Origin of the sequence: Sphingobium yanoikuyae (assembly GCF_034424525.1) — a bacterium.
Lineage (GTDB): Bacteria > Pseudomonadota > Alphaproteobacteria > Sphingomonadales > Sphingomonadaceae > Sphingobium > Sphingobium yanoikuyae.
Window position 1 is genome coordinate 3,472,999 of the sequence record NZ_CP139979.1, and the last position, 115,343, is coordinate 3,588,341.

The window sequence follows — 115,343 nt, forward strand, 5'->3', positions numbered from 1 at the left end:
TCGGCATGGCCACCGCTGACCAGCAGCGGCACGTTCAGCCGGGCCGGATCGACCGGCGCCATGACGGCGACATCGACATAATGGCCACCGGCCGCCTCGATCGCGCGGGCTGCCGCCTGCTTGGTTTGCGGCGCGACGCTGTTGAGATCGCAATAGAGCGCGCCGGGCGCGATATGGGCGGCGGCGGCCTGCGCCACGGCGAGCGCCTGGTCGGCGGTGACGAGCGACAGGATGACGGTGACGGGCGTGACGGCATCGGCCAGCGTCGGCACGGCCCGGACGCCGGCCCTGGCACAGCGCGCCAGCATCGCATCGCGGGTGGCGCCGACATCCGTCTGGATATCATAGACGCGGGCCGCGTCGATCCAGTCCCCCGCCATCGCAAAGGTGGACCCTGCCTCGCCAAATCCGATCAGACCGATTTCCTGCTCCATGGCGGGTTGGATGACGGATCATGTCTGATGCCGCCAATCGAATCCGCTGGACCAGTATAAGATTTTACGAATTCATATGTGCCGCAGCCTGATCGATCGCGGCCATGAACTGCTGCTGCAACCGGGTCGGGCGCCAGTCGGCCCGCGTCGTGAGGCCGATGGTCCGGCTGATCGCACCGGGTGCCGGGCCGATATCGATCAGCAGCCCCGCCTCCAGCTCCAGCGCCAGCTGATCGTGCGACAGCAAGGTCAGATACTCGCCGCCGACCAGCAATTGCCGGATCGTCATCACCGATCCGCATTCGATCGGCACCGCCGGCAGATCCCCGCCGAGCGCCGCAAACATCGCCTGCCACAATTGCCGCAGCGGCGTTCCCTCCGGCGGCAATATCCAGGGATAGCAGCGCAGCGCATCGGCGTCCCAGCCCGCCGCCAGCGCATGGCCGCGCCGCGCCAGGATGGTCGGCTGATCCTCGAACAAGGGCCGTTGCGCCAGGTCCAGCGCCATGGCGGGATCGCGCAGCGCACCGACCATCATGTCGATTTCGCCATCGCGCAGCGGGCCGACCAGTTCGGCATGCGATCCTTCATGCACGCTGATGTCGACCTGCGGAAAATCGGTGCGGAACCGGGCGATCGCATCGGGGATCAGGCGCGCGCGCGACAGCGGCATCGCGCCGACCAGGATGCGCCCGCCCTCCTGCCCGCGCAGGTCGGCCAGATCCTCCAGCCCCTGCCGCAATTCCGCCAGCGCCAGCCGCAGCCGCTGCGCCAACACCGTCCCGGCCCTGGTCAGCATCACGCCACGCCCGCGCCGGTCGACCAGCCTTTGCCCCAGCGCCAGCCCCAGATCGCCGACCGCGCGATGCAGCGAGGGTTCGGCCACGCCGGTCGCCACCGCCGCCGCCGCATAGCTGCCGCCGCGCGCCAGCGCGACGAAGGCGCGCACCTGCGCCGCCGTCACCCGGTTGCTGCCGATCAGCCGCAGCGCCGCATCAATCCGGGGCTTCAGCCGTTCCGCCGGTTCCAGCGCGACCATGCCGCCGGGCTGACGCGCGAACAGCGACAGGCCCAGTTGCGCCTCCAGCTTGGCGATCCCCTGGGTCACCGCCGGCTGGGTCAGATTGACCGCGCGCGCCGCCAGGCTGACGCTGCCAAGCTCCACCACGGCCGCCATCGCGGCGAGATGACGGATATTGAACTGGTCGGGGTTCATGTCCAACACTTAGCAAAAATTTATGCACTGGTTCCAGTTCGGATTTGAGCATCGCGCTGCACCTGTCCACATCGCTGTCAACTTATGCGCTAGGAGAAGGCTTGATGTCCGGCATTGTCGTCCAGAATATCGAACGGGCGGACCTCGCCGTCATCGATGGCCTCGCCAAGGCGGGCGTCGCCACCGTCCACGAAGCCCAGGGCCGCAAGGGCCTGCTCGCCCCCTATATGCGCCCCATCTATCCGGGCGCCCGCATCGCCGGCAGCGCGGTGACGATCTCCACCCCGCCGGGCGACAACTGGATGGTCCATGTCGCGATCGAACAGCTGAAGGAAGGCGACATATTGCTGCTCGCCCCGACCAGCCCCTGCACCGACGGCTATTTCGGCGACCTGCTCGCCACCTCTGCCCAGGCACGCGGCTGCCGTGGCCTCATCATCGACGCGGGCGTCCGCGACGTGCGCGACCTCAAGCAGATGAACTTCCCGGTCTGGTCCAAGGCGGTCCATGCCCAGGGCACGATCAAGGGCACGCTGGGATCGGTCAATATCCCGGTCGTGTGCGCCAATGCGCTGGTCAATCCGGGCGACGTGATCATCGCCGACGATGATGGCGTGTGCATCGTGCCGCGCGCCGACGCCGCCGCCGTGCTGGAAAAGGCGCAGGCCCGCGAGGCCGCCGAGGAAGCCAAGCGCGTCCGCCTGGCCGCCGGGGAACTGGGCCTCGACATCTACAATATGCGCCCGCGCCTGCAGGAAATGGGCCTCAAATATGTCTGACGTCCAGACCTGTGCCCGCGTCATGTGGATGCGGGGCGGCACGTCCAAGGGCGGCTATTTCCTTTCGGAAGACCTGCCCGCCGACAGTGCCGCGCGCGACGCCTTCCTGTTGCGGGTCATGGGGTCGCCCGATCCGCGCCAGATCGATGGCATGGGCGGCGCCGATCCGCTGACCAGCAAGGTTGCGGTCGTCAGGAAATCCGATCGGGAGGGCGTCGATGTCGACTATCTCTTCCTCCAGGTCTTCGTCGATCAGGCGATCGTCAGCGATGCGCAGAATTGCGGCAATATCCTGGCCGGCATCGGCCCCTTCGCGATCGAGCGTGGCCTCGTTGCCGCGCAGGACGGCGAGACCCGCGTCGCCATCTTCATGGAAAATACCGGACAGATCGCGATCGCCACGATGCAGACGCCCGGCGGCACGGTCCGCTATGATGGCGAGGCCAGGATCGACGGCGTGCCCGGCAGCGCCGCGCCGATCCCGCTGGAATTTCGCGATACCGCCGGCTCCTCCTGCGGCGCGCTGCTGCCGACCGGCAACGCCTTTGACGAGGTCGAGGGCGTGCGCGTCACCCTGATCGACAATGGCATGCCCTGCGCCGTCATGAAGGCGCAGGATGTCGGCATCACCGGCTATGAGGACCGCGACACGCTGGACAAGGATGTTGCGCTCAAGGCCCGGATCGAGGCGATCCGATTGGCTGTCGGCGAACGGATGAACCTGGGCGACGTCAAGGAAAAGTCCGTTCCCAAGATGATGCTGGTCGCCCCGCCCCGCGATGGCGGCGCGGTCACGGTGCGCAGCTTCATCCCGCATCGCGCCCATGCCTCGATCGGCGTGCTCGGCGCGGTCAGCGTCGCCACCGCCTGCCTGATCGAGGGGTCGCCCGCAGCCGAAGTCGCCTCGATACCTTCGGGCAACCGCAAGACACTCTCGGTCGAGCATCCCACCGGCGAGACGACCTGCGTGATGGAACTGGACGAGAGTGGCGCGGTGATCAGCGCCGCCATGCTGCGCACCGCGCGCAAGCTGATGGATGGAGAGATTTTCGCATGACCGCCCCTGAACCTGGCCGCATCATCAGCTGGCACGGCAATCCGTCCAAACCGCGCTACACCCCGCCGGCCGGCGCGATCGACGCCCATTGCCATGTGTTCGGCCCGATGGCGCAATTTCCCTTCAGCGCGAAGGCGAAATATCTGCCGCAGGATGCCGGTCCGGACATGCTGTTCGCGCTGCGCGACCATCTGGGCTTCGCCCGCAACGTCATCGTCCAGGCAAGCTGCCACGGCACAGACAATGCCGCGACGCTGGATGCCATCACCAAGTCGAACGGGAAGGCGCGCGGCGTCGCCGTGGTCGATCCGGCCATTTCGGAGGCCGATCTCGCTGCCCTGCATGAGGGCGGAATGCGCGGCATCCGCTTCAATTTTTTGAAGCGCCTGGTCGATGACGCGCCCAAGGACAAGTTCCTCGAAGTGGCCAGGCGCCTGCCCAAGGGCTGGCATGTCGTCATCTATTTCGAGGCCGACATTCTCGAAGAACTGCGCCCCTTCATGGACGCAATCCCGGTGCCGCTGGTGATCGACCATATGGGCCGCCCGGACGTGACCCAGGGGCCGGATGGCGCCGACATGAAGGCGTTCCGCGCCTTCCTCGACAGCCGTGACGACATCTGGTTCAAGGCGACCTGCCCGGATCGGCTCGATCCAACGGGCGATCCGTGGAACGCCTTTGCCGAAGCGGTCGCGCCGCTGGTCGCCGATTATCAGGATCGCGTGTTGTGGGGCACCGACTGGCCGCACCCGAACATGCAGGATGTGATCCCCGACGACGGCCATCTGGTCGACATGATCCCGCGCATCGCCCCGACGGTGGAATTGCAGCGCAAGCTGCTGATCGACAACCCCATGCGGCTCTACTGGCCCGAAGAATTATAAGGCCACAGCCGGTTTCCAATCAGCACACGGCCGCTCCGTCTGGGGCGGCCGGTTGCATTTGCGCAACAGGCTTCTCGCAAATGCAAGTCAACAGAATTGCGAACGAATATCAATATCGCTATGGGCGCCCCATAAACGAGTCACGGGGGATCCCATATGAAGAAGTTCATCGCATTGAGCGGCGCGGCCCTGATCGCGCTGTGCCATGGCACTGCCTGGTCGGCAGAGGCGGCCGCTGCGGACGCCCCCCGCACTGACGAAGACAGCATCGTCGTCACCGCCGCGACCACCGGGTCCAAGACCGATACGGCGCTGGTCGAACTGCCCCAGCCGATCAAGGTCATCACGTCCGAACAATATCTGTCGCAGGGCGCGATCAGCATCAGCGACACGGTGAAATATGCCGCCGGCGTGCTGGCCAACCCCTATGGCCGCGATACCCGCGTCGATGGCTTCAACGTCCGTGGCCTGGACGCGCTGCAGTTCCGCGACGGCATGCGCGACATCTTCAGCTATTATGCGTCGATTACGTCCGACCCCTATAATTTCTCGCGCGTGGAAATCCTGCGCGGCCCGGCATCGGTGCTGTTCGGCCAGGGGTCGATCGGCGGCCTGGTCAACCTGGTCAGCAAGACGCCCGATTTCACCACGCGCGGCGAACTCAACCTCGTCTATGGCAGCTATGACCGCAAGGAGGCGATGGGCGACGTCAATGTCGCGCTGGCCGACAATCTGGCAGTGCGCTTCGTCGGCCGCGTCCGCGACGCCGACACCTATGTCGACCATGTCCCCGACGACCGCGTGATGTTCGCGCCCTCGATCCGCTGGCAGCCGACGCCGGATACCGACATCGTGCTGACCGGCCTGTATCAGGAGGATGATACCGGCTCGACGTCGCAGTTCCTGCCGATCGTCGGCACCTTCATGCCCAACAATGTCGCGGGCGAGCAGCTCGATCGCTACACCTTCGTCGGCAAGGCCGGCTGGGATCGCTATGATGGCCGGTCGCTGCAGGGTGGCGGCTCGATCACCCACCGCTTCTCCGACAATGTGAAGCTGAGCCTCAAGGCGCGCTATATCGACAGCGACCTCGAATATAACACCCATTATGCCGACAGCTATACCAACCCGCAGGATCCCTTCTCGGTCTATGGCACCGACGGGCGCACCATCGCGCTGACAGCCGACGCCAGCGACGCGCGGATGAACGTCTTTTCGACCGACAACAACGTCCAGTTCAATTTCAACACCGGCGCCAATATCGAGCACAAGCTGCTGGTAGGCATCGACTATAGCTGGAACAAGGTGTCCAAGCGTTATGCCGGCGGCTATGAACTGGTCGACCTTTACGACATCGATTATGATGCGCTGGCGACCTATGATCCGACTGGCCCCTTCACCAGCGACAGCCAGAAGCAGTTGGGCGTCTATGTCCAGGACCAGATCCGCTTCTATGACCGGGTATCGGTCGTGCTGGGCGCCCGCCGCGATCGCGTGACCGGCTCTTCGGGCCAGAAGGACAACGCCACCACCTTCCGCGCCGGCATCATCGGCGAAATCGGTGCCGGCATCTCGCCCTTCTTCAGCTACACCGAAAGCTTCCTGCCGGTCGCCGGCCGGATCGACAATGGCGATGGCAGCTATGGCGATGCCTACAAGCCGCAGACCGGCACCCAATATGAAGCCGGCGTGAAGTGGCAGCCCGCCCCCAGCACCCTGGTCACCGCCACCGTGTTCAAGATCAAGGAGCGCAACCGCGTCCTCTATCTCGCAGCTGGCGGCACCGAACAGTCGGGCGTGCTCAACACCAAGGGCTTCGAGATCGAGGCGAGCCACACCCTGCCCGGCAATTTCGAACTGCTGGCCAATTATGGCTATTCGAAGCTGAAGTCGGAAACCAACACCAGCCTCGACTATATGCCACGCCACACCGCGTCGCTCTGGTCCACCAAGACCTTCGGCCTGGCCGACGAGGCGCAGCTGCGCCTGGGCGGCGGCGTTGTCTATAGCGGCAAGAGCGTGTCGACCAGCGCGATCTGGTCGATCGTCACGCCGTCGCGCACCACCGTCGATGCGCTGGCGGAAATCACCTGGCAGGACTGGCGCTTCGCGCTCAATGCGACCAACCTGCTCAACAAGAAATTCTACGCGTCCTGTCTGGCGCGTGGCGACTGCTTCATGGGCGCGCCGCGCAACGTCATGGGCACGGTCGGCTTCCGTTTCTGAGGAGAGAGACTATGCTGAAATGGACTAGTGCGCTGCTGGCGATCGCCTGCCTGCCCGCAATGGCGCAGGCGCATGAAGTGTGGGTCGAACGGGACGGCGCCGGCCCGGCGCGCATCTATCTGGGCGAACCGGGCGATCCGCTGCCCGAGGGTGGCGATCCCGAGTTCGAGAAGCTCAAGGCGCCCAAGCTGGTGCCCGCCTCCCCCGCCGCGCAGGTGCGCAAGGCCGGCTATATCGAAGTCGCCGTGCCTGCCGGCGACGTGCGCGTGATCGACGACAGCGTGTTCGATCCCTGGGGCGAGGAAGGCAAGAAGGAAGGCGTGATCTATTATGCGCGCGCCGGCCGCAGCGAGGCCAAGGCCGGGATGCCGCTGGAAATCGTGCCGACCGCTGCGGGCGCCAACAGCTTCACGCTGGTCCGCGACGGCAAGCCGCTGGCCGGGGTCAAGGTAACCGCGATCTCGCCCGACAAATGGTCGAAGGGCTTCGTCACCGACGCCCAGGGCCGCGTGACCCTGCCGATCAGGGAAAAGGGCCGCTATATCCTGACCGCGACGCAGGAGGAAAAGGGCGACCTCAGCCTGCGCGGCGCCAAGGTGGCGACGCTCTACAACATCGCCACGCTGACCTTCGTCAATAACTGACACTGGAGCGGCGCGGGCCATCGACCCGCGCCGCCGCCTCATGCGGCGAGCGCCGCCAGATCCGCGTCCAGCGCGTCGAGCGCCGCATCGGTGAACTGCGACGGGGCAAAGGGCTGGATCGCGCGGAGCGTCATGCCCCTTGCCATCGCAATGCGCTGGTCATCCGCCACGCCGGGAAAATAGCGATCGAGCAGGCTGCGCGTCTGCGGATCGGCCAGCAGCACGCCGATCTTCGTGTGCGTGGTCGACAGCATTTCGTCCTGTGGTTCCACCTGCGCTTGCGGCGTCTGCCCTGCAACGGGGAAAGCGCCCGCCTCACCCCGATCGGCCAATGCGGTGGTCGATGGCGTCAGTATCAGGTGCAGGTCGGCCAGCCCGCGAATGATGAAGCTCGGCTCGAAATGCAGGTCGCGGGCACCGGGCGGGCCATGGCGGGTCGGGTCGAGTTCGATCGCGCTGCTATGCTCCAGAAACTTCTCCAGGATGATCCGCACCTCGACACGGGCGAGCGGCGCGCCGGCGCAGACATGCTTGCCCCGGCCGAAGGCGACATGCTCGCGGATGCGGGGGCGATCCAGTTGCAACTCTGCCGGCGCGTCCCAGCGCGCAGGATCGCGATTGGCCGCCGCCAGTGCCAGCAATATGCAGGTACCCGCCGGCACCAGCCGATCGCCGATCCGGGTATCGCGCCGCGCGACCCGCGCCGTCTGCTTGCTCGATCCCTCGATCCGCAGCACTTCCTCGATCAAGGCCGGGATCAGCGCCGGGTCGGCGCGCAATTGGTCCTGTAGCCCCGGCTGATCGACAATATGGCGCATGGCGTTGCCCAGCAGCTTGGCGCTGGTGTCCTGCCCGGCGCCGAACAGGAAGGTGGCGAGATTGACGATCTCCGCCACGCTGGGCGTGGTCCCGTCGGCATATTTGGCCAGCGCCAGCTCGGTCAATATATCCTCGCGCGGATGACGCCGCCGATCCTCGACATAGGCGGCGAAATAGGAACCCATGACGATCAGCGGATGCCCCTCCCCCGCATAGTCATTGTCCGCCGCGTCCAGGCTGCCGGGCGGCGGCGCCGCATCGATCACATCCATGAAGCGCTGGCGATCCTCCGCCGGCACGCCCAGCAGATCGGCGATCACCAACGTGACGAAGGGCGTGGCGATGTCCCGGATCAGTTCGGTCCGCCCCCGCGCCACCGCCTGGCGCACCAGATGGTCCGAATAGTCCGATATGAAGCGCTCGTTCGCCTTGAGGCGGGACGGGGTGAACAGCCGGTTGACCAGCCCGCGCAGCATTGTGTGGGGCATGTCGTCCAGCCCGACCAGCATCGTGCCGCCGGGAAAATCGGGCCGATGCGCTTCAAGCTGCGCGCTGATGTCGCTGCCTTGCGGGTCAAAGGGCAAGGGCGCCGCGGCCCCCTGCAGCGCGTTGACGGCGGAAAAATCCTGGGCATTGGCGAGGACTTCGAGCGTTTCGTCAAAGCCCGTGACGATCAGATAGTCCCGTCCCGGCGGCTGATAGACCGGGCCATGTGCCCGGACCGCCTCGAAAAAGGCATAGGGATCCTGCAATATGCCGCGATCGGTAAAATAATCGCGCGCCTCCAGTGCCACCATCATCTCTCTCCCATGCTGCCGTCACGCGCGCAGGAGCGATCGCGCAACCACATATGATACACAGTAGATCATATGTGGTTGCGGTCAAGTCAGGGATGTTAGGCCGCCGCGCCCTTGAGGAAGCGGATCATGGACGAGAAATCCTTGCCCCCGGCGCCGGCATTGACCAGCGCCTGATAGAGCGATTCCGCCGCCGCGCCCATCGGCACGCTGGCGTCGACGCCATGGGCGGCCTCCACCGCGAGTTTCAGATCCTTGAGCATCAGCGCATTGGCGAAACCGCCTTCATAGTCGCGGTCGGCCGGCGTTTCCGGACCGACGCCGGGTACCGGGCAATAGCTGGTCATCGACCAGCTCTGCCCCGACGCCTTGGACGAGATGTCGAAGAAGGTCTGGAGATCGAGACCCAGCTTTTCGGCGAGGGCGAAGGCTTCGCAGGTGGCGACCATGGTGGCGCCCAGCAGCATGTTGTTGACGATCTTCGCCGCCTGCCCCGCGCCCGCCGCGCCGGCATGGATCACCGCCTTGCCCATCGCCTGCAAGATCGGTTCGGCGCGGGCGAAGGCGGCATCCTCGCCGCCGACCATGAAGGTCAAGGTGCCGCCATTGGCCGCCGCGATGCCGCCCGACACCGGCGCATCGACCATGGCGAGGCCATGCTCGGCCGCCTGTTCGATGACGGCGCGGGCCGATGCGACATCGATGGTCGAGCAATCGATCAGCAGCGTGTCCGGCCCGACCGCACCCAGCAATTGCTCGCCATAGACGGCGCGGACATGCTTGCCGGCGGGCAGCATGGTGACAACGATGTTGACAGCTTTAACGGCTTCCGCGGCGGACGCGGCGCGGGTGCAACCGGCCGCCTCGGCGCGGGCCAGCGCGGCTTCGGACAGGTCGAAGGCGGTGACGTCATGCCCCGCCTTCACCAGATTGGCGGCCATGCCGCCGCCCATATTGCCAAGGCCGATGAAGCCGATGCTGCTCATGTCTGTCCTCTCCTATTATTCTATCAGAACCTGTCTGGAAAATGCGCGGAAGAGCGCATTTTCGATGCGGCACCAGCCCGCACCCCCACCCGACCGCCCAGACATGGTACCCTGATGGGTGGTCGGGTGGGGGTGCGGGCTGGTGCGGATGCGCCAACGGCGCATTTCCAAATACATTCTCAGGCGTCGACCGCCGCCTGGGGCAGCGGGGTCCAGCGCTCGCCGTCCGGCAGCGGCGCGAAGATCGCGTCGACCAGCTGGTCGGTCACCGCCTCCACCGTCGGCGGATTCCAGCGCGGCTGGTTGTCCTTGTCGACGATCAGCGCGCGCACGCCTTCGACAATGTCGGGCCGGGCGATGATGCGGCAGGCGAGATCATATTCCATCGCCATATTGTCGACGAAGCGGGTCAGGCGGCTGGCCTGCGCCAGTTGCCGCAGCGCGACCTTCATCGTCTGGGGCGATTTGGTGTCGAGCGCGGCAAGCTGCGCCTGCGCCCAGTCCGATCCGTCGGCGCGCAAGGCGGCATAGATATCCTCCAGCCGGTCGCTGGCGAACAGCCGGTCGATGTCCGGCAGGCGGTTGGCGAAATGGCTGTCGGGCGGCATAGCGGCGAAGCGCGCGAGCGCGGCGCCGATATCGGACGGGTCGGCGATGATCACGGCCTTCGCCTCCTCCAGCCGGTCGCTCGGCAGATAGTCGGTGGCAAGGTCGAGCGCGATCGCGTCCGCGCCGTCGATGCGCGCGCCGGTGACGGCGAGATAGCGGCCCGACCGGCCCGGCAGGCGGGAAAGATACCAGCCGCCGCCGACATCGGGGAACAGGCCGATGCCGGTTTCCGGCATGGCATAGACGGTGCGTTCGGTCGCGACGCGATAGCGCGCCGGCTGGGCGATGCCGACGCCGCCGCCCATGGTGATGCCGTCCATGAAGGCGATCACCGGTTTCCCATAGGTGAAGAGCAGATGGTTCAGGCGATATTCGGTCGCGAAGAAATCGCGTGCCGCCAGATTGTCGCCGGCCGCGCTTTCCGCGATCAGGCGGATGTCGCCGCCGGCACAGAAGCCGCGCCCTTCGGCATGGTCGATCATCACCGCGCGGATCGTCGGATCATCCTGCCAGGCGAGCAGCGCATCGGTCATGGTCGCGCACATGGCGCGGGTCAGGGCATGGATCGCCTTGGGCCGGTTCAACCGCAGGCGGCCGACGCCGCCCTCCACCGCAATCAGCACGTCGTCGGTCATGGTCGTCCCCTTCAGGCCTTGAGCAGTTCGCGGGCGGTGATCATGCGCATGATCTCGTTCGTGCCCTCCAGGATGCGGTGGACCCGCAGATCGCGCCAGATGCGCTCGACCGGATAGTCCATCAGATAGCCATAGCCGCCATGCAGCTGCAGCGCGCGGTCGGCCACGGCCGATCCGGTGTCGGTCGCGAAACGCTTGGCCATGGCGGCGAATTTGGTCTTGTCGGGTGCGCCTTCGCTCACCTTGGCGGCGGCGAGATAGAGCAGCGCGCGGGCGGCCTGAAGCTCGGTCTCCATGTCGGCCAGGGTGAACTGCGTATTCTGGAAATCGGCGATGGCGCGGTCGAACTGACGCCGGTCGCGGGTATAGCCGACCGCCTCGTCCAGCGCACGCTGGGCACCACCGAGCGAGCAGGCACCGATGTTGAGACGGCCGCCATCAAGCCCGGCCATGGCGATGGCAAAGCCCTGCCCCTCTACCCCGACCCGGTTGGCGACCGGCACGCGGACGCCGTCGAAATTGACCTGGGCGGTGGGCTGCGAATGCCAGCCGAGCTTGCGCTCCTGCGCGCCGAAGCTGACGCCTTCCATGTCCTTTTCGATCACCAGGCAGCTGATGCCCTTGGGGCCATCCTCGCCGGTGCGGACCATCACGACATAGATGTCATTTTCGCCGCCGCCCGAAATGAACGCCTTGGAACCGGTGACGACATAATGGTCGCCGTCCCGCATCGCGCGGGTGCGCAGCGACGCCGCGTCGGAGCCGGCGGACGGTTCGGTCAGGCAGTAGGAGGCAATCGTCTCGCAGGTGACGAGCGACGGGAGATAGCGCTGTTTCACCGCATCGTCGCCGAAGCGGTCGATCATCCAGGCCGCCATATTGTGGATCGAGATGAAGGCCGAGGTGGAGGGGCAGCCATAGGCCATCGCTTCCATGATGAGCGCGGATTCAAGCCGGCCAAGACCGATGCCCCCGCTCTCTTCCGACACATAGATGGCGCCAAAGCCCAGTTCGGCGGCCTGGCGGATGGTGTCGCGGGGGAAATGATGATCCTCGTCCCACCTGGCCGCATGGGGCGTGATCGCATCGGCGGTGAAGCGCTGCGCCAGTTCCTGCACGGCGCGCTGCTCGTCGGTGAGGTCGAACTGGGTCATGGGGTTTGTCTCATTTTTTTCCATTCGTCATGCCGGACTTGATCCGGCACCCATTAGCGCGACGGGGGCATGCAGCGTCAACCTGCAGCGTCCTGTCCGGGGAGGCTTCATCGCCTCCCCGCTTCCCATCACCCCATGGTCGGGATGACGAAGGCGCTGTCGCCAGTCGCGCCGCCGTCGGGCCAGCGCTGGGTGACGGTCTTCACCTTGGTGAAGAATTTCACCCCTTCCATGCCATGCTGGTTGGTGTCGCCAAAGGCGCTGCGCTTCCAGCCGCCGAACGTGTGATAGGCGACCGGCACCGGGATCGGCACGTTGATGCCGACCATGCCGACATTGACCCGCGCGGCAAATTCGCGCGCGGCATGGCCGTTGCGGGTAAAGATGGCGACGCCATTGCCATATTGATGGTCGCTCGGCAGGCGCAGCGCGTCCTCGAAGCTGTCGGCGCGCACCATCTGGAGCACGGGGCCGAAAATCTCCTCCTGATAGCTGCGCATCTGCGGCGTCACCCGATCGAACAAAGTCGGGCCGACGAAGAAGCCCTGTTCATGCCCCTGCAGCGTGAAGCCGCGGCCGTCGACCACCAGTTCGGCGCCTTCATCGACGCCCATCTGGATATAGCTCTCGATCTTCGCCTTGTGCGCGGCGGTGACGACCGGGCCATAATGGGCGTCGGCATCGGTCGAGACGCCGACCCGCAGCGCGTCGATCGCCGGGATCAGCTTTTCGCGCAACGCGATCGCCGTCGCCTCGCCCACCGGCACCACTACCGGCAGCGCCATGCAGCGCTCGCCGGCCGAGCCGAAGGCTGCGCCGGCAAGATCATTCACCACCTGGTCGAGATCGGCGTCGGGCATGACGATGCCATGATTCTTGGCGCCACCCATCGCCTGGACGCGCTTGCCCGCCTCGACGCCGCGGCGATAGACATAATGGGCGATGTCGGAGGAGCCGACGAAGCTGACCGCCCGGATCTCCGGATGATCGAGGATCGCATCGACCATTTCCTTGTCGCCATGGACGACCTGCAACACGCCGTCGGGCAAGCCGGCCTCCCGCATCAGTTCGGCTAGGCGCACGGGGACGCTGGGGTCGCGCTCGCTGGGCTTCAGGATGAAGGCATTGCCGCAGGCGATAGCGACGCCGAACATCCACATCGGGATCATCGCCGGGAAATTGAACGGGGTGATGCCGGCGACCACGCCGAGCGGCTGGCGCATCGAATAGACGTCGATGCCGGGGCCGGCGCCCTGGGTATATTCGCCCTTGAGCAGATGCGGGATGCCACAGGCGAATTCGATCACCTCCAGCCCGCGCTGGATATCGCCCTTTGAATCGGCGATCACCTTGCCATGTTCGGAACTGAGCAGATGGGCGAGTTCGTCCATATTCTGTTCGACCAGCGTCTTGAACGCGAACATGACGCGGGCGCGGCGCTGCGGATTGGTCGCGGCCCAGGCCGGCTGGGCGGCAAGTGCGGCGGCCATGGCAGCGTCCAGGTCGGCCTGTGTGCCGAGGCGCAGCTGCGCCTGCACGCCGCCATTATTGGGGTCGAAGACGTCGCTGGTGCGGCCGCCGTCGCCCGCCCCATCACTGGCCTGACCGCTGATGACATGATCGATGATACGCATGGTCCATCCTCTCCAATATGCTTTGGAGCGCGCTGCGATCACCCTGACGCAAGTCGCGCGCTCCAACTTCTTTTGTCGCATCGTTTGAAGCGGAAAACCGGTTCCCACTTTTCCGCACGATGCTTTCACCCCGCCTTGCAGGATATCATAAATGCAGGCAAGCTGACGGATATGCATATCTATCCTGCAAAAACGCCGCACCGATGAACTGGGATGACTTGCGCCTGTTCCTGGCGGTGGCGCGCACCGAGCGACTGAGCGCGGCGGCGGCGATGACCAGGATGGACGCCACGACCATCTCGCGGCGGATCAAGCGGCTGGAGCAGGCGCTGGAGCAACGCCTGTTCGAGCATACGCCGGCCGGCCATGTGCTGACCGACCATGGCACCCGCCTGCTGGAACAGGCCGAGCGGATGGAGGCGGCGGCGCTCGGCGTGCAGCGGAGCGGCAGCGCGGCCGGCGCGCAGATGGCCGGAACGATCCGGCTGAGCGCGTCGGAAGGCTTTGGCAGCCGGGTGATCGCGCCCCATCTGCGCAGCTTCACCGCCGATCATCCCCGGATCGAGATCGACCTGGTGGCGTCGAGCGGCTTCCTCAACCCCTCCCGGCGCGAGGCGGACATCGCGGTGATGCTGGCCCGGCCCAAGACCGGCCCGCTGATCACCCGCAAGCTGACCGACTATCATCTGGGCCTCTACGCCACGGCCGCTTATCTGGACGGCGCGCCGCCGTTGAAGGCCAAAGGCGACCTGCTGCGCCATGTGCTGGTCGGCTATGTCCCCGATCAGATCTATGCGCCCGAACTACGCTATCTGGCGGAGGTCGATGCCCGGCTGGAACCGGCGATCCGGTCGAGCAGCATCAATGCCCAGGCGGAGATCATCGCCAGCGGCGCGGGCTGCGGCATATTGCCCTGCTTCATCGGCGACGCCATGCCGGGGCTGGTCCGCGTGCTGCCTGAGGCGGTCGATATCCAGCGCAGCTTCTGGCTGGTGGTGCCCCGCGACCTGCGTGGCATTGCCCGGATCGACCAGTTTGTCGGCTGGCTGGTGGCGACGAGCGAGCGGCTGCGGCCGGTGATGCTGGGCACGGGTTAGGACTTCGGGGCCGCCGCGCGGCCGATCCGGGACCGCTCGAACCACCAGAGCAGGGCGCTGGCGATCAGCCAACCGAGAAGCCAGGGCCAGGACGGGCCGGGAACGGCGCGCGCGGCTGTGGCAGGATCGCTCTTGTCGTCGGCGCCCTGCAGCAGGGCCATGGCCTGATGCATCTGCGCGATGCGCAAGGCCGGCAGGGCATTGGCGGGATGGATGTAGAAGGCGGCGAATGCGCCATCCGCCCGGCGCAACTGGTGCCATCCCGCCCGATCGGGCCACCAGGCGGCGCAATCGCCGGTCGCCGGATCGGTCGCCAAGCGCGCGCCATCGACACGGGCGCCGGGCTTCAGGCCGCACAGGCTGATCCGCTCGCCGACCCAGGCCGGGCCGGTGAAGGCGGGAACAGACCCCGGTGCCGGGCGCACGACGGCGGTCATCATCCGCCCCCACCAGTCGCCGTAAAGATCGCCCCGGCCGCTCAGCACCAGGCCAAAGCTGTCGAGGCCGGTCCAGACCGCGACGCGACCCGCGCCCAGCGCGCGCCAGGCGGCGAGCGGCGTGCCGGCAGCGTCCTGCGCCAGCGGAACCGCGTCACGGCCGGCCGGGACGCCGTCCATGCGGGTCGCTTCGGGCAAAAGGTCGTCGCCGATATTGAGGTCCGCGGGTATGTCGGCGCTGCCGATGCCGGCACGGGTGCGGGCGCGATCGGCGGCCAGCGGCGCCGGCAGGGCGATCGGCGCGACGCCATTGCCGCCGGACAGATCGAAACCCAGCGCGCGCCACTGGCCGCGCAGCGCGCCGTCGGCCGGGCCGCTGCCGCGTAGCAGCAGGCCCATGCCGCCGCGCACCGCTTCCAGCACCGCGCCGCGTCCGCCGCCCAGACCGGCCCAGGCGCGGTCATCGGCGACCAGCAGGTCATAGCGGCGCAGGCTGGTGGCGTTGATCGCCACCGGTGCGTCGCCCAGCGCAATGCCGCCGCCCGCGCTCATGTTGACGGTGACGGCATAGCCGGCGTCGGTCGCCCAGCGGCGCAGATATTTGACTTCCGGCCCTGGCGCCCCGGCCAGGATCAGCAAGCGCGGCGCGGCATCGCCCTCGATCCGCAGCGGCACCAATGCCTGTTCGACCAGCCCGCCATCGGCGCGGCGCAGACGCAGGGTGAATTCGGCGGTGCCGGCGGCGCGCGCGGTGCCGGTCAGACTGAAGCGGCCATCGGCATCCACAGCGGCGGCATCAGTGACGCGCCCGGCGGGATCGAGCAGTTCGACCTGCGCCTTGGAGAGGCCCGCCACCTGTCCACCCACGGCGAAGGTTGCGCCCGGCGCGATCCGGTCAGGCCGGGCTAGCGCGATCAGTCCTGCGGCGGCGGCCGGCGGCGTATAGTCGATCGCAAGCCCCCTCGCCGCATCGCGGTCGCGGGCGACGAGGCCCTGCCCCAGGATGATCAGGCGGCGCGTGTCGGGATAGCGGCGCAATGCGGTCGCCAGATCCGGCATCGCCTGCGCGCCCGCCACGTCCGGCGCTTCGGGCAGCGCGACCAGATGCGCGCCCTTGCCGGCCGAGGCGAAGCGCGAACTGCCCTGGGTCGCGACGGTCAGCGTGCCGCCTGCCACCGGCAGCGTGGGCGGGAACAGCCCGAAATAGAGAAGCAGCGCGACAACCGGCTGGAGCAACAGCAGGGCGGCGAGGCGCCAGGGCCGTGCGCCCAGATCGCCGGCGGCGCGCTGCCACAGCAGCAGCCTTGCCCAGCCGACCAGCACGGCCGCGCCCAGCAGAAGCGCTGTGATGAGTTGCGCGTTCATGGCCGTCCCCCGATCGTACCGAGATAGCGGGCGCCGGTCGCGTCGGCCGGGCGGCGCCGCGCCACGCCACCGGACGGCCGCTCCATCGCCATCCACAATTGCGCGCGTAGCTTGTCGCGACAGGCGGTGCAGCCCGGTTCACGACGGACCGCGTCGATCGCACCGCTCAATGCCAGGGGATCGGGCAGGCGCGTGGCGTTGGTGCGGGCCCAGCCCTCCAGCGCGTCGAGCGGCACCGGTCCTTGCGCCAGCCCGCGCCAAGCGGCGGCGGCCGGGCCGTCATCGCCCTCGACCGCGACCAGCGGCTCGAAATGGCCGGCTATCCCCTCGCGCTTGCCGGTCATGCGCCGGGCGGGATCGATCGGCGGCAGTTCCGGGCCGACCCGCGACAGGAAGATGCGGGTCGCCTGCTGCACTTCCTTGATGAAGCGCAGCGCCTTGTAGGCGAAGGGCAAGGCCAGGTCCGGTCGGCCCTGCTTCAACTGCATTTCCGACTGCCACATCTCATCCACCGCCTGTTTCAGGATCGCGCGGGTTTCCGGGGCCAGGCTGGAGGCGGGCGATTCATCGTGCGGATGGCCGAATTCGGCGAGCACATCCTCCTTCTCGCCAAAGACATTGGGGGTCGCGACCGGCGGACCATGATCATGGCCGTCACCCTCGCCATGGCCATCCGCATCGGCGGTCGACAGGCTGGGTTCGCCTTCGCTCTCGCCGCCCAGGAACTGGCTGTAGCGGCCGCGCAGGATTTTCTGATCATTACCGATGCCGTTGGATTGCGACAGATATTTGTCGGCCGACAGGCTGCGCTTGCGCTTCAGCAGCGCCTCGGCATCGATGATGATCTGGCGCTGGCTGCGGAAATAGGCCGGCAAAGTGGTGTTGACCATGCCCTGCAGGCCGCCGCTTTCGGGCGCCTTGGCCGCGGGCCAGCGCAGGATGACGCTGGGGCCGCGCACCTCCTGCGGCGACGGTGCGCGATTGTCGCGGATGATGATCTGCACCACCATGTCGCCACCGGCCGAAAAGCCGAGCGCGCCGAAATCGATGCGCGGGGCGAAGCGCCGGTCGCGCGCCAGGCCGGTGCCGGACACGGCGATCTCGCGCTCGGTGAAGCGGATATTCTCGCCCTCGCCAATCGCCAGGGTGATGCGCAGCCGGGCGGTGGCGGCGACGCCATAATCGTCGCTCGCGGCGAAGACCGGCGTCCAGCTGCGCTGGCCCGGCGTCACCATGTTGAGGCTGGCGGCGGGCGCGATCAGCTTCACCTGCGGCAGCGCATCGGCGACGCCGTCGATCCGGTGCAGCGGCGGCAGCGGCCCGCGCCCGGATGCCGGATCGACGCGGTAGAGGAAGGAGGCATCCAGCGTGCGGCTGGCGATCCAGTGATCGCCGTCACGGCGCAGCGCCACGGCGGCGCCGCCCAGCGGCAGCAACGCCGGCGCGCTTGCCTGCGGATCGAAGCGGAAGGTCCATTCGAGGCGTGATCCGAGCGGCGCGCGGGCGTCGAGCTTGGCTTCGTCGCGCAGCGGCAGGCCGGTATAAGCGGGCGGGATGATGCGCAGATTTTGTGCGACCAGGCGCGGGATGCCGGGTTTGGCCGCGATGCCCTCGGCGGCGGGCGCGAGCACGACCGGCTTGGTCGCGCTACGCGGCCAGAGCAGCAGGGCCGCGATGCCGAGCAGGGCCACGGCCCAAAGCGCGATGATCGCGCGGCGCGACCAGTCCGGCGCCAGTTCCTCCGGCATGCCCTGCCCCAACCGCTGGTCGAGCCGAGCGCGTTGCAGCCGTTGCAGCGGCCCCAGCGCTTGCGGATCGGCGAAGAGCAGCGCACTGCTATCCTCCAGATCGGCGCGGCTAGCATCGAGACGGCGGACCAGCCAGGCCTGATCGAAACGCCGGGCGCGGCGGATGACGAGGGTGCCGAGCAGGCCAGCGCCGAGCAGCAGCAGGATGGCGGCCGGCACCAGTCCGGCGGAACGCCAGACCAGCGCGCCCGCCAGCAGCAGGATCGGCAGGCCGAGCAGCAGCGTATCAAACCGCACGCGCCGGCGACTGGGCGTCAGCCAGGTGGAGAGCAAGGCGTCGGCACTCATGGCGCGATCGCCCGCTTGCGGCCGGTGGCGAACCAGCGCTCGACCAGCAGCAGCGCCGCGATCAGCAGCGCCAGCCAGGGGCGCAGGTCGGCCGGCGTTTGCGGATAGGCACGTCCGCCGGTGAGTGGCGCATAGGCGGCGGCATCGGCGCGCTGTGGTGCAACGCTCGGCGGTTGAATCAGCGCGCGCAGGCGGACGGGGAAATCCGCCTCCAGCAATTGCGGCATCTGCGCGGGCTGCAACGGGCGGGTGAAGCGCAGCAGCCGGCCCTTGCCGATCGGCATCGCCTCCACCCGCGGCCGGGCAAGATCATCCTGCCACAGAGGCGCGGGCGTCGTCCCCTGGGGCAGCAGCGCATCGGAGGCGACGATCGCCTGCCCGCCCTGCGCGATCCAGCGTTGCAGCGCTTCCGGCAAAGTGCCGGCGCTCATCCAGAACAAGATCTTGTCCGACGGCGGCAGTGCGGCGTTGAGCGGGCCGCTGTCGACATCGGCCGACTTGCCCGCCGGCTGCCAGGCAAGCGCGGCGGCATTGAGGTAACGCAGCCCCGCAGCATGGCTCGCATCGGCTCGGATCGCGATCCGCGGCACCATCACCGGCACAGGCTTGCCCGCCGACATCGCGCCGGGGACGATGCGCCAGTCGACCTTGCGCGACAGGCGCGGCCGCTCCGCATCGGCGCCCTGAATCATCTGCGGCACGATGATGGTGAGCGGCGCGTCCTGCGGCAGCTCAGCGTCGAGTTGGCGCACCAGACTGCCGATCGGGATGGCCTCGGTCATGATCGGCTTGCCCGGTTCGACGCGGGGATAGCCCGGGGCCAGCCAATGCGCCCTGCCATCGGCCAGTGCCTTGTCGTTCACCACCGCCGGATCGAGGCCGGGCGTCAGCGCCACATAAGCCTGCTTGCTCGCCGCGCCGAACAGCACCGGATGGGCGAGCCACAGCGCGACCAGCGCCAGCAGGGCGAGGCGCATGGCAAGCAGCAGCCATTCGTCGAACCGTAACCGGGACCGGGGCTTGGGCTTCTGCCGCAGCCAGCGCAGCGCAGCGAAATCGGTCGGCAACTGCTCGCTGCGCCGGGCGATATGGATCGCGAGCGGGATCAGCAGCGCCAGCAGGCCGGCCAGCGCGGCGGGGAGCAGCAAGGCGGGCGTCATGAATATTCGGCCGCGTCATGGGCGCCGAACAGGCGGCGCAGCGGCATATCGATCGGCTCGTCCAGCACATGAGTCGCGCGGCGGATGCCGACCGCATCGAGCCGGGCATGCAGTTCCGCCCGTGCCTCGCCGAAGCGGCGCAGAAATTCGGCGCGCAGCGCGGCGCCGTCGCCCAGCAGTTCCTCGCCCGTCTCCGGGTCGCGGAAGCGATAACCGCCGTCGAACGGGAAATCGCGCTCGCCGACCGTCAGCATCTCGATCACCAGAACCTCGCGCCCGGCGGCTGACAATTTCTCGACCAGCTCGATCGCGCCCGGCTCGAAACAGTCGCTGAGCAGGATCACCAGATCATGCGCGCCGATCCGTTCCCAGACCGGCCCCAATTGCGCTTCGGCGGCAAAGCCCCCTTCGGCCCGCAGCGGCAGCATGTCGAGCAGCAGCCGGTCGCGCTGGCGCAGGCCGGTGGCGGGCGGCAACAGCCGCAGCCCAGCGTCGGACAGCGCCATCCAGCCGAAACGATCGCCCTGCTGCATCGCCAGTTCGGCGATGCTGGCGGCAATCCCCTTGGCTGCATCGAGACGGCTGTAATCGGACCGGATCGCGTCCGCCTGCCCCATTGAGGCGCTGGCATCCATCATGATCCAGACCGCGACCGGGCTTTCCCGTTCAGCTTCCCGGACAAAGAATTTGTCCGACCGAGCATAGAGTTTCCAGTCGATCTGGCGCAGCTCGTCGCCCGGCTCATAGGCACGATATTGCGCAAATTCGAGGCCCGCGCCCCGGCTGTGACTATGATGCAGGCCCAACCCATGCGATCCCACCGCCCGGCGCGTGATCAGGCGCAGGCTTTTCAGCCGGCTCCGCACGTCTGGGGGGATGAAATCGGCCATGATTGCGCGTCCGGATCAGCCGAGCGGCACGGCGCGGACAAGCGCGGCGACGACATCATCGGCACTCTTGCCTTCGGCTTCGGCGGCGAAGGACAGCAGCAGGCGGTGGCGCATCACCGGCCCGGCCAGCGCAACGATATCCTCGCGCGTCGCCGCCAGACGGCCCTGGAGCAAGGCGCGCGCCTTGGCCGCCAGGATCAGCGACTGGCCGGCACGTGGCCCCGCGCCCCATTTCACATATTTGCGGATCTCGTCCGGCGCGCCCTCGCCGGGACGGCTGGCGCGCACGATCCGCGTCACCCAGCGCAGCAGATCCTCGCCGAAATGCACGTCGCGCACCAGTTTCTGCAGCGCCAGCACCTCCTCACCCTGCATCACCGCCGGCACCGCGCCCGGCTTGGCGCCGGTGGTCTGGGCGAGAATGTCATGCTCCTCCTGCTCGGTCGGATAATCGACCCGGATATGGAGGAGGAAGCGGTCGAGCTGCGCCTCGGGCAGCGGATAGGTGCCGGCCTGTTCCAGTGGATTTTGCGTCGCCAGCACGAAGAAGGGCGAAGGCAGCTTATAGGTGGTGCCGCCATAGCTGACGGTCCGCTCCTGCATCGCCTCCAGCAGCGCCGCCTGGGTCTTGGGCGGGGTGCGGTTGAGTTCGTCGGCCAGCAGCAGGTTGGTGAAGACAGGCCCTTGCTGGAAGCGGAAGCTGCGATGGCCGGTGCCATGATCCTCCTCCAGCAATTCGGTGCCGAGAATGTCGCTGGGCATAAGGTCCGGCGTGAACTGCACCCGGCGGAAGTCGAGCTTGAGCGCTTCGCCGAGCGAGCGGACCAGCAAGGTCTTGCCGAGGCCCGGCACCCCTTCGAGCAGGCAATGGCCGCCGGCAAGCAGGCCGATCAGCAACTGCTCGACCACGGCCCCCTGCCCCACGATCGCCTGGCCGATCGCCCCGCGCAATTCGCCCAGGCGCGCCAGTTTCTGCTGGATTTCCGCTTCGCTGATATCGGTCATGATAGTTCCTAGCAAATGCCGTCATCCCCGCGCAGGCGGGGATCCATCTCCGACGCTCTCCACGGGTGCGAGGTTGGGAGGTGGATTCCCGCCTTCGCGGGAATGACGTAGAAAAGGCGGCGGACGGCAGGCGTCACGATGACAGCGCGTACATCACGATATTGACCGCGAACCTGGTATTATCCTCGGCCAGGAAGCGCTTGTTGCGCCAGTCATAGTCCCACTCGCAGCCATAATCCTTGTTGCTGTAGAGAACGCCCAGGCGCCCGTTCACCTCTATCCCCTTGAGATAGTCGTGGACCAGATCGTCGCCCCAGCCGTTCAGCTCCAGCGCGGTATTGGGCGGCCCGTCAAACTTGAAGAAGCTGCGATAGACCGGGTGGGTCCTGGGCAGCGTCTTCAAGCCCTTGGGGCCGAAAATCTTGGCCATCTGCGCCTCGAACGAGCGAGCGAAGAGGCCGTCTATGTCATGGTTGCAATCATCCACCAGGACGAAGCCGCCATTGCGGACATAGCGTTCGAAATTGCGCCGCTCGGCCTCCGAAAATTCGACCAGCTTGTGCCCCGCCATGTAGCAGAAGGGCGCGGTCAGCATCTTCGGGTCCGAAAGGGCGATGACATGCTCCTTCGGATCGACCCGCAGCGTCGTATAATCGATCAGCGAGGTGATGAGGTTGGACGGCATGCGCTGGTCGACGTCCCAGTCGCCCGAGTCATAGCGCAGCCGCGTAAACCAGAAATCATAGCCTCCCGCGGCGGCAAGCGGACGGGCCAGCATCGCGCCAGCCAGACCGCCCGCCATCAACCGAAGAAACTCGCCGCGTGTCATCAAAGCTAATCGAACGCCCAATCTGCATAATCCTCCCCCATTGGGGGAGGGGGACCATTTGCGCAGCAAATGGTGGAGGGGTGTCCCGCCATCGATATGGGGTGACACCCCTCCGTCTGGCCTTCGGCCAGCCACCTCCCCTTCACAGGGGAGGATTATGGGTTGCTTCCTGCCTTACACCGCGTCCGAGAGCGAGGTGAAGGTGAAGTCGCGCAGCTTCATCGGCGGCACGACGATGTTCATCGACACTTCGTCCGGCGGCACGCGGACCGGGCGACCCAGCTCTTCGACATTGTTGAGCATGATCACCGGGCTCTCGTTGAACCGGAAATTCTTGATCGGATATTTGATCTGGCCGTTCTCGACATAGAAGGTGCCGTCGCGGGTCAGGCCGGTCAGCAGCACGGTCTGCGGATCAACCATGCGGATATACCAGGTGCGGGTGACGAGCACGCCGCGCTCGGTCGAGCGGACCAGATCGGCGGTAGTCTTGGTGCCGCCGGTCATCAGGATATTGCCCATCTGGCCGATTGCAGGCTTGCCCTGCTTGCTCGCCCAGTAACGGCTGTAATTGAGGTTGGTGACCTTGCCGTCCTTGACCATGTCGACGCGCTGGCGCGCGAGGCCATCCTCGTCCCACGGCAGGCAGGGCGCGACCGGATCCCACGGGTCGGTGTAGAAATTGACCTGCGGTCCGAACACCTGTTCGCCCAGCTTATTGCCGCCGCCCTTCTTCGACAGGAAGCTGCGGCCCTCGTCCGCCTCGCGCGCGCCGAAGAAGTAGAACATGAAGCCGATCAGGCCAGCGGCCGCCATCGGTTCCAGGATCACGGTATATTTGCCCGGCTCCAGCGCCTTCGCCTCGGACGAGGCCGATGCCTTGCGCATCGCGATCTGGATGTCGCTGTCCGCCTTGAAGCGGGTGGCCTCCTGCGTGTCGGTGCCGACCCAGCCGGAACCCCGGCCATCTTCGGTACGGACGGTGCAAGTATAATCCAGCATGGTCGAACGCTGATAGCCGAAATTGCCCTTGCTGTTGGCGATCGCGACGAAGCTCTGATTATCCTCCAGATAGCCGGCCGCGATCAGCTTCTGCGACTTGCAGGCGCTGATCGAGGTCGACGCCACCTGGGCGCGATATTCCGGCGTAATGTCGGCGGTCGACTGGGCGAAGGTCGGGCTGGCCTTGTAAGCCTGCCTGTCCACCGCCGGCATGAACTCCGGATTGTCCGGGGCCAGATTGGCCAGCGTTTCGGCCCGGCGCACCACCCGTTCCAGCGAGGCGTCGTCAAACTGGTTGATGGTGGCGGTGCCGACCTTCTTGCCAAAGGCAACCTGGACCGCCAGCTCGATATCGTCGGTCAGCCCCGCGGTCGACACGTCGTTGCGGGCAAAGCGGATATTGCCCTGGATCTTGCCGGTCAGTTGCGCGGTGCACTCGTCGGCCTTCGACAGGGCGACGACCTTGGTCAGGATGGCCTTGGCCTGCGCTTCGGTAAGGATGCTCATGTTCTTGTCTCCCTAAGCGATCAGCCGAGCGAACGCGCGGTGTTGATGACGTTGATACCGTTGAAGCGCGCGGTCGAAGACCCGTGCGACACGGCGGAGACCTGGGCCGGCTGGCCCTTGCCGTCGAAGAAGGAGCCACCCAGGCGATAGTCGCTCTGGTCGCAGACGCCGACGCAGGCATTCCAGAATTCCGGGGTGCGGATCTGGTAGGCGACATCCTCGATCTGCTGGGTGATCTTGCCGTTCTTGATCTCGTAGAAGAGCTGGCCGCCAAACTGGGCGTTGTAGCGCTGCTGGTCGATCGAGAAGCTGCCGTCGCCGATGATGTAGATGCCATCCTCGACACCTGCGATCATGTCGGCGACGCTCTGCTTGGTCTTGCCCGGTTCCAGGCTGACATTGGCCATGCGCTGGAACTGCACATTGGACCAGCTGTCGGCATAGGCGCAGCCGTCCGATTCCTTCTTGCCCTCGATATGGGCCTGGTCACGGATCGCCTGGTAACCGACCAGCTTGCCGTCGCGGATCAGATCCCACTTCTTGGTCTTCACGCCCTCGTCATCATAGGCGACGGCGCCCAGGCTGCCGGGCTGGACCTTGTCGGCGACGATGTTCACCTTGTCGCTGCCATATTGGAAATGGGCCTGCAGCTTGTCCATCGTGGCGAAGCTGGTGCCGGCATAGTTCGCCTCATAACCCAGCACGCGGTCCAGTTCGAGCGGATGGCCGACGGATTCGTGGATGGTCAGCCAGGTGTGCGACGGGTCGAGCACCAGATCATATTTGCCCGGCTTGACCGACGGCGCCTTGAGCTTGGCGCGCGCCTGCTTGGCGGCGGCGATCGCGTCTTCCTTCATGTCATAGCTGTTGCCATAGACGGTGACGCCATTGGGCAGCACGGTCTTGCCGCTGGCCGCGCCATCGAGATATTCGAAGCCCAGGCCCATCGGCGAGGACAGCCCCTCGCGCGTGCGGAACTTGCCGCTGGTCTTGTCGACCGCGGTGACCGTCATCGGCGCCCAGATGCGGTGAACGTCCTGGTCGATATAGCTGCCATCGGTGCTGGCGAAATATTTCTGCTCATTGACCAGGAACAGGATCGAATTGACGAAGTCGGCGCCCGCCTCCATCGCGGCAGCGTTCACGCCCATCAGCAGTTCGACCTTGTCCTTGATCGGCACGGCCATGCTGTTCTTGACGATCGGCGTCTTCCAGCTGACCTCGCCCGCGCCCTTGACCGGGGCGAGCTGGACCGGGGCGCTCTGCTGCGGCGCATTGGCCTTGGCGATGGCGACTGCCTGCTGCGCGGCCTTGGCAACCGCTTCCTTGCTCAGCTCGTTGGTGGCGGCAAAGCCCCAGGCGCCATTGGCCAGAACGCGGATACCGACACCGGTGGATTCGGTGTTGACGATATTCTCGACATTCTTTTCGCGGGTGATGACGAACTGGCGCAGATAGCGGCCAACGCGCACGTCGCAATAGCTGGCGCCGGCGCTCTTGGCCGCGTTCATCGCGGCGTCGGCCAGCCCCTTCTTGAAGCCGACGTCGAGCGCGCTGTTCAGATCCTCTGCTGCAATGACCTTGCCGAAAAAGGACGGCAGGACGAGCCCGCCGACACCCATGGTGCCAAAGGCCAGGAAGTCGCGTCTATGCAAGATAGCCTCCACTGGAATGCCCGCAGATCGCGGGTCTGTCTTGTCGCGAAGGCCACCCCCTTGGCACCCTCCGCGTGGATGGCGCGGATCATTGCGAGCCGGACAGATGAGGTCAAACGGCTTTTCCAAGCGACAAGGCGTGGCATGCAGGCTTTCGACCAAAGGGCAACCAGTGCCGACGAACGACATGTGCGGCGAGCCAGCGCCTGCACGCACGGCGCGACGACTATAGATTCGCTATAATTGCCAGTCAGTTAGCCATAGTCACAAGCTGACAGCAGGCTCAGGCATCGGCCCAGCGGCGCAGCAGATTATGATAGACGCCGGTCAGGCGGATCACCTGCGCATCGTCATGGCCGCGATCAAGCGCCAGTTGCTGGATCGAACTGTCGAGATCGAACAGCATCTGGCGCGCGGCATCGTCGCGGATCATCGACTGCATCCAGAAGAAGCTGGCGACGCGCCGGCCCTGCGTCACCGGTTCGACCCGATGCAGCGAGGAGGAGGGATAGAGCACCGCCTGCCCCGCCGGCAGCTTCACCTGCTGCACACCGAAATGGGTTTCGATCGTCAGCTCGCCGCCCTCATAGCTTTCCGGCTCCTCCAGGAAGACGGTGATCGACAGGTCGGACCGGACGCGGAAGCCGGTGCCGGCCTGGATGCGCACGGCATTGTCGACATGGGTGCCGAACGCCTGCCCCCCGGCATAGCTGTTGAACAGGGGCGGAAAGATCTTGAGCGGCAGCGCGGCGGCGATGAACAGGGGCGATCGACCGAGTGCATCGAGGATCATCTGCCCCGCCTGGCGGGCTTCCGGCGCGCTTTCGGGCAGTTGCAGGTTGCGCTTGGCCAGTGCCGACTGATGGCCGGAGGTGACATTGCCATCGACCCATTGCGCCGCATCAATGAGCGCGCGGATGTGGGCGACGCCGTCGGCGTCGATCAGGTCGGGAATGACGATCAGCATGAAGGATACTCCGGGGCGGGATGGCCTGGGCCTGCGGTCGCGCAAGGCGCGCCGGTGAGGCGCTGTCTATCAGGCCTTGTCGGTGCGGATGACGAAGGGGATTTCGACCACGCCCTTCACCCGCACGGCCTGACCGTCGCGGATGATCGGGCGCCAGCGCCAATGCTTGACCGCATCGCGCGCGGCATCATCCAGTCGCGCGAAGCCGCTGCTGCGGGCGATGCCGATGCTCTCGACGCCGCCATCGGTGCCGACCACCAGCGCCAGAACGACCGTGCCCTGCTCGCGCTTGCGCCGGCTGTCGATCGGATAGCGGGGCGGCTTGCCCGACACCATCTGCGCGCCGATATCGCCGGCTTGGACGACCGAAGGGGCGGCGGCAGCCATGACCGGCGCGGCAGGGGCCGGCGGCGATGGCGGGGCCGACACCGCGACCGGCGATGGCGCGGGGACCGGATCGGGCGTGGTGGCGATCTGCACCGGCGGGACCGGCGTCTGGACGATCGGCGGCGGCGCCACGACCTGCGGTTGGGATGGCGGCGGCGGAGGCGCTTCGGCGGCGGGCGGCGGCGGGGGTGGCGACAGGTTCACCACCGTCAGCTTCGCCTCTTCCGCCCGGACGACATGATTGCGCACCTGGATCAGCGCGCCGATCAGCAGCGCATGCACGACCAGGATGGCGGCAATGGCGGGCAGGTTCGGACCGCGCCGGGCGCCATAGCGTTCGGCTGGAACAGCGATGGCATGGCCGCTGGCAACGGGCATCGGACGATCGTCACCGACATCGGCGAAATCGGTCGCATAGACCTCCGCCCTGCCCTGTGCCGCCTGCAGCATTGCCCGTCCTCCGTCCGTCAGCCCCGGTCCGCGATACAGCGGACCATAATGCGAATCAATTTCATTCGCAGCGCCCTAGCCTATTTCGCCCCGGCGCAGAAGTGCGGAAGAAACGCTATAGCAATAAGGGGAAAGCGGCGGGAGACGCTCAGCCCGGCGGCGAATCCTGTGTCCGGACGCGGGCGAAAAGCCAGCAGCGGATCGCGCTGGCCAGATTGGGGGGATCGTCGGCCGCCATCCGCGTCACGTCGATGCGGGCGATCAGCGCATTGATCGGCAATTCGGCCTCGGCCGCGGCATCGCGCAGCGCCTGCCAGAAAATCGGCTCCAGGCTGATCGCGGTCTGGTGCCCGGCAATGGTCACGCTGCGCTTGACCGGAGGGGCAAAGGGCGACGCCCCGGACGCGGCTGCGCCATCGGAAGCATCGCCCTTGGCCATCAATACATGTGCTGGCCGCCGTTGATCGACAGCGTGCTGCCGGTCACGAAGCCGCCCTCGTCGCTGCAGAAGAAGGCAACGCCACGGGCGATCTCATGCGCCTGACCCAGACGGCCGACCGGGATCTTGGCGACGATCTTTTCCAGCACCGGGGCCGGTACGGCGGCGACCATGTCGGTGTCGATATAGCCGGGCGCGATCGCATTGACGGTGACGCCATATTTGGCGCCTTCCTGCGCCAGCGCCTTGGTGAAGCCGTGAATGCCCGACTTGGCGGCGGCATAATTGACCTGGCCATATTGGCCGGCCTGGCCGTTGATCGAACCGATATTGACGATCCGGCCCCAGCCGCGCTCGCGCATGCCGCCAAAGGTCGCCTTGGCCATGTTGAAGCAACCACCAAGGTTGATGCGCATGACTTCGTTCCAGTCGTCGAAGCTCATCTTGGCGAGCACGCCGTCACGGGTGATGCCCGCATTGTTGACGACGATGTCGACCGGGCCGAGCGCTTCCGCCACCGCAGCGCAACCGTCCAGGCAGGCCTGATGATCGCCGACATCCCATTTGAAGCTGGCAATGCCGGTGGCGTCGGTGAAGGCCTTGGCCTTTTCCTCGTTGCCGGCATAGTTGGCGGCAACCGTATATCCCATTTCCTTGAGTGCCAGGCTGATGGCTTCCCCGATACCGCGGGTTCCGCCGGTCACGATCGCTACTCTCGACATGCGCCTGTCCTCTCCTGTGCTAGACCCTCTGGTCCACCCATCCTGAAAGCTCGCGGCCGACCAGCCGCTGGTAGAGGGTGATAGCTTCGGGGGATGCGTTTAGACAGGGCAAAAAGGCAAATTTTTCGCCACCTTCCGCTAAAAAAACTTCTTTCGCGCGAAGCCCGATTTCCTCTAGGGTTTCCAGACAATCTGCCGAAAATCCGGGTGTCACGACAGCAATGTTCCGGACACCTTCCTTCACCAATCTGGTGAGCGTCGCTTCGGTCTCCGGTTCCAGCCATTTGGCCCGGCCGAAACGCGACTGGAAGCTCATATGGACGGGCAGGTCCATCGCCGCATCGAGCAGCCGGACCGTCTCCACCGACTGGTGATAATAGGGGTCGCCCAGTTTCCGCGTCCGTTCCGGCATGCCGTGGAAACTGGCGAGCAGCGCATCGGGCCTGAAGTCGAGCGGCGCCAGATGGCCGTCGATCGATGTTTTCAACGCGGCGATATAGGCGGGATCGGCATAATAAGGCGGCAGGGTGCGGATCGCCGGTTGCAGCCGCATGTCGGCCAGCGCGGCAAAGGCCTTGTCCAGCGCGGTCGCGGTCGTCGCGCCGGAATATTGCGGATAGAGCGGCGCCAGCAGGATGCGCTCGCAACCCTGCGCCATCATCGCCTGGAGCCGGCTGGCGATCGACGGATTGCCATAGCGCATCGCCCAGTCGACGATCAGGTCCGGGCCCATCGCCTGCTGCAACGCCTCCGCCGTCTCGCGGGTATAGACCGCCAGCGGCGATCCGCCGGGCATCCACACCTGCTGATAGGCATGGGCCGACTTTTTCGGCCGCGTCGTCAGCACCGCGCCGCGCAGGATCGGCTGCCAGATGATCTGCGGAATTTCCACCACGCGCGGGTCGGACAGGAATTCCGCCAGATAACGGCGCACCGATGCGGCATCGGGCGCGTCGGGCGTACCGAGATTGATCAGCAGCACGCCGACGCGCGATGGCATGCGAGTGTCAGCTTCGCTGCCAGGCATCAGCCATTTCCCATGATCGGCAGGCTGCGGAATCGCTGCCCGGTGACGGTGAAGAGCGCATTGGCGATCGCCGGCGCGGCAAGCGGTGCGCCAAGATCGGTGACGCCGGCCGGATCGGCCGTGCTGCGGATCAGTTCCACGCTGATCTCTCCTATGTCGCCCAGCCGCGGCAGGTTCATCCGCCCCAGCATCGCGCGCGTCGGCATCCCACTGGCATAGGGCACCGACGCCCCCATGGCGAGCGCCAGGCCATGGATCAGCCCGCTTTCTATCTGCTGCCGCGCGATATCGGGATTGACCTGATCGCCGCAATCCACCGCCGCGACCATCCGCCGGACGCTGAGCTTGCTGCCCTCGATACCCGCCTCGACCATCACGGCGGCATAGGCGCCGTTCATCATATGCGCGGCGATCCCCTGCCCGCTGCCGGCAATGCCCCCCTGCCAGCCGCCCATCGCTGCCGCCGTGGAGAGGCAATGGGCGAGGCGCGGGTTCCCGCCCAGCATCTGGATGCGGAACGACATCGCCTCGATCCCCGCCAGGTGGGCGAGTTCGTCAAGGAAGCATTCGGTGAAGAAGGCGCCATGGAGATGCGCATTGCCGCGCATGAAGCCGAGTGGCAGGCCAACATCGGCGGGATAATGATCCACCGCCCAGTTCGGAATGGCATAGGGCGGCACCATGCCGGCCACCGCCAGCCGGGTCGCCTTGTCACCCGCTTCGGCTGCAGCCTCATGCGGCAGCTTGCCATGGGCGATGCGCGACCAGGTCTGGGTCATGGCACAGGGGCACGCGACCTTGGCCAGCCAGCCTTCGACCATGCCACCACGGCCCAGCTTGGCCGCCATGCGGGCATGGGCCGGCGCGCCCGGCCGATCCTGGATCACATCCTCCAGCCGCGACCAGAGCAGTTGCACCGGACGACCGACATCGCGCGCGATCAGCGCGGCCTGCACGCCCGCCTCCCAATCCATATGCCGTCCGGTCGCGCCGCCGGCATGGAGCGGGTAGAGCGTCACCGCACTGTCCGACAGGCCGAGCGCATCGGCGATCGCGGCGCGGGCCAGCGCGGGCGCCTGCGTCGCCATCCAGACTTCGGTGCCCTCCTCCGTCACCCGCGCCGTCGCGCACATCGGCTCAAGCGCCAGGTGCAGGCCGGGATCGACCTGATATTCGCTGGCCAGGATCGTCGCCTTCTCGAACACCGGCAGCAGATCGCCCTGCACATAGAGACGCCGGCCGGCATCCCCGGAAAAGGCATCCTCCAGCGCAGCATCGATGCGACCGCTGTCGACCGGCGTGCCGCGCAGGGTGAAGCTGGGATCGATCAGGTCGAGCGCCCGGTTCGCCGCCCACCAGTTGGTGCCGACCGCCGCGATCCAGCGCTCGGTGCGCACCAGTTTCAGGAAACCGGTGACCTTCTGCGCCTCGGCATCGCGCGCATCCTTCAGCACGGCGTCGCCGATCGGCCCCTGCCGGATCGAGGCGAAGACCATGTCGGGCAAACGGATGTCGGCGGCGAAATTATGGCTGCCGTCGATCTTGGACGGGGTATCGAGCCGCGGCAGATCCTGCCCGGTCAGCCGACCGTCATTGCCCTGACGATAGGGCAGGATGTCGGGCAGGGTGAAACCGGCCGCATCCTCCACTACATCGCCCAGCCGCAGCTTGCGCTCCGCCCCGTCGGTGATGATGCCATTCTGGATGTCGCAGCTTTCCCAGGGCACGCCCCAGCGCGCCGCCGCCGCCTTGCACAGCAGCACGCGCGCCGCCGCACCAGCCCGGCGATAGGCGTCATGGAACATCGGCACCGACGTGCCCGCCCCGGTCAGCATCAGCGCGCTGCGCGTCGCATATTGGTCGATCGCCCAGGTGCCGGCATCTCCCGCCACGCGGGTCCAGTCGCTCGCCAGCCAGTCACGCGCCAGCAAGCCGTTGGCATAGAGCGGGCTGATCGGCGCGCTCTGCACCGCGACGGTGCGCCAGTCGGCGCCAAGTTCGTCCGCCAAAATCTGCGGCAGGATGGTGGACACCCCCTGCCCCATTTCGGTCTGCGGCACGATGGCGATCACCTGCCCCGCCCGGTCGATCTTGAGGAAGGCGTCGAACAGTTGTTCGCCCGGTCCGACATTGAGATTGGGCCGATAGCTGCGCGGCCATGCCGCCCAGGCCAGAACCAGTCCGGCTGCCGCACCGCCACCGACCAGCAGCGTGCGACGGCTCACACCTGTGTCGCTCAAACCTCTGTCTTTGCGTCGTTTCAACGGTGCCCGCGCCATGGCCTTGCTGATAGAGGCGCGGAGCCGTGCTGCCTAGGGCTAATCCGCCGCGATCGGCGCAAGGCCAAGCCGCCGGATCTCGATCGCCGGGCAATAGTCCATCACGACCTTGAGGCCTGCCGCTTCGGCCCGCGCCGCGGCATCGGCATCGACCACCCCCAACTGCATCCAGACCGACTTGGCGCCAGCGGCGATCGCCTGGTCCACCACCTCGCCCGCGGCCTCGCTGCGCCGGAAGATATCGACCATGTCGATCCGCACGCCGATGTCGGACAGCCGATCCCAGACGAACTCGCCATGGACATGTTCGCCGGCGATCTGCGGATTGACCGGCAGCACCCGATAGCCATGATCCTGCAGCGTCTTCATCACACTATAACTCGGCCGGTCGGGGCGATCGGAAATGCCGACCAGCGCGATCGTCCGGGTTTCGTTGAGCAGATCGGCAATATCCTGCGCGGCGGTGAGCGGCATGGCGGTCCTCCTGTCCTGGCCCCCGATATGGGCAGGGCGATGACGCGAACAAGGGGCCTGGCGCGCGCCGGCCCTAACCAATTCCTAAGCAGCATCCGGCTAGGTCCGGCAATGCGCGATTCGCGCCGGCCGGTGGGGACGGGCCGTATCCAGGGGGTCTGTTATGAAGTCTGTCGTCATTGCCGCGCTTGCCATCATGTCCGCGACTGCCCAGCCGCTGCTGGCACAGGCCGATGCGCCGCTGCCCGTCATGCAGGCGCCCGAGGCCAGTCCGGCCATGGTCCTGCCCGCCAACACCGCCGTCATGCTGCGCATGAACAGCGAATTATCCAGCAAGACCGCCAAGGAAGGGTCGATGTTCGACCTGTCGGTCGCCGACCCGGTGATGGTCGATGGCTATGTCGTCATCCCGATGAATGCCCGCGCCGTGGGCGAAGTGACCTGGCTGACCGGCAAGGGCGCGTTCGGCAAGTCGGGCAAGATGAATATCGAACTGCGTTATATCGAAGTGGCCGGGCGCCGCATCCCGATCAAGGGCAGCTTCCGCCAGGAAGGCGAGGGCAATACTGCCGCAACCATCGGCGGCGTGATCGCGGCCGGCGTGTTCGCGGGCTTCATCACCGGCAAGACGGCGATCATCCCGGCCGGCCGGGAACTGCAGGCCTTCACCCAGAATGAGATCGCGCTGGCACCGCCACGCCGCCCTGCGCCCATGCTGGGCCAGCCGGCACCGATCCCCGCCAGCTACACGCCCGCGCCCCGCGCCGCGCCGCTGCCGGCCGCCCGGCCAGCACCGCGTCGATCGATGGTCGACCCGTCGCTGGAGATCAACGTCAAATAAGGCGGACTTGATCGTGGCGCACCGCACGCGCCACGGCTAGACCCTGCCCCATGTTCGATATTCGCGAAGACGATCTGAGCGGCGCGCCGACCCGCGCGCTATTGGCCATCCATCTGGCCGGCATGCAGGCGGAATCGCCGCCCGAAAGCGTCTTCGCGCTCGACCTGTCAGGATTGCAACGGCCCGACATTTGCGTCTGGACCGCCTGGGATGGCGACGAGATCGCCGGCGTTGTCGCGCTGCGCGATCTGGGCGGCGGTCAGGGCGAACTCAAATCGATGCGCACCCATCCCGATCATCTGCGTCGGGGCGTGGCTGCGGCGCTGCTGCGCCATATCATCGGGCAGGCACGGCAGCGCGGCATGACCCGGCTCAGCCTGGAAACCGGCAGCGGCGCGGCCTTCGATCCGGCGCTGACGCTCTATCGCAGGCACGGCTTCGGCAATGGCGAGGCGTTCGGCGATTATCGCGCGAGCGCCTTCAACCAGTTCCTGCACCTCGGCCTCTGATCAGGCCGCCTTCGCCAGCCAGGCCGCGACCTTTTCGGCAACAGCGCGGAAGGCATCGGCATGCGGCCCTTCGCCGGCCGCTGGCGGATCACCCGCGTCGGAGCGCTTGCGAATGTCGATCGCCAGCGGAACGCGGCCGATGAAGGACAGGCCAAGCTCGCCCGCGGCTGCTTCCGCGCCACCGCAGCCGAACGGATCGGACACTTCGCCACAATGCGGGCAGGCATAGCCGGCCATATTCTCGACCAGTCCGATCATCGGCACCTGCGCCTGTTCGAACAGGCTGATCGCGCGGGTCGCATCCATCAGCGCCAGATCCTGCGGCGTCGAGACGATGACGGCACCGGCCGGCTTGTGCTTCTGGAGCATGGTCAGCTGGATATCGCCAGTGCCCGGCGGCAGGTCGATGACCAGCAGGTCGGTGTCGCCCCAGTCGGCATCGATCAACTGCCCCAGCGCATTGCCGACCATCGGCCCGCGCCAGGCCAGCGCCTTGCCCGGATCGACCAGATGCGCCATCGACAGCATCGGAATGCCGAGCGGGCTTTCGACCGGGAACAGGCGCTTCTCGCGCGCCTGCGGCTTCTGGTCCTCGCTGGCGAGCAGGCGGGCCTGCGACGGGCCGTAGATGTCGGCATCGACCAGACCGACCTTATGCCCCAGCCGCGACAAAGCGATGGCGAGATTGGCCGACAGGGTCGACTTGCCCACCCCGCCCTTGCCCGACGCCACGGCGATGATGCGCGGCGCGCGGCGTTCGGCCGTCATGGCGATGCGCACATCGGTAACGCCCGGCAGCATCAGGCCGCCCTCGCGGATGGCGGCGGCCACGGCATCGCGCCGTTCGGGTGCCAGACCGCCCACGTCGAGCGCCAGCGTCATGACGCCATCCTTCACCCGCGGCGCGCTGGCACGGCCATCGGTCAGCGTCTTCAGGCGGGCGGCAAAATCATCGATATCGGTCATGACTGGGCCCTCTAGGCAATAATCGTCGTTAAGGGCACTGTTTTTCGCGTGCAGCCATTCCTATAGAGATGACATGAGAAGATTATTCGGGTGGATGCCCGGCATCGCGAGCGCCATGGCCCAGGGTCCCTGGGGCGGCAAGGGTGACGGGCCTGAGGGCAATGACGGACCGGGCAAGAACGGGTCCGGCGGGGGCAGTGATGGCCCGCGCAATCCCTGGACCCAGCCCGGCAAGCCGGCCGGCGGCAAATCCCCTTCCGCGATCGAGGAATTGCTTCGCAAGAGCCGCGAAAGCTTTGGCCAGGGCGGCGGCTTCGGTGGCCTGCCGCCGCGCGCGAACGGCCGGGCGCTGTGGCCGATCGCCGTCGGCATTGTCGTCGTCCTGTGGCTGGTGCTGACCAGTTTCCACCGGGTCGGCCCGCAGGAACGCGGCGTCGTCACCCTGCTCGGCAAATATAGCCGCACCCTTTCGCCCGGCATCAGCCTGACCCTGCCCGCCCCGTTCGAGGCGGTGCGCACGGTCGATGTCGAGGAAATCCGCACGATCGATATCGGATCGGCCAGCGCGGAGAGCGAAAATCTGGTGCTGACCGGCGACCAGAATATCGTCGACCTGGCCTATTCGGTGCGCTGGAACATCCGCAATCCGGAACTCTATCTGTTCCAGCTGGCCGACCCGGATGCATCGATCCGCGAAGTCGCGGAAAGCGCGATGCGCTCGGTGGTCGCCAGCGTCAGCCTGGACGATGCGCTGGGCGCGGGCCGCACCGAGATCGAGCAGCAGGTCGAACAGCGGATGCAGGAGATTCTCGACGGCTACAAGTCGGGCATTCGCGTGCAGGGCGTGGCGATCAAGCAGGCCGATCCGCCGGCCGCCGTCAACGACGCCTTCAAGGAAGTGTCGGCCGCGCAGCAGACCGCCCAGACCTATCTGAACGAGGCGCGCGCCGCCGCACAGCAGGTCACAGCCAAGGCGCAGGGCGAAGCCGCAGCCTTCGACAAGGTCTATGAACAATATCGGCTGGCACCCGACGTGACCCGCCGGCGCATGTATTACGAAACCATGGAGGGCGTCCTGTCCACCGTCGACAAGACGATCGTCGAAAGCGGCAACGTCACCCCCTTCCTGCCCCTTCCCGAACTCAAGCGCCGCGCCCAGGGGACACCCCAGTCGGCTGCCAATGCGACGGAGGAAGGCCAGTGAGCTTGCGCAATCCCATCGCCCTCGCCATCGGCGCGATCATCCTGCTGATCCTGGTCGGCAGCACCGTCACCATCGTGCCGGAAACCCGGCAGGGCGTGATCGTCCGCTTCGGCGAGCCCAAGCAGATCATCAACCGCTATCGCCCGAACGAGGATTTCGGCAAGACCGGCGCCGGCGTCATCCTGCGCGTGCCCTTCTTCGACCAGATCGTCTGGATCGACAAGCGCGTGCTCTCGGTCGAGATGGAGCGCCAGCAGGTGCTTTCGACCGATCAGTTGCGCCTGCAGGTCGATGCCTTTGCCCGCTATCGCATCGTCGATCCGCTGCGCATGTATATTTCGGCCGGCAGCGAGGAGAAGGTGTCGGACGCGCTGCGCCCGATCCTGGGCTCGGCGCTGCGCAACGAACTGGGCAAGCGGCCCTTCGCCGCGCTGCTCAGCCCCGAACGCGGCCAGGTGATGCAGAATATCGAGGCCGGGCTTGACCGGGTCGCCCGCCAATATGGCGCCGAGATCGTCGACGTGCGGATCAAGCGCGCCGACCTGCCCGATGGCACGCCGCTGGAAAGCGCCTTCACCCGCATGCGCACCGCGCGCCAGCAGGAAGCGCTGACGATCCGCGCCCAGGGCCTGAAGCAGGCACAGATCATTCGCGCCGAGGCTGACGCCAATGCCGCCCGCATCTATGCGGAAAGCTTTGGCAAGGACGCGAATTTCTATGACTTCTATCGCGCCATGCAGGCCTATCGTTATACCTTCGCCCCGGATCGGGCGGGCGGCACGACGATGGTATTGTCGAAGGACAATGAGTTCCTGAAGCAGTTCCAGGGCCGCTAACAGCAGGTTTCAGGATCATTACGGAACCAGTGTCATTCAATATCGGTTAAGGCAGGGCGGCGCATCGATAAGGCTCCCCGAGAGTCCCGCCCTTCCCGCTCCCGAATTTCTGAAGAGGACCGTCACGAGTGCGTTACGCTTATGCCATCACCGGCGCCCTGCTGCTCGGCGGCACCGCCATCGCCGTCACGACCAGCTCCAATGTCGGCGCGCAGACCGCCCAGAATGAAGGCCTGCAGGCCGCTGCCCCCGCCGGCGCACCCGCCAGCCTGGCCGACATGGTCGAAAAGCTGCAGCCGGCCGTGGTCAATATCTCGACCAAGCAGCGCGTCACCGTGCAGAATCCCTTCGCCGGCACGCCCTTTGGCGACCTGTTCGGCCAGGGTGGCGGCGGCAAGCCGCAGACCCGTCAGGCCCAGTCGCTGGGCTCGGGCTTCCTGATCTCGGCCGATGGCTATATCGTGACCAATAATCACGTCGTGTCGGCCGGTGCGGAAGGCGCCAGCGTCGACAGCATCACGGTCACCATGACCAACAAGGAAGAATATCCCGCCAAGCTGGTCGGCCGCGATCCCGCTACTGACCTCGCCGTGCTGAAGATCGACGCGAAGAAGCCCCTGCCCTTCGTCAAGTTCGGCGACAGCACCAAGGCGCGCGTGGGTGACTGGGTCGTCGCGATCGGCAACCCCTTCGCCCTGTCGGGCACCGTCACTGCCGGCATCATCTCCGCCGTGCATCGCGGCACCGGCGGCACCTATGACAAGTTCATCCAGACCGATGCGTCCATCAATCAGGGCAATAGCGGCGGCCCGATGTTCGACATGCGCGGCAATGTAATCGGCATCAACAGCCAGATCCTGTCGCCCTCGGGCGGCAATGTCGGCATCGGCTTCGCCATCCCCTCGGAACAGGCGGCGCCGATCGTCGACACGCTGCGCCAGGGCCAAAGCATCAAGCGCGGCTATCTGGGCGTGCAGATCAGCCCGCTGGGCGAGGATATGGCGGACTCGCTGGGCCTTGCCAAGAATCGCGGCGAGTTCGTGCAGGGCGTCGAGCCTGGCAAGGGCGCCGAAAAGGCCGGCATCAAGGCAGGCGATGTGATCGTCAGCGTCGCCGGTCAGGAAGTGACGCCGGACCAGAATCTGTCGTCGATCGTCGCCAACAGCAAGATCGGGTCGAGCGTGCCGATCGTGCTGCTGCGCAACGGCCAGCGCATGACCCTGAACGCGATCGTGGGTGAGCGCCCCAGCGAAGACGAACTCAATAACTTCGCCCAGCAGCAGGATGATGATTTCAGCCAGCAGGGCGACCAGGGCAGCGACACCCAGGCGGCCCAGAAGTCGCTGGGCATCTCCGCCATCCCGCTGACCCCCAGCATCACCCGCCAGTTGGGCGTTGCCGGCGACACCCGCGGCATCGTCATCACCGCCGTCGACGGGTCGACCGACGCCGGCGCCAAGGGCCTGCGTCGCGGCGACGTGATCCTGTCGGCCAACAACCGGCCGGTGCTGACCCAGGCGGATCTGGACGCACAGGTGAAGGCGGTGTCGGCCCAGGGTCGCAACGCCATCCTGCTGCAGGTGCTGCGTCGCGGCCAGGCGCCGTTGTTCCTGCCCATCCGCCTGCGCGACAAGTAAGTCAGCGAAAGCGACAATCGTTACGGGCCGCGCTTGCCGGATTGCCTGCCTCCCTTCTAAGAAGGAGCAGACAGTCCGGCGGGCGCGGCCCGACCCGTTTTTGAGGAGCATAAGCCCATGAGCGACGGCATCTTCCTTGGTCTGGGCGCGCCCGAAAAGGACGGCGGCATCCCCCAATATCTGAACCTGCGCCGGGCCAATCGCCACGGCCTGATCGCCGGCGCGACCGGCACCGGCAAGACGGTGACGTTGCAGGGCATCGCCGAAAGCTTCTCCGCGCTTGGCGTCCCGGTGTTCGTGGCCGATGTGAAGGGCGACCTGTCGGGCATTTCAATGGCCGGTTCGCCGACCGCCAAGAATGCCGACAAACTGGTGTCGCGCGCCAAGGAAATCGGCATCGCCGATTACAGCTATGCCGACAATCCCGCGATCTTCTGGGATCTTTACGGCGAACAGGGCCATGCGATCCGCACCACGGTCAGCGAGATGGGGCCGCTGCTGCTGGCCCGGCTGATGGGCCTTAACGACACGCAGGAAGGCGTGCTCAACATCGCCTTCAAATATGCTGACGAGGAAGGGCTGCTGCTGCTCGACCTGGGCGATCTGCAGGCGATGCTCGCCTATTGCGCGGAAAATGCCGATACGCTCTCGGCCCGCTTCGGCAATGTGACCAAGGCCAGCGTCGGCGCGATCCAGCGCCAGTTGCTCCAGCTCGAAACCCAGGGCGGCGACCATTTCTTCGGCGAGCCCGCGCTCGACATCCACGACTTCCTGAAGGTGGATGACAAGGGGCGCGGCTATGTGAACATCCTTGCCGCCGACAAGCTGATGCAGAGCCCAAAGCTCTACGCCACCTTCCTGCTCTGGCTGCTGAGCGAATTGTTCGAGACGTTGCCCGAAGTGGGCGACCCCGAAAAGCCGGTGCTGGTCTTCTTCTTCGACGAGGCCCATCTGCTGTTCGACGACGCGCCAGCGGCATTGCAGGACAAGATCGAGCAGGTCGTGCGCCTGATCCGCTCCAAGGGCGTCGGCGTCTATTTTGTGACCCAGAACCCGATCGACATTCCCGAAGCCATTGCCGGCCAGCTCGGCAACCGGGTCCAGCATGCGCTGCGCGCCTTCACCCCGCGCGACCAGAAGGCGATCAAGGCCGCGGCCGACACCTTCCGCATCAACCCCGATCTCGACATCGAAACCGCGATCACCGAAGTCAAGACCGGTGAAGCTTTGGTATCGCTGTTGCAGGAAGATGGTGCGCCGGGCGTGGTCCAGCGCACGCTGATCGCCCCGCCCCGGTCACGTCTGGGTCCGGTCGATGCCAAGGAGCGGGCGATCATCCAGTCGATCTCGCCCTGCGAGGGCAAATATGACACCGCCGTCGACCGCGAGTCCGCCGAGGAAATCCTGGCTGCGCGCGGCCAGGCCGCCGCTGCCGCCGCGCAGGCGGCCAAGGCCAAGGCCGAAGCCGACAAGGCCGCCGCCGCCCAGGCCAAGGTCGAGGCCAAGCAGCGCGAACAGGAGTTGAAGGAGCAGGCCCGTCGCGACGCCGCCGCCGCACACGAGGCGGCCAAGCCCAGCGGCTTCGACAAGGCGGTGCAGTCGGCGACCCGCTCCGCCGCCTCCTCTGTCGGCCGCCAGGTCGCCAATGAACTGGGCCGCGCCGTATTCGGCGGATCGAGCCGCAGATCCTCGGGCGGCGGCATCGCCGGCCAGCTGGTGCGCGGCATATTGGGCAGCCTGTTCAAATAAGGATAGGAAGGGGCCGGTCGATTATGTCCGGCCCGTTGCTATCCGCCACGGGATAAGGCTAGAGCGCGGCCATGTCTTCCTCTGCAGCCGCGCCCCACCCGCTCCATTTCGGCAATTTCCGCGCCTATCTGGTCGGCCGTTTCTGCGCCACGCTGGCGCAGTACAGCATGATGATCCTGCTCGCCTGGCAGGCCTATAATGTCGCGCGGGAGACGATGAGCACGGGCGAGGCATCGGCGCAGCTTGGCCTCATCGGCCTGGCGCAGTTTCTGCCGCTCTTCTTCCTGACGCCGGTGACCGGCTGGGTGGCCGATCATTTCGACCGGCGGATCATCACCCGGCTGACGCTGGCGCTGCTGATGCTCGCCGCAGCCGTGCTGGCCTTTGCCACCTATGAAGGCTGGGTCAGCCTGCCGCTGATCTTCGGTATCGCAGTCATCGTCGGCATCGCCCGCGCGTTCAACGGGCCGGCCTATGGGGCATTGGCACCCAATCTGGTGCCGCCCGCCGTGCTGCCGACCGCCATCGCCCTGTCATCGGTCGCCTGGCAGACCGGCGACATCCTCGGCAAGGCGGTGGGCGGCTATGCCTATGCGATCGAACCCTGGGCCGCCTATGCGCTGTCAGCGGCCTTGTTCGGCGTCGGCCTGATATCAATGATGATGATCGGCCCGGTGCCCCAGCCGCCACGCCAGCAGGGCCGCCATCCCATCCGCCAGATGATCGACGGCTTCACCTACCTCAAGAGCAACCGGCTGGTGCTGGCGACGATCACGCTGGACCTGTTCGCGGTGCTGCTCGCCGGCGCCACCGCGCTGCTGCCCGTCTATGCCCGCGACATCCTGCATGTCGGGTCGACCGGCTATGGTCATCTGGCGATCGCGCCGGGGATCGGCGCGGCGCTGACCGCGCTCTGGTTCTCGTTCCGCCCGATGAAGACGCAGGTCGGCCTCAAGATGCTGGCGGCGGTCATCCTGTTCGGCCTGGCCACCATTGCCTTCGGTTGCACCGCCTTCCTGCCGCGCGACATCGCGGTGGAGGCTGGCATCGCCGCGCTGATCGTCCTGGGCGGCGCCGACATGGTGTCGGTGTTCGTGCGCCAGTCGCTGGTGCAGTTGCACACGCCCGACGCCATGCGCGGCCGCGTCTCCAGCCTGTCGCAACTGACCATTTCCGCTTCCAATGAATTGGGAGAAGCGGAATCGGGCTTCCTTGCGGCGCTCGTTGGGCCTATCGCTGCGGTCATCGGGGGTGGCGTGGGCGCCATTCTCGTCACGATATTCTGGGCGCGGCTCTTTCCCGAACTGCGCCTTGCACGCACTTTCGACCCACCCGACTTAAGGGAGGCGGACATCAGCCAGGAGACGGCCCAATGAAAGCTGCCACTATTCTCGATACCATCGGCAATACTCCCCATGTCCGGGTCAACCGGCTGTTCGGGGACGCCCCTGAAGGCACCGAAGTGTGGATCAAGTCGGAACGGTCGAACCCCGGCGGATCGATCAAGGACCGCATCGCGCTGGCCATGATCGAGGCGGCCGAGGCATCGGGCGATCTGAAGCCGGGCGGCACGATCATCGAGCCGACGTCTGGCAATACCGGCGTGGGCCTGGCCATGGTCGCCGCGGTCAAGGGTTACAAGCTGATCCTGGTCATGCCCGAAAGCATGTCGATCGAACGCCGCCGGCTGATGCTGGCCTATGGCGCCAGTTTCGACCTGACCCCGCGCGAAAAGGGCATGAAGGGCGCGATCGAACGGGCGCTGGAACTGGTGTCGCAGACGCCCGACAGCTGGATGCCGCAGCAGTTCGAGAATCCTGCCAATATCGACGTGCATGTCCGCACCACCGCGCAGGAAATCATCGCCGATTTCGCCGATGCGCCGATCGACGTGCTGATCAGCGGCGTGGGTACGGGCGGCCATATCACCGGCACTGCCGAGGTGCTGAAGAAGCAGTGGCCGAACCTCAAAGTCTATGCGGTCGAGCCGACCCTGTCGCCGGTCATCAGCGGCGGCCAGCCCGGCCCGCACCCGATCCAGGGCATTGGCGCGGGCTTCATCCCGGCGAACCTGCACACCCAGATTCTCGATGGCGTGATCCAGGTCGATCCGGCCGATGCGAAGGACTATGCCCGTCGCGCCGCCAGCCAGGAAGGCATGCTGGTCGGCATCTCGTCGGGCGCCACGCTCGCCGCAATCGCGCAGAAGCTGAAGGAACTGCCCGCAGGCAGCCGCGTTCTGGGCTTCAATTATGACACCGGCGAACGCTATCTTTCGGTGCCCGACTTCCTGCCCGAATAAACGGCACAAAGCCTAGGGCATGATCGACGGCACTTTCCCTGACCGGCCACATCGCGCGATGTGGCTGATATGGCTGTTGCTGTTCGTCGGTCTGCCCATGGCGGTCGCCGGCTGGGAAAGCCGGCCGCGCGCAGGCGACGAGGCGGCGCAGGGCCGCCGGCTGACGGCTGTTGCAGCCGCCCGCCAGCGCCGGCCCGCAACCCCGCCGCCCGCCGTCGAACCCGTCGCGATTTTCGCGCTCGGCCCCGAACAGGCCCGCGACCTCAACGCCCAGATTCCCTTTTCCCGCGATCCCAATCCGTCGGCCCGGCCGTTCCTGTTCCGCGGATCGGAAACCGACCTGGCCCGTGCCACCGACTGCCTGGCGGCGGCCCAGCTTTACGAAGCGGGCGACGATGCGGTCGGCGAGCAGGCGGTGGCACAGGTCGTGCTCAACCGCGTGCGCCACCCGGCCTTCCCCAAGACGGTCTGCGGCGTAGTCTTCCAGGGGCAGGAACGGACCACCGGCTGCCAGTTCACCTTCACCTGCGACGGCGCACTGGCCCGCACGCCATCCACCAGCGCCTGGGCGCGGGCGCGGGAGATTGCGCGCGGCGCGCTGGCCGGCAAGGTGTTCAAGGCGGTCGGCTATGCCACCCATTATCATACCGACTGGGTCGTGCCCTATTGGAGCGGCAGCCTGGACAAGATCACAGCGGTCGGCACGCATCTGTTCTTCCGCTGGCGCGGCTGGTGGGGCACGCCGCCCGCCTTCCGCCTGGGCGAAGCCGGTGGCGAACCGCTGATCGCCCGCATCGCTCGCCTGTCCGCCGCGCATCAGGGCCTGCCGGGCAGCGGCCTGCCGGGCATGCCGCCGGTGCTGGCGACCGAAGCCGCCGCCGCGCTGGCCGCCAGGCCGGAACGCGCGATCGGATCGGACTCGCTGGGCAAGACGATCGGCGGCGTCCGGCTGATCGCGATCGCACCGGGCGGGCGCAGCTTCCTGGTCGAACTCAATCGCAGCAGCCCGCCGGAAAGCTGGCCCGCGCTGGCCGAGACCTTCTGTGCCGGCCGGCCCGAATGCCGGATCATGGGCTGGCGCGGCGGCGCCGTCCCGACCGGCCTGCCGCTCAACGACGCCCAGCTTGAGGCGATGAGCTTCGCCTATATCCATTATGTCGGCAACGGATTGCAGCGCGCTCTGTGGAACTGCAGCCAGTTCCCCCGCCCGACCAAGGCCGAATGCATGCGCCAGCGCGTGCCGACTGTCACGCCAGCCTCTCCGCCCGCTGCCGTCATCGTGCCTTCGCTGGACGGGGTGCGGCGCAAGGAGCGGTTCGAGACGGTCAGGATTGCCCCGCCCCCACCCGCCGCGCCACCGATCGTGACACCGAAGGTGACACCTGTAACGCCATCCGGCTCCTGATGCGGACGGCGCTGGCGGATTTCACGCGCGATTGCGTTATGGTATAAAATCACGACATTCTTCGGGGGCAAGATGGTTACGCGGCGGGGCTTTATCGGACGGGCGGGCGGCGCCCTGGGTGTCACTTTCGGTGTCGGCCTGGGGCTGGACGGCGCGGTTGCGGCCACGACCGGGCCGCCGGATGGCTGGCCCGACGAGGCCCCTTTCAGCTTCAGCGGCGACATGACGGATTTCGAGGCTGCGCAGCGCGCACTGCTCCCCCTCTATGATGTGGAGCGGGATTTCGCGACCTTCGACGCGGCCTATTATGGCGCGATGACCCGGCCGGTGGCGGCCAGCTATCGCGCCTATTCGCAATGGGTGAACCGCAACAATTCGCTGTTCCTGCGCAATGCCGCACCCGGCCATCCGCGCGACGCCGAACTGGATCGGTCGCGTGCAGCCGTGGCCAAGCTGCTCGGCGCGCAGACCGAGGAGATCGCGCTGTCGGGCGGCGGCACCGAGGCGCTCTATGCGCTGATCGCCAACTACGCGCTGCTCAAGGCCGGCGACGCGGTGATCTATGCCGATGTCGACTATGACGAGATGCAATATGCCTGCGACTATCTGGAGCAGAGCCGGGGCGCCCGCATCGTCCGCTTCAGCTTGCCCGAGCCGCATACGGAAGCGAATATCCTGGCGGCCTATGACAGGATATTGAAGGAAACGCCGCGCGCGAAGCTGCTGCTGCTCACCCATTTGTCCAACCGCAACGGGCTGGTGCCGCCGGTCAAGGCGATCGTCGCCATGGCCAAGGCGCGGGGCGTCGACGTGATCCTGGACAGCGCCCAGGCCGTCGGCCACCTGCCCTTCACTGTCGAGGACACCGGCGCCGATTTCATCGGCTTCTCACTGCACAAATGGCTCGCAGCACCGCTCGGCACCGGCGGCATCTATATCCGCAAGGATCGGCTGCAGGACATTTCCCCCTGGCTCGGCAACCGCATCCATGGGCCGGAAGATATTCGCGCGCGCATCCCGACCGGCACGGTCGACTTCGCCGCCCGCCTGACCATCCCGGGCGCGATCGCGGTGCAGGATGCGATCGGACTGGAGGCGAAATATCGCCATCTCGTCGGGCTGCGCGACTATTGGGTCGAGCGGGTTCGCGACATCGCCGGGCTGGAGATATTGGTGCCGCAGGAGGCCGGCCGCTTCGGCGCCGTCACCGGTTTCCGCCTGCCCGGCATGAAGGGGCCGGATGGCGCCAAACAGGCCGCCAAGCTGTTCCTCGACAAATATCGCCTGCTGGTGGTGGCCAAGGCCGGGCTCGCATCCGGACCGGTGCTGCGCGTGACGCCTGCCCTGTTCAACAGCAGCGCCGAACTGGACCGGCTGGTCGCGGCGATCAGGGCGGAGCGGCATCTCTTCACCTGACCCCCTTCACAAAGCCGCCCCCTTTTCCTATATGGGCGGTTCGAAATCGGTCCGTTCCCCTCCTCCCCGGATGGGATGGTCCGTCCCCCTCATCGCTCGGGGTCCGGTTCGCATGGCGCACGAAACCGGCGGAATTGGGCGAGTTTGGCGGGCAACAAGACGCTGACAGTGCGGATCGGACAGTCCCGGCCCGCACTTTTTTGCGTGGAATATGGGGTGCGAATCACCCCGGATTCCAGAGCATCCGGACTGAATTTCCGCTGCAATGCGGAAAAACACGACGAACAGACGACAGGCAGGAACCGCATGGCGACCAAGGCTCTCCCAACGATCAACACCGGCGCTAAGAAGCGCATCCGCAAGGTGTTCGGCGACATCCACGAAGTGGTGCAGATGCCGAACCTGATCGAAGTTCAAAGGGAGAGCTACGAACAGTTCCTGCGCTCCAACCCGGCGATCGGCTATGTGTCGGGCCTGGAAAAGACCCTGCGCAGCGTCTTCCCGATCCGCGACTTCGCCGGCACCGCCGAAATGGACTTCGTCCATTATGAGCTGGAAGACCCGAAGTTCGACGTCGAGGAATGCCGCCAGCGTGGCATCACCTATGCCGCGCCGATGCGCGTCACCCTGCGCCTGATCGTGTTCGAAGTGGATGCCGACACCGAAACCCGTTCGGTCCTCGATATCAAGGAGCAGGACGTGTACATGGGCGACATGCCGCTCATGACGCAGAACGGCACCTTCATCGTCAACGGCACCGAGCGCGTCATCGTGTCGCAGATGCACCGTTCGCCGGGCGTCCTGTTCGACCATGACCGTGGCAAGACCCACTCGTCGGGCAAATATCTGTTCGCTGCCCGCGTCATTCCGTACCGTGGTTCGTGGCTCGACTTCGAGTTCGACGCCAAGGACATCGTCAACGTGCGTATCGACCGCAAGCGCAAGCTGCCGGTCACCGCGCTGCTGTACGCGCTCGGCCTCACCGCCGAGGAAATCCTGGGCCAGTTCTACAACAAGGTCACCTTCGTCCGTGGCGAAGGCGGCTGGCAGATCCCCTACACCGCCGAAGCCTGGCGCGGCCTGAAGCCCGCGTTCGACATCGTCGACGCCAAGTCGGGCGAAGTCGTGTTCGCCGCCGGCCACAAGATCAGCCCGCGCGCTGCCAACAAGGCGGAAAAGGATGGCCTGGCCACCCTGCTGATCCCGACTGAGGAAGTTTATGGCCGCTACAGCGCCTATGACCTGATCAACGAGAAGACCGGCGAGATCTACATCGAGGCCGGCGACGAAGTGTCGCCTGAAAACCTCGAAAAGCTGGACAAGGCGGGCATCGACCGCCTGGAGCTGCTGGACATCGACCATGTCACCACCGGTCCCTGGATCCGCAACACGCTCAAGGCCGACAAGGCCGAAGAACGCGACCAGGCCCTGAGCGACATCTATCGCGTCATGCGCCCCGGCGAGCCGCCGACGAAGGAAACCGCCGAAGCACTGTTTGCCGGCCTGTTCTTCGATCCGGAACGCTATGACCTGTCCGCGGTCGGCCGCGTGAAGATGAACATGCGCCTCGACCTCGATGCCGAGGACACCGTCACCACCCTGCGCGTCGAGGACATCCTGGCGGTCGTCAAGGAACTGGTGAACCTGAAGGACGGCAAGGGCGAGATCGACGATATCGACAATCTCGGTAACCGTCGCGTCCGCTCGGTCGGTGAGCTGCTGGAAAACCAGTATCGCGTCGGCCTGCTGCGCATGGAACGTGCGGTCAAGGAACGCATGAGCTCGGTCGACGTGTCGACCGTGATGCCGAACGACCTGATCAACGCGAAGCCCGCCGTGGCCGCGGTGCGTGAATTCTTCGGCAGCTCGCAGCTGTCGCAGTTCATGGACCAGACCAACCCGCTGTCGGAAGTCACCCACAAGCGCCGCGTTTCGGCCCTTGGGCCGGGTGGTCTGACGCGTGAGCGCGCCGGCTTCGAAGTCCGCGACGTTCACCCGACCCATTATGGCCGCATCTGCCCGATTGAAACGCCCGAAGGCCCGAACATCGGTCTGATCAACTCGCTGGCCACCTTCAGCCGCGTCAACAAATATGGCTTCATCGAAACGCCGTACCGCAAGGTGATCGACGGCAAGGTGACCAACGACGTCGTCTATCTGTCGGCGATGGAAGAAGCCAAGCACACGATCGCGCAGGCCAACGCCGAAACCAATGCCGACGGCACGCTGGCGGAAGACCTGATCTCCGCCCGTGAAGCCGGCGAATTCCTGATGGCGCCGCGCGACAACATCACCCTGATGGACGTCAGCCCCAAGCAGCTGGTGTCGGTCGCGGCCTCGCTCATTCCGTTCCTGGAAAATGACGACGCCAACCGCGCGCTCATGGGATCGAACATGCAGCGTCAGGCGGTGCCGCTCGTCCGTGCCGAGGCGCCGTTCGTCGGCACCGGCATGGAAGGCACCGTGGCCCGTGACTCGGGCGCGGCGATCGCCGCCAAGCGCGCCGGCATCATCGACCAGGTCGACGCGACCCGTATCGTGATCCGCGCCACCGGCGATGTCGAACCCGGCCAGTCCGGCGTCGACATCTACACGCTGCAGAAGTTCCAGCGCTCCAACCAGGACACCTGCATCAACCAGCGTCCGCTGGTGAAGGTGGGCGAACTGGTGCAGGCCGGCGACGTCATCGCCGACGGCCCGTCGACCGAGTTCGGCGAGCTGGCGCTGGGCCGCAACGTGCTCGTCGCGTTCATGCCCTGGAACGGCTACAACTACGAAGACTCCATCCTGATCTCCGAGCGGATCGTGAAGGATGACGTCTTCACCTCGATCCATATCGAGGAGTTCGAGGTCATGGCCCGCGACACCAAGCTGGGGCCGGAAGACATCACCCGCGACATTCCGAACGTCGGTGAAGAAGCGCTGCGCAACCTCGACGAGGCTGGCATCGTCTACATCGGCGCCGAAGTGGAGCCGGGCGACATCCTGGTCGGCAAGATCACCCCCAAGGGTGAATCGCCGATGACCCCGGAAGAAAAGCTGCTCCGCGCGATCTTCGGTGAAAAGGCGAGCGACGTGCGCGACACGTCTCTGCGTCTGCCGCCGGGCGTTGCCGGTACCGTCGTCGAAGTCCGCGTCTTCAACCGTCACGGCATCGACAAGGACGAACGCGCCATGGCGATCGAGCGGGAGGAAATCGACCGCCTCGCCAAGGACCGTGAAGACGAACGCGGCATCCTCAACCGTGCGACCTTCAACCGTCTGCAGGAAATGCTGATCGGCCAGACCGCCACCGCCGCCCCCAAGGGCGTCAAGAAGGGCGTTGTGATCGACGAGGCTCTGCTGGGCGAAGTCGAGCGTCACGAATGGTGGAAGTTCGCAGTCGAGGACGATGTCCGCCAGACCGGCATCGAAGCCGTCAAGGCGCAGTATGACGAAGCGGTGAAGCTGATCGTCGAGAAGTTCGAGGATCGCGTCGACAAGCTGCAGCGCGGCGACGAGCTGCCCCCGGGCGTGCTGAAGATGGTCAAGGTGTTCGTCGCGGTGAAGCGCAAGCTGCAGCCGGGCGACAAGATGGCCGGCCGTCACGGTAACAAGGGTATCATCAGCCGCATCCTGCCGGCCGAAGACATGCCCTTCCTGGAAGACGGCACCCCCGTCGACTTCGTGCTGAACCCGCTGGGCGTGCCGTCGCGCATGAACGTCGGTCAGATCTTCGAAACCCATCTGGGCTGGGCCGCACGCGGCCTGGGCGCCCAGATCGGCCAGGCTCTGGACGCATGGCGTGAAGCCAATCCGAACCCCGAGGCGGGCCAGCCCCCCGAGGCGGTGAAGGAACTGCTCAAGACGATCTATGGCGACAATTATGTCGCCGAAATCGAGGCGCGCAGCCCCGAGCAGATCGTCGAGCTGGCGCAGAATGTCCGTGCAGGCGTGCCGATGGCGACGCCGGTGTTCGACGGTGCCGTCGAATCCGACGTGTCGGCGATGCTGAAGCTGGCGGGCCTGGACGAATCCGGCCAGGTTTCGCTGTTCGACGGCCGTACCGGCGACGTGTTCGACCGCAAGGTGACCGTTGGCTACAAGTATGTCCTGAAGCTGCACCACCTTGTCGACGACAAGATCCACGCACGTTCCATCGGCCCCTACTCGCTCGTCACCCAGCAGCCGCTGGGCGGTAAGGCGCAGTTCGGTGGCCAGCGCTTCGGTGAAATGGAAGTGTGGGCGCTCCAGGCCTATGGCGCCGCCTACACGCTGCAGGAAATGCTGACGGTGAAGTCGGACGACGTGGTCGGCCGCACCAAGGTCTATGAGGCGATCGTCAAGGGCGACGACACGTTCGAGGCCGGCATTCCCGAAAGCTTCAACGTGCTGGTCAAGGAAATGCGTTCGCTGGGCCTCAACGTCGAACTCGCCGCGATGGACGAGATTGACGACGACGGCATGGCGGCTGCGGCGGAATAAGGGATGCGCGGGCGCTGCTCCGGCAGCGCCCCCTCCCCTGCTTCGCCCGAAAATTACACCCTCTAGAGGGACTTGAGATATGAACGAACTGACGAACTTCGCCAATCCGATCCAGAAGCCGGAAACCTTCGACCAGATCCAGATTGGCCTCGCCTCCCCGGAGCGCATCCGCAGCTGGTCCTTCGGCGAAATCAAGAAGCCGGAAACCATCAACTATCGCACGTTCAAGCCCGAGCGTGACGGCCTGTTCTGCGCCCGCATCTTTGGTCCGATCAAGGACTATGAGTGCCTGTGCGGCAAGTACAAGCGCATGAAATACAAGGGCATCGTCTGCGAAAAGTGCGGCGTGGAAGTGACCGTGTCGAAGGTCCGCCGCGAGCGCATGGGCCATATCGAACTGGCCGCGCCGGTTGCCCATATCTGGTTCCTGAAGTCGCTGCCCTCGCGCATCGGCCTGCTGCTCGACATGCAGCTCAAGCAGCTTGAGCGCGTCCTCTATTTCGAAAGCTATATCGTCACCGAGCCGGGCCTGACCCCGCTGGAGAAATATCAGCTGCTGACCGAGGACGAACTGCTCGACGCGCAGGACGAATATGGCGAGGACGCCTTCTCGGCCGGCATCGGCGCCGAAGCCGTCAAGCAGATGCTGATGGATCTCGACCTGGAAGGCGAGAAGCAGGCGCTGCTGGACGAACTGGCTGTCACCAAGTCGGAACTGAAGCCCAAGAAGATCATCAAGCGGCTGAAGGTCGTCGAGAGCTTCCTGGAATCGGGCAACCGTCCCGAATGGATGATTCTGGACGTCGTGCCGGTCATCCCGCCGGAACTGCGCCCGCTGGTGCCGCTGGACGGTGGCCGCTTCGCGACCTCGGATCTCAACGATCTGTATCGCCGCGTCATCAACCGCAACAACCGTCTGAAGCGCCTGATGGAGCTGCGGGCGCCGGACATCATCGTCCGCAACGAAAAGCGCATGCTGCAGGAAGCCGTCGACGCCCTGTTCGACAATGGCCGTCGCGGCCGCGTCATCACCGGCGCGAACAAGCGTCCGCTCAAGTCGCTGTCCGACATGCTCAAGGGCAAGCAGGGCCGCTTCCGTCAGAACCTGCTCGGCAAGCGCGTCGACTATTCGGGTCGTTCGGTCATCGTGACCGGTCCGGAACTCAAGCTGCACCAGTGCGGCCTGCCCAAGAAGATGGCGCTCGAACTGTTCAAGCCCTTCATCTACGCCCGTCTGGACGCCAAGGGTCTGTCCATGACCCTGAAGCAGGCCAAGAAGTGGGTCGAGAAGGAGCGCAAGGAAGTCTGGGACATCCTCGACGAAGTCATTCGCGAGCACCCGGTCATGCTGAACCGCGCGCCGACGCTTCACCGTCTGGGCATCCAGGCGTTCGAACCCGTGCTGATCGAAGGCAAGGCAATCCAGCTGCATCCGCTCGTCTGCTCGGCCTTCAACGCCGACTTCGACGGTGACCAGATGGCCGTCCACGTGCCGCTCTCGCTGGAAGCCCAGCTGGAAGCGCGCGTGCTGATGATGTCGACCAACAACATCCTGTCGCCTGCCAACGGCAAGCCGATCATCGTTCCCTCGCAGGACATGGTCCTGGGTATCTATTACCTGTCGATGGAACGCGAAGGCGAGCCGGGCGAAGGCATGCTGCTGTCCGACATGCAGGAGGTCCATCAGGCCCTCTATGCCAAGGCGGTCACCCTGCACTCGAAGATCATCAGCCGCGTGCCGCAGACCGACGAAAATGGTCAGCAGTATATGAAGCGCTTCGAGACCACGCCGGGTCGTATGCTGCTGGGCGAATGCCTGCCCAAGTCGCACAAGGTGCCCTTCGACGTCGTCAACCGCCTTCTCACCAAGAAGGAAATCGGTGACGTCATCGACCAGGTCTATCGTCACACCGGCCAGAAGGACACGGTGCTGTTCGCCGACGCCATCATGTCGCTGGGCTTCCGCCACGCGTTCCAGGCCGGCATCAGCTTCGGCAAGGACGACATGGTCATCCCCGACAGCAAGGTGACGATGGTCGACGAGACCAAGGCGCTGGTGGCTGACTATGAGCAGCAGTATCAGGACGGTCTGATCACGCAGCAAGAAAAGTACAACAAGGTGATCGACGCCTGGAGCCGTTGCGGCGACCAGGTCGCGAACGCCATGATGGACGAGATCCGTGCCCAGCCCAAGGATCCCAAGACCGGCCGTCTGGCGCCGATCAATTCGATCTACATGATGGCGCACTCGGGTGCCCGTGGTTCGCAGGCCCAGATGAAGCAGCTGGCCGGCATGCGCGGCCTGATGGCCAAGCCGTCGGGCGAGATCATCGAAACGCCGATCATCTCGAACTTCAAGGAAGGTCTGACCGTTCTCGAGTACTTCAACTCGACCCACGGTGCCCGTAAGGGTCTGGCCGACACCGCGCTCAAGACGGCGAACTCGGGTTACCTGACCCGCCGTCTGGTCGACGTGTCGCAGGACTGCACCATCGTCGAGGATGATTGCGGCACCGAAAAGGCGCTGGAGATGAAGGCCATCGTTCAGGGTGGTTCGGTCATCGCCTCGCTGGGCGAGCGCATTCTGGGCCGTACCACGGCGCAGGATATCGTCGACAGCAAGGATGGCACCGTCATCATCCCGATCGGCACCCTGCTGGACGAAGCCATGATCACCCAGATCGAGGCGATCGGCACGCAGGCCGTGAAGATCCGCAGCCCGCTGATCTGCGAAAGCCGGATGGGCGTTTGCGGCAAGTGCTACGGCCGTGACCTCGCCCGTGGTACGCCGGTGAACATCGGCGAAGCCGTCGGCGTCATCGCGGCGCAGTCGATCGGTGAACCGGGCACGCAGCTGACCATGCGTACCTTCCACATCGGCGGCGCGGCGAACTTCAACGAAACGTCGAACCTAGAAGCCCTGTCGGACGGCACGATCGAGCTGCGCGACATGCCGACCATCACCGACAAGAATGGTCGCCGGCTGTCGCTCGCCCGTAACGGCGAAGTCGCGATCATCGACAGCGAAGGTCGCGAACGCGAAACGCACCGCCTGCCTTATGGCGCCACCATCCTGTTCGCAGATGGCGATGCCGTGAAGAAGGGCGATCGCTTCGCCGAGTGGGATCCCTTCACCATGCCGGTGATCACGGAAAAGCCGGGTATCGTTAAGTATGTCGACCTGATCGACAACAAGACGCTGACCGAACAGACCGACGAAGCCACCGGCATCGCCCAGCGCGTCGTCATCGAGCATCGTGGTGCCGCCCGGACGAAGGAAGATCTGCGTCCGCGCCTGACCCTGATGGACGACAATAGCGGTGAAGCCGCCCGCTACATGCTGGCGGTCGGTGCGACCCTGTCGGTCGACGATGGTGCCGAGGTTCAGGCCGGTGACGTGCTGGCGCGTGTCAGCCGCGAAGCGGCCAAGACTCGCGACATCACCGGCGGTCTGCCGCGCGTTGCCGAGCTGTTCGAAGCCCGCAAGCCCAAGGACAATGCGATCATTGCCAAGGTCTCGGGCCGCGTGCAGTTCCTCAAGGATTACAAGGCGAAGCGCAAGATCGCCATCAATCCCGAGGATGGCGGCGAGCCGGTCGAATATCTGATCCCCAAGAGCAAGGTGATCGACGTTCAGGAAGGCGACTACGTGAAGCGTGGCGACAACCTGATCGGTGGTTCGCCCGATCCGCACGACATTCTGGAAGTGCTCGGCATCGAGCCGCTGGCCGAATATCTGGTCGCCGAAATCCAGGAAGTCTATCGCTTGCAGGGCGTGAAGATCAACGACAAGCACATCGAGACGATCGTTCGTCAGATGCTGCAGAAGGTCGAGATCATCGAGTCTGGCGATACCACCCTGCTGGTGGGCGAGCAGGTCGACCGCGAGGAAATGGACGAGATCAACAGCAAGCTGCAGCCGGGCTTCGCCCCCGCTGCCGGCAAGCCGGTGCTGCTCGGCATCACCAAGGCCTCGCTGCAGACCCGTTCGTTCATCTCGGCGGCGTCCTTCCAGGAAACCACCCGCGTCCTCACGGAAGCGGCGGTCCAGGGCAAGAAGGACACGCTGGTTGGCCTGAAGGAAAACGTCATCGTCGGCCGCCTCATCCCGGCGGGCACCGGTGCCGGCATGAACCGCCTGCGCGTTGCCGCCTCGTCGCGTGACGCGGCGATGCGGGCCGCGCTGCGCGCTTCGGCCCAGGTCGACCTGATCGCGCCGAAGAGCGCTGCCGAGGAACATGCGGCCGAACTGGCCCAGGGTCCGGAAGCCGCGATCGGCGACGATCCGCTGGGTGCCGTGCAGGGTGATGATTTCACCACGCAGGACATGGACTGACTTTGAAAAGGCGGGAGCCGCTTCCTACATCGGGAGCGGCTCCCAGCCCGGTTTTGAGAGAGACCGACATATTGCCCGCCGGATCAGCGATGATCCGGCGGGCTTTTCTTTGTCCGGTGAAGGCAGCCGGTCAGCGATCGGGAGGATCGACAAAAAACTGCGGAAAGGCTGCACAAAGCGCTTGACCGACTCTGAATCCCCGCCTATCTGCGGCCTCCCAAGCGGGGCAAGCCCTGCTGATGATGCCCGATCCTCTAATGGTAAGAGAGCGGACTCTGACTCCGTCAATCAAGGTTCGAATCCTTGTCGGGCATCCAATTCTTCCCCATCAGATAAAAACTGACCAGCGATGATGTCGCGCGCCCTATGGACGTAGGCGGTCATCATCCCTATATACCGATCGGTATGGAAATCACGGCAACACAGAGTGGCAGGGGCCGCCCGCGGGAGTTCGATCCCGAGGAAGCCCTAGCGGCTGCGCTTCAGGTCTTCTGGCGGCGCGGCTATGAAGGCGCATCGCTGGCGGAACTGACCGAAGCGATGGGCATCACCAAGCCCAGCCTCTATGCCTGTTTCGGCAACAAGGAAGCCCTATTCCGCAAGGCGCTCGACCTCTATGAGCGCGACAAGCTCTGCTATGTGAAATCGTCGCTGGAGGCACCGACCGCCAAGGCCGTGGCCGAGCGCATGCTGCGCGGATCGCTGGCGATCCAGACCGGCAACAAAGATCCCCAGGGATGCATGGGCGTCATCAGTTCGGTCGGCGGCACCGCCCATTCCGAATGTATCCGTGATGAGGTATTGGCCCGCCGCGCCTCGTCCGACCGCGCCCTGCTCGACCGGTTTGAACGCGCCCAGGCAGAGGGCGACCTGCCCGCCGGAGTCGAGCCCCAGGCCCTCGCCTGTTACCTCTCTACCGTGATCCAGGGCATGGCCGTGCAGGCCGGTGCTGGTGTGCCGCGCGATCGGCTGGAACAGTTGATCGACACCACCCTCACCATGTGGCCGAGCAAATAGCGGATTTTATTTCGCTTTTGCGAGCCTCGGCCTCTTGAAATTGCCGCACTGCAAATAAAATACCTCCCGGTACAAAAAGACGGTTGACGGGACAGCCCCCGTTAATATATACCATGCGGTACACAATGATGCTGGGTGTATAGCCCAGGGAGGTCATCATGCAGCAATTCCACCATCGGCGCTGTCGACGATAGCGTCACCTAAAGGGGCGGTTTCCCGGTAACGGGTTCCTCCTGATTCACCATCTTTGCGCCCTCTTCGCGACGGTTTGTGCCGTTCGCGCCGCAAGGACGCATGCCCGCATCTTCGGGCGCTTATTCCGGGACGCGATCCGCGCTTTTCCGCGTGCGGCCGTGTGCCCGCTTCAGACAGCAGGAAGGAACAGGCCATGGCTTTCCTTGATTTCGCCCAGGCACTTGCCGGTCCGCAGATGGCGGTCGGCGCCGCCCGCCCCGCCCCCGCCGTGCCCGCCATCCGTGTCGAGGCCCAGGCGACCGACTTTTCTGCCCAGGAATGGCAGATTGTCGACCTTGCCCGCACCGACGGCTTGCGCTCGCTGCGCGGTCCCGGCCGCTTCGCTCGCCTGCGCAAGTGGATCTGGGGCGAGGAACATAGCCCAACCCTGGCCAGCGAACGGCTGGAAGCGCTCCGCCGCCTGGCCGTCGAGGCCTGGCACAAGGGCTATGCCGTGTCGCTTTCCGCCCTCGCCGCCTTCCGTGCGGCCGGCTTTTCCACCGCGCAGCTCGAATTGCTGCTCGCCACCATCAGCGCGGGCCGCACCGCCCGCGTCCCCCGGAGCTAATCCATGAACCAGTTCACCAAGATCACAGCCGACGGCACCGCGTCGGACATTCACGCGCCACCAGGAAGCCGATGGTCGCGCAAGCATGGCGGCATCGCCGCCGTCGCCCTCATCGCCCTGTTCGGCATCGGCTGGAAGCTGGTCGACCGCCCGTCGGCCCAGGCTGCGGCCGCCCCGCTGGCGGCGGTCGGCGTATCCGCGCCGCTCGCCCGCAGCGTGACCCAGTGGGATGATTATGTCGGCCGCTTCGCCCCCAGCCAGACGGTGGAAATCCGCCCGCGCGTGTCGGGCGCGGTGACCGCCATCCACTTCCGCGACGGCGATTTCGTCCGCCAGGGGCAGTTGCTCTTCACCATCGACCAGCGCCCGTTCCAGGCGGCTCTGGCCGAAGCGCGCGCCAGCGTCGCCTCCGCCCGCAGTGCGCTGCTGCTGGCCCAGAATGACTATGGCCGCGTCCAACGGTTGACCGGCGACGAAGCCGTGTCGGCCAGCGAAGTGGATTCGCTCCGCTCGCGTCTGCAAGCGGCGCAGGCCGCCCTAGCCGGCGCGCAGGCCCGCGAACGCAGCCGGGCGCTGGACGTCGAGTTCACCCAGGTGCGTGCGCCGATTTCCGGCCGCGTGTCGGATCGCCGCGTCGACATCGGCAATCTGGTGTCGGGCGGCGAAGGCAGCACCGCGTCGCTGCTGACCACGGTCAACAAGCTCGATCCCATCTATTTCAACTTCGATGCGTCCGAAGCGCTCTACCTCAAGTCGCAGCGCGACAAGGAGAATGGCGGCGCGGTGGAAGTGCGACTGCAGGATGAGGCGGACTATAACCACAAGGGCCGGCTCGACTTCACCGACAATGGGCTTGATCCCCGGTCGGGCACGATCCGCATCCGCGCCATATTCGACAATCCGGGCAATTTCCTGACCCCCGGCCTGTTCGGCAATATGCGCCTGGCCAATGGCGGCAAGGCCAATGCCCTGCTGGTCCCGGACGAGGCGATCCAGTCCGACCAGGCACGCAAGACCGTGCTGGTGGTGGACAAGGATGACAGCGTCGCGGTGAAGCCGGTCGAGCTTGGTCCGATCGTCGACGGGCTGCGCATCATCCGCAGCGGCCTCGATCCCAAGGACCGGGTGGTCGTGACCAATATCCAGGCGGCGATGCCCGGTGCCAAGGTTGCGGTGAAGCCGGCCCGGATCACCCCGACCCCGGCGCCCGTCACCCCGGTCGACAGCGCCGCCCCGGTCGCTGCCCAGGCCACCTTCGCCCGGTAAGCACTGACCCCACCCTTCACACGGGTGGGGCCAATCAAACGAAATCCCAAGCCCGTGATCCGGCCCGGCCGGATCGCGCGGTATCCCTTTCGCTCGTTCGCAAAGGATGATCCGATGCGTTTCTCCCGTTTCTTCATCGACCGGCCGATCTTCGCCGCCGTCATCGCGGTGGTCATCACCGTGGTCGGTGCGCTCGCCTTTATCGGCCTGCCGGTGTCCCAATATCCCGACATCGTGCCCCCCACGGTCACGGTTTCCGCCCAATATCCCGGCGCATCGGCCGAAACGGTCGCGTCGACCGTGGCCGCGCCGATTGAACAGGAAATCAACGGCGTCGACGACATGCTCTACCAGAGCAGCCAGTCGACCGGCGACGGCAAGGTCGTCATCACCGTCACCTTCAAGATCGGCACCGACCTGGATGCCGCGCAGGTTCTGGTGCAGAACCGCGTCGCCGTCGCCATCCCCCGCCTGCCCGAGGAAGTGCAGCGGCTGGGCGTCGTGACCCGCAAGACCACGCCCGAATTCCTGATGGTCGTGAATTTGCAGTCGCCCGACGGCACCTATGATCGCGACTATATCTCCAACTATGCCCTGACCCAGGTGCGCGACAGACTGGCTCGTCTGGATGGCGTGGGCGACGTGCAGCTGTTCGGTTCGCGCGACTATGCGATGCGCATCTGGATCGATCCCGATCGCGCCGCCGCACTGGACCTGACCGCAGGCGAGATCGTCTCGGCGCTCCGCGCACAGAATGTCCAGGTATCGGCCGGCTCCATCGGCCAGCCCCCCTATGACCGGGGCGAAGCCTTCCAGCTTGGCGTCGAGATGCAGGGTCGCCTGACCACGCCCGATCAGTTTTCCGACATCGTCATCCGTTCCGACGCCGATGGCCATCAGGTGCGCGTGCGCGATGTCGCCCGCGTCGAACTGGGCGCGCAGGATTATGGCACCAACACCTATCTGTCGAACAAGCCGACGGTCGTCATCGCGACGATGCAGCGCCCCGGCTCCAACGCGCTCGACGCGGCGGAGAAGGTCAAGGCGGAGATGGAGCAACTGTCCAAGCGCTTCCCCAAGGGCCTGGAATATAGCATCATCTACAACCCCACCGAATTCATCAGCCAGTCGATCGACGCCGTCTATCACACGCTGTTCGAAGCGGTGATCCTGGTCGTCATCGTCATCCTGATCTTCCTGCAGAACTGGCGCGCGGCGGTCATCCCGATCATCGCGATCCCGGTCTCGCTGATCGGCACGGCAACGATGCTGGCTGCGGTCGGATACTCGCTCAACAACCTGTCGCTGTTCGGCCTGGTGCTGGCGATCGGCATCGTCGTCGATGACGCGATCGTCGTGGTCGAGAATGTCGAACGCAATATCGAAAATGGCATGAGCCCGCTGCAGGCAGCCCGCGTGTCGATGGACGAAGTGTCGACCGCGCTGATTGCGATCGTGCTGGTGCTGTGCGCCGTGTTCGTGCCGACTTTGTTCATCACCGGCATTTCCGGCGCCTTCTACCAGCAGTTCGCGGTCACCATCTCGACCGCGACGGTCATCTCGCTGATCCTTTCGCTCACCCTGTCGCCGGCTGCTGCCGCCCTGCTGCTGAAGCCCAAGCACGGTACCCATGATCTCGACAATGCGCCGCGCTGGCGCCAGGTTGCGGCCAGGGCGGCGGATCGCTTCAACCAGGGCTTTGATCGGATGAGCGCGGGCTATGCGCGCCTCACCCGCTTCCTCGTCGCCCGGCCCAAGAAGATGCTGCTGACCTATGCCGGCCTGATCGCCGCCACCATCGCCCTGTTCTGGGTGACGCCCGGCGGCTTCATCCCGGCGCAGGACCAGGGCTATTTCCTGGCCGTCGTCCAGCTGCCTTCGGGCGCGTCGCTGGAGCGCACCGACAAGGTGACGCGCGAGGTCGCAGCGAAGATCCTGCCGATCAAGGGCCTGCGCGGTGCGGTGATGTTCGCCGGCTTCCACGGCCCGTCGCAGACGCAGGCGCCCAACAGCGCGGCGATCTACTTCCCGTTCAAGAGCTTTGCCGAACGCAAGGCCGAAGGCGCCACCTATGCCGGGATCATGGATCAGGCGAACAAGGCGGTTGCGGGCTATGACAAGGCGCGCATCCTGCTGGTGCCGCCGCCGCTGATCCAGGGCATCGGCTCGGCCGGTGGCTATCGCCTGATGCTGGAGGACCGGGAGGATCGCGGCTATGCGGAACTCAACAAGGTCGCCGGCGAACTGATCGGCAAGGCCAATCAGAGCCCCAGCCTGGCGCAGGTCTATACATTGTTCGACGTCGGCACCCCGCGCATCTTCGCGGATGTCGATCGCCGCAAGGCCGACCTGCTGGGCGTGCCGCCCGAGCGCGTGTTCGAAGCGATGCAGGTCTATCTCGGCTCTGCCTTCGTCAACGACTTCAACCTGCTCGGCCGCACCTATCGTGTGACTGCCCAGGCCGATGCCGAACATCGCGGCACCGTGGCCGACATCGCCAACTTGAAGACCCGGTCGAACAGCGGCCAGATGGTGCCGATCGGTTCGGTCTCCACCTTCCGCGACAAGACCGGCCCCTATCGCGTGGTCCGTTACAACCTGCTGCCCGCGGTGGAAATCGATGGCGACACGGCGCCGGGCTATTCGTCGGGCCAGTCGCTGAGCACGATGGAGAAGCTCGCCGACGCGGCCCCCGCCGGCTATGCCAGCGAATGGACCGGCGTTGCCTATCAGCAGAAGATTGCCGGCAATACCGCAGGCATCGTCTTCGGCATGGCGGTCTTCTTCGTCTTCCTGGTGCTGGCGGCGCAATATGAAAGCCTGACCTTGCCGCTGTCGATCATCCTGATCGTGCCGATGTGCCTGTTCGCGGCCATGCTGGGCGTGAACCTGCGCGGGATGGACAATAATATCCTGACGCAGATCGGTCTGGTCGTGCTGATCGCGCTCGCGGCGAAGAACGCCATCCTCGTGGTCGAATTCGCCAAGCAGGCGGAAGAGGAACAGGGGCTGAGCCCGGTCGAGGCCGCCGTTCAGGCAGCGCAAACCCGTCTGCGCCCGATCCTGATGACCAGCTTCGCCTTCATCCTGGGGGCGGTGCCGCTGGTGATCGCCAGCGGGGCCGGTGCCGAACTGCGCCAGGCGCTGGGCACGGCAGTCTTCTTCGGCATGACCGGCGTGACGGCCTTCGGCCTGCTCTTCACCCCCACCTTCTATGTCGTGTGCCGCGCGCTGGGCGATCGTTTCGCCCGTCGCCGGCGCCCGGAGGCTGACGATGCTGCGGCATTGCAGCCGGCCGAATGAGGACAAAAGCCATGACAAGGAACCTGATTGCCCTGTTGCTCGGCGCCAGTGCGCTGACGGCCTGCGCCGCCGGGCCCGATTACAAGGCGCCCGCCACCCCGACGACAGCCGCCGCCCCCTTCATCGGGGCGGCGAACCCGGCGGTCGCACAGAGCGCCGCCGACGATCATTGGTGGCGGCTCTATAATGACCCGCTGCTCGACGGGCTGGTCGGCGATGCGCTGAAGGCCAATACCGACATCCGCGTTGCCGTCGCCCGGCTGGAACGCGCCCGCGCCCAGCTGCGCGGCGCCCGCTCCGACCGGTTGCCCAGCACCAATATCAGCGGCTCCCCGACCTATGGCCGGGTGTCGCAGGCCCAGACCCTGCCCGGCATGGACCGGGAAAACTGGACCGTCGATATGGGGCTGGACGTCGCCTATGAGGTCGACCTGTTCGGCCGGGTGAAGCGCAGCATAGAGGCCGCGCGCGGCGATGTCGGTGCGGCGCAGGCCGACGCCGATGCGGTCCGCGTTGCCGTCGTCGCCGATACGGTGCGCGCCTATGTCGACGCCACCGCCTCGGCGCAGCGGCTTGCCGTCGCGAAGGAGACGGTCGACCTGCTCGACAAGTCGATCCGTATCACCGGCGCCCGCTTCGATGCTGGCCGGTCCGACCGGCTGGACGTGATCCGGGTGACCACCCTGCGCGAACAGCAGCAGGCGCTGATCCCCAATCTGGTTGCCGATCGCAATGCCGCCCTGTTCCGGCTGGCAACGCTGACCGGGCGCACGCCGCAGGAGCTGCCCGCGTCCGTCCAGAACGCGACCGTGACACCGAATGTGACACAGCCGATCCCGGTCGGCGACGGCCAGGCACTGCTCGCCCGGCGACCGGACGTGCGCGCGGCCGAACGGCGGCTGGCGGCCGACACCGCGCGTATCGGTGTCGCGACGGCCGACCTCTATCCGCGCATCACGCTGGGCGGATCGATCGGCACCACCGCAGTCGGCGGCGGCAATCTGTTCGGCGCCGGGCCGCTCAACTTCCTGCTGGGGCCGCTGATCAGTTGGGCCTTCCCCAATCAGGAAGCCAACCGCGCGAAGATCGCGGCAGCCAGGGCGGATGGCGACGCATCGCTCGCCGCCTTTGACGGCACGGTGCTGCAGGCGCTGGAGGAAACCGAGACGGCGCTGTCCGCCTACGCCAATGCGCTGGAACGGCGGGCGACGCTGCAGTCGGCGCGGGACGAGGCGGCTCGGGCTGCGCGGATCAGCCTGGCACGCCAGCGCGAGGGGCAGATCGACTTCCTGACCGTGCTGGATGCGCTGCGCACCCAGGCATCGGCGGACGCGGACCTGGCGACCGCCAACCGCGCCGTTGCCTTTGCCCAGGTGGACCTGTTCCGCGCCCTGGGCGGCGGCTGGACCACCACCTGATACGGAAAGGGCGGCGTTTCAAAACGCCGCCCTTTTTTTTCAGACGATGAAATTGCCCTGATGGGCGAATGTCTCGATCTCATGCCGGCCGCTCGGCGCCTCGCGCGCCTGCAGCGCTTCGGGCAGGACCGCCTTGTCGCCCTGACGCCCGATCGCGATCGCCGCCTCGATCCGGAAACGCTCCGGCACGGCCAGTTCGGCGCGGGCCTTGTCGAAATCGACGCCGGTCATGGCATGGGTATGATAGCCAAGCCGCGTCGCCTGCAGCGCCAGCGTCGCCCAGGCGGCGCCCGCATCGAAGCTGTGGCTGTGCGAGGGCTTATAGTCTTCCGATCCCGGCGCGGCCATCAGCGTGTCGGAAATGACGAAGACCAGCGCCCCGGCATGCTGCACCCAGCCCTGATTGAACGGGAAGAGCAGGTCGAGGAAGCGCGCCCAGTCAGCGCTGTCGCGATGGGCATAGAGGAAGCGCCAGGGCTGGTAGTTGAAGGCCGAAGGCGCCCAGCGGGCGGCATCGAACAGCGTATCGATATCGGCCTGGGGGATGGCGGAACCGTCAAAGGCGCGGGGCGACCAGCGCTCCAGGATCAACGGATCGACGGGACGGGTAACTTCGCGCGGGCTGGTGGCCATCTGGATCTCCTTCAAGGCGATGGCGCGATCGGCGCGCCATGCTGTTGGAAATCTATCTAGCGGATGTTCCGCCGCTGCGAAGAGGCGTTTGGCTTTCGCCCTGGAAACACAGGGTTTCCTTCGATCAGGCGCAGGCATCCTGTGGCTGGCGTTCGCGATCGGCACGCGACACCGGTGCGCCACGGTCGTCCGCATCGCGCTCGAACAGCACGACGGCAGGCTCCCTGAAAAGGGCCTGCGCCAGCCGATCGCGCAGGCGCGTCAACGGTCCGTCCTGATCCTGATAGGCCATAATGCGTCCTCTCTGCCGACTCGAGCGGCTTATCTACTGATCGTATAGAGAATCGTCGCTCAAGCAATGCTGCCAGATCGGCAAGAAAAGCTTTCCATCGCTCTCCAGCGGCACCCCGGCTCGCCAATCATACGCAAATACTATGCAGCCGCCCCGCCCCGCGTCTCGCATTCAAACGGAAGAGGGGCCTAATCGGGCGCTCGCTAACGACCCTGTCCGCCTCCCGCGGCGGGCGTGATGCGGGAGTTACCCCCATGCAGGATCTCTTGTGGATCGGCATCATCCTGACGCTCACGGCGGCTAGCCTCGGCTATGTCCGGCTGTGCGGCGACGCCTGAAGGAGGGATGCCATGACCATCGACCTCTGGCTCGCGGCGATCACCGCCGCCGGGCTTCTCGTCTATCTCGTCGCCGTGCTCGCACGGCCTGAACGCTTTTAAGGGGGGCCGCACATGACCTTCCAGGGATGGCTGCTGATCGCAGCCTTTGTCGGCATCTTGCTGGCGCTGACCAAGCCGATGGGCCTGTGGCTGTTCGCGCTTTATGAGGGCCGCCGCACGCCGCTTCATGCCGTCTTCGGCCCGATCGAACGGGGCTTCTACCGCTTGTCGGGGATCGATCCCGATGCCGAGCAGAGCTGGCGCCGCTACGCGGTCCATATGCTGCTCTTCAACGTGGCGCTGCTGCTCTTCACCTATGCGGTGCTGCGTCTGCAGGGGCTGCTGCCGCTCAATCCGCAGGGCTTTGCCGGCACCAGCAGCGACCTCGCCTTCAACACGGCGATCAGCTTCACCACCAACACCAACTGGCAAAGCTATTCGGGCGAGTCGACCATGTCGAACCTGGCCCAAATGCTGGGCCTCTCCATCCACAATTTCCTGTCGGCCGCCACCGGCATTGCCCTGGCCTTCGCCCTGTTCCGCGGCTTTGCGCGGCGCAGCGCAGCGACGATCGGCAATTTCTGGGCCGACGTCACCCGCGTGACCCTCTATCTGCTGCTGCCGATCTGCATCGTCTATGCCCTGTTCCTGATCGCGAGCGGCGTGCCGCAGACGCTGGCCGGGTCGGTCGACGTGACCACGCTGGAAGGCGTGAAGCAGACCCTGGCGCTTGGCCCCGTCGCCAGCCAGGAAGCGATCAAGATGCTGGGCACCAATGGCGGCGGCTTCTTCAACGCCAACAGCGCCCATCCCTTCGAGAATCCGACCGCGCTCACCAACCTGGTGCAGATGCTGTCGATCTTCGTGATCGGCTTTGGCCTGACCTGGACCTTCGGCAAGGCCGTTGGCAACCCGCGCCAGGGCTGGGCCATCCTCGCCGCCATGCTGCTGATCTTCCTCGCCGGCGTCACCGTCACCTATTGGCAGGAAGCGGCCGGCAACCCGATACTCCACAATCTGGGCATCGCCGGTGGCAATATGGAGGGCAAGGAAGTCCGCTTCGGCATCGCTGCCTCCTCCCTGTTCGCGGTCGTCACCACGGCGGCAAGCTGCGGCGCGGTCAACGCCATGCATGACAGCTTCACCGCGCTGGGCGGCATGATCCCGCTGTTCAACATCCAGCTGGGCGAAGTCGTGGTCGGCGGCGTCGGCGCAGGCATCTATGGCTTCCTGCTGTTCGCCATCCTGGCCGTGTTCGTCGCGGGCCTGATGGTCGGCCGCACGCCGGAATATGTCGGCAAGAAGATCGAGAGCCGCGAAGTGAAGCTGGCCGTGCTCGTCATCGCCGTGCTGCCTTTGATCATCCTGGGCTTCACCGCCATCGCCAGCGTCACCGACGCGGGCCTGGCCGGGCCGCTCAACAAGGGACCGCATGGCTTCAGCGAGATCCTCTACGCCTTCACCAGCGCCGTCGGCAATAATGGTTCGGCCTTTGCCGGCCTGACCGCCAACACCCCCTTCTATAACGGGATGCTGGGCGTCGCGATGTGGATCGGCCGCTTCTTCATCATCATTCCCATGCTGGCCATCGCAGGCAGCCTGGCCGCGAAGAAATATACGCCCGAAACCGCCGGCAGCTTCCCCACCACCGGGGCGCTGTGGACCGGTCTGCTGGTCGGCATCGTGCTGATCGTGGGCGGCCTGACCTTCCTGCCCAGCCTCGCCCTTGGCCCCATCGCCGATCATCTCGCGATGATCCGTGGCCAGCTTTTCTAAGGATCCATGCACATGGCCCGATCCTCCAACAAATCCGAACAAAAATCGCTCTTCACGGCGGACCTGATCGTCCCGGATTGTCGAGACGCCTTCCGCAAACTCAATCCCAAGGAACTGATCCGCAACCCGGTGATGTTCACCACCGCGATCGTTGCGGTCCTGCTGACCGTCCTGCTCCTTGTCGGGCAGGACAGCCTGGCCACCGGCTTCAAGCTGCAGCTGGTGATCTGGCTCTGGCTCACGGTCCTCTTCGGCACCTTTGCCGAGGCGCTGGCAGAAGGCCGTGGCAAGGCGCAGGCCGCCTCGCTGCGCGCGACCAAGGCGGACCTGACCGCCAAGCGGCTGAAGGGCCATGGCGAAAGCTATGAAAATGTCGCCGCCAGCGCGCTGAAGCTGGGGGACGTGGTGCTGGTCCAGACCGGCGATCTGATCCCGTCCGATGGCGAGGTCGTCTCCGGCGTCGCCTCCGTCAACGAAGCGGCCATCACCGGCGAATCCGCGCCGGTGATCCGCGAGGCAGGCGGCGACCGTTCGGCCGTGACGGCGGGCACCCGCGTCATTTCCGACGAGATCCGCGTCCGCGTCACCGTCAATCCCGGCCAGGGCTTTCTCGATCGCATGATCGCGCTGGTCGAGGGTGCCGAGCGCCAGAAGACGCCGAACGAAATCGCCCTCACCCTGTTGCTGGTCGGTCTGACCATCATCTTCCTGATCGCGGTCGGCACCATCCCTAGCTTCGCCAGCTATGCCGGCGGTGCCATTCCGGTGGCGATCCTGGCGGCCTTGCTGATCACCCTGATCCCGACCACCATCGCCGCCCTGCTGTCGGCGATCGGCATTGCCGGCATGGACCGTCTGGTGCGCTTCAACGTGCTCGCCAAGTCGGGCCGCGCGGTCGAGGCAGCGGGCGACATCGACGTGCTGCTGCTGGACAAGACCGGCACCATCACCGTGGGTGATCGTCAGGCGACCGAATTCCGTCCCGTCGGCGGCACCACCCCGGTCCAGCTCGCACAGGCCGCGCTGCTCGCCAGCCTGGCCGACGAGACGCCCGAGGGCCGTTCGATCGTGCTGCTGGCCCGCGAAGGCTTCAACCAGTCGGTAGACGCCCTGCCCGCCAATGCGGAGGTCATTCCCTTCACCGCCCAGACCCGGATTTCCGGCGTCACCATCGATGGATCGACGATCCAGAAGGGGGCGGTGGATTCGGTGCTGAAGGCCAATCCGGGCCTGGGTTCCACCCCGGTCGCCAACGAACTGCGCCGCATCACCGACGAGATCGCCCGTGCCGGCGGCACCCCGCTGGCGGTGGCCAAGGACGGCAAGCTGCTGGGCGCGATCTTCCTGAAGGATATCGTCAAGGCGGGCATCCGGGAACGGTTCGGCGAACTGCGCCAGATGGGCATCCGCACGGTGATGATCACCGGCGACAACCCGCTGACTGCCGCCAGCATCGCGGCCGAGGCCGGGGTCGACGACTTCCTGGCGCAGGCCACGCCGGAGGACAAGCTGGCCCTGATCCGCAAGGAACAGCAGGGCGGTCGCCTGGTCGCGATGTGCGGCGACGGCACCAACGACGCCCCTGCCCTTGCGCAGGCCGATGTCGGCGTCGCCATGAACACCGGCACCCAGGCGGCCCGCGAAGCCGGCAACATGGTCGACCTGGACAGCGATCCGACCAAGCTGATCGAGGTAGTCGGTCTGGGCAAGCAGTTGCTGATGACGCGCGGCGCGCTGACGACCTTCTCGGTCGCCAATGACGTGGCCAAATATTTCGCGATCATCCCGGCCATGTTCGTCGCGCTCTATCCGGGCCTTGGCATCCTCAACGTCATGGGTCTGGCCACGCCGGAAAGCGCGATCCTGTCGGCGATCATCTTCAACGCGCTGATCATTCCCTGTCTGGTGCCGCTGGCATTGCGGGGCGTGACCTATCGCCCGATCGGCGCCGGTCCGCTGCTGGCCCGCAACCTCGCCATTTATGGCCTGGGTGGCCTGATCGCGCCGTTCGTGGGCATCAAGCTGATCGACCTTGCCGTCAACGGCCTTGGCCTCGCCTGAGGAAGGACAAATCCATGTTTACCGATTTCAAATCCGCTCTGCGTCCGGCCCTGACCATGACTTTGCTCTTCGCCCTGCTGCTCGGGCTTGCCTATCCGCTGGCGCTGACCGGCATCGGCCAGGCAGTGTTCCCGTCCCAGGCCAATGGCAGCCTGGTCGAGGATCAGGGCAAGGTCGTCGGTTCGACCATCATTGGTCAGGCCTTCACCTCGGACATCTATTTCCACAGCCGTCCGTCGGCGGCGGGCAAGGGCTATGACGGCCTTGCCTCCTCCGGCTCCAATCTTGGTCCGACCAGCCAGGCGCTGGCCGACCGCGTCAAGACCGACGTCGAGACTCTTCAAGCTGCTACACCTGGTCGTTTTGTTCCGTCCGATCTGGTGACCACCTCTGCCTCGGGGCTTGACCCCCATATCAGCCCCGAGGCAGCTTTTTATCAGGTCGATCGCGTCGCCGCCGCGCGCGGGATCGATGCGGCGCGCGTCCGCAGCCTGGTAGAACAGAGCGTCGAGCAGCCCCTGCTGGGCTTCATCGGCGAACCCCGCGTCAATCTGTTCGATCTCAATCGACGGCTGGATGCGATTGGCGCTAAACGGACCCAGTGAACGAACCGCATCGCCCTGATCCAGAAGCCTTCCTGCGCGCCGCCGCGCAGGAAGGCCGTGGCCGCCTGAAGGTCTTTCTCGGCGCTGCGCCGGGGGTGGGCAAAACATGGGAGATGCTGACCGAAGGACGGCAGCGGCGCGAGGCAGGCGTCGATGTCGTCGTCGGCGTGGTGGAAACCCATGGCCGGCGCGAGACCGAAGCGCTGGTCCATGGCCATGAGATCATCCCCCGCCGCACCGTCGATCATCAGGGCCACAGCCTGGGCGAGATGGATATCGACGCGATCCTCGCGCGCCATCCCCAGCTGGTGCTGGTCGACGAGCTGGCGCACAGTAATGCGCCGGGCAGCCGCCATCCCAAACGCTATCAGGATGTCGAGGAATTGCTGGCCGCCGGCATCGACGTCTATTCGACGATCAACATCCAGCATGTCGAAAGCCTCAACGACGTCGTCGCCTCCTTCACCCGCGTTCGCGTGCGTGAGACCGTGCCCGATTCGATCCTGGAACATGCCGAGATCGAAGTGGTGGACATTCCGCCCGACGAGCTGATCGAGCGGCTGAAGGACGGCAAGGTCTATATCCCGCAGGAAGCCAGCCGCGCCCTCAACCATTTCTTTTCCAAGTCGAACCTGACCGCACTGCGCGAACTGGCGCTGCGCCGCGCCGCCCAGGCGGTCGATGCCCAGATGCTCGACTATGTCCGCGCCCATGCGCTGGCGGGCAGCTTCGCGGCGGGCGAGCGGGTGATCGTGGCGGTGAGCGAACAGCCCAGCGCCGCCGGCCTTGTCCGCTCCGCCAAGCGGCTGGCCGATGCGCTGCGCGCGCCCTGGACCGCCATCCATATCGAAACCCCGCGTGGGCTGCAGCTGTCGGACGAGGACCGGCAGCGTCTGGCCGACACGCTTGCCCTCGCCTCCCGCCTCGGCGCCGAGACCGCGTCCATTCCGGCCCCCAGCGTCGCCGATGGACTGCGCAGCTTCGCCGCCGACGCGCGCGCGACCCAGATCGTGATCGGCAAGTCGGCGCGCAGCTGGTGGTTCGAATTGCGCCATGGGTCGGTGGTCGACCGGCTGGTGCGCGACATCGGCCCGGTCGCCGTCCATGTCATGCCCGGCGAGGAAAGCGCGCCGCGGACCAAAGTCACCCGTGGCGGCCATTGGGGCGACCCGATTGGCTATGTCTGGTCGATGCTGGCGGTGATCGGCATGACCGTGCTCGGCCGGCTGATGCTGGAGGTGATCGACCTCGGCAATATCGCGCTTCTCTATCTGGTTCCGGTGATGTTCGCGGCGGCCAGTCATGGCCTGCGCACCGGCCTTGCCACCGGCCTCGCCTCCAGCCTTGCCTATAATTTCTTCTTCCTGCCGCCCACGGGCACGCTGACCGTCAGCAATCCGGAAAATGTCATTTCCATCCTCGTCTTCCTGGGCGTGGCAGTGGTGACCAGCCAGTTTGCCGCGCGGATGCATGCCCAGTCGGTGCTGGCCCAATCCAGTGCGCGGCAGAATGCAACGCTGGCCGGCTTCTCGCGCCAGCTGACCGCCTCCCCCAGCCTGGAGGAAATCCGCCACGCCATCTGCGCCGAGATCGCCCGGCTGTTCGACGTGCGAGCCGTGCTGATGATCCCGTCGGATGAAGGGCCGCAATTGCGCGCCGCCTATCCGCCCGAGGATCGGCTGGACGAGATCGAGCGCGCCGCCGCCCGTTGGGCGATGGAGCATGGCGAGCCGGCCGGGCGCGGCTCCTCCACCCTCACCGCGTCGGACTGGCTGTTTCTGCCGGTGCCCACCAAGGACGCGGTGCTGGCGGTGATCGGCCTGGCCCGCGAGGACGCCGGCGAACCGGTCCGATCCGATCAGTTCCCGCTGCTGATGAGCCTGATCGACCAGGCGGCGATCGCGCTCGACCGCATGGCGCTGGAGGAGGCGATGATCGAAGCCGGGCAGATCCGCGAGCGCGACCGGTTGCGCTCCGCCCTCCTCTCCTCGGTCAGCCATGATCTGCGCACGCCGCTCACCACCATCATTTCGGCCACGCGCGAACTGCGCACCCATCCCTCGCCCGAGCTGATCGATACGCTGGATGGCGAGGCCCAGCGCCTGTCCCGGTTCGTCGCCAATCTGCTCGACATGGCGCGGGTGGAGGCCGGCGCACTGCCGATGCGAGCGGAGGCGACCGACCTGTTCGATGCGGTCGCCAGCGCCGCCCATGACAGCCGCAGCGCGCTGGCCGATCGCCATCTCGACGTGCAGATCCCGCCCGACATCCCGCTGGTCCGGGTCGATCCGGTGCTGCTGCACCACATCCTCATCAACCTGCTCGACAATGCCGGCCGCTATGGCGATCCCGGCACGCCCGTGACCGTGCGCAGCCTGCGCGAGCCCGACGCCATCAGCCTGTCGGTGATCGACCAGGGGCCGGGCATCCCGGCCGGCATGGAAGCGCGCGTGTTCGACACCTTCACCCGGTTGGAAGGATCGGATCGGTCGAAGACCGGCACCGGCCTTGGCCTCGCCATCGTCAAGGCCTTTGCGGAAGCAATGGGCCTTACCGTATCGGCCCGCACCGTTGCCGCCCCGCCCGGCGCCTGTTTCACCCTGCACATTCCCCAATCCCTCATCCTCACCGACATCATGGAAAAGGACATCGCATGAAGCCGCGCCACAGCCTGCTGATCGTCGACGACGAACCGCAGATCCGCCGGCTGATCCAGGCCGCCCTCGCCCGCGCCGATTATGCCACGATCGAGGCGCAGACCGCGCGCGAAGCACTGGACAAGCTGCGCAGCGAGCGGCCCGACATCACCCTGCTGGACCTGGGCCTGCCCGATCGCGACGGGCTGGAGCTGGTGCCGATCATCAAGAAGGAAAGCGACACGACGCTGATCATCGTGTCGGCGCGTGACGCCACCGATGAGAAGGTCGCCGCGCTGGACCTGGGCGCTGACGATTATCTGACCAAGCCGTTCGATACCGACGAACTGCTTGCCCGCGTGCGGGTGGCGCTCCGCAACCGGATGACGCGCGACGGCGGATCGACCAAGGTGACGGCCGGCGACCTGACGATCGACCTGGTCGCCCATATCGTCACGAAGGGCGGGGTCGAGGTGCATCTGACGCCCAAGGAATATGGCGTGCTGGAGCAGCTGGCGCGCTTTCCCGGCCGGGTCATCACCCACAAGCAGATCATGGACCATGTCTGGCCCAACGAACATGCCCATCATGTCGAATATCTGCGCGTGCTGGTGCGCGGCCTGCGCCAGAAGCTGGAGGCCGACCCGCAGCGGCCGCAGATCATCAGCAATGAACTGGGGATCGGCTACCGCCTGAAACAGGGTGCGGACTGACATCAAAATAGAGCCTGATTCACGCCATCGGTGAAAGCGCGGAGCGCTTTCGCCTCAGACGATCAGGCTCTAGATCTCGATCTGCGACCCCAGCTCGACCACGCGGTTGGTCGGCAGGTTGAAGAAGGCCATCGGACTTTCGGCATTGCGGATCATCCAGGCGAACAGCTTTTCGCGCCACATCGCCATGCCCGGCCGCTCTGACGGGATCAGCGTCTGACGGCTGAGGAAATAGCTGGTGTCCTTGACGCTGATCGGCCCGCCACAGTCGTGGACCGACTTCATCGCCGCCGGAATATCCACATCCTCCATGAAGCCATGGCGCAGGATCAACCGGTAGAAGCCCGATCCATGATCCTCCACCGTCGTGCGCCCCTGCAGCGGCAGATGCGGCACGCCCTGGGTGCGCACGGTCAGGATGATGACCCGTTCGTGCAACACCTTGTTATGCTTCACATTGTGCAGCAGTGCCGGCGGCACGCCGTCGGTGGTGGAGGAGAGGAAGATCGCCGTCCCCGGCACGCGCTTGAGCGAGGCCAGCGTCGATCGCACGAACAGGTCCAGCTCCATCGCCCCTTCGCGCAGATAATGGCGCATGATGCGCCGCCCGGTCGCCCAGGTGGTCAGCACGGTGAAGACCACCGCCGCGACCAGCAGCGGGAACCATCCGCCATCGGGGATCTTGGTCACGTTCGACGCGAAATAGGCGCCGTCGATGATCAGGAACAGGCCGGTGACACCCGCCGCCGCCGGCAGCGGCCAGCGCCATACGCTGAAGGTCAGCAAGCCCAGCATGCAGGCGGTGATAACCATCGTGCCGGTTACTGCGATGCCATAGGCGGCGGCCAGGTTGCTGCTGTTGCCAAAGCCCAGCACCAGCAGGATGACGAAGATCAGCAGCAGCCAGTTGATGAGCGGCACATAGATTTGTCCCGCCGCCGACGCGCTGGTGTGCAGGATGCGCAGGCGCGGCAGGAAACCCAGTTGCACCGCCTGTTGCGTGACGGAGAAGGCCCCGGAGATCACCGCCTGGCTGGCGATGATCGTCGCCATGGTGGCCAGGATCACCAGCGGCAGACGCGCCCAGTCCGGCGCCATCAGGAAGAAGGGATTTTGTGCCGCCGCCGGATTGTCGAGCAGTAGCGCCCCCTGCCCCAGATAGTTGAGCATCAGGCAGGGAAAGGCGGCATAGAGCCAGGCGATGCTGATCGCCTTGCGCCCGAAATGGCCCATATCGGCATAGAGCGCCTCTGCGCCGGTCACCGCCAGCACGACCGAGCCGAGCGCCAGGAAAGCGAGCCTGGGGTCGATTGCGAAGAAGCGGATCGCCCAGAGCGGATTGACGATGCCGATGATTTCGGGGTGCTGGACGATATTGGCGATGCCGAGCGCGGCGAGCGTGATGAAATAGATCGCCATGATCGGGCCGAAGGCCATGCCGACCATCGCCGTGCCGAAGCGCTGGATCAGGAACAGCGCGATCAGGATGACGATCGCGATCGGCAGCACCATATCCGCCAGGCTCGCCTGCACGATGGTCAGGCCCTCGACCGCAGACAGCACCGAAATGGCCGGCGTGATGATCGCGTCGCCATAGAAGAGTGCGGTCGCCAGCACCCCCAGCATCGCGATCGCCGGGGTCCAGCGCGTCTCGCCCAATCGCCGGCCGATCAGCGCCAGCAGCGCCATGCTGCCGCCTTCGCCATCATTGTCGGCGCGCATGACGATGAACACATATTTGACGGTGACGATCAGCGTCATGGTCCAGAAGATCAGCGAGAGGACGCCATAGATATGCAGCGGATCGACCGTCAGCGGATGATGGCCGACGAAGCTTTCCTTGAGCGCATAGAGCGGCGAGGTGCCGATATCGCCGAACACCACGCCCAGCGCACCGAGCGCAAGCGCAGCCGGTCGGCCATGCGGCGTGCGATCCTGGCCTGCGGCCGGATCCCCCTGTTCAGTCATCTATGCGTGCCCTTCGTCTTTCTATCGGGCCGCCATGCCATGAAAGGCCATTTGAAAACCATAGGGGTCTGCCCTCCCCGGCATAGGATTCGCATATGATTCCGGCCCGGACGGCCCGTATGCGCCTCAAATGCTATGAAATCCCTACGCAATCTGCCGGTTCCCTGTCTCGCATCCCTATGCCCGTCCGCTTAATTGCGATGCCGCCGCAACGGAGGCGGCACATGATGCACAATTGGCGTCCCCGCTGGACCTTGAAGATCGGCCTGCGCCTGCTCGGCCTCGCCTTTCTGGCCACGCTCTGGCCCGAGGGCCGTGCCCTTACTGCGCTCGCCCATGGCCATCCATCGGTCACCATCGGCCAATTGTCGCTCGCCGCGCTGGCCTTTCTATGTGCCAGCGGCGGGATGGCGCTGCTGTTGATGGGCCCCGACCTATGGAAGCCGGTACGCCTGGCCGATCGCTGGACCGCGCGATGAGGTTCATGACCAAGATTTCATGATGGGATCATCCGGCGGGAAGCCGGGCCGGCCTATTGCCGCGTCATCGTCGCAGAGGAGTAGCGACGCGCGGACCACAGGCCATGACCAGACCCATTTTCTTCGATCCCACCGGCCGGCGCGGCATCTGGGCGCGGCGCGCCCTCGCCGCCCTGCTGTGCGCCATCATCGCCGCCACCATCGCCTTTGCGACGACGCTGATCGCCGTCCCGTCGGAAGGCGACCTGGCGTTGCCCCTGCCCCAGCCCCGCGCCGCGCATCTGACCGGCATGTCGCGGCTGCGCCATGACCTGTCCAAATGGCTGCCGCGCTGGCCCGGCCATGTCGCACAGGCCCGTCCGCTCAATGTCGGCTTCTATGTCCCCGATGACGAAAGCAGCATCGCCTCGCTGCGCCGTCATGTCGGCCAGCTCGACTGGGTCGTGCCCGCCCTGGTGACCGTGCCGGGCAGCGATCCCGCGCCCCGATTCCATGCCGACCCGCGCCTAGACCAGATGATCGCCAGCATGGGCCGACCGCCCAAGCTGCTGCCGATGGTCCAGAATCTCGACGCCCATGGCTGGAACGGCGCCGGCACCGCCCGCCTGCTCGCCAATCCGGCCGCCACCCGCCAGTTGGCCCAGCGGCTCGCCGCCTCGGTCGCGGCGCATCATGATGCCGGGCTGGTGATGGACTTTGAATCGCTGCCGTCCGGCGCGCTGCCCGCCTATCTCCATTTCCTGCGCCAGTTGCGCAGCGACCTGCCCGCCCGCGCCAAGCTGGCCGTCACCGCCCCCGCCGGCGAGGAATGGCCGCTCACCCGCCTCGGCCAAATTGCCGACCATGTCATCTTCATGGCCTATGACCAGCATTGGCAGGGCGGCACGCCCGGCCCGATCGCGGCGCAGGACTGGTTCGCCCGCGCGGTCGAGGATGCCAGCCGCCGCGTCGGCCGCGATCGCATCATCGTTGCGCTCGGCAGCTATGCCTATGACTGGCATGATGGCGGCGCCGACGCCCTGTCGCTCGACGAGGCCTGGCTCGCCGCCCATGACAGCGACGCCCCGGTCAGCTTCGATCCCGCCAGCGGCAATGCCGGCTTCGCCTATGATGATGACGGCCATCGCCATCAGGTCTGGATGCTCGATGCCGCCGCCAGCTGGAACGAGCTGCAGGCGCTGCGCCGCCTCGGCATCCAGGGCGTGGCGCTGTGGCGGCTGGGCAGCGAGGATCCGGGCATCTGGTCCGACCTCACCGCCTTCCGCAACGGCAGCCGGCCCGACCTGCGCCAGGTCGCGAGCAAGCTCGACACCGATGTCGAGGGATCGGGCGAGATATTGCGCATCACCGCCACGCCGACCGACGGCAGCCGCTCGATCGCCTTCGGCCCGCAGGGGACGATCCTGCGCGAAACCTATCATGTCCTGCCCACCCCCTATCAGGTGCGGCGGACCGGCGGCGCCCAGCCCAAGATGCTGGCGCTCACCTTCGACGACGGCCCGGACGCGACCTGGACGCCGAAAATCCTGTCGGTGCTGGAACAGCATCATGTGCCCGGCACCTTCTTCGTCATCGGCGAAAATGCGCTGGAGCATCCCGGCCTGTTGCAGCGGATCGTCGCCGACGGCGACGAGATCGGCAACCATAGCTACAGCCATCCCAACCTTGCCACCTGGTCGGACGAGAGCACCCGGCTGGAACTCAACGCCACCCAGCGGCTGGTCCAGGCCTATACCGGGCGCAGCATGAAGCTGTTCCGCGCACCCTATTTCGGCGACGCCGAACCGACCACGGCGGACGAACTGGGGCCGGCGCTGGCGGCGCAGAAGGCCGGCTATACCGTCGTCGGTCTGCACGTCGATCCCAATGACTGGCAGCGGCCCGGCACCGATACGATCGTCCGCCAGGTGATCGACCAGGTTCATGCCGCCGATGCCGAGCGGTCCGGGAATATCATCCTGCTGCATGATGGCGGCGGCGAACGGTCTCAGACGGTCGCGGCCCTGCCGCAGATCATCACCACCCTGCAGAAGGAAGGCTATCGCTTCGTGCCGGTGTCGCGCCTTGCCGGCCTGTCGCGCGAAGCGGCAATGCCGCCGGTCCGTGCCGGCGACCTGACCGCCGTGCGCGTCGATGTCGGCATGTTCATCACACTCGCCGTCATCTCGGCCCTGCTCGGCTGGATCTTCTATGTCGCCATCTCGCTCGGCATCGCGCGCGCGCTGCTGATGACCTTTCTCGCCTGGTTCCAGACCCGGCGCGACCGCCCGGCGCCGCCCGTCTATCAGCCGACCGTCTCGGTCATCATCCCCGCCTATAATGAGGCACGGGTGATCGAGGCATCGGTGCGCCGCGTGCTGGCCAGCGACTATCCCGCGCTGCAATTGATCGTCGCCGATGACGGATCGAAAGACGAGACCAGCGCGATCGTCGCCCGCGCCTTTGCCGACGATCCGCGCGTCACCCTGCTGACCTTGCAGAATGGCGGCAAGGCGGCGGCGCTCAACCGCGCTCTCAAGGATGCCACTGGCGAGATATTGATCGCGCTCGACGCCGACACCCAGTTCGAGCCGCTGACGATCGCGCGGCTGGCGCGCTGGTTCGCCGATCCGGCGATCGGCGCGGTGGCTGGCGACGCCCGTGTCGGCAACCGGGTCAATCTCGTCACCCGCTGGCAGGCGCTGGAATATATCACCGCGCAGAATCTGGAGCGGCGCGCGCTCGCCGGCTTCGACGCCATGACGGTGGTGCCCGGCGCCGTCGGCGCCTGGCGCCGGACGGCGCTGGACGCGGTCGGCGGTTATCCCGAAGATACGCTGGCCGAGGATCAGGATCTGACCATCGCGATCCAGCGCGCCGGCTGGCGCGTCACCTTCGATCCCGAGGCGGTCGCCTGGACCGAGGCGCCCGAAAGCTTCAAGGCACTGTCGAAGCAGCGCTATCGCTGGGCCTTCGGCACGCTGCAATGCCTGTGGAAACATGCCGCCATCCTGCGCAGCCGCAAGCCGACCGGCCTTGCGCTTGTCGGGATGCCGCAGGCCTGGCTGTTCCAGATCGTCTTCGCCGCCATCTCGCCGCTCATCGACCTGGCGCTGATCCTGTCGATCGCGGGCACGATCCTGCGCGTGCAGCAGCATGGCTGGGCCCAGACCAGCGGCGACGTCGCGACCATGGCGCTCTACTGGCTGGTCTTCACCGGCATCGACATCGCCTGTGGCTGGATGGCCTATCGGCTCGACGGCAACAAGGTGCGCTACCCCGCCCATCTGCTGGTTGCCCAGCGCTTCGTCTATCGCCAGATCATGTATTGGGTGGTGGTGCGCGCGATCGCATCGGCCATTGGCGGCTGGGTCGTGGGATGGGGCAAGCTGGAGCGGTCGGGTCGCGTCTCGGTCGCGCCGGCTGCGGCGGTCCCCGGCATGAACAAAGTGTAACATGACACGCAACCCCGCCTCGCCCATTCTACCCGCAAAGACAGCTCAGGACATGGCCAGGAACATGGAGGCCCCGCGCATAGACAAGACCGCAACCAGCCGCCTGCTGATCGGCCTGGCGCTGTGTGCGGCGTTGATGAGCGGCGCCTTCTTCCTGCATGTCCGCCGCGATGCGGAGGATCATGGCTCCGTGTCGGGCGCCAGCGCCCAATTGCTGCCGGGGCTGACGCTGGAAAATGCCGAGCCGGCCGGCACCGGCCTGATCGTCACCAGCATGGAATCGAGCGGCCCGGCGGCCCGCGCCGGCATCGCCGTGGGCGACGACCTCATCCGTATCGACGGCACGCCGATCGCCTCGCTGGACCAGGCCAATGCCTATCTCAGCCAGCATGGCAACGCCCATCTCATATTGGGCTTGCGGCATCAGGATGCCGTCCGCATGGTGGCGCTCGACCGTTCGCCAGATTAGGGGCCGCGCGCATGAGCCACAAGATCCTGGTGGTGGAGGATGATGCCGCCACCGCCGCCTATATCGTCAAGGGCATGACCGAGGCGGGCTTTACCGTCGATCAGGCCGATAATGGCCGCGACGGCCTGTTCCTCGCCAGCGACGGCAGCTATGGCGCTATCATCCTCGACCGGATGATGCCGGCGATGGACGGCATGGCGATGCTGAAGGCGCTACGTGCCGCGAGCATCGAAACGCCGGTCATCTTCCTGTCCGCGCTCGGCACGCCCGAGGATCGGGTCGAGGGTCTCACCAGCGGCTCCGACGATTATCTGACCAAGCCCTTCGCCTTTGCCGAACTGCTGGCGCGGGTGCAGTTGCTGCTGCGCAAGGCCGGCGGCAATGCCGCGGTCGTCACCAGCCTGCGCTATGACGATCTCGACATGGACCTGCTCGCCCGCCGGGTGAAGCGCGCCGGCAAGGCGATCGACCTGCAACCGCGCGAATTTCGCCTGCTCGAATTCTTCCTGCGCCACCCCGATCAGGTCGTCACCCGCACCATGTTGCTGGAAGGCGTGTGGGACTATCATTTCGACCCCGGCACCAATGTGATCGACGTGCATATCAGCCGCCTGCGCCGCAAGCTGGACGACGTATCGGACCGGCCGCTGCTGCATACGGTACGCGGCATGGGCTATCGCCTGGGCCTCGATGGCTGAGGCTGGGGCGCGGGCCGGGGCTGCGGCCGGCTGGCGCGGCTTTGCCCGGTCGACCATCGGCCGCTTCGTCGGCCTCGCCTTCCTCTGCCAGTTCCTGGTCACCGGCGGCGTGCTGCTGTTCGTGCAGCAGGCGAGCCAGCGCACCGTCGTCGCCGCCGACCGCGATGCCGTCCATGACCTGCGCGACGAATTGCTGCGGGTCGCGCGGGAGCGCGGGGCGGCCGGACTGCGGCAGGATATCGAGCGGCGCCTGCCCACGGTGCGCAGCGAACGCATCGTGCTGCTGCTGACCGACCCGCAGGGCCGGATCGTGGCGGGCAATCTGGGCGCCTGGCCGACGACCATAACCGACAATACCCCCTGGCGCACGATCGAGCTGTATCGCATCGGCGGCGAACAGCCCGAGCCGATCGGCGTCAGCACATCCCGCCTGCCCGATGGCGGCCGCCTGCTCGCCGGCATCGTCACGTCCCACAGCCTGCAACTGACCCGCATCTATGAAGAGGCGCTGACCATCGCCTTCCTGATGAGCCTGCTGCTCACCCTCATCATCGCGATCCTGCTCGGCCGGGTGCTGACGCGCCAGATCTCCGCGATCGCCGACACCGCCAATGCGGTCGCGGTCGGCGCCTTCCATCGCCGGGTCGCCACCGACGGCAGCGGCGACGCCTTCGATCGGCTGGGCCTGTCGATCAACGCCATGCTGGAACGGATCGACGCGCTGGTCAGCCAGTTGCGGATGATGACCGATGGCCTCGCCCATGACCTCAAGTCCCCCGTCACCCGCCTGCTCTCGGTGGTCGAACAGGCCAGCACTCAAACCCGCGACGACCAGGCGCTCGACGCGCTGGAAAAGGTCCATCGCGAGGCGCAGACGCTGCAGGGGATGCTCTCCACCGCCCTGCTCATCAGCCGTACCGAGGCAGGCTTCGGCAGCGACCGGATGCGCGACACGGCGATCGCCGAACTGCTGGAGGATCTGGCCGAAGTCTATGGCCCGCTGATCGAGGATAGCGGCTTCACCCTCCATGTCGCCGCCCCCGCCGGCCTCGCCTTCCCGCTCCACCGCGAACTGGTGAGCCAGGCGATCGCCAATCTGATCGAGAATGCGCTGAAATATGCCGAGGGCGGCGATCGTATCGCGCTTGAAGCCGCGATGGATGGCGACGCGCTCACCATCAGCGTCAGCGACAATGGGCCGGGCATTCCCGCCGACCAGCATGAGGCAGCGATGAAACGCTTCGGTCGACTCGACCCGTCGCGCACCAAGCCCGGATCGGGGCTGGGCCTGTCGCTGGTCGAGGCCGTGGCACGGCTGCATCATGGCGCGCTGCTGCTGGGCGATGCCGCACCCGGCCTGCGCGCGACATTGCGCCTGCGCCGCCCCGCCTGAGCGGCGCCCGATTTTCCAGCGATTTCAGGGGAAAGGCACATCCCGGCCGACAGCGTAGCGCGTGCAGTCGCCGGCCATCGACCGGGATGAAGCATTGCCACCCTTTTGGAGAGGGGAGTGACAACGTTGTCCTGCGCATTAGCGCGTAGCCGCAGGGGTTGCAACAGCGATTTGCCACGGCTCGTCGCAGGACATGAAAAAAGCCGCCAAGCCCTTGCAGGCCGGCGGCTTATTTTCTGTCGGTGGCTTGTATCAGCCGCCGTAGAGATTGGTCGGCAGGCCCTTCACGCCGCATTCCACCTCGAAAAAGGCGCCGTCATAGTCGGATTCGGGCAGGCCGATCGCGGCCGAGCTGACGAACATGCGGTCGAGGTCGGGACCGGCGAAGGTGATGTTGGTCACTTGCCTGGCTGGCAATTCGATCGCCCGATCGAGCTTACCCTCGGGCGAGAAGCGGCTGATCCGCGAACCGCCCCAATGGGCCACCCACAAATAGCCTTCGGCATCCACCGTCATGCCATCGGGATGGCCATCAGCTTCGGTGAAGGTGATGAAGGGCTGGCGATCATGAATCGTTCCGTCCGGGCCGCGGCGGAAGCGATACATGATCCGGCGGCCGGTATCGCTATGATAGAGATATTCGCCACAGGCCGAGAAGGCCGGGCCATTGGGCACGCGATAGCCATCGTCCATCACCGTGACCGAACCATCGGGATCGAGGCGATAGAGCGCGCCGACATCCTGCCCTTCGGCCATGTCCATCGTGCCGCACCAGATGCGGCCATCCTTGTCCGCCTTGCCATCGTTCATGCGATTGCCGGGCAGATGCGGTTCGGGATCATGGATCGGCGTGATCGCCAGCGGGTCCAGCGTGAAGCTGGCAAAGCCGCTCTGGAAACCACCGATGAAGCCGCCCTGCGCCCGCTCGGCCACCCAGCCAAGCGGTTCGGGCATGGCCCAGCGCGACACCTGGCCATCGTCGAGCGACAGCCGGTTGAGTGCCGGGGCCAGGATATCGACCCAATAGACGGCATTTTCACGGGCGGACCAGAGCGTCCCCTCCCCCAGCGTGTCGCGGATCTCGCCGCGTTCGATCTTGCGCCAGGCGGTCATGTCAGCGCTTCACCGACAGGCGATAGACCATCTGATGATGATAGGGCTTGCCCGGATCGACCCGCGCCGAAACGAAGCTCGGCTGGTTGGGCGAGTCGGGGAATTTCTGCGGTTCCAGCGCGATGCCGTCACCCATGCGATACACATGCTGGTTCTTGCCGATGAAGGTGCCGTCCAGGAAATTGCCGGTATAAAATTGCACGCCCGGTTCCGTGGTCAGCACTTCGAGCACGCGGCCCGATGCCGGATCTTCCAGACGCGCCGCCAGGCCCGGCGTCTTGGTCAGTCCCTTGTCGAGCGCGAAATTATGGTCATAGCCGCGGCCCGCGATGATCTGCGCATCATGGCCATCGCGGATGCCGTCGGCGACGCGGCGGCCATTGCGGAAATCGAACACGCCGCCGTCCACCGGCTTCAGTTCGCCGGTCGGGATCAGATTGGCATCGACCGGGGTATAGGCCTTGGCCGGAATCGTCAGCACATGGCCCAGCGCGCCGTCGGTCGAGCCTTCGCCGCCCAGGTCGAAGATCGCATGATTGGTCATGTTGACGATGGTCGGCTTGTCGGTCTTCGCGTCGAACGCGATGCCCAGATTGCCGCTCTCGTCCAGCGTATAGGTGACGGTGACGTCCAGCTTGCCGGGATAGCCCGAATCGCCATCGGGGCTGACCAGCGACAGCACCAGCGTCGCGACCGGCCCGCTCTTGACCGACACGACCTTCCACACCTGCTTGTCGAAGCCCTTGCCGCCGCCATGCAGCGAATTGACCTTGTCGTTGAGCGGCAGCTGATAGGCCTTGCCGTCGAGGCTGAACTTGCCGCCGGCGATGCGGTTGGCATAGCGGCCCACGGTCACGCCGAAGAAGTTGGGATGGTCGACATAGCCGGCCAGATCGTCATAGCCCAGCAGCACGTCGGCGTTCTTGCCGTCCTTGTCCGGGCCGGACAGCGACTGGAGCGTCGCGCCATAGCTCAGGATCTTGGCCGACACGCCCTGGCTGTTGCTCAGCGTGATCATCTCGATCGCGGTGCCGTCGGCCAGCTTGCCGGCCGGGGCGCGGCTGGCATCCGCCGCCATCGCCGTGCCGCTTGCGAGCGACAGGGCCAGTGCGTATGACAGCGCTGTTTTCAAATCGACGACCTTTCGCATGGACTTCCTCTCGTGAAACCTACGCCCATTGACGGGCGGTTACGGGGGATATACTCCGACAAAATAAGCGGACGCAACCCTAGATCGGTCTCGTCAGCTAGTGGAACTGCACTGGAGAAGGATGAATGGCAGGACCGATTTCCTCAGGCGCTGCGCCGGTCGCAACGCATAACCCCGGCACGCGTTATGGGCCCGCGCTCGCGCTGCTGGCCAGCCTCTTCTTCATGTGGGGCTTCATCACCGTCATCAACAACACGCTGCTGCCGCATCTGCGCAGTGTGTTCGAGCTGAGCTATACCCAGACGACCTTGATCGAATCGGTCTGGTTCATCGCCTATTTCGTCGCCTCGATTCCCTCGGCCAAGTTGATCGAGCGGGTCGGCTACCAGAAGTCGCTGGTGATCGGCCTGCTGATCATGGCCGCCGGCGCGCTGGGCATGACGGTCGCCGCCTCCATCCCGTCCTATGGCGTGACCCTGGTCATGCTGTTCGTGATCGCCAGCGGCATCACCCTGCTGCAGGTCGCTGCCAACCCCTATGTCGCGGTCGTCGGCAAACCGGAAACCGCCTCGTCGCGCCTCAATCTGGTGCAGGCGATGAACTCCGCCGGCACGATGCTGGCCCCGATGTTCGGCGCCTATCTGATCCTCGGCCGGTCGAAGGCCGGCACGGCGCAGGGCGAAGTCGTCCTGACCCAGGCCGAACGCCTGGCCGACGCCCAGTCGGTGATCCTGCCCTATGTGCTGGTCGCGATCGTGCTGGTGGTGCTGGCCTTCGTCATCGCCCGCTTCCCCTTGCCCGCCATGGGCAGCGCAACCTCGCGCCTCGCCAAGGAAGAGCGCAAGAAGCATTCGCTCTGGTCGCACCGCAACCTGGTGTTCGGCATCCCGGCGATCTTCATCTATCTGATCGCGGAAATCGGCGTCGCCAACCTGTTCGTCAATTTCGTCAGCCAGCCCACCATCGCCAACCTGACCCATGAGCAGGCCGGCAATTATCTGTCGCTGCTGTGGGGCGGCATGATGGTCGGCCGCTTCGCCGGTTCGGCGATCATGCAGAAGTTCGACGCGGGCCATGTCCTCGCTGCCTTCTCGGTCGGTGCCTTCATCGTGATGATGGTCACCGTCTTCACCACCGGTCCGGTCGCCATGTGGTCGCTGATCCTGGTCGGCCTGTTCCACTCGATCATGTTCCCGACCATCTTCACCCTTGGCATCAAGGGCCTTGGCCCGCTGACCGAAGAAGGTTCGGGCCTGCTGGTGATGGCGATTGCCGGCGGCGCACTGGTCGTGGTGCAGGGCTGGATGGCCGACCATTATGGCCTGCAGACCAGCTTCCTGCTGACCGCCGCCTGCGAACTCTATGTCCTCTTCTACGCCCTGTGGGGATCGAAGACGACGCAGGCGCTGCCGGAACCGGAACTGCACTAAATATTCGGGCATCCGCCCAACAGAAAAGGCCGGGGTGGTGATCCACCCCGGCCTTTTTCTTTAGGTTGTTTGTTAGGCGCCTACGGCGCCTCCCGCTCAGCGCCCCATCGTGCTCGCCGTATCCTCGAGCGCCAGGTCGACCAGCACGCCCATCGCCTCGGCCGCCGCGACCGGATCGCCGGCCGCGATCGCGTCATAGACGCGCACATGGTCGGGAATCGGGTTGCGCGGCAGGGCGCGGGCGCGCTGCTTGAACTGTGTGGTCCAGTTGACCGCAGCGCCGATGCTGGCGGTCAGCGTCAGCAAGGCATCATTGCGCGTCGCGTTCAGGATCGCATTGTGGAAATCGCGGTCGGCCGCGCGCCCCGCTTCGGTCGCCAGTGTATGGCGGCGCATCGCGGTCAGCGCATCCTTCATGATGCGCAGATCCTCCTTGTCGCGCCGCATCGCCGCCAGCCGCGCCGCGGCCGGCTCGACAATGGCGCGCAGCTCAAACAGGTCGCGCACGAACTGGATGTCGGGTTCGCCGGCAAATGCCCAGGCCAGCACTTCGGGGTCCAGCAAATTCCAGCGATTGCGCGGCAGCACGCGGGTGCCCGCCTTGGGCCGGCTTTCCACCAGCCCCTTGGCGGTCAGCACCTGGATCGCCTCGCGATAGGCGCTGCGCGATACTTCCAGTTCCTCGGCAAAGGCGACTTCGCCCGACAGCGTGTCGCCGGGCTGATATTGGCCGGACAAGATCGCCATGCCCAGCTTGTGCGCGATCGCGCCATGCAGCCGGCGACCGGGGCCGCGCGTCGGCTTGGCCGCCCCTCCGCCATTGTTCGCCCCTGCCCCATTTCCGGGCGGCTTCCCCTGTTCCATTCACGCTCCTCTCGGCCTGCCCCTCATCAGGCATGGCTCTTCTTAAAAGACAATCATTGCCATTACCATCTTCCTGTAATATGTCGGAGTAATTAAGGGATGGAAAGGGAAAAGGCGGCCGCCATTCGGCTGATTGCCCGACCTTTCCAGGCAGCGCGCCAGCATGGCGCAAAGCGGGATTGTCTAGCCAATACCAGCGCCACGGATCGGCGCGCGGGAGGAGAGTTTTTCATGACATTGCGTCTGTTGCAGCACCGCGCCGAAAATGGCGTCCGGTCCGTGATCGCGGCCGAAGGTGACACCGCCCATTTCGTTCCCGGTTTCGACAGCATCCGCGCGCTCGCGCTGCATGCCATCGACCGCAAGATCAGCCTGGCCGAAGCGGTCGCCGCCGCAGGCAAGGGTGATGCTGTCAACATCGCTGTCGCTTTCGAGGCCGGCGAACTGCTCGCCCCGATCGACCATGAGGATGGCGCCCATATCCAGCTGACCGGCACCGGCCTCACCCATCTCGGCTCGGCCGAGGGTCGCGACAAGATGCACCGCGAGGCGGCCGCCGTCGAAAAGCAGACCGATTCTATGCGCATGTTCCTGGAAGGGCTGGAGGGCGGCAAGCCCGCCGCTGGCCAGACCGGCCAGCAGCCCGAATGGTTCTACAAGGGTGACGGCTCGCAGCTCGTCGGCCCGACCGATCCGCTCACCATGCCCGCCTTTGCCAAGGATGGCGGCGAGGAACCGGAAATCGCCGGCATCTACATCGTCGGCCCCGACGGCATGCCCTATCGCCTCGGCCTCGCGCTCGCCAACGAGTTCAGCGACCATGTGACCGAGCGTCACAATTATCTGTGGCTCGCCCATTCCAAGCTGCGCCAGGCCTCGCTCGGCCCGGAACTGCTGGTCGGCACCCCGCCGGAGCATATCGAGGGCACCAGCCGCATCCTGCGCGACGGCCAGACCATCTGGGAAAAGCCGTTCCTGTCGGGCGAAGGCAATATGTCGCACAGCTTCGCCAACCTGGAACATCATCATTTCAAATATGATCTGTTCCGCCGCCCCGGCGACGTCCATGTCCATTTCTTCGGCACCGCCACCCTGTCCTTCAGCGACGGCGTGCAGACGCAGGAAGGCGACGTGTTCGAAATCATCGCCGCGCCCTTCACCCTGCCGGTGCGCAATGCGCTCAAGCGCGCCGAACCTGTCGAAGTGACCGTACAGGCGCTCTGAAGCGATGGACCCGATCCGCATCGCGATCATCGGCATCGGCAAGATTGCACGCGACCAGCATGTTCCCGCCATCCGTGGGAACAGCGCGTTCAGTCTTGCCGCGACGGTCAGCCCGCATGATGCCGGGCTGGACGGCGTGCCGCACCATGCCAGCCTGGACGAATTGCTGGAACAGGGCCCGGCCGTCGATGCGGTCGCGCTCTGCACCCCGCCCCAGGTCCGTTACGACCTGGCGGCGCAGGCCCTGGCCAAGGGCATCCATGTCTTCCTGGAAAAGCCGCCCGGCGCGACCCTGGCTGAAGTGGCCGCGCTCAGCGCCCGTGCCGACAAGGTCGGGGCCAGCCTGTTCGCGGCCTGGCATTCGCGCTTTGCCGCCGGCGTCGCTCCGGCCCGCGCCTGGCTCGCCGAACGGCGGATCGACAAGGTGTCGATCATCTGGCGCGAGGATGTGCGTGTCTGGCATCCGGGCCAGGCCTGGATCTGGCAGCCCGGCGGCCTCGGCGTGTTCGATCCCGGCATCAACGCCCTGTCGATCGCGACCCATATCCTGCCGCGCCCCTTCTTCCTGAAGGACGCGACCCTGGTGCTGCCGGAAAACCGCGCAGCGCCGATCGCCGCCGACATGCTGTTCCGCGACACCGCGGGCGCCGAAATCCACATGGATCTCGACTGGCGCCAGACCGGCCCGCAAAGCTGGGACATCATCGTCGAAACCGATGCCGGCCCCTTGAAGCTCAGCCATGGCGGCGCCGTGCTGTCGCTGCCCAGCGGCACCGAACATGGCGAGGATATCGAATATGCCGGCCTCTACAGCCGCTTCGCCACATTGATCCGCGGTGGCCGCAGCGATGTCGACACCGACCCGCTGCGCCTGGTCGCCGACGCCTTCCTGCGCGGCAAGCGGGAAACCACCGACGCATTTCACGACTGACATTCGAGAGGAGAGAGGAATGTTGAAAGCCCTGCGCCGTACCACGGCCGCGCTGCTGCTGTGCGCCACCGCGCTCGCCCCGGCCGCGCACGCCCAGACCGGCGGCAAGCCGACCACGGCGACAATCCATGCCGACCAGCCCGGCGCCGTCTATGACAAGCGCGTCTTCACCCAGTTTGCCGAGCATCTGGGCAATGGCATCTATGGCGGCCTGTGGGTCGGCAACGACAAGTCCATCCCCAACACCAACGGCTTCCGCAACGACGTCGTCGCCGCACTGCGCAACCTGTCGGTGCCGGTGATCCGCTGGCCCGGCGGCTGCTTCGCCGACGAATATCACTGGCGTGAGGGCATCGGTCCCAAGAAGGACCGCCCGGTCAAGGTCAACACCCATTGGGGCGGCGTGACCGAACCGAACACCGTGGGCACGCACGAATTTTTCGAGCTGCTGCGCCAGGTCGGCGCCGAAGCCTATATCGCCGGCAATGTCGGCAATGGCACGCCGCAGGAAATGGCCGAATGGGTCGAATATATGACCGCGCCCGCCGGCAGCCTTGCCGAACTGCGCGCCAAGAACGGCCATAAGGAACCCTGGGCCGTCCCCTATTTCGGTATCGGCAACGAGCTGTGGGGCTGCGGTGGCAACATGCGCCCCGAATTCGCCGCCGACGAAACCCGTCGTTACGCCACCTTCGTCAAGGCGCCCGCCGGCACCAAGATCATGAAGGTCGCCGCCGGCGCCAATGTCGACGACTATAACTGGACCGAAACCATGATGCGCGTCGCGGGCGACAAGCTCGATGGCGTCTCGCTCCATTATTATGTCCACCCCGCCGGTGGCTGGCCGCCGCGTGCGCCCGCCGTCGACTTCGACGAAAATGGCTGGGCCGACGCCCTCAACGGCGCGATGCACATGGACGAGCTGATCACCAAGCACAGCGCGATCATGGACAAGTACGATCCCAAGAAGCGCGTCTTCCTGGCGGTCGACGAATGGGGCAGCTGGTATGCCCAGGATCCGGGCACGCATCCCGGCTTCCTGCGCCAGCAGAACACGCTGCGCGACGCGCTGATCGCCTCGATCCATCTCGACATCTTCGCCAAGCATGCCGACCGCGTCCGCATGACCGCGATCGCGCAGATGGTGAACGTGCTGCAGGCGATGATCCTGACCGACGGCAAGAAGATGGTGCTGACGCCCACCTATCATGTCTTCGAGATGTACAAGCCCTGGCAGGACGCCACCGTGCTGCCGATCGACATCCAGACGCCCTGGTATGCGAAGGATCAGTACACGATGCCGGCGGTCAGCGGCTCGGCGGTCAAGGGCAAGGACGGCAAGGTCCATGTCGGCCTGTCGAACCTCGACCCGAACCAGACCAACACCGTCACCGTGAAGCTCGATGGCCTGAGCGCCAGCGGCGTCACCGGCCGCATCCTGACGGCGTCGGCGATCAATTCGCACAACACGTTCGACGCGCCCGAAACCGTCAAGCCCGTCGCCTTCACCGGCGCACAGGTCAGCGGCGGCACGCTGACCGTCGCGCTGCCGCCCAAGTCGGTGGTCGTGCTCGAACTGCAATAAGGCTTTTCGCCAACTGGGTGGGCGGCTCTTCGGGGCTGCCCACCCATTTTTTCGTTTTCGATAATTTGGGGAGAGGCCGGCAGATGCGGCAGACCATCATCACCTTGGCAAGCCTTGCCCTGCTGGCCGGCAGTGCGATCGCGCAGGCACCAACCGAGCAGCCCGCCACCACGCTCAACGACCGGCTGACCGGCGACCTCGTCCCCACCCATGATCCGGTCATCATCCGCGAAGGCGGCACCTATCATGTCTTCAGCACCGGCCATGGCGACCGGCTGATCGAGACGCGGACCTCGCCCGACCTTGTCCACTGGACCGCCGGCAAGCCTGTCTTCACCGCCCTGCCCGACTGGGCCAAGCAGGCGATCCCCGGCAGCAACGGCATTTGGGCGCCCGACATCTCCTATGTGAACGGCCGCTATCGCCTCTATTATTCGGTTTCGACCTTCGGTTCGAACCGCTCGGCCATCGGCCTTGCCACCAGCCCGACACTGGACCCCAAGGCGAAGAATTTCGGCTGGCGCGACGAGGGGCTGGTCGTCATGTCGACCAGGGAGGATGATTATAACGCCATCGATCCCAATTTCATCATCGACCGCGATGGTCGCCACTGGCTGAGCCTCGGCAGCTTCTGGACCGGGATTAAGCTGTTCGAGCTGGATCCCACGACCGGCAAGCCCAAGGATGCCAAGGCCAAGCCCTATTCGATCGCACGCCGCCCCGCCCCCGCCGGCGGCCCGGCGCCGGTGGAAGCCCCCTTCATCGTCGACCATGGCGGCTATTATTGGCTGATGGTCAGCTATGACTATTGCTGCAAGGGCGTGAACAGCACCTATTACACCGTGATCGGCCGTTCGAAGGCGATCACTGGCCCCTATCTGGGCAAGGACGGCAGCCCGCTGATGGAAGGCGGCGGCAGCATCTTCCTGCGCGCCGACCTGCAGGAACAACAGCGTTTCCGCGGCCCGGGCCATGCCGGCTGGCTGCATGACAAGGACGGCAAGGAATATGTCGTCTACCATGCCTATGACAAACAGGCGAACGGCGCCCCCACCTTGCGCATCGCGCCGGTGCGCTGGGGGGCTGACGGCTGGCCCGTTGCCGATTATTGATCCAATTGTCTGACTATCGCCGCGTCCCGCCGCGGCATCAGGAGAGAGAAGAATGAATTTCGCCCTGTCCCGTCGTGGTTTCCTTGCCAGCACCGCCGCCTTGTCGGCCGCGCCGATCGCCGCCCGTGCCGGCGCCGCCGCTCCGGCCGTTGCTGCCCCGGTGCCGGTCAATCCGCTGGTCAAGCAGCGCGCCGACGCGCAGGTCTTCCAGCACGACGACGGCTATTATTACATGACCGGATCGGTGCCCGAATATGACCGGCTGGTGCTGCGCCGCTCCAAGACGCTGGCGGGCCTTGCCACGGCCGAGGAAGCGGTGCTGTGGCGCCATGAGGCGAGCGGTCCGCGCTCCGGCTTCATCTGGGCGCCCGAACTCCACCAGATCGACGGCAAATGGTATATGTATTTCGCTGCCGGCCCGAGCGGCGGCGGCGACGACGTGTTCCGCATCCGCACCTATGCCGTGGTGTGCGACGGCGCCGATCCGATGACCGGCAAGTGGAGCGTGCTGGGTGAATTCCAGGCGCCCTGGGACAGTTTCAATCTCGATTCCACCAGCTTCGTCCACAAGGGCGTGCGCTATTTCGCCTGGGCCCAGAAGGAACCGGGCATCGACACCAACAGCAATCTCTACATCGCCAAGCTCGAATCGCCGCTGAAGCTGGCCGGCAAGGCGACCCGCCTGACCGTGCCCACGCTCGACTGGGAAGTGCGCGGCTACAAGGTGGCCGAAGCCCCCGCCGTCCTGCATCGCAATGGCCGTCTGTTCATGACCTATTCGGCCAGCGCCACCGACGCGCGCTATTGCCTGGGCATGCTGACCGCGGACGAGAATGCCGACCTGCTCGATCCCAAGAGCTGGACCAAGTCGCCCCAGCCGGTGTTCAAGACCTGCACCGAAACCAGCGTCTATGGCCCCGGCCACAACAGCTTCACCGTGGACGAGAAGGGCCGCGACATCCTCGTCTATCATGGCCGCGACTATGAGGCGATCCAGGGCGACCCGCTGTTCAACCCGGACCGCCACACCCGCGTCCAGCGCCTCTATTTCCAGGCCGACGGCACCCCGGACTTCGGCGTGCCCGTGGGCAATGGCGCGACGCCGGAACGGTTCGTCTCGGCTGCCGATCCCAAGGCGCTGCTGGCCCATCAGGGCACGGACCTGATCGCGGGCAACCCCGCGCTCGCCCAGACCCAGTTCCGCCAGTCGCCCGGTCGCGCCGGCGCGAAGAGCGTGATGCTCTCCCCCATCCTGCTGCCCGACCATTATCTGGTCGCGGCGAAGGACGGCACGGTCAGCCTGATGAAGGATGATCGCAGTGCCGATTTCGCGCTGCGTAGCCAGTTCGTCCGGTTCGAGGATGCGGCCCAGGGAACGGTGCGCTTTGCGACCATCGCCGTCGCCGGCAAGCATCTCGCCGCAATCGACGGGCGCATCGGCCTCGCGCGCAGCAAGGATCCGCGCACGCAATGGTATGCCGACTGAGCGCGACTCGCCGAGTCTGACAAATAGGGCCATGGGCTCGCGCCGCCAAAAGCCGCGCAAGCCCATGGCCTTTCGGCTTTTCACGCCCTGAAACGCCCGAAAAACCGGGCCAAAATCGCTGCGGCAAAATTGCAACATGGGTGCCACGTAGCGCAACCCCGACCCAATATTTCACTTGCGCTTCTCAGCATGTGGAAATAATTAGTCCGAGTAATTCGTGGGCATGGCAACGGGCCAGCCCCTTGGGGAGGACTTGAAAATGGCTATCCGGCCGATCGCACTCTGTTCTGCGTCGCTTGTCGCGCTGACCCTGTCGGGCGCCGCCTTCGCGCAGACCGACGCCGCTCCGCAGACCATCGCACAGGACGCACCGGCAGATGAATCCGCCGACATCGTCGTCACCGGCGTGCGCGCATCGATCGTCGGCGCCCTGAACGTCCGCAAAAACTCGACCCAGATCGTCGACTCGATCGTCTCGGAAGATGTCGGCAAGTTGCCGGACAATAACGTCATTGAAGCGCTCCAGCGCGTGACAGGTATCCAGGTTACCAACCGCGCTGGCGGCGAAGCGGCCGGCATCTCGATCCGCGGCCTGCCCGACGCGCTGACCACCCTCAACGGTCGCAACATCTTCACCGCCGCCGGCCAGTCCTTCTCGCTGCAGGATATCTCGGCCAACCTCGTCAACCGCGTCGACGTCTACAAGACCCGCTCGGCTGACCAGATCGAAACCGGCCTTGCCGGTCAGGTCGACGTCCAGACCCGTCGCCCGTTCGATTTCGACGGCTTCGCCATCTCGGGCCTGGCCCGCGGCATCTATAATGAGCAGGCCGACACCTATAATCCGAACGTCGCACTGCTGGTCAGCGATCGCTGGGAAACCGGCATCGGCGACATCGGCATTCTGGTGAACGGCAGCTACACCCGCACCAAATATCGCGACCAGACCGTCACGGCCGGCGCGCTGGTGCCGTTCGCCGCCGAAGCCGGCAACGGCTTCTCGCGTCTGGAACGTATCTTCCCCGGCCCGGACAATGTGAACTGGCAGCCTGGCCTCGACCGCGGCCTGCCCACCGCCGCCGGTTCGACGCTCGACATCAACGGCGCGCAGGTTCCCTACCTCCTGTCGCGCGACGCCGTGTTCAGCTCCGACCTCTATGGCAAGCGCGAGCGCCCGTCCTTCAACGTCGCCCTGCAGTGGGCGCCGAACAGCAGCTCGGTCTACACCGCTGAAGTCTTCTATGCCGGCTATCGCGGCGAAACCTTCAACAGCCTGCAGTTCAGCTTCGTCGACTGGTGGGGTAACCCCGGCACCGTCGAAACCTATGAAGGCACCAACATCGTCAAGTCGCGCACCGGCGTGGCCGACGTCTATGGCTTCAACAGCGGCGACTTCAACAAGTCGAAGACCGACAGCTTCGTCTATGCCCTGAACGGCAAGTGGGATCTGGGCGATCGCGGCAAGATCGTCGGCGACCTCGCCTACCAGACCAGCAAGGTGAAATCGTCCTTCATCGCGATGCGCACCGACCGCGTCGCCAGCTCGATCGACGTCGATTTCAACGCTGGCGGCGGCATCCCGTCCTACCATTTCAGCGACGACAGCCTGCTGAACGACCCCAGCATCTGGAATGTCGTGCAGATGTACGACAATGCCAACCGCGACAAGGGCAGCGCCATCACCGGCACGCTCGATGGCTATTACACCTGGGACGAAGGCTTCATCCGCCAGTTGAAGGCCGGCATTCGCATCGACCAGCGCAAGGCATCGAACGCCGTGCGCACCCAGGATCGTGGCGCGCCGCTGGTGGCGACCACCCTGGCCGGCCTGGGCGAAGGCGCCACCTTCACCAACAAGGATTTCTATCAGGGTCGCGCCGACGTGCCGTCCAGCTGGACGCTGGCCAACGGTTATTGGCTGCATGACAATGCCGATCTGGTGCGTGGCCTCTATGGCCTGCCGACCTCCGACCAGTTGTCGCTGCAGAAGACCTTCGACATCGATGAAAGCACCATCGCCATGTATGTGCAGGCCGATGGCGAGGTCTCGATCTTCGGCCGTCCGCTCAAGCTGCAGGCTGGCGTCCGCTACGTGACGGTCGACACCGACTACAACTTCTTCGACCGCTATAATGGTGGCGCGCATACTGGTGTGTCGCAGGGCTCGGACAAGTGGCTGCCCAGCTTCACCGCCCGCTACGAAATCTTCGACAATCTGCGCCTGCGCTTCAACTATGGCGAAACGCTGCGTCGTCCCAACTTCGGCGATATCAACCCGAACTATAACCTGACCGGTGACCTCACCAATGTCGGCTATGGCAGCGGCAGCGCCGGCACGGCCAGCCTGGCGCCGACCCATTCGAAGAATTTCGACGTGGCGCTGGAATGGTATTTCGAACGCAACAGCGCGATCACGCTGACGGGCTTCCGCCGCGAGATCAGCGGCCTGGTCGTTCCGCTGACCGTCATGGAATATATCCCGAACAACGGCATCGAAGCCGGCGCGACGGACTATTTCGCCATCACCCGCCCGGTCAATGCGTCGGACGGCGTGCTCAAGGGGCTGGAACTGGGCCTGACCTACTTCCCCAGCTATCTGCCGGGTCCGCTCAAGGGTCTGGGCTTCGTGGGCAGCGTCACGGTCCTCGACTCCAAGCAGAATATCCCGCTCACCAATTCGGCCGGCGAAGTGACCGGTCAGGCAAGCTCGTCCTTCTTCGGCGTGTCTGACCTCAGCTACAACGCCACCCTGGCCTATGATAATGGTCCGATCGGCGCGCGCCTGTCCTATATCTGGCGCAAGGAATTCCTCGCCAATAACGAGGCACGCCTGTTCGCCAATCCGATCGGCGTGTGGCGTAACCCGGAGGAAAGCCTGGACCTCCAGCTCACCTGGAACGTCAATGATCGCCTGGGTGTGACCTTCGACGCGGTGAACCTCACCAAGTCGAAGCAGCAGACCTACTATAAGTTCGAAGATGTCGGCGGCCCGGATCAGTTCAACCTGGGCACCACCCTGTTGTCGCGCACCTTCGCGCTGGGTGTCCGCTACACCTTCAAATAAGTGCCCGATGGGGCGTGGCGTCTCCTCGCTGCGCCCCATTTTCATGGCGGTCGTTCCGGGAACCCTCTCCAACTCCCCGGAACGGCCGCCATATTTGTTTCAGGATACAGGGAGACGGACGATGCGCGCGATGAGGATGCTTCTGCTGGCAGGGGCTGCCATGATCGGCATGGGCGCCGCCTCGCCCCCTCCCCGCTCCGCCGGCCTCGATACCCATGCCATCGCGGTGCAGCGCTTCGGCAATGACGCGCCCTGGTATCAGGATCGCATCCCCTTCTTCGAATCCGCCGACCCGAAGATCGACGCCGTCTATTATTATCGCTGGCAGCTCTATCGCGGGCATCAGCGCGATCTGGGCGAAGAAGGGTATATCACCACCGAATTTTTCGACGATGTCGACTGGCAGCGCCATCCTTATGCCAGCCTCAACGACGCGACCGGCTTTCATCTGGCCGAAGGTCGCTGGCTGAACGACCGGCGCTTTGCCGACGACTATATCCGATTCATGTATCGCGGCGGCAATGACCGCCACTTCACCGACTATATGGCGGACTCGGTCTGGGGCCGTTACCTGATCGATGGCGACAAGGCGGGCGTGCTCGAACATCTGCCGGTAATGCGCCACATCTATCGCCTGTGGGACGAGAAGTTCGACTTCGACAAGGGCCTCTATTTCGTCGAGCCGCTGCTCGACGCGACCGAATATACCGTATCCTCGATCGACGCCTCGGGCGGCAAGGACGGGTTCCGGGGCGGCGATGCCTTCCGCCCCTCGGTCAACAGCTACATGTATGCCAATGCCCGCGCGCTGGCGAAGATGGCGACCATGGCCGGCGACACCGCCATGGCGCAGGAATATGAAGCCCGCGCGCAGGCGCTGAAGGACCATGTCCTTGCCGACCTGTGGAGCGAGAAGCTCGGCCATTTCATCGACCGGCACCAGAGCCGCAAGAATCCGCACGTCAAATATTGGGATCCGATCCGCAACCGCGAACTGGTCGGCTACCTCCCCTGGATGTTCGACCTGGTCCCGGACGAGGCGAAATATGCCGGCGCCTGGGCGCATCTGCTCGACCCCGCCTCGCTCGCCGGCAAAGCGGGCATGCGCACGGTCGAAGCGAACTACGAATATTATATGCGGCAATATCGCTATCTGGGCGACGCGCCCGAATGCCAGTGGAACGGCCCGATCTGGCCCTATCAGACGACACAGGTGCTGATCGCCATGGCCAATCTGCTCGATCATCACAGCCGCCGCGGCCCGGTCACCCGCAGCGACTATATGCGCCTGCTGCGCCAATATACTGCGCTCCACTATCAGGGGAACCGGCTCGATCTGGAGGAGGATTATCATCCCGAAACCGGCAAGCCGATCGTCGGCCTCGATCGCAGCCATCATTATTTCCATTCGGGCTATAATGACCTGATCCTCGGCGGGCTGGTCGGCATCCGCCCACGCGCCGACGACGTGCTGGAGGTGAACCCGCTGCTGCCCGACGCCGGCGATCCGCAGGCGCTGGCCTGGTTCCGGGCGCAGGACGTGCCCTATCATGGCCATCGCATCGCCGTGACATGGGACGCGGACGGCAGCCATTATGGCCGGGGCAAGGGCCTGTCAGTCGAGGTCGACGGCAAGGAAGTCGCCCGGCGCGAGACATTGGGCCGGATCGAGCTGCCGGTGGCGCGCGTTGCCAATGCACCCGTCGCCCGGCCGATCAACCGCGCCGTGCAACTGGTGCGTAGCCAGTTCCCGATGGGCAGCGCATCCAGCAACACCGACCCCGAAAATGTCCATGACGCGATCGACGGACGCACCTGGTTCTTCCCCGAACTGCCCAATGGCTGGTCCTCCGCGCCCGGAGAGGCCAACCAATGGTATGCCGTTGACCTGGGCAAACCAGTGTCCATCGGCCGCGCCGAACTCGCCTTCTTCGCCGACGGCAAGCAGTTTACCGTGCCGCAATCCTATCGCCTGCAGGCCATGATCGATGGGCAATGGCGCGATGTCGCGACACCCAAGGGCGCGCCGCTCGCCAATGGCGTGACCGACCTGCGCTTTGCCGGCCGCGCCGCGCGCCAGTGGCGGGTGCTGATGCGCCAGCCCCAGGGCAAGGCGATCCGGCTGGCGGAGATCAAGCTGTTCGACCGCTGAATTGGCTATGGCCCTGGATCGTGACGCAGCCTAAACGGACCGTCGCCCTGTTCAGCAAGCTGTGTTAGGGCGGATCGATCGGCGGCTCGGCACTGCAGGCCGCCAGCAATAAAGGGCATGATGGTGACAGCGGCTGGCGAGCTTCGGTTTCGCTTTCGATTGCTCGGCGATTTCCGCCTGATCGACGAGGCGGACGGACGCGACCATAGCCCGCGCAGCCGCAAGGCCTGTGCCCTGCTCGCCCATCTTGCGCTGGAGCCCGACCGCCGCGCCAGCCGCGACCGGCTGGTCGGCCTGTTGTGGAGCGACCGGGGCGAGGTGCAGGCGCGCGCCAGCCTGCGCCAGGCGCTGACCGACCTGCGTGCGCATCCGGCCGCCCCGCTCATCCATATCGAACGGCGCGACCTGCATCTGGCGGAGGGCGGCTTTTCCAGCGACCTGGGCGAGATACTGGCCTGCGCCGCCGCCAACGACCTGGCCGGACTGGCCCGTATTCTGGATGGCGCGGGCAGCGCGATACTGGACGGGCTGGAGGGGCTGGACCGCAGCTTCGACGACTGGCTGATGATCGAACGGCAACGCTGGCGCGAGCGCATCGTCCAGGATGTGCTGCACGCCGTCGAGCGCAATGGCCAAAACGATCTGCTCGACCTGCGCCGGGCAATTCTGACCCAGTTGCAGCGGCTCGACACCGGCGATGAACGGATCGCCCGGCTCGGCATGGCGCTCGACCAGAAGGCCGGCGACCATGTCGGGCTCCACCGCCGCTACCGCCAGTTGGAGACCGGGTTGCAACGCGATCTGGATGCCCGCGTGTCGCCCGACACCGAAAGGCTGCTGCGCGAACTGACGACGGTCGGATCGGTCATCGCTCCCGCCCCGCGCGCGGCCGCCGTGCCCGCTATCGCCACCATCCCGCAGGCCAATGTCGAGCCGCCGATCCTGGTGATCGCGCCGTTCAGCCTGATCGGCGATGGCGGCCCGGATGGCGCCCTGCTCACCAGCATCTGCCATGACGATCTTCAGACCGCCCTGGGCGGCATGCGCGACCTGCGCATCCTGTCGGTCGACGCGCCATCGGCCGAGCGGATGAAGGCAGCCGCCCCCGCCTCGATCGCCAGCTATGCGCTGGACGGGTCGGTCCGCGCCGACGGCGATGGCTGGCGCATCAATCTGCGCATGACCCGGATCGACAGCGGCTTCCTGGTCTGGACGCGCCAGTTGACCGTGCGCCAGGGCGAATTGCTCGCCGCGATCGACGATCTGGTCGCCCGGATTGCCGGTGCCATCCTGCCGGTGGTCGAACGCGATGTCGGCAAGCTGATGGAAGGACGCGTGCCCAGCGGGTCGGACGCCTATCCGCTCTATTTCACCGCCCGTGCCAAGATATTGGCCGCCGCCAGCCTGGCCGAGGTGCAGGAAGGCGCCGACCTGCTGGAACGCGCGATCCTGCTGGAGCCGCGCCTGACCAACGCCTATCTGCAACTGGCGCGCCTCTACAACACCGACTTCATGCAGTTGATGGCGGGCCATGATGCCGCACCGCTGCGCGCCCGCGCCTTCGATCTCTGCACCCGCGCGGTCGCGCTGGAACCCACCCATGGCGGCGTGCAGTCGCGCCTCGCCTGGTGCTATTTGCGGCGCGGCGACATGAAGCAGGCGATGCAGGGCTTCATGACCGCACTCGACCTGACGCCCTTTCACGCTGACGGCATCAACGAGATCGGCTTCGGCCTCGTCCATCTGGGCGAGATGAAGGAGGCGCAGCGCCTGATCGCCCGCGCCTTCGAGCTGAATCCCTTCCCGTCGGACGAATATTTTTCCGATCTCGCGGTGCTTTACGCCCTGTCGGGCGAGCATGAGGCGGCGGAAACCCAGTTCGAGATCGGCCGCAACCGATCGATCCATTATCTGGCGGTGCGGGGCGCCAATCTGGGCATGCTGGGCGGCGCAAAGCGCGCCGCGCCGGTGATCGACGAACTGCGCCAGCGTTTCGCCAGCCTGTGGCAGGGCGACACCCCGGCCCGAGACACCGATCTGGTCGACACCATGATCCAGTTCCTGCCGCTGCAGGGTCCGGCCGAACGCAGCCTGTTCCTGACCGGACTGGAACAGGCCGGATTGCGCATCACGCCGCGCTGATTTCCGCGCGCAGGCTGCGCAGGAAGAAGCTTTGCGGCGGCGGCGCGACACGCGGCGCGGCCACCGGCCCCGCTATCGTCCGCAGCAACAGCTCCGCATCCTTGCGCTTGAGGCTAAGCCCCTGATCGATCGGTGGCAGGTCGCGCCCGGTCGCCTGCCGGAAGGCGTCGCCGATCAGCGCCCAGCTGCGATCGCGGAAATTCATCCGCCGCGCCAGCCGCAGCAACAGCGCGCGGTCGCCGGCCGCCATCTCCACCTGCGCAATCGCATGTTCGGCATCGACCAGCGCCAGCGTCATCGCGCGATGTCCCAATGCTGCCGGCGCATGGCTGACCATCACCGCATCGTCCCGCTCGATCTGCCCCGTCCCGTAAGCCTGCGCGATCGCGCCGATGCCCACCATGCCGAACGGCGCCAGTTCCGCCGCACGCAATGCGCCCAGGCTGGCCGCGCCATAGACGGCGATCCCCTCGGCCATCACCTGGATGATTTCCTTGTGCCAGACCGATGGCGTTGTTTCGAACAGTCCGTCGATCAGGCCGATCGCGGCCGGTCGTTCGATCGCCGCGCGCAGCATGTCGCCGCGCCGCGCCGGTCCGCGCAACGCGACGCCATCGGGCAAGGCCATCGCGGAACCGCCCAGACTCGGCCCGGCAAAGACGATCGCATGCAGGCTCACGCCGGCTCCATCGCCGCCTGCATCGCGCCCGTGCGCGATGGCCGATCATGATCGCCAAAGGCCGGCACCAACAGCTTCACCACATCGATGCCGAGGTCGAGCCGGGTCAGGTCATGACAGGCGACCGGCCCTGCCCCCGCCCTCGCACAGCGATCGAGCAGCCAGGCCAGATCATCCTCCGCCCCGTCATGCGCCACGGAGGGCACCGCCGACCAGGGCCGGGTGGCCGGCGCGAAATCGAGCATCGCCAGCAGGAAGCCCTGCCGCTGTTGCCCGGCATCGCGATAGCGCGCCGGATCGATATCGTCGCGCGCCCCGGCGATCAGCGCGGCACGGGTCTGCGCCGCCTCGCAAATGGCGCGGGCGAGTGCGACGCCGGCATCGGGATGGCATCCCGCCCCCATTGCCGGCGGCAATTGCACGCTGCGGGCGGCGCCGCGTTCCGTGATGGCGCAGCCGATCACCGCTGCGCCGATCGGACCGGTCATGTCCCACAAGGATAGCGACAGGCCCGCGCGCCGCACCCGTGCGATCAGGCTGCGGCCCAGCCGATCGGTCACGCTATCCGGGTCGATCGCGCTTGCCCGGCGCGCGCGCAACCCCTGTTCCAGCCAGCGGGCATGATCCTCGCGCTCGATCAGTTCGCACAGCGCCGAACAGCGCGCCTCGGCCGGGGTGTTGCCGGATGCCAGCCCATTGCTGTTGGGCCACAGATCGGGTTCGGCGGGCACGGTGAAATCCATCGTCACCAGCCCATGGGGTATCCGCATGGGTCGGCCGCTCAGCAGGTCGATCGCCTCGACCCAGCCGCGCGGTCGGGCCGGATCGAAGGATGCGCCCTGCTGGTCGGCCCGCGCCATCTGGCTCCAGAGCCGGGCTTCGCCGGCCTCCGCAATGCCATGGCTGCTGGCGGAACAGGTTTCGGCATGATGCAGTTCGATCGCTTCCATCAGCGCGGAGACACGCGCGGCATCGGGCGTGGCGCCCTTGCCCTGCGACACGGACAGCGAAAGTGACAGGGGACGCACCGCCTGGAACACGGGAATGCCGATGCGATCCAGACCGGTCACATCGGCAAGCCGCGTGACACCCAGCGCACGGGCCACAGGCGCGATCCGTGCGAGGGTGTCGGCAGGACGGCGGGAGCGATGCGCCCCGCGCCGGAACATCTTCATGGGCGCGATCGGCCTCAGGCGAAGTCGGCCTTGCCGGACCCGATCTCGGCAAAATAGGCGCGGGTGGCGCGCTGCTGCCCCGGCAGGGCGACCGCGTCCAGAACCGGGCCATCGGTGAACAGGCCGGCCACGCCGGCGATCGCCGCCTTGGCATCATCGCTGTCATCATCGGCGGCCAGATAATGGACCTGCTCGACAAAGGCATAGCCAACGACCTTGGCCGGGTCGGCCGGGTCGGTCAGCTTGATGACATAATTGGCGTCGGTGTCGTAGGATTCAGCCATATATACCCCCACAGTTCGTGATGGATCCAAAGTAGGTTGCGGGACCGTAATGACAAGCAGGGCGAGGACAATAAGGGAAAACCCTATCAACGTCGCACGGAGCATATCAGACATAAGCGAAGGGCTCGACTGAGCGCTTCACATACATGGCCTTGCCGTTTGGGCTGACCGACACGCCCCAATAGCATGCCTCCCCCATCCCCGGTTCGATCGAGATGCGCACATCCTTGCTCGGCAATTCCACCTGCACCGGATCATTGCCGGCCGGCAGGCTCAGCTCCAGCGTGTGGGCGACGCCGATCTTGGCGCGGGTCTTCACATGGTCGAGCCAATGCACCAGCCGATCGCCGATCGAGATACGGACGCTGTCATCCTTGAATCCCTGTTCAAGTGCGATGGTGATTTTGCGAAATTCCGACATTGTTGGTCCCCTTTCGGAATGATGGGGCGCACCGCCATGACAGGCGATACGCCTGCATGGATCAGATACTGAGGCCGTTCGCCTTGAGGGCCAGCATGCGCTGCATGTCCTGGCCGAGGTTGAAGCCACCGATGACATCGCCCGCGCGCACCGCGTCGAAGCCCAGCCCCGTCTGGCGCAGCGCCGGGGCAACCCCGCCATCCAGCGCGCGGGCAAGCTTGCCCGCCTCGCGCAGGAACCGGGCATGGCCGACGGCATTGACGGCGGCATCGGCGCTGCCCTCGGTCGCGATCGCCAGCAGGTGGCGTGCTTCCTTGAGATCGGCGTCATAGACCTCGATGCGGCGGGCGGCCGCAGCAGGGGTTTCGCCGGGCCGTGCCCGCTCATCCACCTGCAGCAGCTTATATTCGTCGGCCAGCGGACCGGCGAGCGCGATCGCCGCCTGGCGTGCGAGCGGATGCTGGCGCATCCGCGTGGCCGCCCGCAGCGCATCGACCGCCGACCCAACCCCGCGCGTACCGTTGACGGCCAGCACCTGGCCGACTTCCGGGGTGAAGATATCCTGCGCCAGCCGCTCTTCCTCGCGGTTTTCGGGCGGCTCCACCTTCACCTCCAGCGGGTTGGAGATGACGGCCCGGCCGTCGACGACCAGCATCGCCTGGATGGTGTAACGGCCCGGTTCGGCCATGTCCCAGCCATTGCGGCCGGCGCCGACCAGCACGCTGTCATAGAGCGCCTCACCCTGACCCAGGATGATTTCCAGGCTCTCGCCGCAATGGCGCGAATAGGGCGACCATTGGCGCGCGGGCCGGCCATCCTTGCTGATGATCAGGGTCAGGCCCGCCCGTTCCGACAGGCGCGCCGCCGATGCCAGCTTGGGCCGGCCACTGCGGTTGACCAGTGCCATCTCGACCACCGGCGGCAACAGATAGGGCAGGCGATTGTCGCGGGCGTTGACCGACAGGGTCAGGCCGAACTCCTCATTGGGGTCCAACGCCACCTGCGAGAAGCCATGCTGGTCGAACCAGTCGGCATTGCCCATCTGCACGAAGCGTTCGGGGCCATGGCGCATGAACAGCAGTTCGGGATCGGAAAAGCGGAAGTCGAAATCGGCAAAGAAGGCCGCCTGGCCGCCCGCCACCGCATAGGGATAGTTCATGAAGCTGCGCGCTTCGGGATCGTCGGCCAGCGGAATCCAGGGCGTGCCCAGCGACTTCTGCCAGCTATGCGCCAGGTTGAAGGCGTGGCCGACCTCATGCGCGGCGGTCCAGAAGCGCATCCGCCGCACCCAGGCGTCGGGATCGGCATCGCCCGCCGGCGGATGAGCGATGAAAGCATCGGTGAAGATCGCCGTCCCCTGGCGATGGTTCGACCCGATATCATCGAACATGATGCCGCCCAGGCTGCTGCCCTGCACATGGAGCGAAGCGAACAGCACCCACAGCGACCATTGCGGCTTGTCGGCAAAGCGCGACCAGTAGATCTGCATCGCATCATGCATTTCCTGGTCGGTCCAGCGCTGGTCGGCGCCGGCCGCACCGAGCGGGATGGCGCCATTGCCGGGCACATCGCTGACGTTGAATCCCGCCCGCCGATAGACGGTGTCGAGGCTCAGCGTCTCGCTGGCCATGGTCGCGGGATGATTGGGATGATCGTGCGTGCCGATCTCCGTCACGCGGGTCGCACCGGCCACCGTGTCATATTCGAACTCGGCCGGACGGAAGCTTGCAGAGCTGAACTGATAGGTGCGCACGAAGCTCGCTGCGCCGCCGCCGCTGAAGGTCGCCTCCACCTTGCGCTGGGCGGCCAGCAGGCTCTTCGTCACCTTGAGGCTGATCTGGGTATGGGGGATGGCGCCGACCTGGCCATCCTTGAACCAGATCTGGCCGCTATAATGATTGGCCCCGGTCCGGGTCAGCGCCGCAACCCAGCTGACCAACGGCCCCAGCGGGCCGGCGCGCGTGCCGCTGACCGTCATCTGCGGATAGCGGCCATCGACGTCCAGCCGCAATTCCTCGCGCGTGTAGAGCGTCAGCGCATTGATATCGTCGTCGAAGCGATCGACCGCACCGGGCAGCGCGCGCGGCATCGGGAAGCGCGGCGAGCGCACGAAATTGTAGCGGCCGCTGGCCTGCACCAGCAGCGGCAGGTGCCGCACCGGCCGCAGCTTGGGGTCGATGTCGAAACCGGCCATGTCGGTATCGAGCGCGCTGTCGCCGTCAAAATCGGCGGGATCGAAATCGGCAGTCATCATTCCCTCCTGTCGGCGCGCGTCGGATGCCCGCGCTCGCAGGATCGGGAATGGCATGGCCAGTGTGAGGCCAGGCGTCGGTCGAACGTGAAAAAAGCGTCAATCCGACCGGAAAATCGCTTTCCGTAGCGTCAATATCAGGAAAATCGCACCACATCCCGCCGCAATCCCGGCATGCAGCAGCCAGAAGGCGGTGGCCGGCATGCCGGCGTAGAAGCCTCCCACCCAGCCGACCAGGATATTGCCCAGGAAGAAGACGAGATAATAAAGGCCGATCGCCAGCCCGGCCTGGCGCGGCGGCGCGGCGCGGGTGAACAGCGCCAGGCTGACCGGCAATATATGGGCAAAACCGATGCCATTCAGCAGATGGAAGGCGATCGCCCAGCCCAGCCCCGTCCTGCCGTCCGCCCCCGCCAGCGCCGATCCCAGTGCCAGGCAGAGCATGCCCCCGGTCGCAAAGAGCGACCCAATCGTCAGCTTGGCAAGATCGCCGGGCTCGGGCCGATGGCGCGCATAGCGGCGATAGACGAAAGGCAGGCCGGCAAGGATCGTCAGGCCCAGCCCCGCATCGAGGGTGATGAGCCAGCTCGTCGGCACGCGCAGCCCGCCCAACGTCAGTTCCAGATGCGCGTCGCCCCAGATCAGATAGGCGTTGAATATCTGATTGTTGGGTAGCAGCGCCACCGCCAGCAGCGGGATCAGCAGGATGATGCCCAGCAGGCCGCGCAAATCCTGCCCGGTCATGCGCATGCGCCCCTCCGATCGTGGTCCGCGCTCATCAACCGGCAGATGCCTGCGTCCGGCAAGGTAGATGATCGTGGCAATCGCCATGCCGACGCCGGCGACGGCAAAGCCGACATGCCAGCCGCGCGTTTCCGCCAGCGTGCCGATCACCAGCGGCGCGGCGATCAGGCCGATATTGATGCCCAGATAATAAAGCTGGAACGCGCCGTCGCGACGCGGATCGTCACGACCATAGAGCGCGCCGATCTGGCTGGCGAGATTGCCCTTGAACAGGCCACTGCCCAGCACCAGCAAGGCCAGCGCCGGCAGGAAGGCGACCTCGACCGCCATCAGAAAATGCCCCGCCATCATCGTCAATGCGCCCAGCAGCACCGTGCGATGCCGGCCCAGCAACCGGTCCGCGACCAGCCCACCCAGAATCGGCGTCACATAGACGCTAGCGAAATAGGTGCCGACAATGGCGGAGGCGAGCGGCTGGCCGTCCAGCCCGCCATAAAGCTGGCGAAAGGCATCGAAGAAGAGCAGGCCGTCGGCCTGTCCCGGCTGCAGCAGATGCTTGACCAGATAGAGGGCCAACAGCGACTGCATGCCATAATAGGAGAAACGCTCCCAGGCTTCGGTGAACAGCAGATAGGCCAGGCCCCGCGGATGGCCCAGGAAAGCGCGATCGCCCTGGTTCATGGCTGCGCGCCCGGCCCCTTGTAGATGACGCCGTCCTTCATCACGAAGCCGACCTGGCGCAGCGCGCCGATGCTGCGGGTCGGATCGCCCTCGACCGCGACCAGATCGGCGAGCAGGCCCGGCTTCACCGCGCCCAGCCGGTCGGCGATGCCGAACAGTGTCGCATTGCCGCTGGTCGCCGCAATCAGCACGTCGCGGGACGCCATGCCGGCGGCCGCCATCAACTCCGCCTCGCGGGCATTGTCGCCATGGGCAAACACGCCGACATCGCCGCCCAGGCAGATGGCGACGCCCGCCGCCCGCGCGCGATCCAGCGCCTGGCGCGCCTGCGTCACCGCCGCCGGCGCCGGTTCCGCCCCGGTCCAGCCACGATAGCGCGCGGTGGCATCGGACGCCGCTAGGGTCGGGCAATAGCCGACATTGTGCGCCTTCATCAGCGCGAAGGTCGATGCGCTGCCCTCATAGCCATGCTCGATCGTGTCGACCCCGGCCAGGATCGCCCGGCGCATCCCCTCGTCGGTGGCCGCATGGGCCGCAACCTTCCGCCCGGCGCTGTGCGCAGTCTCCACTGCCGCTGCCATTTCCGCCTGGGTGAAGGTCGGCCGGCTCGGCTCGCCCTTGCCCCAGCGATAATCGGCATAAAGTTTCACGACATCGGCGCCGGCCGCGATCTGTCGCCGCACCGCCGTCACCAGATCGGGGCCGCCGGCTTCCTCCGCGCCCAGCGGCACGACGACGCCCGGCTCGAACCCGCGCGGGCCATAGGCGCCCGGTGCCACCAGCGCGCGGGTCGCCACCAGCATGCGTGGCCCGGCGATGATCCCCTGCTCGATCGCCTGCTTGAGGCCGACGTCGGCATAGCCCGCCCCTTCGGTGCCCAGATCGCGCACGGTGGTGAAGCCCGCCATCAGCGTCGCCCGCGCCGACACCGTGGCCCGCGCGGTGCGCAGCGCCAGCGGCTCGTGCAGCACCTGATCGTCCCAGCTCGTCTCGTTATAGGGGTGCAGGAACAGGTGCGAATGGCCCTCGATCAGGCCGGGAAGCAGGGTCTTGCCGGGCAGGTCGATCACCCTTGCCCCAGACGGCACCGCGATGCCCGGTCCTGCCGCCTCGATCCGGTTGCCGCGCACCAGCACCGCCCATCCGCGATGCGACGCCGCGCCGTCGAACACCGCATCGGGGCGCAGCAGATAGAGCGCCGGCGCGGCCTCCTGTGCCACGGCCGGCATCGGCGCGACGAACAGAAAGGCCAGCAGGATCAAAAGCCTGTGCATCGATATCATCCCCCTTGACGGGAGGCTGCTTGCGCCGCCCCGCCCCCTTCATTACTCCCCCTCTCTATGACGAAATTCCTGCCGCGCGCCACCTCCCTTGCGGGGGCATTGGTCGCTCTTGCCGCCTGCCCTGCCCTTGCCCAATCGCCGACCGCGCTCTCGCCGGCCAAGGTCACCATCACCCGCGATCAGTGGGGCATCGCCCATGTCCATGGCGCGACCGATGCCGATGCCGTGTTCGGCATGGTCTATGCCCAGGCCGAAGACGACTTCAACCGGATCGAGACCAATTATCTGGTCAACTTGGGCCGCCTCGCCGAAGCCGAGGGCGAAAAGGCGATCTGGCAGGATCTGCGCCAGCGCCTGTTCATCGATCCTGCCCGGTTGCAGGCCGACTATGCCCGCAGCCCGGCCTGGCTCAAGAAGCTGATGCAGGCCTGGGCCGATGGCCTGAATTATTATCTCTCCACCCATCCGATGGTGAAGCCGCGCGTCATCACCCGGTTCGAGCCGTGGATGGCACTGAGCTTCACCGAAGGCAGCATCGGCGGCGATATCGAGCGGGTGCCGCTGACCCAGCTCCAGGCCTTTTACGAGAAGAAACCGGTGGCGCTCACCATGCTGGAACAGGGCCTCGCCTATCGCGAGCCGCAGGGATCGAACGGCTTTGCCATCGCGCCGTCGCGGACGGAAGGCGGCCATGCCCTGCTGATGATCAATCCGCACACCAGCTTCTTCTTCCGGTCCGAACTGCAGATGAGCAGCGACGAGGGGCTGGACGCTTATGGCGCGGTCACCTGGGGCCAGTTCTTCATCTATCAGGGCTTCAACCGTCATATCGGCTGGATGCACACATCGAGCGGCATCGACAATGTCGATGAGTTTGCCGAAACGATCGTGCCGCAGGGCGATCGCCTCTTCTACCGCTATGGCAAGGAATTGCGCCCGGTCACCGAAAAGACCATCGCCATTTCCTACCGCACCGAAGACGGCAAGCTCGCCCAGCGCGCCTTCACCGGCTACTCCACCCATCATGGCCCGATCGTGCGGACCGAGGGCGACAAGTGGATCGCCTTCGCGCTGATGAACAAGCCGGTGCCGGCGCTGGAGCAAAGCTATCTGCGCACCAAGACCAGCGATTATGCGAGCTTCCTCAAGGTCGCGGAGAATAAGGCGAACAGCAGCAACAACACGCTGCTGGCCGACGACAAGGGCGAGATCGCCTATCTCCACCCGCAATTCGTGCCGATCCGCGACGATCGCTTCGACTATACGAAGCCGGTGGACGGCAGCGACCCGGCGACCGACTGGCGCGGTTTGCATGACCTGTCCAGCCTGCCCCAGGCGGTGAACCCGAAGGGCGGCTGGGCGATGAACACCAATAACTGGCCCTGGACGGCCGCCGGCGCGGATAGCCCACAGCGCGCGGCCTTCCCTCGCTACATGGATCAGGCCGGTGAGAATCCGCGCGGCCCCCATGCCCAGATCGTGCTGTCGGCCAATGAGCATTTCACCCTCGATAGCCTGATCGGCGCGGCCTATGATCCCTATCTGACCGGCTTTGCCCGGCTGATCCCCGGCCTGATCGCGGCGCAGGACAGGGCGCCCGATCCGGCGCTGGCCGATGCGGTGCAGAGCCTGCGCGGCTGGGACTATAAATGGAGCCTGACCTCGACCCAGACCTCGCTCGCGGTCTTCTGGGGCGAGGCGCTGTGGAAGGCGGTGGCTCCGGCCGCCAAGGAAGCGGACCTGTCCACCATCGACTATATGGCGACCCGCGCGACCGACGCGCAGAAGCTGGCGGCGCTGCGCGAGGCGGTCGAGCGGCTGACCGCCGATTTCGGCAGCATCGCCGTGCCCTGGGGCGAGATCAACCGCTATCAGCGCAATGACGGCGCGATCGTCCAGACGTTCGACGATGCCAAGCCCAGCACCCCCATTCCCTTCGCCTCGTCGCAATGGGGATCGCTCGCCGCCTTCGGTGCGGCGCGCTATCCGGGCACGAAGCGCTATTATGGCACCAAGGGCAACAGCTTCGTCGCGGCGGTCGAGTTCGGGCCGAAGGTCGTCGCCCGCGCGGTCAGCGCCGGCGGCGAGAGCGGCGATCCCCACTCGCCCCATTTCGCCGATCAGGTCGACCTCTATGCCAAGGGCGATCTGCGCCCGGTCTATTTCTACCCCGAAGACATCAAGGCCCATGCCGTGCGCACCTATCGGCCCGGCGAATAAGGATAGATGATGAGAAGCGCCCGCCTTGCTGCCCTGATCGCCTGCGCCCTGCCCTTCGCCACCTTCGCCCAGCCGCCCAAGCCGGCCGAGGAAGTGGTGCTCTATAGCAGCGCGACCATCATCGACGGCACCGGCGCGGCGCCGCGCGGCAATCAGGACATGCTGGTGCGCGGCGAGCGGATCGCCGCATTGGCGCCGCATGGCAGCCTGCCCGCCGCCGATGTCGCCGGCGCCAAGCAGGTCGATCTGGCCGGCCGCTATGTCATCCCCGGCCTGATCGACAGCCATGTCCATATGGCGACCCCGCCCAACGCCACCCAGGCCAAGGCGATGCTGCGCCGCAATCTCTATGGCGGGGTGACGGCAGTGCGCGACATGGCCGACGATCTGCGATCGGTCGGCGAACTGGCGCGCGAGGCGCGCATGGCGGAGATCCCTGCGCCCGACATCTACTATGCCGCGATCATGGCCGGCCGGCCCTTCTTCGCCGATCCGCGCGTTGCCGCCGCCAGCCAGGGGGTGACGCCGGGCACCGCGCCCTGGATGCAGGCGATCGACGACAGGACCGACCTAAAGGAAGCCATCACCCTCGCCCGTGGCACATCGGCCAGCGCGATCAAGGTCTATGCCGACCTCACTCCGCGTCAGGTGAAAGCCGTGACCGCCGCCGCCCATCGCCAGCATATGCTGGTCTGGGCGCATAGTTCGGTCTTCCCCACCCGCCCGGCCGACGTGATCGCCGCCGGCCCGGACGTGATCAGCCATGTCTGCTATCTCGCCTATCAGCGCGAGCCGGTGATGCTGGCGGCTTATGAGGACCGGACGCCGGTGCATGAAAATCTGCTGGCGCCGGGCGATGATGATCCGGTGATGGCCGACCTGTTCCGCGCGATGCTGAAACAGGGCACGATCCTCGACGCGACCGGCGCGCTGTTCGTGAAATATGAGGCCAGGCGCAAGGCCGATCCCAAGGCGAAGCCGCTGCGCTGCACCGGCGACCTCACCATCCGCCTGACCCGTCAGGCGTGGAAGATGGGCGTTCCCATCTCCACCGGCACCGATTTCGTCGGCGAGGTCGAGAACCCGTGGCCTGCGGTTCATGAGGAACTGCTCTTCCTCGCCCGCAATGTCGGCATGCCGCCGGTCGAGGTGATCCGGTCCGCCACGCTGGTCGGCGCGCAGGCGGCGGGTCAGGGCAAGGAAATGGGCTCGATCGAACCGGGCAAGCTTGCCAATTTCGTGGTGCTGAAAAGCGACCCGGTCGCCGACATCGCCAATATCCAGACGATCGAGACGGTGGTGAAGCGCGGCAAAGCCTATGCCCGCACCGCCTATGTGCCGGTGACCAAGCAAGAGATGGGGGACGACGAATGAAGCTGGATCGGCGCAATTTCATGGGCGTATCGGCCGCGATGCTGGCCGCCGGCAGTGCCCGCGCGGCGGGCGTGGACGCCGATCCGATCAAGGACATGATCGTCATCAATGCGCTGGGCGGCCTGGGCGATCCCAACCAGCCGGCCGATTCCCTCGTTCCGCAGTTCAGCCCGCGCGTTCTGGCCGAAGCCCATGCCTCGGGCCTGACCGCGGTCAACATCACCATCGGCTATGTCTCCGGGTCGGCGGACCCGTTCGAGCAGAGCGTGCGCGAAGTCGCCGAGACCGATGCGCAGGTCCGCGCCAACAGCCGCGACCTGATGAAGATTCTGACCGCCGCCGATATCCGTCGCGCCAAGGCGGAGGGGAAAGTGGGCCTGATCTACGGATTCCAGAATGGCGCGATGATGGGGCAGGATGCCAGCCGGGTCGACATTTTCGCCAATCTGGGCGTGCGCATCTTCCAGCTGACCTACAATCCCGCCAACCAGTTGGGCGACGGATCGATGGCACCGGGCAATCGCGGCCTGACCCCGTTCGGGCGCGAGGTGGTGGCGCGTTGCAATGCGCAGAGGGTGATGGTCGACCTGTCGCACAGCGGCGAACAGACCTGCCTGGAGGCGGCGCGCATCTCGAAACAGCCGATCTCGATCAATCATACCGGCTGCCGCGCCGTCACCAACCTGCCCCGCAACAAGACCGACGCGGAATTGAAGCTGGTCGCCGATCGAGGCGGCTTCATCGGCATCTATTTCATGCCTTTCCTCGATATGTCCGGCCATGCCCGCGCCGAGCATGTCGTCGCCCATATCGACCATGCGGTGAAGCTGTGCGGCGAGGATCATGTCGGTATCGGCACCGACGGCACGGTGACGCAGATCGACGATCTCAAGGCCTATGAGGCGGTGCTGGCGAAGGAAATCGCCGCACGTCAGGCCGCCGGCATCAGCGCCAAAGGCGAACGGCCCGACACCTATCCCTTCGTCGTCGACCTGCGCGGCCCGGACCAGTTCCGCAAGCTCATTGGGCTGCTGCGCGCCAAGGGCTATTCGACGGCCCGGATCGAGAAGATATTGGGCGGCAATTTCCTTGCCTATGCGCAAACCATCTGGGGAGCATGAACCGATGCTGGCAGGCGTAGAACTGGGCGGCACCAAGTGCATCTGCGTCCTGGGCACCGGACCGGACGATATCCGGGCGCAGGTGGAAATTCCGACCACCACGCCCACCGAAACCCTGTCGGCGGTGGCCGGGACATTGGCCGGATGGGATTTCGCCGCGCTGGGCCTTGGCAGCTTCGGACCGCTTGATCTTGATCCGGCGTCGGCCAGTTTCGGCTCGATCGTCAGCACGCCCAAGCCGGGCTGGAGCGGAACGGACATCACCCACCTCGCGGCCGGACGCCCCTTCATGGTCGATACCGACGTCAATGGTGCGGCGCTGGCCGAAGGTCGCTGGGGCGCGGCGCAGGGGTTGACCAGCTGGGCCTATGTCACGGTCGGCACCGGCATCGGCGTGGGCAGCATCGTGTCCGGCATGCCCGTGCGCGGACTGGGCCATAGCGAGGCCGGGCATATGCGCGTGCCGCGCACCGCCGGAGACGATTTTGCAGGCAATTGCCCCTTCCACGGCGATTGTCTGGAGGGACTGGCCAATGGTCCCGCGATCGAGGCGCGGACCGGCCAGCGCGGACGCGATGTGTCCGCTGATGATCCGCAATGGTCGTTCGTCGCCCATGCACTGGCGGCGATGTGCCATAATCTGGCGCTGACCAGCCTGCCCCAGCGTATCCTGATCGGCGGCGGCGTCGCCATGGGCCAGCCCCAGTTGATGCCGTTGATCCGCGATCGACTGACCGCCAGCCTGGCGGCCTATGGCGCGGCCGCGACGATCGCATCGATGGACGACTATGTCGCCCACCCGGCACTGGGCGACCGCGCCGGGCCGCTCGGGACGATCGCCCTTGCCGACATGGCCCTGGCGGCATCGCAGCGCTGATCGCCACACGGATGCTGCGCCCCTGGACCCTGCCGCTCAAGGAACGGGTGCGGATCGCGCCGGACAGCCCGCGCTACATGCAGATCGCCCATGGGCTGATCCACGAGATCGAGCGCGGCCGGCTGTTGCCCGGCGAATTCCTGCCAAGCAGCCGGGAGCTGGCCGCCGCGCTGGAGGTCAATCGCAAGACCATCGTCACCGCCTATGAGGAACTGATCGCGCAGGGCTGGCTGGTGAGCGCAGGCACGCGCGGCACGATCGTGTCGACCTCCCTGCCCAGCAGCGACGATGCCCCTGCCCCGCCGATCGCCCCCGACACGCGCCAGCCGGACGAAACCGAATATCCCTTCCTTGCCGCGCCCGACCGGCTGATCGCCATCCCGGCGGGCAAATGGCGCAAGCTGGACGAGGGCGTCGCCGACGGGCGCCTCTTCCCCGCCGACCTGCTGGCCCGCGCCTATCGCAAGGCGGCGGAGGGGGCCTCGCGCGCCAATGCGCTTCACTATCGCGACCCGCGCGGGTCGCCACGGCTGCGGCAGGAAATTGCCAGCATGTTGCGGCGCCAGCGCGGGCTGATGGTCGGCGCGGAAAATATCTGCATCACCCGCGGCAGCCAGATGGGCGTGTTCCTGACCGCGCGCATCCTGATCCGGCCGGGCGACGCGGTGCTGGTCGAACGGCTGACCTATGAGCCGGCGGTCGCCGCCTTCCGCGCCTGTGGGGCCAAGATCGTCACGGTCGGGCTGGACGAAGACGGGGTCGATGTCGCCGATGTCGAGCGGGCCTGTCGCAAGCATCGCGTCCGCGCCATCTTCGTGACGCCGCACCACCAGTTCCCGACCACCGTGTCGATGCGGCCCGAAAGGCGGCTGCGCCTGCTGGAACTGGCGCGGCAATTCGCCTTCGCGATCATCGAGGATGATTATGACCATGAGTTCCACTTCGGCGCGCAGCCGCTGCTGCCGATGGCGAGCTACGCGCCGGCGCGGGTGATCTATGCCGGGTCGATGTCCAAGCTGCTCGTGCCGGCGCTGCGCATCGGCTATATCGCTGCCGCGCCCAAGGTCGTCGACGCGCTGGCCTATCAGATCTCGCTGATCGACGGCATGGGCAATACCGTGACGGAGGAGGCCGCCGCCGAACTGCTGGAGAGCGGCGAGGTGCGCCGCCATGTGCGCAAGACGGCGCAGATCTACGCCCGGCGGCGCGATGCCTTCGCGCGCAATCTTGACAGCGAAATGGACAGGTTGATCGATTATCGCCTGCCCGATGGCGGCCTCGCCTTCTGGTTGCAGTTCAAGGACATGGCCGCGTTGGACCGGCTGGAAGCGCGGGCACCCGAGATCGGCCTCAGCTTCGCCTCCTCGCACAGCTATGCGGCCGAGGAAGGGACCGAGCGGGGGCTGCGCATCGGCTTTGCCAGCCTGACCGAGGAGGAGGCGAAAGAGGTGTTGCAGGCGTTGCGCCGCTGCGCCGAACCCTGATCCTTACTTGGACCCCTTCACTTTCCTGAATTGGATGTTTCGGGCGGGTCCAATGCCGGCGCAGTGTCATGCATATGAAATATGCGCCCCGCTCCCCGGACGACATCGTCACCCTGATCGGCGACCATCCGCTCTGCTGGATCGTCTCCCATAGCGAGGCCGGCTTCGGCGCGACGCCCCTGCCACTGCTGGCCGAATGCGACGCGGACGGTGCGCTGGTGTCGTTGCTGGGCCATTTTGCCCTGTCCAACCCGCAGGTCGCGCAACTGCGCGCGGCGCCCCGCGCCACCGTGCTGGTGAACGGGCCGCAGGGCTATATCTCGCCCGAAATGCAGTCGAACCCCACATGGGTGCCGACCTGGAACTATGCGATGGCGGTGCTGACCGTCGATGTCGAGCTTCTGCCGGAAGCGACGCGCGAGTCGATCGAAACGCTGACCGACCGGATGGAGGCGGGCCGCGCCGCCCCCTGGCATATCGATGATGCCGGCGCGCGGCTGGAGCCGATGATGAAGCATATCATCGGCTTTCGTGCCCATGTCCGCGCGATCGACGGCCGGTTCAAGCTGGGCCGCGACGAAAGCCGCCAGGGCATCAACGAGATTGTCGGCAGCCTGTCCCCCGGCGGGCTGCGCGACTGGATGCAGATCTACAATGAGGACCGGCTGGACGAAACCAGCCACGAGGGAGCAGAGCAATGATGTTCAGCCGACGCGAAATGCTGGCCGGGGGTGCGACCGGCCTGGCCGGACTGGCATTGAGCAGCAGCCTGTGGGCGAAGGGACAGGTGCTCGACACCGCCTATGTCAACGCGACGGTCTGGACCGGCGAAGGCATGCCGGCAGCGCGATCGGCGATCGGCATCGCCGGTGGACGCATCGCCGCGATCGGCGCGGCGGCGGTCAAGGCGCAGTCGGCCAAGACCACCCGTATCATCGATCTGGGCGGCGCCTTCGTCATGCCCGGCTTCACCGACGCCCACACCCATTTCCTCACCGGCTCCTATCTGCTGAGCCAGCCCAATCTGCGCGAGGCGAAGAGCCCGCAGGAATTTGCCCGCATCGTCGGCGAGGCGGCCAAGGGCCTGAAACCCGGCCAATGGTTGCAGGGCGGCAGCTGGGACGCGGAATTGTGGGGCGGCGAATTGCCCGACCGCAGCTGGATGGACCCGGTGACGCCCAATACCCCGGTCGCGGTGCAGCGGCTGGACCTGCACATGCTGGCGCTCAATTCGCTGGCGCTGAAACTGGCCGGGATCGACCGCAACACCCCCGACGTGCCCGGCGGCATGATCGTGCGCGACAAGGATGGCAACCCGACCGGCATCCTGAAGGATGCGGCGATGGATCTGGTCAAGCGCGCCATCCCCGCGCCGACCGACGCCGACAAGGAAGATGCCGCGCGGCAGGGCATCGCCCATGGCCTGTCCAAGGGCGTGGTCCAGGTCCACACCACCGAACTGGACTGGATCACCCATGACACGCTGCGCCGCCTGCGTGCCAAGGGCGAGACCGACATGCGCTTCTATTCCTTCGTGCCGTTGCAGGACTGGGCGAAGCTCAAGGCGCTGATCGAGGCCGAAGGGCGCGGCGACGACTGGGTGCGCTGGGGCGGGCTCAAGCTGCAATATGACGGGTCGCTAGGGTCGCGCACGGCGATGTTCTATCGCCCCTATGACGACGCGCCCGACAATGTAGGCTTCCCGATCCACAAGCGCGCCGATGTCCAGCAATGGACCAATGATGCCGATGCGGCGGGCCTGCAGATCACCATCCACGGCATCGGCGACAAGGCGAATGACGAGGCGCTGGACATCTTTGCCGCCGCCGCCGCGAAGAATGGCCGGCGCGACCGCCGTTTCCGCATCGAACATGCCCAGCATCTGACCCAGGCCGCGATCCCGCGCTTCGCGCAGCAGCAGGTCATCGCATCGGTCCAGCCCTATCATGCAATCGACGACGGACGCTGGGCGATCCAGCGCGTCGGCGCCGAGCGGCTGAAAGGCACCTATGCGTTCAAGTCGCTGCTCGATGCCGGGGCGAAGGTCGCCTTCGGATCGGACTGGCCGGTGGCGCCGCTCGATCCGCTGACCGGGGTCGCCGCCGCCGTGCTGCGCCAGACGATCGACGGCGCCAACCCCGGCGGCTGGCTGCCGCAGCAGAAGATCAGCATGCTCCAGGCCCTGCACGCCTACACCGCGACCAACGCCTTTGCCGGTTTCAGCGATGACCGGATGGGCCTGCTGAAGCCCGGCATGCTGGCCGATTTCGCGGTGCTGGATGCGGATCTGTTCGCGATCGATCCGGCGAAGATCGGCGCGACCAAGGTGCTGCGCACGATCGTCGGCGGTCGCCAGCGCTTCGGCGAAGGGAGCGACATCTAACAACAGAGCAAGGGAGAAAGCCGGCCGGAACAAGGTCGGTTCTCACATCATAAGGGGAATGACAATGAACAGACTGACGCATCTCAAGACTGTGAGTTTCACCGCCATGGCGGCCGCGACCATCTTGTCCGGCACCGCCCTTGCCCAGGCCCCGGCCGCCAGCGACAGCGAAACGATCATCGTCACCGCCGGCAAGCGCGACGAGGATATCCGCCAGGTCGCCCTACCGATCAGCGCCGTCACCGGCGAGCAGCTCAAGAAGATGAACGCCAACAGCCTGTCGGACTATATCGTCCGCCTGCCCGGCGTCGTGTTCAACGATTATCAGCCCGGCATTTCCGAAGTCGTGATCCGCGGCGTCGCCGCCACCACCTATCATGAGCAGGGCCAGACCACGGTCGGCTATTATCTCAACGAAGTGCCGGTGGTGGAGCCGGGCTTCC

At 66.0% G+C, this 115,343-nt stretch carries 87 protein-coding genes and 1 tRNA gene (2 of these 88 only partly in view); 52 read left to right on the forward strand and 36 right to left on the reverse strand.

Annotated features, from left to right (window positions below; translation table 11 throughout):
- Together U0025_RS15990 and U0025_RS15995 are read right to left on the reverse strand one after the other, a co-directional pair.
- Positions 1 to 434, reverse strand: partial view of an NAD(P)-dependent oxidoreductase gene (locus U0025_RS15990; protein WP_004208432.1) — the start only. The gene continues 463 nt to the left of window position 1, outside the view; the window shows 434 of its 897 coding nt (coding positions 1-434); its start codon is at positions 432 to 434; its stop codon lies off the left edge, out of view.
- Positions 435 to 498: 64 nt separating this feature from the next.
- On the reverse strand, positions 499 to 1,650 hold the full coding sequence (locus tag U0025_RS15995) for a LysR substrate-binding domain-containing protein (protein ID WP_004208433.1): 1,152 nt from the start codon (positions 1,648 to 1,650) through the stop codon (positions 499 to 501).
- 104 nt (positions 1,651 to 1,754) lie between these two features.
- Between U0025_RS15995 and ligK the strand changes: the two genes are divergently transcribed.
- The 5 genes from ligK to U0025_RS16020 all read left to right on the forward strand — a co-directional run bounded on the left by ligK (position 1,755) and on the right by U0025_RS16020 (position 7,240).
- On the forward strand, positions 1,755 to 2,429 hold the full coding sequence (gene ligK / locus U0025_RS16000) for a 4-carboxy-4-hydroxy-2-oxoadipate aldolase/oxaloacetate decarboxylase (RefSeq protein WP_004208434.1): 675 nt from the start codon (positions 1,755 to 1,757) through the stop codon (positions 2,427 to 2,429).
- Positions 2,422 to 3,486 (forward strand): 4-oxalomesaconate tautomerase, encoded by a 1,065-nt coding sequence (locus U0025_RS16005; RefSeq protein ID WP_004208435.1) that lies wholly within the window; start codon positions 2,422 to 2,424, stop codon positions 3,484 to 3,486. Before ligK ends, U0025_RS16005 begins: the two co-directional genes overlap by 8 nt.
- Positions 3,483 to 4,370: an amidohydrolase family protein gene (locus U0025_RS16010; RefSeq protein ID WP_004208436.1), complete on the forward strand. Its 888-nt coding sequence runs from the start codon at positions 3,483 to 3,485 to the stop codon at positions 4,368 to 4,370. Before U0025_RS16005 ends, U0025_RS16010 begins: the two co-directional genes overlap by 4 nt.
- A gap of 156 nt (positions 4,371 to 4,526) precedes the next feature.
- Positions 4,527 to 6,596 (forward strand): TonB-dependent siderophore receptor, encoded by a 2,070-nt coding sequence (locus U0025_RS16015; protein WP_004208437.1) that lies wholly within the window; start codon positions 4,527 to 4,529, stop codon positions 6,594 to 6,596.
- 11 nt (positions 6,597 to 6,607) lie between these two features.
- Entirely contained in the window at positions 6,608 to 7,240 is a 633-nt protein-coding gene (locus U0025_RS16020) for a DUF4198 domain-containing protein (protein ID WP_004208438.1), read from the forward strand.
- 38 nt (positions 7,241 to 7,278) lie between these two features.
- Here the strand turns inward: U0025_RS16020 and U0025_RS16025 are convergent, their stop codons facing one another.
- From U0025_RS16025 to U0025_RS16045, 5 genes are all read right to left on the reverse strand, one after another.
- Positions 7,279 to 8,856 (reverse strand): cytochrome P450, encoded by a 1,578-nt coding sequence (locus U0025_RS16025; protein WP_004208439.1) that lies wholly within the window; start codon positions 8,854 to 8,856, stop codon positions 7,279 to 7,281.
- Positions 8,857 to 8,954: 98 nt separating this feature from the next.
- Complete coding sequence (mmsB, locus tag U0025_RS16030; RefSeq protein ID WP_004208440.1) at positions 8,955 to 9,842, reverse strand: 3-hydroxyisobutyrate dehydrogenase; 888 nt, start codon at positions 9,840 to 9,842, stop codon at positions 8,955 to 8,957.
- A gap of 179 nt (positions 9,843 to 10,021) precedes the next feature.
- Positions 10,022 to 11,086, reverse strand: coding sequence for an enoyl-CoA hydratase/isomerase family protein (locus U0025_RS16035; RefSeq protein WP_004208441.1), 1,065 nt, complete (start codon positions 11,084 to 11,086; stop codon positions 10,022 to 10,024).
- Between the two features lie 11 nt (positions 11,087 to 11,097).
- On the reverse strand, positions 11,098 to 12,240 hold the full coding sequence (locus U0025_RS16040) for an acyl-CoA dehydrogenase family protein (RefSeq protein WP_004208442.1): 1,143 nt from the start codon (positions 12,238 to 12,240) through the stop codon (positions 11,098 to 11,100).
- A gap of 128 nt (positions 12,241 to 12,368) precedes the next feature.
- Positions 12,369 to 13,874, reverse strand: a complete 1,506-nt coding sequence (locus tag U0025_RS16045; RefSeq protein WP_004208443.1) for a CoA-acylating methylmalonate-semialdehyde dehydrogenase — start codon at positions 13,872 to 13,874, stop codon at positions 12,369 to 12,371.
- A gap of 203 nt (positions 13,875 to 14,077) precedes the next feature.
- Here U0025_RS16045 and U0025_RS16050 point away from each other — a divergent pair, with 203 nt between their 5' ends.
- Positions 14,078 to 14,971 (forward strand): LysR family transcriptional regulator, encoded by an 894-nt coding sequence (locus U0025_RS16050; protein WP_004208444.1) that lies wholly within the window; start codon positions 14,078 to 14,080, stop codon positions 14,969 to 14,971.
- Here U0025_RS16050 and U0025_RS16055 read toward each other — a convergent pair.
- The 15 genes from U0025_RS16055 to U0025_RS16125 form a co-directional block, all read right to left on the reverse strand.
- The gene (locus tag U0025_RS16055) at positions 14,968 to 16,773 is read right to left on the reverse strand and encodes a hypothetical protein (protein WP_004208445.1); all 1,806 of its coding nucleotides are present in this window, start codon (positions 16,771 to 16,773) and stop codon (positions 14,968 to 14,970) included. The two genes, U0025_RS16050 and U0025_RS16055, sit on opposite strands and share 4 nt — an antisense overlap.
- Positions 16,770 to 18,869 (reverse strand): DUF4175 family protein, encoded by a 2,100-nt coding sequence (locus U0025_RS16060; RefSeq protein ID WP_004208446.1) that lies wholly within the window; start codon positions 18,867 to 18,869, stop codon positions 16,770 to 16,772. The genes U0025_RS16055 and U0025_RS16060 overlap by 4 nt, the downstream gene beginning before the upstream one ends.
- Entirely contained in the window at positions 18,866 to 20,029 is a 1,164-nt protein-coding gene (locus U0025_RS16065; RefSeq protein ID WP_004208447.1) for a BatA domain-containing protein, read from the reverse strand. Before U0025_RS16065 ends, U0025_RS16060 begins: the two co-directional genes overlap by 4 nt.
- On the reverse strand, positions 20,026 to 20,919 hold the full coding sequence (locus tag U0025_RS16070; RefSeq protein WP_004208448.1) for a DUF58 domain-containing protein: 894 nt from the start codon (positions 20,917 to 20,919) through the stop codon (positions 20,026 to 20,028). The genes U0025_RS16065 and U0025_RS16070 overlap by 4 nt, the downstream gene beginning before the upstream one ends.
- A gap of 15 nt (positions 20,920 to 20,934) precedes the next feature.
- On the reverse strand, positions 20,935 to 21,924 hold the full coding sequence (locus U0025_RS16075) for an AAA family ATPase (RefSeq protein WP_004208449.1): 990 nt from the start codon (positions 21,922 to 21,924) through the stop codon (positions 20,935 to 20,937).
- Positions 21,925 to 22,057: 133 nt separating this feature from the next.
- On the reverse strand, positions 22,058 to 22,753 hold the full coding sequence (locus U0025_RS16080; RefSeq protein WP_037490513.1) for a DUF4159 domain-containing protein: 696 nt from the start codon (positions 22,751 to 22,753) through the stop codon (positions 22,058 to 22,060).
- Positions 22,754 to 22,927: 174 nt separating this feature from the next.
- A complete protein-coding gene (locus U0025_RS16085) occupies positions 22,928 to 24,262 on the reverse strand; it encodes a TldD/PmbA family protein (protein ID WP_004208451.1) in 1,335 nt (444 codons plus the stop codon).
- A gap of 20 nt (positions 24,263 to 24,282) precedes the next feature.
- Positions 24,283 to 25,917 (reverse strand): TldD/PmbA family protein, encoded by a 1,635-nt coding sequence (locus tag U0025_RS16090; protein WP_004208452.1) that lies wholly within the window; start codon positions 25,915 to 25,917, stop codon positions 24,283 to 24,285.
- 283 nt (positions 25,918 to 26,200) lie between these two features.
- Positions 26,201 to 26,884 (reverse strand): Fe2+-dependent dioxygenase, encoded by a 684-nt coding sequence (locus U0025_RS16095; RefSeq protein WP_004208453.1) that lies wholly within the window; start codon positions 26,882 to 26,884, stop codon positions 26,201 to 26,203.
- A 69-nt stretch (positions 26,885 to 26,953) separates the two neighbouring features.
- Entirely contained in the window at positions 26,954 to 27,721 is a 768-nt protein-coding gene (locus tag U0025_RS16100; protein ID WP_004208454.1) for an energy transducer TonB, read from the reverse strand.
- Positions 27,722 to 27,869: 148 nt separating this feature from the next.
- A complete protein-coding gene (locus U0025_RS16105; protein WP_004208455.1) occupies positions 27,870 to 28,160 on the reverse strand; it encodes a ribbon-helix-helix domain-containing protein in 291 nt (96 codons plus the stop codon).
- Entirely contained in the window at positions 28,160 to 28,882 is a 723-nt protein-coding gene (gene phbB, locus U0025_RS16110; RefSeq protein ID WP_004208456.1) for an acetoacetyl-CoA reductase, read from the reverse strand. Before phbB ends, U0025_RS16105 begins: the two co-directional genes overlap by 1 nt.
- 19 nt (positions 28,883 to 28,901) lie before the next feature.
- The gene (gene hemH / locus U0025_RS16115) at positions 28,902 to 29,909 is read right to left on the reverse strand and encodes a ferrochelatase (RefSeq protein ID WP_004208457.1); all 1,008 of its coding nucleotides are present in this window, start codon (positions 29,907 to 29,909) and stop codon (positions 28,902 to 28,904) included.
- Positions 29,909 to 32,188 carry a molybdopterin cofactor-binding domain-containing protein gene (locus U0025_RS16120; protein WP_051156882.1) on the reverse strand — a complete coding sequence of 760 codons (2,280 nt, stop codon included), beginning with the start codon at positions 32,186 to 32,188 and terminating at the stop codon, positions 29,909 to 29,911. The genes hemH and U0025_RS16120 overlap by 1 nt, the downstream gene beginning before the upstream one ends.
- A 39-nt stretch (positions 32,189 to 32,227) precedes the next feature.
- A complete protein-coding gene (locus tag U0025_RS16125; RefSeq protein ID WP_004208459.1) occupies positions 32,228 to 32,662 on the reverse strand; it encodes a CoA-binding protein in 435 nt (144 codons plus the stop codon).
- A 163-nt stretch (positions 32,663 to 32,825) separates the two neighbouring features.
- On the opposite strand from U0025_RS16125, the gene U0025_RS16130 reads away from it, so the two are divergent.
- Together U0025_RS16130 and U0025_RS16135 are read left to right on the forward strand one after the other, a co-directional pair.
- The gene (locus tag U0025_RS16130) at positions 32,826 to 33,503 is read left to right on the forward strand and encodes a hypothetical protein (protein ID WP_004208460.1); all 678 of its coding nucleotides are present in this window, start codon (positions 32,826 to 32,828) and stop codon (positions 33,501 to 33,503) included.
- 50 nt (positions 33,504 to 33,553) lie between these two features.
- Entirely contained in the window at positions 33,554 to 34,012 is a 459-nt protein-coding gene (locus tag U0025_RS16135; RefSeq protein ID WP_004208461.1) for a GNAT family N-acetyltransferase, read from the forward strand.
- Here the strand turns inward: U0025_RS16135 and U0025_RS16140 are convergent, their stop codons facing one another.
- Complete coding sequence (locus U0025_RS16140; protein WP_004208462.1) at positions 34,013 to 34,978, reverse strand: Mrp/NBP35 family ATP-binding protein; 966 nt, start codon at positions 34,976 to 34,978, stop codon at positions 34,013 to 34,015.
- A 73-nt stretch (positions 34,979 to 35,051) separates the two neighbouring features.
- Between U0025_RS16140 and hflK the strand changes: the two genes are divergently transcribed.
- The 16 genes from hflK to U0025_RS16220 all read left to right on the forward strand — a co-directional run bounded on the left by hflK (position 35,052) and on the right by U0025_RS16220 (position 62,133).
- Positions 35,052 to 36,182 (forward strand): FtsH protease activity modulator HflK, encoded by a 1,131-nt coding sequence (gene hflK / locus U0025_RS16145; RefSeq protein ID WP_004208463.1) that lies wholly within the window; start codon positions 35,052 to 35,054, stop codon positions 36,180 to 36,182.
- On the forward strand, positions 36,179 to 37,018 hold the full coding sequence (gene hflC / locus U0025_RS16150; protein WP_004208464.1) for a protease modulator HflC: 840 nt from the start codon (positions 36,179 to 36,181) through the stop codon (positions 37,016 to 37,018). The genes hflK and hflC overlap by 4 nt, the downstream gene beginning before the upstream one ends.
- A 128-nt stretch (positions 37,019 to 37,146) precedes the next feature.
- Positions 37,147 to 38,655: a Do family serine endopeptidase gene (locus tag U0025_RS16155; RefSeq protein WP_004208465.1), complete on the forward strand. Its 1,509-nt coding sequence runs from the start codon at positions 37,147 to 37,149 to the stop codon at positions 38,653 to 38,655.
- A gap of 117 nt (positions 38,656 to 38,772) precedes the next feature.
- Positions 38,773 to 40,404: a helicase HerA-like domain-containing protein gene (locus U0025_RS16160; protein ID WP_004208466.1), complete on the forward strand. Its 1,632-nt coding sequence runs from the start codon at positions 38,773 to 38,775 to the stop codon at positions 40,402 to 40,404.
- Between the two features lie 71 nt (positions 40,405 to 40,475).
- A complete protein-coding gene (locus U0025_RS16165) occupies positions 40,476 to 41,780 on the forward strand; it encodes an MFS transporter (RefSeq protein WP_004208467.1) in 1,305 nt (434 codons plus the stop codon).
- Positions 41,777 to 42,706, forward strand: coding sequence for a cysteine synthase A (gene cysK, locus U0025_RS16170; protein ID WP_004208468.1), 930 nt, complete (start codon positions 41,777 to 41,779; stop codon positions 42,704 to 42,706). The genes U0025_RS16165 and cysK overlap by 4 nt, the downstream gene beginning before the upstream one ends.
- 19 nt (positions 42,707 to 42,725) lie before the next feature.
- The gene (locus U0025_RS16175) at positions 42,726 to 44,111 is read left to right on the forward strand and encodes a cell wall hydrolase (protein ID WP_004208469.1); all 1,386 of its coding nucleotides are present in this window, start codon (positions 42,726 to 42,728) and stop codon (positions 44,109 to 44,111) included.
- Positions 44,112 to 44,183: 72 nt separating this feature from the next.
- A complete protein-coding gene (locus U0025_RS16180) occupies positions 44,184 to 45,527 on the forward strand; it encodes an aminotransferase class V-fold PLP-dependent enzyme (protein ID WP_004208470.1) in 1,344 nt (447 codons plus the stop codon).
- A gap of 306 nt (positions 45,528 to 45,833) precedes the next feature.
- Positions 45,834 to 49,991: a DNA-directed RNA polymerase subunit beta gene (gene rpoB, locus U0025_RS16185; protein WP_004208471.1), complete on the forward strand. Its 4,158-nt coding sequence runs from the start codon at positions 45,834 to 45,836 to the stop codon at positions 49,989 to 49,991.
- 79 nt (positions 49,992 to 50,070) lie between these two features.
- Complete coding sequence (gene rpoC, locus U0025_RS16190; RefSeq protein ID WP_004208472.1) at positions 50,071 to 54,327, forward strand: DNA-directed RNA polymerase subunit beta'; 4,257 nt, start codon at positions 50,071 to 50,073, stop codon at positions 54,325 to 54,327.
- A 243-nt stretch (positions 54,328 to 54,570) separates the two neighbouring features.
- Positions 54,571 to 54,644 (forward strand) — tRNA-Gln (locus U0025_RS16195).
- Positions 54,645 to 54,693: 49 nt separating this feature from the next.
- Positions 54,694 to 55,344 carry a TetR/AcrR family transcriptional regulator gene (locus U0025_RS16200; RefSeq protein ID WP_004208473.1) on the forward strand — a complete coding sequence of 217 codons (651 nt, stop codon included), beginning with the start codon at positions 54,694 to 54,696 and terminating at the stop codon, positions 55,342 to 55,344.
- 388 nt (positions 55,345 to 55,732) lie between these two features.
- Positions 55,733 to 56,146: a hypothetical protein gene (locus U0025_RS16205; protein WP_004208474.1), complete on the forward strand. Its 414-nt coding sequence runs from the start codon at positions 55,733 to 55,735 to the stop codon at positions 56,144 to 56,146.
- A gap of 3 nt (positions 56,147 to 56,149) precedes the next feature.
- Positions 56,150 to 57,412: an efflux RND transporter periplasmic adaptor subunit gene (locus U0025_RS16210; RefSeq protein ID WP_004208475.1), complete on the forward strand. Its 1,263-nt coding sequence runs from the start codon at positions 56,150 to 56,152 to the stop codon at positions 57,410 to 57,412.
- Between the two features lie 114 nt (positions 57,413 to 57,526).
- Positions 57,527 to 60,715, forward strand: a complete 3,189-nt coding sequence (locus U0025_RS16215) for an efflux RND transporter permease subunit (protein WP_004208476.1) — start codon at positions 57,527 to 57,529, stop codon at positions 60,713 to 60,715.
- Between the two features lie 11 nt (positions 60,716 to 60,726).
- Complete coding sequence (locus U0025_RS16220) at positions 60,727 to 62,133, forward strand: efflux transporter outer membrane subunit (protein ID WP_004208477.1); 1,407 nt, start codon at positions 60,727 to 60,729, stop codon at positions 62,131 to 62,133.
- Positions 62,134 to 62,172: 39 nt separating this feature from the next.
- Here U0025_RS16220 and U0025_RS16225 read toward each other — a convergent pair whose 3' ends face one another.
- Together U0025_RS16225 and U0025_RS16230 are read right to left on the reverse strand one after the other, a co-directional pair.
- Positions 62,173 to 62,766, reverse strand: a complete 594-nt coding sequence (locus U0025_RS16225; RefSeq protein ID WP_004208478.1) for a nitroreductase family protein — start codon at positions 62,764 to 62,766, stop codon at positions 62,173 to 62,175.
- A 124-nt stretch (positions 62,767 to 62,890) separates the two neighbouring features.
- Positions 62,891 to 63,058 carry a hypothetical protein gene (locus U0025_RS16230; RefSeq protein WP_004208479.1) on the reverse strand — a complete coding sequence of 56 codons (168 nt, stop codon included), beginning with the start codon at positions 63,056 to 63,058 and terminating at the stop codon, positions 62,891 to 62,893.
- A gap of 350 nt (positions 63,059 to 63,408) precedes the next feature.
- Between U0025_RS16230 and kdpF the strand changes: the two genes are divergently transcribed.
- From kdpF to U0025_RS16260, 6 genes are read left to right on the forward strand one after another with little or no spacing between them, the layout of a single operon-like run.
- Positions 63,409 to 63,498 (forward strand): K(+)-transporting ATPase subunit F, encoded by a 90-nt coding sequence (gene kdpF, locus U0025_RS16235; protein ID WP_004208480.1) that lies wholly within the window; start codon positions 63,409 to 63,411, stop codon positions 63,496 to 63,498.
- A 12-nt stretch (positions 63,499 to 63,510) separates the two neighbouring features.
- Complete coding sequence (kdpA, locus tag U0025_RS16240) at positions 63,511 to 65,214, forward strand: potassium-transporting ATPase subunit KdpA (RefSeq protein ID WP_004208481.1); 1,704 nt, start codon at positions 63,511 to 63,513, stop codon at positions 65,212 to 65,214.
- Positions 65,215 to 65,226: 12 nt separating this feature from the next.
- The gene (kdpB, locus tag U0025_RS16245) at positions 65,227 to 67,275 is read left to right on the forward strand and encodes a potassium-transporting ATPase subunit KdpB (RefSeq protein WP_004208482.1); all 2,049 of its coding nucleotides are present in this window, start codon (positions 65,227 to 65,229) and stop codon (positions 67,273 to 67,275) included.
- Positions 67,276 to 67,289: 14 nt separating this feature from the next.
- Positions 67,290 to 67,880 (forward strand): potassium-transporting ATPase subunit KdpC, encoded by a 591-nt coding sequence (gene kdpC, locus U0025_RS16250; protein WP_004208483.1) that lies wholly within the window; start codon positions 67,290 to 67,292, stop codon positions 67,878 to 67,880.
- Positions 67,877 to 70,537, forward strand: a complete 2,661-nt coding sequence (locus U0025_RS16255) for a sensor histidine kinase (protein WP_004208484.1) — start codon at positions 67,877 to 67,879, stop codon at positions 70,535 to 70,537. Before kdpC ends, U0025_RS16255 begins: the two co-directional genes overlap by 4 nt.
- A complete protein-coding gene (locus tag U0025_RS16260) occupies positions 70,534 to 71,229 on the forward strand; it encodes a response regulator (RefSeq protein ID WP_004208485.1) in 696 nt (231 codons plus the stop codon). The genes U0025_RS16255 and U0025_RS16260 overlap by 4 nt, the downstream gene beginning before the upstream one ends.
- A 69-nt stretch (positions 71,230 to 71,298) precedes the next feature.
- Here U0025_RS16260 and U0025_RS16265 read toward each other — a convergent pair whose 3' ends face one another.
- Entirely contained in the window at positions 71,299 to 73,197 is a 1,899-nt protein-coding gene (locus U0025_RS16265; RefSeq protein WP_004208486.1) for a potassium transporter Kup, read from the reverse strand.
- Between the two features lie 224 nt (positions 73,198 to 73,421).
- On the opposite strand from U0025_RS16265, the gene U0025_RS16270 reads away from it, so the two are divergent.
- From U0025_RS16270 to U0025_RS16290, 5 genes are all read left to right on the forward strand, one after another.
- Positions 73,422 to 73,676 (forward strand): hypothetical protein, encoded by a 255-nt coding sequence (locus U0025_RS16270; protein WP_004208487.1) that lies wholly within the window; start codon positions 73,422 to 73,424, stop codon positions 73,674 to 73,676.
- A 104-nt stretch (positions 73,677 to 73,780) separates the two neighbouring features.
- Positions 73,781 to 77,110, forward strand: coding sequence for a glycosyltransferase (locus U0025_RS16275; protein WP_004208488.1), 3,330 nt, complete (start codon positions 73,781 to 73,783; stop codon positions 77,108 to 77,110).
- Between the two features lie 52 nt (positions 77,111 to 77,162).
- Entirely contained in the window at positions 77,163 to 77,579 is a 417-nt protein-coding gene (locus U0025_RS16280; protein WP_254792248.1) for a PDZ domain-containing protein, read from the forward strand.
- Between the two features lie 11 nt (positions 77,580 to 77,590).
- The gene (locus tag U0025_RS16285) at positions 77,591 to 78,277 is read left to right on the forward strand and encodes a winged helix-turn-helix domain-containing protein (protein WP_004208490.1); all 687 of its coding nucleotides are present in this window, start codon (positions 77,591 to 77,593) and stop codon (positions 78,275 to 78,277) included.
- Positions 78,270 to 79,670, forward strand: coding sequence for a sensor histidine kinase (locus U0025_RS16290; protein ID WP_004208491.1), 1,401 nt, complete (start codon positions 78,270 to 78,272; stop codon positions 79,668 to 79,670). The genes U0025_RS16285 and U0025_RS16290 overlap by 8 nt, the downstream gene beginning before the upstream one ends.
- 252 nt (positions 79,671 to 79,922) lie before the next feature.
- Here the strand turns inward: U0025_RS16290 and U0025_RS16295 are convergent, their stop codons facing one another.
- Together U0025_RS16295 and U0025_RS16300 are read right to left on the reverse strand one after the other, a co-directional pair.
- Positions 79,923 to 80,783 (reverse strand): SMP-30/gluconolactonase/LRE family protein, encoded by an 861-nt coding sequence (locus tag U0025_RS16295; RefSeq protein WP_004208492.1) that lies wholly within the window; start codon positions 80,781 to 80,783, stop codon positions 79,923 to 79,925.
- Position 80,784: 1 nt separating this feature from the next.
- A complete protein-coding gene (locus U0025_RS16300; protein ID WP_004208493.1) occupies positions 80,785 to 81,933 on the reverse strand; it encodes an aldose epimerase family protein in 1,149 nt (382 codons plus the stop codon).
- 125 nt (positions 81,934 to 82,058) lie between these two features.
- Here U0025_RS16300 and U0025_RS16305 point away from each other — a divergent pair, with 125 nt between their 5' ends.
- A complete protein-coding gene (locus U0025_RS16305) occupies positions 82,059 to 83,363 on the forward strand; it encodes a sugar MFS transporter (protein WP_004208494.1) in 1,305 nt (434 codons plus the stop codon).
- Between the two features lie 96 nt (positions 83,364 to 83,459).
- Here U0025_RS16305 and U0025_RS16310 read toward each other — a convergent pair whose 3' ends face one another.
- Complete coding sequence (locus U0025_RS16310; protein ID WP_004208495.1) at positions 83,460 to 84,227, reverse strand: FadR/GntR family transcriptional regulator; 768 nt, start codon at positions 84,225 to 84,227, stop codon at positions 83,460 to 83,462.
- A 231-nt stretch (positions 84,228 to 84,458) separates the two neighbouring features.
- Between U0025_RS16310 and araD1 the strand changes: the two genes are divergently transcribed.
- The 8 genes from araD1 (at position 84,459) to U0025_RS16350 (ending at position 97,923) form a co-directional block, all read left to right on the forward strand.
- Positions 84,459 to 85,451: an AraD1 family protein gene (gene araD1 / locus U0025_RS16315; protein ID WP_037491750.1), complete on the forward strand. Its 993-nt coding sequence runs from the start codon at positions 84,459 to 84,461 to the stop codon at positions 85,449 to 85,451.
- 4 nt (positions 85,452 to 85,455) lie between these two features.
- Positions 85,456 to 86,382: a Gfo/Idh/MocA family protein gene (locus U0025_RS16320; protein ID WP_004208497.1), complete on the forward strand. Its 927-nt coding sequence runs from the start codon at positions 85,456 to 85,458 to the stop codon at positions 86,380 to 86,382.
- Positions 86,383 to 86,401: 19 nt separating this feature from the next.
- Complete coding sequence (locus tag U0025_RS16325) at positions 86,402 to 87,967, forward strand: alpha-N-arabinofuranosidase (protein ID WP_004208498.1); 1,566 nt, start codon at positions 86,402 to 86,404, stop codon at positions 87,965 to 87,967.
- A gap of 83 nt (positions 87,968 to 88,050) precedes the next feature.
- Positions 88,051 to 89,079, forward strand: a complete 1,029-nt coding sequence (locus U0025_RS16330) for an arabinan endo-1,5-alpha-L-arabinosidase (RefSeq protein WP_004208499.1) — start codon at positions 88,051 to 88,053, stop codon at positions 89,077 to 89,079.
- A gap of 52 nt (positions 89,080 to 89,131) precedes the next feature.
- Positions 89,132 to 90,565, forward strand: coding sequence for a glycoside hydrolase family 43 protein (locus U0025_RS16335; RefSeq protein ID WP_004208500.1), 1,434 nt, complete (start codon positions 89,132 to 89,134; stop codon positions 90,563 to 90,565).
- Between the two features lie 259 nt (positions 90,566 to 90,824).
- Complete coding sequence (locus tag U0025_RS16340) at positions 90,825 to 93,629, forward strand: TonB-dependent receptor (RefSeq protein ID WP_004208501.1); 2,805 nt, start codon at positions 90,825 to 90,827, stop codon at positions 93,627 to 93,629.
- 130 nt (positions 93,630 to 93,759) lie between these two features.
- Complete coding sequence (locus U0025_RS16345; protein WP_254792247.1) at positions 93,760 to 95,781, forward strand: MGH1-like glycoside hydrolase domain-containing protein; 2,022 nt, start codon at positions 93,760 to 93,762, stop codon at positions 95,779 to 95,781.
- Between the two features lie 117 nt (positions 95,782 to 95,898).
- Positions 95,899 to 97,923 (forward strand): trifolitoxin synthesis, TfuA, encoded by a 2,025-nt coding sequence (locus tag U0025_RS16350; protein WP_037490522.1) that lies wholly within the window; start codon positions 95,899 to 95,901, stop codon positions 97,921 to 97,923.
- On the opposite strand, the gene U0025_RS16355 is transcribed toward U0025_RS16350, so the two are convergent.
- From U0025_RS16355 to U0025_RS16385, 7 genes are all read right to left on the reverse strand, one after another.
- The gene (locus U0025_RS16355; protein WP_004208504.1) at positions 97,910 to 98,602 is read right to left on the reverse strand and encodes a TfuA-like protein; all 693 of its coding nucleotides are present in this window, start codon (positions 98,600 to 98,602) and stop codon (positions 97,910 to 97,912) included. The genes U0025_RS16350 and U0025_RS16355 overlap by 14 nt on opposite strands.
- Complete coding sequence (locus tag U0025_RS16360; protein WP_004208505.1) at positions 98,599 to 99,777, reverse strand: YcaO-like family protein; 1,179 nt, start codon at positions 99,775 to 99,777, stop codon at positions 98,599 to 98,601. The genes U0025_RS16355 and U0025_RS16360 overlap by 4 nt, the downstream gene beginning before the upstream one ends.
- A 14-nt stretch (positions 99,778 to 99,791) precedes the next feature.
- On the reverse strand, positions 99,792 to 100,061 hold the full coding sequence (locus U0025_RS16365) for a hypothetical protein (protein WP_004208506.1): 270 nt from the start codon (positions 100,059 to 100,061) through the stop codon (positions 99,792 to 99,794).
- A 106-nt stretch (positions 100,062 to 100,167) separates the two neighbouring features.
- A complete protein-coding gene (locus U0025_RS16370) occupies positions 100,168 to 100,482 on the reverse strand; it encodes a hypothetical protein (protein WP_004208507.1) in 315 nt (104 codons plus the stop codon).
- Between the two features lie 61 nt (positions 100,483 to 100,543).
- Positions 100,544 to 102,736 (reverse strand): zinc metalloprotease, encoded by a 2,193-nt coding sequence (locus U0025_RS16375; protein ID WP_139278737.1) that lies wholly within the window; start codon positions 102,734 to 102,736, stop codon positions 100,544 to 100,546.
- A gap of 96 nt (positions 102,737 to 102,832) precedes the next feature.
- Entirely contained in the window at positions 102,833 to 104,158 is a 1,326-nt protein-coding gene (locus U0025_RS16380) for a peptide MFS transporter (RefSeq protein WP_004208509.1), read from the reverse strand.
- On the reverse strand, positions 104,155 to 105,432 hold the full coding sequence (locus tag U0025_RS16385; RefSeq protein ID WP_004208510.1) for a metal-dependent hydrolase family protein: 1,278 nt from the start codon (positions 105,430 to 105,432) through the stop codon (positions 104,155 to 104,157). The genes U0025_RS16380 and U0025_RS16385 overlap by 4 nt, the downstream gene beginning before the upstream one ends.
- Positions 105,433 to 105,498: 66 nt before the next feature.
- On the opposite strand from U0025_RS16385, the gene U0025_RS16390 reads away from it, so the two are divergent.
- From U0025_RS16390 to U0025_RS16425, 8 genes are all read left to right on the forward strand, one after another.
- Entirely contained in the window at positions 105,499 to 107,661 is a 2,163-nt protein-coding gene (locus tag U0025_RS16390) for a penicillin acylase family protein (protein ID WP_004208511.1), read from the forward strand.
- A 9-nt stretch (positions 107,662 to 107,670) separates the two neighbouring features.
- Entirely contained in the window at positions 107,671 to 109,035 is a 1,365-nt protein-coding gene (locus U0025_RS16395) for an amidohydrolase family protein (protein WP_004208512.1), read from the forward strand.
- Positions 109,032 to 110,156, forward strand: coding sequence for a dipeptidase (locus U0025_RS16400; protein WP_004208513.1), 1,125 nt, complete (start codon positions 109,032 to 109,034; stop codon positions 110,154 to 110,156). Before U0025_RS16395 ends, U0025_RS16400 begins: the two co-directional genes overlap by 4 nt.
- Before the next feature lie 4 nt (positions 110,157 to 110,160).
- Positions 110,161 to 111,033: an ROK family protein gene (locus U0025_RS16405; RefSeq protein ID WP_004208514.1), complete on the forward strand. Its 873-nt coding sequence runs from the start codon at positions 110,161 to 110,163 to the stop codon at positions 111,031 to 111,033.
- A gap of 11 nt (positions 111,034 to 111,044) precedes the next feature.
- Positions 111,045 to 112,517 carry a MocR-like pyridoxine biosynthesis transcription factor PdxR gene (gene pdxR, locus U0025_RS16410; RefSeq protein ID WP_004208515.1) on the forward strand — a complete coding sequence of 491 codons (1,473 nt, stop codon included), beginning with the start codon at positions 111,045 to 111,047 and terminating at the stop codon, positions 112,515 to 112,517.
- 68 nt (positions 112,518 to 112,585) lie between these two features.
- The gene (locus U0025_RS16415) at positions 112,586 to 113,218 is read left to right on the forward strand and encodes an FMN-binding negative transcriptional regulator (protein WP_004208516.1); all 633 of its coding nucleotides are present in this window, start codon (positions 112,586 to 112,588) and stop codon (positions 113,216 to 113,218) included.
- Positions 113,215 to 114,900, forward strand: coding sequence for an amidohydrolase (locus U0025_RS16420; protein WP_004208517.1), 1,686 nt, complete (start codon positions 113,215 to 113,217; stop codon positions 114,898 to 114,900). The genes U0025_RS16415 and U0025_RS16420 overlap by 4 nt, the downstream gene beginning before the upstream one ends.
- 64 nt (positions 114,901 to 114,964) lie before the next feature.
- Positions 114,965 to 115,343 carry the 5' end (the start) of a TonB-dependent receptor gene (locus tag U0025_RS16425; protein WP_004208519.1) on the forward strand. It continues 1,865 nt past the right edge of the window, so only the first 379 of its 2,244 coding nucleotides appear in the window; the start codon lies at positions 114,965 to 114,967; the stop codon falls past the right edge of the window.

What these genes read in the sequence shown, in the direction of transcription:
- U0025_RS16135 (WP_004208461.1), top strand. Translation starts at nt 33,554, where the DNA reads ATGTTCGATATTCGCGAAGACGATCTGAGCGGCGCGCCGACCCGCGCG.
- mmsB (WP_004208440.1), bottom strand. Translation starts at nt 9,842, where the DNA reads ATGAGCAGCATCGGCTTCATCGGCCTTGGCAATATGGGCGGCGGCATG.
- phbB (WP_004208456.1), bottom strand. Translation starts at nt 28,882, where the DNA reads ATGTCGAGAGTAGCGATCGTGACCGGCGGAACCCGCGGTATCGGGGAA.
- U0025_RS16005 (WP_004208435.1), top strand. Translation starts at nt 2,422, where the DNA reads ATGTCTGACGTCCAGACCTGTGCCCGCGTCATGTGGATGCGGGGCGGC.
- U0025_RS16230 (WP_004208479.1), bottom strand. Translation starts at nt 63,058, where the DNA reads ATGGCCTATCAGGATCAGGACGGACCGTTGACGCGCCTGCGCGATCGG.
- U0025_RS16175 (WP_004208469.1), top strand. Translation starts at nt 42,726, where the DNA reads ATGATCGACGGCACTTTCCCTGACCGGCCACATCGCGCGATGTGGCTG.
- rpoB (WP_004208471.1), top strand. Translation starts at nt 45,834, where the DNA reads ATGGCGACCAAGGCTCTCCCAACGATCAACACCGGCGCTAAGAAGCGC.
- U0025_RS16380 (WP_004208509.1), bottom strand. Translation starts at nt 104,158, where the DNA reads ATGAACCAGGGCGATCGCGCTTTCCTGGGCCATCCGCGGGGCCTGGCC.
- U0025_RS16385 (WP_004208510.1), bottom strand. Translation starts at nt 105,432, where the DNA reads ATGCACAGGCTTTTGATCCTGCTGGCCTTTCTGTTCGTCGCGCCGATG.
- U0025_RS16360 (WP_004208505.1), bottom strand. Translation starts at nt 99,777, where the DNA reads ATGAAGATGTTCCGGCGCGGGGCGCATCGCTCCCGCCGTCCTGCCGAC.
- U0025_RS16265 (WP_004208486.1), bottom strand. Translation starts at nt 73,197, where the DNA reads ATGACTGAACAGGGGGATCCGGCCGCAGGCCAGGATCGCACGCCGCAT.
- U0025_RS16065 (WP_004208447.1), bottom strand. Translation starts at nt 20,029, where the DNA reads ATGACGCCCGCCTTGCTGCTCCCCGCCGCGCTGGCCGGCCTGCTGGCG.
- U0025_RS16140 (WP_004208462.1), bottom strand. Translation starts at nt 34,978, where the DNA reads ATGACCGATATCGATGATTTTGCCGCCCGCCTGAAGACGCTGACCGAT.
- U0025_RS16015 (WP_004208437.1), top strand. Translation starts at nt 4,527, where the DNA reads ATGAAGAAGTTCATCGCATTGAGCGGCGCGGCCCTGATCGCGCTGTGC.
- U0025_RS16025 (WP_004208439.1), bottom strand. Translation starts at nt 8,856, where the DNA reads ATGGTGGCACTGGAGGCGCGCGATTATTTTACCGATCGCGGCATATTG.
- U0025_RS16055 (WP_004208445.1), bottom strand. Translation starts at nt 16,773, where the DNA reads ATGAACGCGCAACTCATCACAGCGCTTCTGCTGGGCGCGGCCGTGCTG.
- U0025_RS16305 (WP_004208494.1), top strand. Translation starts at nt 82,059, where the DNA reads ATGGCAGGACCGATTTCCTCAGGCGCTGCGCCGGTCGCAACGCATAAC.
- U0025_RS16160 (WP_004208466.1), top strand. Translation starts at nt 38,773, where the DNA reads ATGAGCGACGGCATCTTCCTTGGTCTGGGCGCGCCCGAAAAGGACGGC.
- hflK (WP_004208463.1), top strand. Translation starts at nt 35,052, where the DNA reads ATGAGAAGATTATTCGGGTGGATGCCCGGCATCGCGAGCGCCATGGCC.
- U0025_RS16365 (WP_004208506.1), bottom strand. Translation starts at nt 100,061, where the DNA reads ATGGCTGAATCCTACGACACCGACGCCAATTATGTCATCAAGCTGACC.
- U0025_RS16275 (WP_004208488.1), top strand. Translation starts at nt 73,781, where the DNA reads ATGACCAGACCCATTTTCTTCGATCCCACCGGCCGGCGCGGCATCTGG.
- U0025_RS16100 (WP_004208454.1), bottom strand. Translation starts at nt 27,721, where the DNA reads ATGCTGCAGGCGGCACAGGGCAGGGCGGAGGTCTATGCGACCGATTTC.
- U0025_RS16075 (WP_004208449.1), bottom strand. Translation starts at nt 21,924, where the DNA reads ATGACCGATATCAGCGAAGCGGAAATCCAGCAGAAACTGGCGCGCCTG.
- U0025_RS16165 (WP_004208467.1), top strand. Translation starts at nt 40,476, where the DNA reads ATGTCTTCCTCTGCAGCCGCGCCCCACCCGCTCCATTTCGGCAATTTC.
- kdpA (WP_004208481.1), top strand. Translation starts at nt 63,511, where the DNA reads ATGACCTTCCAGGGATGGCTGCTGATCGCAGCCTTTGTCGGCATCTTG.
- U0025_RS16215 (WP_004208476.1), top strand. Translation starts at nt 57,527, where the DNA reads ATGCGTTTCTCCCGTTTCTTCATCGACCGGCCGATCTTCGCCGCCGTC.
- U0025_RS16125 (WP_004208459.1), bottom strand. Translation starts at nt 32,662, where the DNA reads ATGCCGCTCACCGCCGCGCAGGATATTGCCGATCTGCTCAACGAAACC.
- U0025_RS16300 (WP_004208493.1), bottom strand. Translation starts at nt 81,933, where the DNA reads ATGCGAAAGGTCGTCGATTTGAAAACAGCGCTGTCATACGCACTGGCC.
- U0025_RS16080 (WP_037490513.1), bottom strand. Translation starts at nt 22,753, where the DNA reads ATGACACGCGGCGAGTTTCTTCGGTTGATGGCGGGCGGTCTGGCTGGC.
- U0025_RS16180 (WP_004208470.1), top strand. Translation starts at nt 44,184, where the DNA reads ATGGTTACGCGGCGGGGCTTTATCGGACGGGCGGGCGGCGCCCTGGGT.
- U0025_RS16070 (WP_004208448.1), bottom strand. Translation starts at nt 20,919, where the DNA reads ATGGCCGATTTCATCCCCCCAGACGTGCGGAGCCGGCTGAAAAGCCTG.
- U0025_RS16285 (WP_004208490.1), top strand. Translation starts at nt 77,591, where the DNA reads ATGAGCCACAAGATCCTGGTGGTGGAGGATGATGCCGCCACCGCCGCC.
- U0025_RS16375 (WP_139278737.1), bottom strand. Translation starts at nt 102,736, where the DNA reads ATGATGACTGCCGATTTCGATCCCGCCGATTTTGACGGCGACAGCGCG.
- U0025_RS16340 (WP_004208501.1), top strand. Translation starts at nt 90,825, where the DNA reads ATGGCTATCCGGCCGATCGCACTCTGTTCTGCGTCGCTTGTCGCGCTG.
- U0025_RS16040 (WP_004208442.1), bottom strand. Translation starts at nt 12,240, where the DNA reads ATGACCCAGTTCGACCTCACCGACGAGCAGCGCGCCGTGCAGGAACTG.
- U0025_RS16310 (WP_004208495.1), bottom strand. Translation starts at nt 84,227, where the DNA reads ATGGAACAGGGGAAGCCGCCCGGAAATGGGGCAGGGGCGAACAATGGC.
- U0025_RS16420 (WP_004208517.1), top strand. Translation starts at nt 113,215, where the DNA reads ATGATGTTCAGCCGACGCGAAATGCTGGCCGGGGGTGCGACCGGCCTG.
- U0025_RS16415 (WP_004208516.1), top strand. Translation starts at nt 112,586, where the DNA reads ATGCATATGAAATATGCGCCCCGCTCCCCGGACGACATCGTCACCCTG.
- U0025_RS16045 (WP_004208443.1), bottom strand. Translation starts at nt 13,874, where the DNA reads ATGCGTATCATCGATCATGTCATCAGCGGTCAGGCCAGTGATGGGGCG.
- U0025_RS16395 (WP_004208512.1), top strand. Translation starts at nt 107,671, where the DNA reads ATGAGAAGCGCCCGCCTTGCTGCCCTGATCGCCTGCGCCCTGCCCTTC.
- ligK (WP_004208434.1), top strand. Translation starts at nt 1,755, where the DNA reads ATGTCCGGCATTGTCGTCCAGAATATCGAACGGGCGGACCTCGCCGTC.
- U0025_RS16085 (WP_004208451.1), bottom strand. Translation starts at nt 24,262, where the DNA reads ATGAGCATCCTTACCGAAGCGCAGGCCAAGGCCATCCTGACCAAGGTC.
- U0025_RS16130 (WP_004208460.1), top strand. Translation starts at nt 32,826, where the DNA reads ATGAAGTCTGTCGTCATTGCCGCGCTTGCCATCATGTCCGCGACTGCC.
- U0025_RS16405 (WP_004208514.1), top strand. Translation starts at nt 110,161, where the DNA reads ATGCTGGCAGGCGTAGAACTGGGCGGCACCAAGTGCATCTGCGTCCTG.
- U0025_RS16095 (WP_004208453.1), bottom strand. Translation starts at nt 26,884, where the DNA reads ATGCTGATCGTCATTCCCGACCTGATCGACGCCGACGGCGTCGCCCAC.
- U0025_RS16345 (WP_254792247.1), top strand. Translation starts at nt 93,760, where the DNA reads ATGAGGATGCTTCTGCTGGCAGGGGCTGCCATGATCGGCATGGGCGCC.
- araD1 (WP_037491750.1), top strand. Translation starts at nt 84,459, where the DNA reads ATGACATTGCGTCTGTTGCAGCACCGCGCCGAAAATGGCGTCCGGTCC.
- U0025_RS16020 (WP_004208438.1), top strand. Translation starts at nt 6,608, where the DNA reads ATGCTGAAATGGACTAGTGCGCTGCTGGCGATCGCCTGCCTGCCCGCA.
- kdpB (WP_004208482.1), top strand. Translation starts at nt 65,227, where the DNA reads ATGGCCCGATCCTCCAACAAATCCGAACAAAAATCGCTCTTCACGGCG.
- U0025_RS16105 (WP_004208455.1), bottom strand. Translation starts at nt 28,160, where the DNA reads ATGGCCAAGGGCGATGCTTCCGATGGCGCAGCCGCGTCCGGGGCGTCG.
- U0025_RS16200 (WP_004208473.1), top strand. Translation starts at nt 54,694, where the DNA reads ATGGACGTAGGCGGTCATCATCCCTATATACCGATCGGTATGGAAATC.
- U0025_RS16060 (WP_004208446.1), bottom strand. Translation starts at nt 18,869, where the DNA reads ATGAGTGCCGACGCCTTGCTCTCCACCTGGCTGACGCCCAGTCGCCGG.
- U0025_RS16010 (WP_004208436.1), top strand. Translation starts at nt 3,483, where the DNA reads ATGACCGCCCCTGAACCTGGCCGCATCATCAGCTGGCACGGCAATCCG.
- hemH (WP_004208457.1), bottom strand. Translation starts at nt 29,909, where the DNA reads ATGCCTGGCAGCGAAGCTGACACTCGCATGCCATCGCGCGTCGGCGTG.
- rpoC (WP_004208472.1), top strand. Translation starts at nt 50,071, where the DNA reads ATGAACGAACTGACGAACTTCGCCAATCCGATCCAGAAGCCGGAAACC.
- U0025_RS16205 (WP_004208474.1), top strand. Translation starts at nt 55,733, where the DNA reads ATGGCTTTCCTTGATTTCGCCCAGGCACTTGCCGGTCCGCAGATGGCG.
- kdpC (WP_004208483.1), top strand. Translation starts at nt 67,290, where the DNA reads ATGTTTACCGATTTCAAATCCGCTCTGCGTCCGGCCCTGACCATGACT.
- U0025_RS16280 (WP_254792248.1), top strand. Translation starts at nt 77,163, where the DNA reads ATGGCCAGGAACATGGAGGCCCCGCGCATAGACAAGACCGCAACCAGC.
- U0025_RS16035 (WP_004208441.1), bottom strand. Translation starts at nt 11,086, where the DNA reads ATGACCGACGACGTGCTGATTGCGGTGGAGGGCGGCGTCGGCCGCCTG.
- U0025_RS16370 (WP_004208507.1), bottom strand. Translation starts at nt 100,482, where the DNA reads ATGTCGGAATTTCGCAAAATCACCATCGCACTTGAACAGGGATTCAAG.
- cysK (WP_004208468.1), top strand. Translation starts at nt 41,777, where the DNA reads ATGAAAGCTGCCACTATTCTCGATACCATCGGCAATACTCCCCATGTC.
- U0025_RS16210 (WP_004208475.1), top strand. Translation starts at nt 56,150, where the DNA reads ATGAACCAGTTCACCAAGATCACAGCCGACGGCACCGCGTCGGACATT.
- U0025_RS16270 (WP_004208487.1), top strand. Translation starts at nt 73,422, where the DNA reads ATGATGCACAATTGGCGTCCCCGCTGGACCTTGAAGATCGGCCTGCGC.
- U0025_RS16325 (WP_004208498.1), top strand. Translation starts at nt 86,402, where the DNA reads ATGTTGAAAGCCCTGCGCCGTACCACGGCCGCGCTGCTGCTGTGCGCC.
- U0025_RS15995 (WP_004208433.1), bottom strand. Translation starts at nt 1,650, where the DNA reads ATGAACCCCGACCAGTTCAATATCCGTCATCTCGCCGCGATGGCGGCC.
- U0025_RS16290 (WP_004208491.1), top strand. Translation starts at nt 78,270, where the DNA reads ATGGCTGAGGCTGGGGCGCGGGCCGGGGCTGCGGCCGGCTGGCGCGGC.
- U0025_RS16220 (WP_004208477.1), top strand. Translation starts at nt 60,727, where the DNA reads ATGACAAGGAACCTGATTGCCCTGTTGCTCGGCGCCAGTGCGCTGACG.
- U0025_RS16260 (WP_004208485.1), top strand. Translation starts at nt 70,534, where the DNA reads ATGAAGCCGCGCCACAGCCTGCTGATCGTCGACGACGAACCGCAGATC.
- U0025_RS16330 (WP_004208499.1), top strand. Translation starts at nt 88,051, where the DNA reads ATGCGGCAGACCATCATCACCTTGGCAAGCCTTGCCCTGCTGGCCGGC.
- U0025_RS16120 (WP_051156882.1), bottom strand. Translation starts at nt 32,188, where the DNA reads ATGGCGCGGGCACCGTTGAAACGACGCAAAGACAGAGGTTTGAGCGAC.
- U0025_RS16350 (WP_037490522.1), top strand. Translation starts at nt 95,899, where the DNA reads ATGATGGTGACAGCGGCTGGCGAGCTTCGGTTTCGCTTTCGATTGCTC.
- U0025_RS16050 (WP_004208444.1), top strand. Translation starts at nt 14,078, where the DNA reads ATGAACTGGGATGACTTGCGCCTGTTCCTGGCGGTGGCGCGCACCGAG.
- pdxR (WP_004208515.1), top strand. Translation starts at nt 111,045, where the DNA reads ATGCTGCGCCCCTGGACCCTGCCGCTCAAGGAACGGGTGCGGATCGCG.
- U0025_RS16390 (WP_004208511.1), top strand. Translation starts at nt 105,499, where the DNA reads ATGACGAAATTCCTGCCGCGCGCCACCTCCCTTGCGGGGGCATTGGTC.
- U0025_RS16295 (WP_004208492.1), bottom strand. Translation starts at nt 80,783, where the DNA reads ATGACCGCCTGGCGCAAGATCGAACGCGGCGAGATCCGCGACACGCTG.
- kdpF (WP_004208480.1), top strand. Translation starts at nt 63,409, where the DNA reads ATGACCATCGACCTCTGGCTCGCGGCGATCACCGCCGCCGGGCTTCTC.
- U0025_RS16225 (WP_004208478.1), bottom strand. Translation starts at nt 62,766, where the DNA reads ATGGCCACCAGCCCGCGCGAAGTTACCCGTCCCGTCGATCCGTTGATC.
- U0025_RS16400 (WP_004208513.1), top strand. Translation starts at nt 109,032, where the DNA reads ATGAAGCTGGATCGGCGCAATTTCATGGGCGTATCGGCCGCGATGCTG.
- U0025_RS16320 (WP_004208497.1), top strand. Translation starts at nt 85,456, where the DNA reads ATGGACCCGATCCGCATCGCGATCATCGGCATCGGCAAGATTGCACGC.
- U0025_RS16335 (WP_004208500.1), top strand. Translation starts at nt 89,132, where the DNA reads ATGAATTTCGCCCTGTCCCGTCGTGGTTTCCTTGCCAGCACCGCCGCC.